Genomic DNA, 115,343 nt, shown 5'->3' on the forward strand with positions numbered 1-115,343 from the left:
TGACCAGCACGATCGTGCCCTTCGGCACGACTTCCGTCAGGAGCTGGAGCTCGCCCTCGCACAGGGCCGGGATCAGCGCCTCCATGCCCTCCACGGCGATGCCGTTGGACAGCTTGTCCAGCATCTCCGCCAGCTGCGCGTCCGCCTGGTGGTCAGCGGCCAGCGCCGCCGCCTTCGCCTTGACGTCCTCGGTCAGCAGCAGCTCCCGGCACGGCGGCGCCGTGAAGCCCTGGATCTCCCCCGGCAGGGAGCGCTGGTCCGCCACCGAGAAGGCGCGGATCTCGCTCACCTCGTCGCCCCAGAACTCCACCCGGACCGGGTGTTCCGAGGTCGGCGGGAAGACGTCCAGGATGCCGCCGCGGACCGCGAACTCGCCGCGCTTCTCCACCATGTCCACGCGGACGTAGGCCAGTTCCGCCAGGCGTTCGACGAGTTGGTTGAAGTCGTGCTCCGTGCCCACTTCCAGGTGCACCGGCGCCAGTTCGCCCAGGCTCGGGGCCATCGGCTGGATCAGGCTTCGGACCGTGGCCACCACGACCTTCAGCTGGCCCGCCGGGTGCTCCTCCGGGTGCGCCAGCCTCCGCAGCACCTCCAGCCGTCGGCCGACCGTGTCCGCCCGGGGCGACAGGCGCTCGTGCGGCAGCGTCTCCCAGGACGGGAACAGCTCCACCGCGTCGTTGCCGAGCAGGTCGGCGGCGATCGCCCCCAGCTCGTCCGCCTCTCGACCCGTCGCCGTGATCGCCAGCACCGGCCGCTCAGTGGCCAGCGCCGACACCAGCAGCGGCCTACCGGCCGGCGGTCCCTCCAGCTCAAGTCGGGGCGTGTCCACCGCCGCCAGCGCCTCACGCAGCGACTTGTCCGCGAGCACGGCGGTCAGCAGACCGGACAGTCGGCCGGGCTGGGTCACTTCGACAGTCCCCCTCGGGTGCACTTCGACACGCCGTCAAGCCTAGGCCGCCACCCCGACAAGAACCCGCCGTGGTTCGAAGTCCCTGGTCAGCCGCGTCCAGCCGTCACAGCGTGGTCCAGGCGGTGAGAACGCGAGGGCCGGCGGGTCGGGTCAGTTCGAGGCGGAACATGCCGGTGGGGCAGGGGCGGACGGTGAAGTAGCCGAGGGCGTCCACACGCACGGTCTGGACGTGGCCGTCGGCCTGGCGGACGAGGAGCTCGCCGGCGGCCGGTGGGGCGATCTGGCCGAGCAGGGCGTCGGCGGTGAGCTCGACCTCGATGGTGACGTGGCTGGACACGAAGGTCATCGCCCGCAGGGTGGCGGTCTCGGCCCGGGTGCCGGCGGGCTCGCCGGCGGAGTCGAACGCGAGGGCGGCGAGTTCGGCGTCGACGGTGTGCCAGGCGAAGGCGGCCTTGCCGGCGTCGAGCAGACGCTGGGGCACATTCCGTGCCGCCTGAACGGCCTCGGCGAGGTCGGCGAGCAGATGCTCGTCGCTGTCCCAGTAACTGGTCACGACGTCTCCTCGAAGGGGGCGAGCGCGGGGTTGCGGCGAAGCGCGTCGAGACAGCGCATCCGGCTGGGCCCGATGCTGCCGACGGGCAGGCCGACCTGGGCGGAGATGGTGGCGTAGCGCACGGTCTCCTCGGCGAACAGCAGGCCGAGCAGCCGCCGGCACCGCTCGGACAGCTCCCGGAACGCCACCCGAAGCGCGATGTGCCGTTCCTGGACGAGCAGCCAGGCATCCAGCTCGGGACGCTCGTCGGGCCCGTCGATGTCGTCCACGCTGACCTGTTTCTTCTTGTCACGCAACAGATGCAGGCACTCGTTGCGGGTGGTGGTGGCGATCCAGCCGGGCAGCGCGGCGGGCTCCCGCAGCGTGTTGAGCCGCTCGACGAGCCGCAGCCACACGGTGGCGTTGACGTCGTCGGTGTCGGCCGCGGACAGGTTGTGCCGGTTGCACACGGCCCACACGAGCGGCGCGAACCGCTCGACGATCTCGTCCCACGCGGCCTGCTCGCCGCGCCGGGCCCGCACCACCAAGTCGCCGACGTCAGACACCGGGTACCGCCACCATCGAGTCGGGATCGCGTAGCAACAGCTGATACGCCTCCGCCGCGGAAACGCCGGCAGTGGACATCCGGGCGGCGACGGCACCGCTGACGAAGGCGGCCGCGAACGAGGTGCCGCGCCAGGACGCGTAGCCGCCGAACGAGGTGCCGTCGATCGCGGCGTACAGGAAAGCGCTGCGGACATCGTCCCCGGGAGCGGCGGCGTTGATCCAGGCGAAGCTCGGGCCGCCGGTGGAGCCCACGTCGATCACGGAGCCGAAAGCGCCCGGCCAGACCCGGTCGGTGTGGTCGTTGCCGGCGGCCGCGACGACAAGCACCTCCGGCCGCAGCCGGGACAGCGCACGGGCGATCGACGGCGGCACGGCGTCGTCGGCCGTCTCGAAGCCGAGCGAGAGGTTGAGGACCTGGATGTCCTGGGCCGCGAACGCCCCGATGTCCTTGGCCAGCTGCCAGCGGCTGCACCGGCCCGTCTCCGACGCCAGTCCGGCCCGCATGTGGATGGTCGCGGCCGGGGCGTGCTGCCGGATGATCCCGGCGACGAACGTGCCGTGGCCGGCCCAGAGAGTCACGTGCTCGTCCGGTTCGTAGAAGGTGTCCGCCAGCACGTGCGTCGGCGGCAGGTCACGGTGGTGCGTCGGCGCCGTGTCGATCACGCCGATGTGCACGCCCTGCCCGTCGGTGGTGTCCGGGATCGGCACCGGATAGGCGGGATACGCCGGTCCGACCGACTTGTGCTGCGGATTGCCGCACACGTCGTCGGAGTTGCGGTCGAGCACCGGCACGAAGCCGTGCCGGTCGGCGAACCGCCGCCCCACGTCGTAGAAGAGCAGGTCGAGGCCGTCCAGGTCGGTCTCGTCGGAGTACTGCCGGCGGGCGGCCGGCGCGTAGTCGCCGAGTTCGAGTGGGCCGACGAGCGTGAGGCCCAGGGCCTCGTCGGCGTCGGTGTGGTGGTTGTCGGGAAGCACGTGCAGCCGGTCGGCCAGGAGTTCGACGACCTCGTCGCGGTGCCGGCTGTCGACGATCAGCTCATCCATGGGTGTCCCCTCGGTCATGCCCCACGGAGCCACCGGCGGCACCCGTGATACATCCCGGTTAATCGCATTCTCGCGACGGGTGTGACGGGTTCATCCTTTTTGCTGTGAACAGCGGTACCGCGCTCGCGGTGGCCGAGGAGGCGCTGCGGCTGGCCGACAAGGCCGCCGGCCGCGCCGGGCCGACCTGCGCGGCGGCGGTGCGGCGGGCCCGTCACGACGGTGACGCCGACGCGCTGTCGATCGCGGAACGGGCGTGGGGACGGTCCCTGTTGCAGTGCGGGGACGTGGCCGCCGCGGCAGTGCACCTGCGGCGGTCGATCGCCGCCGCCGAGCGACCTGAACTCGCTGGTGAGAGCCGGATTCCGCTGGCGGCCGCGTTGCTGCAGCAGGGCCGCCCGGGGCCGGCGCTGCGGGAGATCGACCTGGCCGTGCGCGATCTTGACGGCGCCGGCCGGGCTCGGGCCCGAGCGCAGCGGGCGGACATGCTGCACCAGCTCGGGCGGCTGTCCGAGGCACACGCGGAGTATCAGGCCGCGGTGCCCCTGCTGCGCCGAACGGGTGATCTGCTGAATCTGCAACGGACCCTGGTCAACCGGGGCATCCTGCACACCGAACGTCACTCGTTCGGCGCAGCCGAGGCGGACCTGACGGCGGCCGACCAGTTGGCCCACAAGCTGGGCCGGCAGCTGGCCGCCGGCATCATCGCGGAGAACCTGGGCTTCCTGGAGACACTGCGCGGCGACGTGCCGGCCGCGCTGGCGCACCTCGACCGCGCGGAGCAGGCGATCGGCGCGGAGGGCGGGCAGCTCGGGCCGGTGTTCATGGACCGGGGCGAACTGCTGCTGGCGGTCGGATCGGCGTCGGAGGCGCAGGAAGCGGCGGAACGGGCCGTGCACGCGTTCGAGCGCGAGCGGCGGGGCCTGTTGCTGCCGGGCGCACGGGTGCTGCTGGCGCAGGCGGCGCTGCTCGCCCGTGACTGGCCGACGGCGCTGACACAGGCGCAACGGGCCCGGCGGCAGTTCCTGCGGCAGCAACGCGGCGAGTGGGCGGAGTTGGCGCGGTTGATCGTCGTACGGTCGTCGATGGCGCTCGGCCGGCCGGTTTCGCGGCGCGGCCTGCGGGACATGGTGACGGCCCTGGTGCGTTCCGGCTGGCCGGCGGCCGCCCTGGAGGCCCGGCTGGCGGCGGCTTTGGTGTTGGGCGACGGGGAATTGCTCGGAGAAGCGGCTTCGGCGAGGCGGCGCGGTCCCGCCGGCCTGAGGGCCCGCGGCTGGTACGCGGAGGCGTTGCTGCGGGAGCGGGCCGGCGACGCACGCGGTTCGTCACGGGCGCTCCGGCGTGGGCTGCGGGTGTTGGACGAGCACAGCATGTCGTTGGGAGCGACGGATCTTCGCGCGTATTCGGCCGTGCACCGGGTGGAGTTGACCGAGCTCGGGTTGCGGACGGCGCTGCGGGACGGTCGCGTGCCGCAGGTTTTCGAGTGGGCGGAACGAAGCCGTCGCCTGCTGCACCAGCCCGTGCTACCGCCGGACGACCCCGTGCTCGCCGATCTGTTGGCACAGCTGCGAAGCGTCGTCCGCAACGCCCGGCACGCCCAGCGACAGGTCGGGTTGGAGCGTCGGATCCGGGATCATGTTCGCCTGCATCGCGGCGGCGATTTCCATGTCGTGGAGCCGATATCGCTGCGGGAGCTGGATCTCGGGGCCAGCGCGTTGATCGAATACGTTCAGCTCGACGGGCAGCTGCTCGGCATCGGCGTGGTCGACGGTGTCTCACGGCTGGTGCCGCTCGGGTCGGTCGCCGACGTCTTCGGGCTCGTCGAGCGACTACCGTTCGCCCTGCACCGCCTCGCCCGGCGCTCATCGTCGGGCGCGCAGTCTTTGCTGACGGATGCCGCCTCACGGCTGGACAAGCTGTTGCTCGAACCGTTCCATGTGGACGATCGTCCGCTCGTTGTCGTACCGACCGGGCCGCTGCACGACCTCCCGTGGTCGGTGCTGCCGGGCCGGGTCGGCCGCCCCGTGACCGTGTCGCCGTCGGCCACGCTGTGGCAGTCGACCCGCTTCGACAACCGCCCCGGCGTCGCCGTTGTCGCCGGCCCCGGCCTTTCCGGCGCACGCGACGAGGCCCTCGCCGTCGCCAAGCTGTACGGCGTCGACCCGTGGCTGGATTCTGCTGCCACCGTGGACCGGGTGCTCGGTCTGCTCCGCAGCTGCGGCGTCGCACACCTGGCCGCACACGGCCGGTTGGCCCTGGACAATCCTCTGTTCTCCAGCCTTCGGCTGCACGACGGTCCACTCGTCGTGCACGACCTCGAACGCACACGGCAGGTTCCACACACCGTTGTGCTCGCTTCGTGCGACATCGGGCGGTCCCTCGTCTGCACCGGCGACGAACTGTTGGGCCTGTCCGCCACCTTCTTGTCCCGCGGCACCGCCACGCTCATCGCCTCCGTGGTCCCGATTCCCGACCTCGAGACCGCGCCGCTGATGACCGCCTTCCACCGCGGACTACTCGCCGGCCTACCCGCACCCGCCGCACTCGCCGCCGCCCAGTCTTCGCTGGCCGGCGGCAGCCCGCGCGACCTCGCCGCCGCTGCTGGTTTCGTGTGCCTGGGCGGGAAATCCGTCTAGCGCAGCAACCGGGACAGGCCGTCGACGAAACCGTCGTCCACCGCCGCGAAGTACTCCGTGTCGGCCTGCTCCACGTCCCGCAACGCCGCCGCGAGCACCTCCCGTCCTTCCGGCGTGACGACGATTCGCAGCGCCCGCGCGTCATGGGGATCCGGCGAGCGGTTCACCAGCCCCCGGTCCGCCAGCTTGCGGACCACCTGGCTGGTCATCATCGTGTCGGCGCCGGCCTGCTCCGCCAGGCGCTGCTGCGTCGGCGGCTCCTCGTGGTCCCCGAGCCACCAGGCCGAGGCCAGCAGCACGAACTGCACGTGGGTGAGGTCGTGCGGGGCCAGTGCCGCCCGCATCGCCCGCTGCCAGGCCAGGGTGACCCGCCAGAGCAGGAATCCGGGGCTGCGCCCGGGGCCCGTCCAGCGGGACCGCGGCTCGTCGTTCATTCGCACATTCTCGCCAAGGCGCCGACCGCGTCGGGGAAGTCCTCCGTGATCATCGGGCCCATCGCCTTGAGTTCGTCGCTGCCGTCGATCTCCAGTCGGTGCGTGAGCAGCCACCGGCCGTCGCCGGCCGGCTCGATGCGGTGGCTGAACCGGAGGATGCCGCCCGGCATCTCCGTCTCGTCCGTGAATCCCTCGTTCGGTCTCACCTCCGTCAGCACGTACGGCAGGGGTGGCTGGCCGGTGACCGTCAGCTCTCCTCTTGCGCCGACCACGAATTCCCCGTCCAGCGTCACCTTCTCCAGGCCCTCGTCCCAGCTCGGCCAGTCCGCCGGGTCGCTCCACCGCGCCCAGACCGCCGCCGGGGTCGCCGTTGTCGTCACCGTGTGCTCGAACCCGTAAGTCGTCATGCGTGCATATTATATGCGCGATTACTACCTCGCTACCCTGGTTCCGTGACTGCTGCCGAGGCACGTGCGAGCTTCCGGTCCGGTCTGGTCACTCCGACCGCCGGCATGGCTCCCGGCCACACCCAGGCCAACCTCATCGCCGTGCCCGCCGACTGGGCGTACGACGTGCTGCTGTTCGCGCAGCGGAACCCCAAGCCCTGCCCCGTCCTCGACGTCACCGACGCCGGCGTTCCCCACACCGCGCTGGCCCCCGGCGCCGATCTCCGTACCGACCTGCCCGCCTACCGCGTGTGGGTTGACGGCTCTTTGACGGCGGAATGCCCCGATGCCAGCGAGTTCTGGCGTGACGACCTCGTCGCCGTGCTCATCGGCTGCAGCTTCACCTTCGAGTCCGCTCTGACGGCCGCCGGCATTCCCCTTCGGGGTTCCAACGTCCCCATGTACGTCACCAACCGGTCTTGCCGCCCCACTCCCCGCCTTCGCGGGCCGCTCGTCGTCTCCATGCGGCCCATCCCCGCGGAACTGGTCGCCAGGGCGGTCGAGGTGACTCGACTGATGCCCGCGGTACATGGGGCGCCGGTGCATGTCGGTGATCCGTCGGAGCTGGGCATCACCGACCTCTCCCGCCCGGATTTCGGTATCTCGGTTGAGATTCGGCCGGGTGAGGTCCCCGTGTTCTGGGCCTGCGGCGTCACCCCTCAGGCCGCCGTGATGGCATCCAAGCCGCCGTTCGCCATCACCCACGCACCCGGCCACATGTTCATCACCGACGCCCTCGACACCGACTACCGGATCTGAAGAAGGAGGCCCCGGAACTGAGTTCCGGAGGCGACTCACTCAAGTCACTCGATGACACGGTCAGCGAACTCGTGAGCCTTTCAGAGCATGGGGACTTCGAGGGCATCAGGGAAGTGGTCGAGGAGGTTCACGATGCCGTCCACACGATGCTTGCCTCGTACGAGATCATGATGCGTACACATGACCTGAAGCTTCCGTACACAACGGACGACTAGCGAACGCTGCCCGGTGGACAAGAGGACCGCAAGGCGAACGACGGCGGCCGTCTACCGAGTCCGCAGTCGGGGCTTGCCTTCCAGGTGGGACAGGCCGTTCCACGCCAGGTTGACCAGATGCGCGGCGACCTCGTCCTTCTTGGGCTTGCGAACCTCCAGCCACCATTGACCGGTCAGCGCGACCATCCCCACCAAAGCCTGGGCGTACAGGGCGGCGAGCTTGGGGTCGTAGCCACGGGCGTCGAAGTGCAGGCCGAGGATGTGCTCGACCTGGGAGGCGATGTCGTTCAACAAACTCGAGAAGGTGCCGGTGGCGCTGGCGACGGGGGAATCGCGGACCATGATGCGGAAGCCGTCGCTGGAGCCCTCGATGTAGTTGAGCAGGGCGCGGGCGGCCTTCTCGAGGAGCTCACGGGGATGCCCGCCGCCGACGCCCAACGCCGTCACCACGGAGTCGAGCAGGTACTGCATCTCCCGGTCGACGACGACGGCGTAGATGCCCTCCTTGCCGCCGAAGTGCTCGTACACGACGGGCTTGGAAACGCCGGCCCGGTGGGCGATCTCCTCGATGGAGGTGCCGTCGAAGCCCTTTTCGGCGAACAGCTCCCTGGCCACGTCGAGCAGCTGCTGCCGGCGCTCCTTGCCGGTCATCCGCACGCGCGTCACAGGGGCGACGCCGTCCGCGTCGCCCCTGCTGTCACGTGTCCTGCGCCGGGCGGCCATGGGCAGCCACGATATGTCACCTACTTGGCGACGCTGATCCTGGCCAGCCGCTGCGGGCTCGGCCAGCGCACGTTCCACGCCCAGCCGAGCTTCTCGAACAGCCAGATGGTCCGCGCCGAGATGTCGATCTGTCCCCGCTGCACGCCGTGCCGGGCGGAGGTGGGGTCGGCGTGGTGCAGGTTGTGCCACGACTCGCCGAACGACAGGATCGCCAGCGGCCAGAAGTTGGCGGACTTGTCCCGGGCGGCGAAGGGCCGCTCGCCGATCATGTGGCAGATGGAGTTCACCGACCACGTGACGTGGTGCAGCACGGCGACCCGGACGAGGCCGGCCCAGAAGAAGCCGGTCAGGACTCCCCACCAGGACCAGCTGATGAGGCCGCCGAGCGCGGCGGGCGCGAGCAGGCTGACGACGGTCCACACCGGGAACAACTTGTCCACTCGCTCCAGGTCCTGGTCGGCGACCAGGTCCGGCGCGAAACGGTCGCGGTTGGTCAGGTCACGCTCGTACAGCCAGCCCATGTGCGCGTGCCAGAAGCCCTTGGCGAGCGCGATCGGCCCGGTGCCGAACAGCCACGGCGAGTGCGGGTCGCCCTCACGGTCGGAGAAGGCGTGGTGCCGCCGGTGGTCGGCGACCCACTTGATCACAGAACCCTGCAGCGACATGCTGCCGGCGATGGCCAGCCCGACGCGCAGGCCGCGCTTGGCCTTGAAGGAGCCGTGCGTGAAGTAGCGGTGGTAACCCACCGTGACGCCCATGCCGCTGATGCAGAAGAACACCGCGCCGATCGCGATGTCCACCCAGCTCAGACCCCAGCCCCAGGCCAGCGGGACGGCGGCGACCAACGCGACGAATGGCACGATGGTGAAGATGTAGATGAGAGCCTGCTCGACGCGGCCGTGTTGGCCGTCCAGCATCGGCTTCGGCCCCCCGCCGGTTGCTTCCCTTGGCTTCTCCAGGGCTGTGGTCATACCGTGACTCCTCGCGGTCAGTTTAATTTGCTTGACTTAGGCGAACCTCGCCTACGGAACCGTAACTTACGCAAGCGTAGGTTGTACCGGCCGGGAATACCAGCCCCGAGCACGGACGTTCTATCCATCTTCACAGGATCGACAGGCGGTCAGCTCTCCGTGCCGACACAAGGTGTTCGCCGCTCCCGGGCCCTCCGGATCACCCTCGTCACGACGTCGATCGCGCTGGTCGTCGCCGTGCTCACGCTGCTCGGGATCGGCTGGTACTACAGCGGCCAGTTGCTCGATCCGACGCAGGCGCGACCCGGTTACCCGGACGTCTCACTGGGTCCAACGTCCGTGGGCGGTGTGAGTTCCGTCGCACTGCGAAAAGCGAGCGACACCACAGACGCCGGCACCTGGGCGCTGCTCTGGAACGGCGGCTACGCCCAGGTCGGCGAGGTCCTCACGGATCGTGACGGCCGGGTTGAGCGCCGGCTGCTCAAGGGCCAGGCGCCACCGGCCGGCACGCATGTCCGGTTCAGCCCGCAGATGTGGCCGGGTGACCCGAAATCCGCGCTGGGCCAGGATTTCCAGAACGTGGACGTGCCGACGGAGCTCGGGCCGGCGCCGGCCTGGCTCGTCCCCGGCGGCGACACCTGGGTGATCGCCATCCACGGCCGCGGCGGCACCCGGGAGGAGACGCTGCGAGCCATCCCACCTCTGCACCAGCTGGGCCTGTCGGTGCTGTCGATCACCTATCGCAACGACGCCGGCGCGCCCCGCTCCCCGGACGGCTTCTTCCACCTGGGCGACTCCGAGTGGCGGGACGTGGAGTCGGCCATGAAGTACGCGACGGGGCGCGGCGCCAGGCACTTCGTGCTCTACGGCTGGTCGATGGGCGGCGCGATCGCCGAACAGGTGCTGGTCCAGTCGCCGCTGGCCGACAAGGTCGACGCCGTCGTGCTGGACGCGCCGGCGGTCAGCTGGGGCAAGACGCTGGTGCTGCAGGCCGAGGACCGCGGCCTGCCGCTGACCGGCCTGCTGACCTGGGACGCGGAACTGGTGTCGGGCTGGCGCAGCGGCATCGACTTCGGCCGGATGGAGCTGGCCGACGCGCCGCCCGCGCACAAGCCGCCGACCCTGCTCTTCCACGGCTCGGTCGACACCACCGTTCCCGTGCAGGCCTCACGTGATCTCGCCGCCGCGGCGGGCCGGCTCGGCTGGCCGATCACCTACGTGGAGGTGCCCGGGGCGGAGCACACCGCCGCCTGGAACGTGGACCCGAGCGGCTACGAGCGTCATCTCAGGGACTTCTTGGGTGGTCGCCCTGACCTGACGAGGTGAGACGTGACAACATGGGGGCACACACAGTCCGCTGTGGTGTAACGGCAGCACCTTGGATTTTGGTTCCAATGGTTCAGGTTCGAATCCTGGCAGCGGAGCGATCGAGAAGGAGTCGAAGCTGCACGAGGACACGGTCGACCAGCACGAGGACGGCGCCCCGGCGCTGGCCGAGATGTCGGACGCTTGGCTGGTCGGGCGTGCCCGCGAGCTGGCGATGTCCTCGGGCGGCGACGTCGAGGGCCAGTCCGACGCCGTGGTCGCCGAGGCCGACCGCCTGCTGGCCGAGGCGCAACGTCGGGGCGAGCCTCGCATGGTCGCCCAGGTGCTGCGGACGAGCTGCCTGGTGCGGCTGTCCGGGGCGCACTCGCCGAACGAGACCGACCCGCTGCTCGACGAGATGATCGCGCACACCCGCCGGCACGGCCTGACCGTGATGGAGGCGGGCGCGCACGCGCTGCGCGGCCGCCGGTTCTTCCTCGGCGGTTACGAGGACGAGGCGCTCACCTCCGCGGCGCGGGCGCTGGCCATCCTCGACGAGGACCTCACCCCGGACACGCTGATCGGCGTCCGGTCGTGGACCCGGCTGCTGTCCGCGGTGCTGGTGGACATCGGCCAGCTGCTCAGCCAGCTCGGCGTGTACGAGATCGCGGCCGGCGTGTTCAACCGGGCCGGCGCGGCGATCCGCGGCGACGGCGGCCCGTACGAGATCGCCGAGCACATGATCAACCAGACCCGACTGCTGCTGGGTTGGGGCCTGCGGCTGGAGCGGGTCGGCCAGTACGACAAGGCGGCGGAGAAGTTCCTCACGGCCTCCGCCATCGCCGCCGCGGCCGAGATGCCGTGGCGCAACTCGCAGCCGACCCGGCTGTCCGAGGCCCCGGCCGCCGACCAGCTGCCGGTGGTGGGCGCCGCACACGCGCTGGCCCGGCCCGGCGCCGAGCACATCGACCGGCTGCGCTCGCTCGGCGACATCGCCGCCTCGCCCCGTGAACTGATCATGGTGTCCATCGCGCTGGCCCGCTGCCTGGAACGCGAGGACCGCTTCTCCGAGGCGATCCACGTGCTGGCCGGCGCGGCCGACCGGCTGCTCAACGACACCACCGAGAACACGCTCCGGCTGTGCCTGATGCGCGAGTTCGCCCGACTGTCCGGTTCGGAGCAGACCGAGGTCGGCGCGAACGCCCTCGAGCAGTACGCCACCGAGCTCGAGCACGAGATGTGGCAGATGGGCGAGTCCAAGGTGACGAGCCTGCAGACCCGCCGCGAGCACGAGCGGCTGTCCCGTGAGCACGGCGCGATCTCGCAGCAGGCGCTGCAGGACCCGCTGACCGGGCTGCCCAACCGCCGCGCCCTCGACGAGCGGCTGGAGGCCCTGGTCGCCGCGCCCGGCGAGCAGCCGCTGGCGGTCGCGCTCGTCGACCTGGACGGGTTCAAGGGCGTGAACGACCGCGCCTCGCACGCCGAGGGCGACGACGTGTTGCGGGTGATCGCCAGCACGCTGCGCAGTGCCGTCCGCGGCGACGACATGGTGGCCCGCTACGGCGGCGACGAGTTCGTCGTGCTGCTGCCCGGCGCCCCGCTGAGCGCGGCCGAGGCGGCGCTGGGCCGGGCCGTGGACGCCGTCGCCCGGCTGCCCATGGACCTGTCCCGCGGTGTGACGCTGTCGATCGGCGTCATCTCGCTGCGTCCACAGGAGAGCGCCGCCCAGGCCCTGGCCCGTGCGGACGCGGCCATGTATCTGGCCAAGCGTGGCGGCGGCAACGGCGTCGCGGCCGTGGCCGGGGACACTGTGAGTGAGCCCAACAGCCGGTCGGCCGTGGCGGTGGAGGGCGCACCGTAGGATCGTCGTCATCCAAGGCGTCGACTCCTAGGGAGCAGGTCCATGCCTCAGGGCGGACAGGTCAGCACCATCGTGCTCGCGGCGGGTGAGGGAACCCGGATGCGCTCGGCGACACCGAAGGTGCTGCACCGGATCGCCGGCCGAGCACTCGTCGAGCACGCGGTGCGGGCCGCCGTCGGCGTGGACCCCGACCACCTCGTCGTGGTCGTCGGGCACGGCCGGCAGGCCGTCGCCGAGTACCTGGACGGGCTCTCCGGCGACCTCGACCGCAAGATCACCGTTGCGGTGCAGGAGGAACAGCGCGGCACCGGGCACGCCGTCGGCTGCGCGCTGGCCGCGCTGCCCGAGGTGGAGACCGGCACCACCGTCGTCACCTACGGCGACGTGCCGCTGCTGGACGGCGAGACGCTCACCCAGCTGCTGGCCGAGCACCACTCGGCCGGCAACGCCGTGACGGTGCTCACCGCCGTGGTGCCCGAGCCGCACGGCTACGGCCGGATCGTGCGCGACAGCGACGGCAACGTGCTGGAGATCGTCGAGCAGAAGGACGCCACGCCGGAGCAGGCGGCCATCACCGAGATCAACTCGGGCATCTACGTCTTCGACACCGCCGTGCTGCGGGACGGGCTGTCCCGGCTGACCACCGACAACGCGCAGGGCGAGCTGTACCTGACCGACGTGCTGGCCATCGCCCGCCGCGACGGCCGCCCGGTCGGCGCCCTGATCTGCGCCGACGAGTGGCTGGTCGAGGGCGTCAACGACCGCGTGCAGCTGGCCCGGCTCGGCGCCGAGTTCAACCGGCGGCTGGTGGAGAGCTGGATGCGGGCCGGCGTCACCATGGTCGACCCGGCCACGGTCTGGCTGGACGCGGACGTCGCGCTGGCCCGGGACGTGCTCATCGAGCCGAACGTGCAGCTGCGCGCCGGCACCGCGGTGTACGAGGGCGCGGTCGTCGGCCCGGACACCACGCTGAGCAACTGCGTGGTCGGGGCGGGCGCGAAGGTCGTGCGCACGCACGGCTCGGACTCCGAGATCGGCGAGCGGGCCAGCGTCGGCCCCTTCGCGTACCTGCGGCCGGGCGCGAAGCTGGGCACCGCCGGCAAGATCGGCACCTTCGTCGAGGTGAAGAACTCCGAGATCGGCGACGGCAGCAAGGTGCCGCACCTGACCTACGTGGGCGACGCCACCATCGGCGAGCAGAGCAACATCGGCGCCGCGTCGGTGTTCGTCAACTACGACGGCGTGCGCAAGCACCGGACCGTGATCGGTTCGCATGCGCGCACCGGATCGGACACCATGTTCATCGCCCCCGTGACCGTCGGGGACGGCGCATACACCGCGGCCGGCTCGGTGATCACCCGCGACGTGCCGCCCGGCGCGCTCGCGGTGGCACGGGCGCCGCAGCGCAACGTCGAGGGCTGGGTCACCCGACGTCGCGAAGGCACCCCGGCGGCCGAGGCCGCCCACAAGGCACTCGCCGCCCAGCAGGACGGTGAGACAGGCACACCTGACCCGAAGGAGCAGTGACCGTGGCCTCCATCTCCGGAACTCCGAAGAAGAGCCTGATGCTCTTCAGCGGCCGCGCCTACCCGGAGCTCGCCGAGGAGGTCGCGAAGTACCTCGACGTCTCGGTGGTTCCGCAGGCCGCGTACGAGTTCGCGAACGGCGAGATCTTCGTGCGGTTCGAGGAGTCGGTCCGCGGCTGCGACGCCTTCGTCGTGCAGTGCCACAGCGCGCCCATCAACCAGTGGGTGATGGAGCAGCTGATCATGGTGGACGCCCTCAAGCGGGCCAGCGCCAAGCGCATCACCGTGATCATGCCGTTCTACCCGTACGCGCGGCAGGACAAGAAGCACCGCGGCCGCGAGCCGATCTCGGCCCGCCTGATCGCGGACCTGTTCAAGACCGCGGGCGCCGACCGGATCATGACCGTCGACCTGCACACCGCGCAGATCCAGGGCTTCTTCGACGGACCGGTCGACCACCTGTGGGCGATGGCGCTGCTGGCCGAGCACGTGCGGACCAAGTACGGCACCGAGCCGCTGACCGTCGTCTCGCCGGACTCCGGGCGCACCAAGCTGGCCGAGAAGTGGGCCGACATGCTGGACGGCTGCCCGATCGCGTTCATCCACAAGACCCGTGACCCGCTCAAGCCCAACGAGGTCGTCGCCAACCGGGTCGTCGGCGAGGTGCGCGACCGGATGTGCGTGGTCATCGACGACATGGTGGACACCGGCGGCACCATCGTGAAGGCCGTCGAACAGCTGGTCGAGGCCGGCGCCAAGGGCGTCATCGTGGCCGCGACGCACGGCGTGCTGTCCGGCCCGGCGGTGGAGCGCCTGCAGAACAGCAGCGCCCGCGAGGTCGTGCTCACCAACACGCTGCCGATCCCGCCGGAGAAGCAGTTCGACAAGCTGACCGTGCTGTCCATCGCCCCCCTGCTGGCCCAGGCGATCCAGCAGGTCTTCGAGGACGGCTCCGTCACCAGCCTCTTCGACGGAAACGCGTAAGCACCTGTAAGGTAGGGGGCCGATTCGTCATCTGCGAATCGGCCCCCTACACTGTCTTGGTTGCCTCGGCGAGGGTCGTCCTCGTGGCTCCGTGATCGACGCGGCGGCGTGGTTGCCGCGCGCTGTTCATGGGTCCGCGCGCCCCCGTCGCCGCAGGCCGCTTCCCCACCCCGAACCTGAGAGCTACAAGGAGTACCCCACCGTGTCCGAGGTACGTCTCGCCGCCGAGTCGCGCACCGAGTTCGGCAAGGGCGCGGCCCGCCGCACCCGTCGTTCCGGCAAGATCCCCGCGGTGCTGTACGGCCACGGTTCCGACCCGAAGCACCTGGCCCTGCCGGCGCTGGAGTTCGCCCGTGTGGTCCGTGAGCACGGCACCAACGCCGTCCTGTCGCTGGAGCTGAACGGCGGCAGCGAGCTGGCGCTGACCAAGACCGTCACCACGCACCCGATCAAGAACTACATCGAGCACGTCGACCTGCTGCTGGTGCAGCGGGGCGAGAAGGTCACCATCGACGTGCCGGTGACGCTGGTCGGCGACGCCGCCCCGGCCACCCTGGTCACCCAGGAGCTGTCCACCATCCAGGTCGAGGCCGACGCCCTCAACCTGCCCGAGCACGTCGAGGTCTCGGTGGAGGGCAAGGAGGCCGGCATCCAGATCCACGCCGCCGACATCGAGCTGCCCGCCGGCACCACGCTGGTCACCGACGGCGAGGCGCTGGTCGCCGCCATCAACGCCGCGCCGACCGCCGCGCAGCTGGACGGCGGCGAGGCCGGCGAGGCCGAGTCGGCCGACGACGAGAGCTGAGCCATCACGGCAGAGCACCGCGACGGCGCCCAGCCCCCTAACCACGGGGGCCGGGCGCCGTTCCCGCGTTCGGAGCCGATGCCACCGCCCACCCTCACGCCCGCCGACGTGCGGACCGTGCGGTTCGAGCGGGGGCCCGGCTACGACGTCGACGAGGTGGACGCGTTCCTCGCCCAGGTCGCGCAGGCGCTGACCGGGCGGGGCTCGCTCACCGCCGAGCAGGTCCGTGACGTGGTGTTCGCCTCACGCAAGCACGGTTACCGGCCTCGGGACGTGGACGCCTTCCTGGAGCGGGTGGAGCGGCAGTTGAGCACCGGCCGGGTCGCGTCGACGCGGCTGCGGACCGGGGCCGACCTGTTGGCCGTGCGGCTGCCGAAGGCCTCGCACGGCTATGATCCCGGCGAGGTGGAGGCGTTCCTCGCCCGGGCCGCCGCCACATTGGACGGCCGGGCCGCGATGACCGCGTCCGAGGTCTTCCACACCAGGTTCACCGGCACCACCGGGCTGCGCCGCGGGTACCGGGTGGCCGCCGTTGACGCCCTGTTGGACGAGTTGGAGCAGGAGTTGCGCTCGCGTGGACGGTAGCGACGTCGTTCTTGTCGTCGGGCTGGGCAATCCCGGCCCGCAGTATGCCGGCAACCGGCACAACATCGGCTTCCTCGTCGCCGACGAGCTCGCCGCCCGCGTCGGCGGCAAGTTCAAGGGACACCGCAGTGGCGCCGAGGTCGTCGAGGGGCGCCTGTCCGGCCGCCGGGTCGTCCTCGCCAAGCCCCGCTCGTTCATGAACCTCTCCGGCGGCCCCACCGTCGCCGCCGCCCGCTTCTACAAGGTCGCCCCGGCCGACGTCATCGTCGTGCACGACGAGCTCGACCTGCCCTTCGCCACCATCCGGCTCAAGCTCGGCGGCGGCGAGAACGGCCACAACGGTCTCCGCTCCATCTCCAAGTCCCTCGGCACCAAGGACTACCTCCGCGTCCGCTTCGGCATCGACCGGCCCTCCGGCCGCCAGGATCCCGCCGACTACGTCCTCAAGGACTTCTCCACGGTCGAGCGCAAGGAACTCCCCTTCGCCATCGACCGCTGCGCCGACGCCGTCGAGGCCCTCATCGGCAAGGGCCTGGAAGCCGCCCAGAACGCCTTCCACTGATCAACGGGCGGATCCCCGGGGCCGTGGGTAGCGTCGGCTGCCATGAGCCCCGAGGACGTCCGCGACATCACGTTCAGCCTGGCTTTGATGAGCAAGAACGCCTACGACGAGGCCGAGGTCGACGCCTTCCTCGACCGCATCGAGGCCACCCTCCGCGGCGAGGACTCCCTCACCGCGCGCGACCTGCGCGAGGTCGCCTTCACCCACCCCGGCCTCGGTCGCCGCGGGTACACAAAGGACGAAGTGGACAAGTTCCTCGACCAGGCCGCCGCCGCCCTGGAAGCCCGGTAGCGGCGCGGCGGGTCGCCGACGAAGCCGGGTGCGGGGTTTCCTTGCCCCGCACCCGGTTCCGCTCAGTCCTTGGCCAGCATCCTGGCGACCTGCTCGCCGGCGGCGGCGCGGCGGAGCTTGCCGGAGGGGGTCTTGGGCAGGTTGCCGGGCGGCAGCACGATCACGGCGTAGGGGCGGACGCCGGCGGCGTCCACGACCTTGGCGGCGACCTCGTCCTTGATCACCTTGACGGCCTCGGGATCGTTGGCACGGTTGGACTCCAGGGCGACGGCGAAGCGTTCGCGGCGGGTGCCGGCGTCGAGGCGGACGGCGACGGCGTTGCCGGCGCGGACGCCGTCGACGGAGGTGGCGGCGCGCTCGATGTCGGTGGGGTAGATGTTGCGCCCACCCATGATGATGACGTCCTTGCGCCGGCCGCAGACGACGACCTGACCGTCGATGAGGTAGCCCTCGTCGCCGGTGTCGAGCCAGCCGTGTTCGTCCTGTGTGGACACCGGGCCGTTGACGGTGAGATAGCCCGGAGTCACGGACTCGCCGCGCAGCATGATCAGGCCGACCTCACGGTCGCCACGGACGTCGCCGTTCTCGTCGACAATCTTGATTTCCAGGCCGGGCAAGGGATATCCGAGCAGCGGGAAGGAGCGGGTCCTGCCATCGGTCGCGGGCACGGCCCGCTTGCCGGCCTCCAACTCGTCGGCGTCGATGACGTCGACGGCAAGCCCGTCGCCGGGGGCGGCGAAGGAGACGCCGAGCGTGGTCTCGGCCATTCCGTAGGCGCAGAGCACACACCCGGGGTTCATGCCGAAGCGCGCGCCGGCGTCGGTGAACGACTTCACCGCGGCGGAGTCGATGGGTTCCGCGCCGTTCAAGGCGATCCGCAGCCGCGACAGGTCGTACTTGCCGTCATCCTCCACAGAGGACAGTCGCCGGCCGGCGATGGCGTACGCGAAGTTCGGCGCGGCGGTGACGGTCCCGTGGTAGCGGCTGATCAGGTCGAACCAGAGCAGCGGGCCGCCGAGGAACTCGACCGGGCTGACCTTCACCAGCTCGATGCCGAAGGTCATCGGCAGCGTCAGGAATCCGACCATGCCCATGTCGTGGAACAGCGGCAGCCACGACACCATGGTGTCGGCCTCGAAGTCGAACTTGGACGCCGTGATCATCGCCGTCATGTTCGCCATCAGGTTGCGGTGCGTGATCCGCACCGCCTTCGGGTCCGCTGTGGAGCCGCTGGTCAGCTGCAGCAGCGCGGTGGCGTCCTCGTCGACGTGGACCGGCTCGGACAGGGGCTCGCCGGCCAGGTCGGTCAGCTTCCGGTACGTGATGCCGTGCTCGTCGAGCACCCCGGACAGCGCGTCGAAGGGGCTGCCGAGCAGCACCAGGCCGGCCTCGATCATGCCGAGCACCTTCAGCGTGTCCTGGGCCCATTCGCCGAGGTCGGTGCGCGGGGTCGGCTGGTGCAGCATCGTGACGCTGCCCCCGGCCAGCCAGACGGCCTGCACGGCCGGCGCGATCACTGCCGGGTCGGCCGCCAGCACGGCGACCGCGGTGCCCGGGCGCAGGCCGCCCGCCACCAGCCCGCCGGCCAGCTCGGTCGCGGTCACGTGCACCTCGGCCCACGTCCGGCGCAGCGGCGCGTGCGGCTCGCCGGTGATGAACCCCTTGTCGCGGCCACCGGTCCCGGTGGCCCGCAACGTGTCGACGAACTTGCTCATGCCACGGAGCCTAGGCTGTACTTTCGCCGCGCGTGCCGCGCGGGGCGAGGCCGCTCGTGACCGGCGCCTTCCCTGGCCGGATTTCGCCCGCCGCATCAGCCACGTGGTGGGGCACGTCGAGTGGCGGCGACCGAAATCCGGCGACGGTCCAGGCACCGGCGCGGCCTCGCGGACTCCACAGCTCATTCGGCGGCGTCGGCGGCGAGCATCCACTGCTCCTCGATCTCGTCCTTCTCGGCGAGGACGGTGCGCAGCTCGGCGTCGAGGGCCAGCAGCCTGTCCGGATCGGTCGCCGCCTCGGCCAGCTTGGCGTGCAGCTCCCCCTCCTTCTTGGTCAGCACGTCCAGCCGCCGCTCCAGCCGGGCCAGCTCCTTGCGGGCGGCCCGCTGCTCGGCGGCGTCGCTGACCTTGGGCGCCGCGGGAGCGGCCGTCACCGCGGCAGCGGCCGCCAGCTGCTGGTCGCGGCGGCGCAGGTAGTCCTCGATGCCGCCGGTCAGGTCGGTGATGCCGCCCTCGCCGAACAGCGCCACCACCTGGTCGCAGACGCGTTCGATCAGGTACCGGTCGTGCGAGACGACGACCATGGTGCCCGGCCACGAGTCGAGCAGGTCCTCCAGCTGCTGCAGCGTGTCGATGTCCAGGTCGTTGGTGGGCTCGTCGAGCAGCAGCACGTTCGGCTCGGCCATCAGCAGCCGGGCCAGCTGCAGCCGCCGCCGCTCGCCGCCGGACAGGTCGGCCACCGGCGTCCACTGCTTGGCCTTGGTGAAGCCGAACTTCTCCGCCAGCTGCGACGCCGACAGCTCCACCTTGCCCAGCACCACCCGGCGGGCGACCTCCTCGACCGCCTCCAGCACCCTGAGCTCGCCCGGCAGGTCGTGCAGCTCCTGGGTGAGGTGCGCCAGCCGGACCGTCTGCCCCTGCACCCGCTTGCCGCTGTCCGGCTCGCGGTCGCCGGCCAGCAGCCGCAGCAGCGACGTCTTGCCCGAGCCGTTCACGCCGACCAGGCCGATCCGGTCGCCCGGCCCGATCCGCCACGTCACGTGGTCGAGCAGGGTGCGGTCGCCGAGCGTGAACGACACGTCCTCCAGCTCGATCACCGTGCGGCCGAGCCGGCGCTTCGCGAACGCCATCAGCTCGACCTTGTCCCGCGGCGGCGGCACGTCCGAGATGATCGCCTCGGCGTTCTCGATCCGGTACCGGGGCTTGGATGTTCGGGCCGGCGCGCCGCGGCGCAGCCAGGCCAGCTCCTTGCGGGCCAGGTTGCGGCGCTTCTCCTCCGCCGTGTCGGCCAGCCGCGCGCGCTCCGCCCGGGCGTACACCCAGTCCGCGTAGCCGCCCTCGTACTGCTCGACGTTCCCGCCCACGACTTCCCAGGTCCGGGTGCACACCGTGTCCAGGAACCACCGGTCGTGGGTCACGACCACGAGGGCGCTGCGCCGGGCCAGCAGGTGCTCGGCCAGCCATCGCACACCCTCGACGTCCAGGTGGTTCGTCGGCTCGTCCAACACCAGCAGGTCCAGCTCGCGGATCAACGCCGCCGCCAGCGCCACTCGGCGCCGCTCGCCACCCGACATCGTCGCCACCGGCGAGTCCAGGCCCAGCGCGGTGATCCCCAGGCCGTCGAGAATCGACCGGACCCGGGCGTCCGACGCCCACTCGTGCTCCGAGGCGTACCCGTGCGGATCCAGCACCGCCGCGCGCACCGTGTCCCCGATCAGTTCGGTGCGCTGCGTGACGACCGCCATCCGCAGGTCCCTCGTCTGGCTGACCCGTCCCTCGTCCGGCGGCTCCAGCCCGGTCAGCACCTCCAGAAGGGTGGTCTTCCCGCCGCCGTTCAGACCAACGACGCCGATGCGATCACCCTCGTTCACGCCCAGGGAAACGGCGTCGAGCAGCGCCTTCACGCCATAGGACTTGCTCACGGACTCGAGGTTGACCAGGTTCGCCACGCGAAAAGGGTACGTAACGGCGAAGTGGCCGCCGGTGATGCGTCTGGCACCAGCGCGAGATGACCGAAAGTGAGCACCATGTCCGCCCCGTACTTCCCGCCACCGGCCACCGACGTCCAGCCGCAGGGGCAGCCGCCCCGCAACGGTCTCGGCACCGCCGGCTTCGTTCTCGGGCTCGTCGGCCTCCTGCTCAGCTTCATCCCGTTCATCGGCGTCGTGGCCTGGCCGCTGGTGATCGTCGGCCTGGTGCTGTCGATCATCGGCATCGCCCGGGCCAGCAGCGGCAAGGCCACCAATCGCGGCCTGGCCATCACCGGCGCCGTGCTGTCGGTCATCGGCCTGGTGATCTGCATCCTGTACGTCGCCGTGTTCACCAAGGCCGTCAACGACGTGAACCAGCAGCAGAACGCCGTCTCCACGATCACCTACGAGGTGACGGGAGACGCCAAGGGCGCGACGGTCACCTACAGCTCGTTCGACGGCAACGGCAGCTCCATGAACCAGGAGACCGCCAGCCAGCTGCCGTGGCACAAGGACCTTCAGGCCAAGGGCCTGTTCAGCGGCGGCTCGCTCACCGTCAGCGCCGGCGCCGACGGCGGCTCCGTCACGTGCAAGGTCACCGTGAACGGCAAGGAAGCCAAGACGGCGACGGCCAGCGGGCCGTTCGCGACCGCCAGCTGCGGCGGCTTCTAGGCGTGCACCTCGGGCGGGGTGGGGCGGGCCGCGTCGTCGCCGGTGATCACACGGGCGCCGGCGACCGGGCCCTGCGCCACCCGCACGGTCCGGCACACGCCGGCGCCGGACAGCTCCGCGGCGACCCGGACGGCGGCGTCGCCGTCGGAGCAGAGGAAGGCGCAGGTGGGCCCGGAGCCGGAGACGATGCCGGCCAGCGCCCCGGCGTTGACGCCGGCACGGAGCGTGCGGCGCAGGCCGGGGCGCAGCGAGACGGCGGCGGCCTGGAGGTCGTTGCCGAGCAGCAGCGCCAGCTGGTTGGGGTCGCCGGAGGCCAGGGCCTCCAGCACGGGCTCGACGGCGCCGACCCGAGGCGGGTTGCCGTCGGCGCGCAGCCGGTCCAGCTCGCGGTACACCTCGGGGGTGGACAGGCCGCCGCTGTCCAGGGCGATCACCCAGTGATAGGTGTGCCGGGACAGCACGGGGACAAGCTGCTCGCCGCGCCCGGTCCCCAGCGCCAAACCGCCCTGCAGCACGAACGGCACGTCGCTGCCGAGTTCGGCGGCGACAGTCGCCAGCTCGTCGCGGCCCATCTCCAGCCGCCACAGGTGCGCCAGCGCGACGAGCGTGGCGGCGGCGTCCGCGCTGCCGCCGGCCATGCCGCCGGCCACCGGGATGCCCTTGTTGATGGTGATCCGCAGCTTGGGCTCATCCGGATCGCGGCCGACGTGCGCGGCGAGCGCTCGCACGGCCTTCCAGACCAGGTTGGACGAATCGGTGGGCACCGACTCGGCGCCCTCGCCCCGCACGTCGAGGCCGGCCTCGTCGGCGACGGCGACGGTCACCTCGTCGGTCAGCGACAACGACTGGAACAGCGTCGTCAGGTCGTGATAGCCGTCTGCGCGCAGGTCACCCACCGCGAGATGCAGGTTGACCTTCGCTGGGGCCCGGACGGTCACTGGTGTCGGTACGACGGCTAGCACCCGTCCAGCCTACGGGCTGTTGCTGTGCTGGCTAGAACGCCGGCAGGACCGAACCGTGGAACGTCTGCTCGATGTAGTCCTTGACCTGCGGGGAGTTGAGCAGCTCGGCCAGTTCCCTGATGCGCTTGTCACCCGCCAGCTCCGGCCGCGTGACCAGGCCGTTGGCGTTCGGGTTGCCCTGGGCCTTTTCGACGAGCACCGCGTCGCGGACGTCAAGACCGGCCGACAGCGCGTAGTTGCCGTTCACGATCGAGGCGTCGGTGTCCTCCAGGCTGCGCGGCAGCTGCGCCGCCTCCAGCTCGACGAACTGAAGGTGCTTCGGGTTGCCGGCGACGTCGCGCGGGGTCGCGGTGGTCTCCGTGCCGGGCTTGAGCTTGAGCAGGCCGTTGTCGGCGAGCAGCTTGAGCGCCCGGGCCTCGTTGCTGGTGTCGTTGGGCAGGCCGATCTTGGCGCCGTCCGGCAGGTCGGCGGCCTTGTGCGCCTTCTTCGAGTACAGCCCGAGCGGCTCCAGGTGCACGGCGGTCACCCAGGACAGCTGCGCGCCGTGGCTCTGCTCGAAGTCGGCGAGGTAGGGCTGGTGCTGGAAGTAGTTGGCGTCCAGCGACTTGTCCACCAGCGACGTGTTCGGCGTGACGTAGTCGGTGAACTCCTTGACCTGGATCTTCAGGCCCTTGGCCGGCGCCAGCTTGTCGGCGACGTAGGACAGGATCTGGCCGTGCGGGGTGGGGCTGACGCCGACGACGAGCGGGGCGTTCGGGTCTGCGGCCGCGCCGCCGCCCGTCCCGCAGGCGGCCGCGGTGGCCGTCACGAGGGCAGCAAGGAGCGCAACACGGAGCTTCATGGGACTGTGGTTCCTCGAGTTTCAGGCGGTGACGCGGCGACGGCGGTCGATGAGCCGTGACGTCACGTCGAACAGCAGTTGGATGAGCATGGCGATGGCGCCGAGCACGAGCACCGTCGTCCAGAGCACGCGGTCGTCGTAGCGCTGGTATCCGTAGCGAATGGCGAGATCGCCCAGGCCCTCGCCGCCGACGACCCCGGCCATGGCGGAGAAGCCGACGAGGGTGACGGCGGTGACGCCGACCGCGGACACCAGCGCGGGGGCGGATTCGCCCAGCAGCACGGACCGCACGATGCGGGTCCGGCTGGCGCCGGTGGTGACGGCCGCTTCGACGACCGTCGCGTCCACCTCACGCAGCGCGGACTGGACGAGCCGGCCGAGGAAGGGCACCGCCCCGATGGCCAGCGGCACGATCGCCGCGGTCGGGCCGATCGAGGTGCCGATCAGCGGGCGGGTGACAACCTGTTGCAGCAGCACGATGAGCACGATGAACGGCAGCGATCGGCCGAAGTCCACCACGGTGCCCAGGATCCGGTGCAGCACCGGGACGGGCCGCAGCCCGCCCGGCGCCGTCACGTGCAGCAGCACGCCCAGCGGGATCCCGAACACCGTGGCGAACAACGTCGCCACGCCGACCATGTACAGCGTCTGGCCGAGCGCGGGGTGGAGCAGGTCGAACACATCGGACCACGGAGTGGTCTGTCTCACGCAGCGACTCCCTGCGGACCCTTCGGGGTCCGTCGAACGAGGGCGCCGGCCTCGGAGATCCACTCCAGCGCGGAGTCGGCCCGCTCGCCGGTCAGGCCCAGTCGGAACCGGGCGACCGGGGTCTCGCCGAGGCGGGTCAGTCCGCCGCCGAGCACGGCGAGGTCGACGCCGAACCGGTTGGACGCCTCCGGCAGCAGCGCGCCCACCGCGGCGAAGCCGACCAGCACCACGTCCGCGACGCGGTCGTGGTCGCCGGCGATGCCGTCGGTCTGGTCGAGCGCGGGCAGCAGCGCGTTGGCGGTGCGACTGTCCACATCGGACACGAGGTCGAGCAGCCTGCCGTTCTCCACGATCCGGCCGCCGTCGAGCACGGCGACGTCGTCGCAGATCCGGCGGACGACCGCCATGTCGTGTGTGACAACAACAACCGTGACTCCGAGCTCCGCTCGGGCCCGGTCGAGAACGGTGAGCACGGAGCCGGTGGTCTCCGGGTCCAGCGCCGAGGTGGGCTCGTCCGCGAGCAGCACGGACGGGTTCGCGGCCAGCGCGCGGGCGACCGCGATGCGCTGCCGCTGCCCGCCGGAGAGCTGGTCGGGGTAGGAGGCGGCCTTGTCGGTCAGGCCGACCAGGTCGAGCAGTTCGCCGACGCGGCGGCGGCGGGTCGGGCCGTCGACGCCCGCGGTTTCCAGCGGCAGCGCCACATTGCCGGCCGCCGTGCGCTGACGCAGCAGCGAATCCCCTTGCGGCACAACGCCGATCTGCCGGCGGGCCGCGCGCAGCCGGTTGCCGTCGAGCGTGACGAGGTCGGTGCCGTCGACGCGGATGGCGCCGCTGTCCGGGCGCTCGAGCAGAGCGATGCAGCGGGCCAGGGTCGACTTGCCGGAGCCGCTCGGGCCGACGACGCCGCAGACGGCGCCGGCCTGGACCTCGAGGGTGACGCCGTCGAGGGCGCGCACGGCGCCGCCCCGGGCGGGGAATGACTTGACCAGATTGTCGACAGTGATCACTGTTTGCTCCACGGCACGCGCGGCCACGCGCGCTGATGGCGCGCGAGGGCCGTCCTTTTTGGACCGTCCTATCGGGACGAGACGAATGAGGGTGAACCGACAGCAGGCGGCGGTAGGGGTGTTACCGGCCGGCCCGACAGCCCGTCGCGGTGCGGCGGCACTGATCGACAACTCGACGGCGAGTGAGCAGCCGCGCTGCGCACACTCGGGCGAGGTCCATGACGTCCTCCATCGGTCCTGGCTGTAGCACCTGCCCGGGGTCGGGTGGTTGCTGCGGCTTCGTCGATCCAGGTCTCTCGGCCGCTCGGGATGGATGCAAGTAGCAGTACACCTGACCGGTATGTGGAAAATCAAGCCGTGCCCGGAAAGAACCACGGATCGTTCGGTATGTCACACAGATGCCCGACGATTGCTCGGTCCACGACGTATCGCACGGTAGGTTCCCCGGCACCCTCGGTCATCCGGAGGGGTCCGGGTTGTCCACGGGCTGGACGTCCGGGAAGAAGCACGACCGGCGGGGCGTTGGCCCGGACATGGGGGTACTACGCGGCGGCTACCTCGGCGATGCGGGCGAACTCGGCGATGCCGAGCTGCTCACCACGGAGCGACGGGTCGACACCGGCGGCGGTGAGCAGCTGACCGGCCCGGTCAGCCGAGCCGGCCCAGCCGGCCAAGGCAGCCCGGAGGGTCTTGCGCCGCTGGGCGAAGGCGGCGTCCACCAGGGAGAACAGCGCTTCCCGTGACACCGAGGACGGGGGCTCGCGGCGGGTGAAGGCGACCAGGGCGGAGTCGACGTTGGGCACGGGCCAGAACACCGATCGAGGCACGGGACCGGCACGGCGGGCGTCGGCGTACCAGGCGAGCTTGACGCTGGGCACGCCGTAGACCCGGCTGCCGGGCCCGGCGGCCATGCGGTCGGCGACCTCGGACTGCACCATGACGAGCCCGGTCCGCAGCGAAGGCAGCTCGGCCAGCAGGTGCAGCACGATCGGCACGGACACGTTGTACGGGAGGTTGGCGACCAGAGCGGTCGGCGCGACCCCGATCTCGTCGGCGGTGACGCGCATGGCGTCGGCGCCGACGACGGTGAGCCGGGAGGCGACGTCGGGCGCGAACTCGGCGGCGGTGACGGGCAGCCGAGCGGCCAGCACGGGATCGATCTCCACGGCAACGACGGCCTTGCACGCCGGCAGCAGCGCCAAGGTCAGCGAACCGAGCCCGGGGCCGACCTCAAGCACGACGTCGTCGGCCGTGACACCGGAGGCGGTGACGATGCGCCGCACGGTGTTGGTGTCGTGCACGAAGTTCTGGCCCAGCTTCTTGGTCGGACGGACGTCCAACTCCTTGGCGAGGGCACGGACCTCGACGGGTCCCAGCAGTTCGGGCACGAACGGGGATTCTAGGCTCAGGTCAGACCGAGGATCTGGGCGCACTGCCACGGCTGCAGGCCGCGAGCGGCGCGCACCCGGTTGGCGATGGCGATCTGCTGCTCACGGGTGGCCAGGTCGGCCCGCGGGGCGTACTGCCCGCCGCCGTTGGAGGTCCACGTCGGGATGTCGAACTGCAGGCCGCCGTAGTAGCCGTTGCCGGTGTTGGCGTGCCAGTTGTTGCTGGACTCGCACTTGGCGATGCGGTCCCAGATCTCGTCGCCCGGCAGCGGCTTGGTGCCGTTCTTGACGATCTTCGGCTTCATCGGCGTGATGACCTGCACGCCGATCTGCTGCTTGTCGGCCTGCTTGCCGTTGTGCATGGTGACCCGGTAGGTCACGGTCTGCTTGCCGACCACGCCCGGGTCCATGACCTGGGTGACGCCCTCGTCCAGGGTCGGGTCGTTGACGATCTGCGTCGTCGGCTGGATGTCCTGGTTCTCCTGGACGACCGTGACGCCGTTGCGGCTGACGGTGATCTGCGCGCCGCTGGCCAGCTTGGTGTCCGCGGCGGGCGCGACGTTGTCGTCGGCGCCGAGGGTGATGTTCAGGGACTTCAGCAGCTCCTGGATGGTCACCGCGTAGGTGGTGAGCTGCTTGGGGGCGTTGCCGCCGTCGCTGATCGTGACGGTCTTGGCCGTCCTGACGTCCATCGACATGCCGGACAGCGGGATCTGCTTGGACGGGTCGACCGAGAGCTTGGCGTTGTCGGTCTTGACGCCCATCTCGCGCAGCGCGTCGGCGACGGTGAGGGACTTGACCCACTGGGTCTTCGCGACGCCGTCCACGGACACGGTCATCGTGCGGCCGCGCTGCAGGACGATCTTGCCGCCGTCGGCGATGGACGAGCTGGCCGAGGGCATCAGCGAGTCGTGGGCGCCGGCCGACAGGCCCTGCTTGGCCAGCACGTCGCCGACGGTGCCGGAGTAGGTGTGCACGGTCATCTCGTGACCGTCGACGTCGACGGTGACGGCCTTGTCCATGGCCAGCGCGGTGGCGCCGCCACCGGCGAGGCTGACCAGGGTGGCCATCACGGCGGCCTTGATGAACCGGCGCTTCCACGGCGACCGGGTGTCCTGCTCGGTCTTGACGACCGCCTTGCGCTGGGGCTCCGGGACGAGGTTGGCGTCCTCGAGTCCCTCCTCCAGCTCCTCCCAGCACTGCGCCAGGCCCTCGGTGAGCGGGCCGGCGTCGTCGCGGATGATCGGCAAGACCGTGGTCTTGGCGTTCATCAGCTCGAGGAGCTGGTCGAGCTCCATGTTGACGGAGTTGAGGATGTCCTGGGCGTCGGGGCCGAGGACGTCCATCACGTCCTGGGTGGAGACGTACGCCCCGCCGGGCACGAACTGGCGGGTGGCCTCGAGCTCGGCCTCCCAGTCCCAGTCCCAGTCGAGGTCCGGCCGCACTGCGGTCCAGGCCGAGGTCTGGCGCTCGGCGACGGCGACCCCGGTGTGGGGTGCCCAGAAGCTCTGAGCGCTCTGCGCCTGGGTGGGCGCTTCCTCGGACACGCGCGGTCTACGGTGCCTACCGGTCCCAGTCACGGGGTCGTTACCTCCGAAAAGCCGATGGTCCGCGAAGAGTTCCGCGGCTGTTTTCGCCACTAGCCGACGTCAGCCGCTGGTACTTCTCCTCGCTTCGCTCGGGTCTCGTGCTCCGACTGCCTTGCTTGGTCCCGTAGCCAACGCCGTCCGGCTGGCCTCCCTTGCGGAAGCCGGCCGTCCCCGACGAACGCCGACCTGACTGCGGGCCGGTGGTGGACCACTGAGTCCGACGCACCGATCACGGGACCGTAACGGAGGTCGGGCGTGTGAGCAAACATTCCCGGGGTTGTTGTGTCTCCAGTCACACCACGGGGTGATTTCTTTGCGGCACGGAGGGTCATACGCCCAGGCCGAAGACTCGGTTCACCGTTGCGGTGACAATTGTTGCCAGCTCACCGACGTGCACTCCGCGTAGATCAGCGAGTTCACGGAGCGTGTACGCGGCGCAGTACGGCTCGTTGGGACGGCCGCGGAACGGGTGCGGCGTCAGGAAAGGCGCGTCGGTCTCCACAAGCAACTGTTGCAGCGGCACAACCATTGCCGCCTCCCGCAACGCGCCTGCGTTGCGAAACGTGACCGTGCCCGAGAACGACAGCACGTAACCGGCGTCCACGCAGCGTCGCGCCATGTCCACGTCGCCGGAGAAACTGTGGAACACCACGGTGTCCGGGGCGCCCTCTTCGTCCAGGATGCGCAGCACGTCCTCGTGCGCGTCCCGGTCGTGGATCATCAGCGGCTTGCCGAGCCGCTTGGAAAGCCCGATGTGCCAACGGAAAGCGTCCTGCTGGGCGTCGTGCGGGGCGTAGTCCCAGTAGTAGTCCAGACCGGTCTCGCCGACCGCGACCACCCGCGGGTGCGCGGCCAACTCGGCCAGCTCCTCCCGCTCGGCGTCGCCGAAGTCCTTGGTACGCGTGGGATGCAGCGCGACGGCGGCGAACACGCGATCATCCCAGGTGGACGCTTCCACGGCCCAGCGCGCGGCCGCCATGTCGTCCGCGACGGTGATCGCGTGCCCGATGCCGGCCGACTCGGCGCGGTCCATCATGGACCGGACATCGGCGGAATCCTTGGCGCCACAGGCTTCCAGATGCGTGTGGGCGTCGACCGCCGACACCGGAAGACGCTCCGGTATCGGCGGCCGCGCACCCTTGCGTGGAGTCACTTCTCGATCGGAGCCCACTCCGGACCGGTCTCCGCCAGCTCCGGGTCGAGCTTGGCGAACAGCGGCGTCGGCTTGCTCAGCGGCACGCCGACCTCGATCGGCGTGGACTCCCACTTGGCCTGCTCGGCCTTGTAGTCACCGGTCAGCACCGGGTACTCGCGCGACGGGTCGTCCAGGTCCGTGACCTCACGCATCTCCGGCTGCGACGCCCACAGGCCGGTGCCGCCGAGCAGCTCGTGGATCTTCTGGGCGGAGTGCGGCAGGAACGGCGTGAGCAGCGTGTTGGCGTCCTTGACCACCTGCAACGCGGTGTGCAGCACCGTGTCGCGGCGGGCCGGGTCGTCCTTGAGCTTCCACGGCTCCTGGTCGGACAGGTACTTGTTGGCCGCCGACACCACCCGCATCGCCTCGCCGATGCCGGCGCGGAAGCGGGAGTGGCGCAGGTGCGTGCCCACGGTGTCGAACGCGGCCCTGGACAGCGCCTTCAGGTCCTCGTCGGCCTGGGTGGGCGCGGTCGGCGCCGGCACCGCGCCGACGTTCTTGTGCGCCATCGAGACCGACCGGTTGACCAGGTTGCCCCACTCGTTGGCCAGCTCGAAGTTGATCCGCCGGACGAACTCCTCCCAGGTGAAGTCCACGTCCTGGGTCTCGGGGCCGGCCGCCGAGATGAAGTAGCGCAGCGCGTCCGGGCCGAACTCGGCCAGGAAGTCCCGCACGTAGATGACGCGGCCCCGGGAGGTGGAGAACTTGGAGCCGCTCATGGTGAGGAACTCGCTGGAGGCGATCTCCGTCGGCAGGTTGAGCGTGCCGTAGCGGCCGGGCTTGCCGCCCTTGTCGCCGGCCCCGTTGTGGCCGAGCAGCAGCGCGGGCCAGATCTGGGCGTGGAAGGTGATGTTGTCCTTGCCCATGAAGTGCACGATCGGCGTCTCGGGGTCGGTCCAGAAGCGCTTCCACGCGTCCGGGTCGCCGCTGCGCCTGGCCCACTCCACGCTGGCCGAGAAGTAGCCGATCACCGCGTCGAACCACACGTAGAACCGCTTGAGGCCCTGGTCGCGCCAGCCGTCCAGCGGGATCGGCACGCCCCAGTCCAGGTCGCGGGTGATCGCCCGCGGCCGCATGTCGTCGACCAGGTTCTTGGTGAAGTTGACGACGTTGGGCCGCCAGTCGGTCTTGGACGCCAGCCACTCGCCCAGCGTCCGGGTGAACGCGGGCAGGTCCAGGAACAGGTGCTCGGTCTCGACGAACTTCGGCGTCTCGCCGTTGATCCGCGACTTGGGATTGATCAGGTCGGCGGCGTCGAGCTGGTTGCCGCAGTTGTCGCACTGGTCGCCGCGCGCCCCGTCGTAGCCGCAGATCGGGCAGGTGCCCTCGATGTAGCGGTCGGGCAGGGTGCGGCCGGTGGACGGGCTGACCGCGCCGGTCGTGGTCTTCGGGACGATGTAGCCGTTGTCGTTGAGCGCCAGGAAGATCTGCTGCACGACCTCGTAGTGGTTGCGCGTGGTGGTGCGCGTGTAGAGGTCGTACGTGACGCCGAGGGCGCGCATGTCCTCCGCGACGACGCGGTGGTACTTGTCCGCGGTCTGCTGCGGTGTCAGGCCCTCCTTGTCGGCCTGCACCAGGATCGGCGTGCCGTGCTCGTCGCTGCCGGAGACCATGAGCACGTCGTGACCCGACATTCGCATGTAGCGGGCGAACAGGTCGGAGGGGACACCGATACCGGAGACATGGCCGATGTGACGGGGGCCGTTGGCGTAGGGCCAGGCCACCGCCGTCAGCACGGAGGCACTCATGGGCGTAAGGGTACGGGGGCGCACCCATCGCTTACTTCTTGGCCGCTACCACACTGTCGTACAGCGCCTTCTTGCTGACGCCTGCGGCCGCCGCGACCTCGGCAACCACGTCCTTGAGCCGTTGTCCAGCGGCCACCCGCTGCTGCACCGCCGGCACCAGGTCGGCCACATCCGTGACGTCGACGGCGACCGGGTCGGCGCCGGCGAACACCACGGTGACCTCGCCGCCGACGCCGCCGGCCGCCCACTCGGCCAGCTCCGCGAGGGTGCCGCGCTCGACCTGCTCGTCGGACTTCGTCAACTGGCGGCAGACCGCGCCGCGGCGGTCGGCCCCCAGCACCTCGACGGCGTCGGCCAGCGTCGCCGCCACCCGATGCGGTGATTCGAAGAAGACGCAGGCCCGGGTCTCGGACGCCAGCGTGGACAGCCACTTGCGGCGCTCCCCCGGCTTGCGCGGCGGAAAGCCGTCGAAGCAGAACCGGTCGACCGGCACCCCGGACAGCGCCAGCGCCGTGACCACCGCCGACGGGCCGGGCAGGCACGTGATCGGCAGGTCCTCGGCGACGCAGGCGGCGACCAGCCGGTAGCCCGGGTCGGACACGCTCGGCATGCCGGCGTCGGTCACCAGCAGCACCGTTTGTCCGGAAGCGACCGCCTTGACCAGTCCGGGCAGCCGGGCCGCCTCGACCGCGTCGTAGAAGCTGACGACCTTGCCGGCGGGCGTGACCCCGAGCCCGGAGGCGAGCGAGCGCAGCTTGCGCGTGTCCTCCGCGGCCACCAGATCGGCCGTGGCCAGGGCATCCACCAGACGCCGGGTCGCGTCGCCGAGGTTGCCCAGGGGCGTCGCCGCCAGCAGCAGGCGGCCGGTGCCCGATACGGTATTCACGCCACTCACCCTACGATCGACCCCCGTGACGACGATCGTGGAGCGGACCGAGCCCGAGCCCGACGGCGTGGTGGATGTCGGCGAACTGCCGCCGGCGACGCAGCCGTCCACCGCCGGGCCGCTGGACCGGCTGGCCGTCTGGCGACCCACGGACACCGTCCGCGGGTGGCTCGTCACGCTCAGCGTCACGCTGCTCGGCGGCCTGGTCCGGTTCTGGGACCTGGGCTGGCCCACCGACCGCGGCACGCCCGTGTTCGACGAGAAGCACTACGTGCCGCAGGCCTGGCAGATGCTGCGCAACGGCGGCTACGAGGACAACCCCGGCTACGAGCTGGTGGTGCACCCGCCCGTCGGCAAGTACCTGATCGCCGTCGGCGAGTGGCTGTTCGGCTACGACGGCTGGGGCTGGCGGTTCTCCTCGGCCATCGCCGGCACGCTGTGCATCTTCCTGATCGTCCGGATCGGACGCCGCCTGACCCGCTCGACGATGCTGGGCGCGCTGGCCGGTGTGCTGCTGATCTGCGACGGCGTCAGCCACGTCCAGTCGCGGCTGGGCATGCTCGACATCTTCGGCGCGCTGTTCGTCGTGATCGCCTTCGGCTGCCTGCTGGTGGACCGGGATGTCGTGCGCAACCGTCTGGCGGTCGCGGTCACCGAGGGCTGGGTCGGCGAGTCCGAGTTCGGGCCGCGGCTCGGGTTCCGATGGTGGCGCTTCGCGTGCGGCCTCTCGCTGGGATTGGCGTGCGGGGTCAAGTGGAACGGCATCTACTACATCGTCGCCTTCGGCCTGCTGTCGGTGATCTGGGACGCGACCGCGCGGCGGGCCGCCGGTGTGGAGCGGCCGTGGGCCGGCGCGATCGTCCGGGACGTGCTGCCGGCGCTGTGGGCGATCGTCGTGATCTCGGTGGCGGTGTACTTCGCCTCGTGGTGGGCGTGGTTCGGCAGTGAGACCGGTGTCGACCGGCACGCCGCCGGCAACCAGGTGGCCGTGTCGAGCTGGCTGCCCGACGCCTTCCAGTCGTTCTTCTACTACGAGGGGAACGTGCTGCACTTCCACGAGAACCTGATCACCGGGGCGCCGGGGGTCGGCACCCATCCGTGGGAGTCGAAGCCGTGGACGTGGCCGATGGGGCTGCGGCCGATGCTGTACTACATCGAGCAGAGCCCCAGCCCGCTCGCCGCCGGCTGCGGCGCGTCGGAATGCGTCAGCGCCCAGATGCTCGTCGGCACCCCGGCCATGTGGTGGCTGGCGTTCCCGATGATCGGCTGGTCGCTGTGGCGGGCCCTGGTCAAGTTCGACTGGCGCCACGCCGCCGTCATGGTCGGCTACATGGCCGGCCTGCTGCCCTGGTTCGTCAACATCGACCGGCAGATGTTCTTCTTCTACGTCACCCCGATGGCGCCGTTCCTGGTGCTGGGCCTGGTGTTGGCCTGCGGCGACATCCTCGGCCGGGCGAAGGCCGGCTCGGAGCGCCGCGGCACCGGTCTCCTGGTCGTGGCGATCTACACGGGCCTGGTGGTGGCCAACTTCGTCTGGCTGTGGCCGATCCTGAACGGCGACCCCATCAGCGCCGCCCAGTGGCAGGCCGAGCTCTGGCTCCCCAGCTGGCGCTGACCGGACTTGTCAACCCCCTCATGTTCGGAAAGGACCATTCCTCTCATCCAACGTTAGGAATGGTCCTTTCACAGAGGTCAGGTCAGTTGGCGAGGGCGGTCGTGAGGGTGGACTTCCAGGGGTTGTCGCAGCAGGGGCGGTCGATCCGGTCCCCGGCCTCCAGGTCGGCGACGACCTTGCGGATCCGGGCGGCCGTGTCCGCATCGGCTTTGCCCACGACGGCGGCGATGGCGTCCAGCACGAGCGCGGCCTCACGCAGCGCGGGCGCCGGCACGACGCGAGCGTCCTGAAGGGACGGAAGCGGGGCGGTGACGGGTTCGGTGGCAGCAGTCGACACGCGCCGAGGTTAAGGGCATCCACGCACCGTCACAGCGGAGATCACCCGATCGAGTCGGCGACCGGCTGGCTAGGTTGAGGCCCATGACGGCGACTGCGCGGTTCCTTGCGGTGGCGGGGATTCTGACCCTGCTGGCGACGACGCCCCCGGCACAGGCGGCGGCCCCGATGCTGCTGCCGGACCTGCGCCAGGCGCCGGTCGGCTGCGCCGGCGGCCACCGCGGCAGCCCGATGGACTGCAAGGACTGGGACGTCTGCATGGTCACGGACGCCAACGTCCCCAACGCGCCGTGCGTGACGTCCGGTGACATCAAGGCGGTCCGGCTGCGGTTCACCTCGTCGGAGGAGAACATCGGCGACGGCCCGCTGCTGTTCTACGCCCACCGCGACAGCACGCTGTTCCCGACGATGTCGGTGCGGCAGGCGTTCCAGAACGGCGAGCACGGCCCGATCCCCGACACGTACCGGACGGCCCAGAAGCCGTCGGGCACCAGCGCCTACTACGAGCCGGCGCCGGCGCACGTGCACTGGCACCTGCTGAACTTCGAGCGTTTCCAGCTCCGGACGTTGAAGGGCAGCGCCGTGGTGTCCGACCGCAAGAACGGCTTCTGCCTCGGCGACCGCTACGACGTGCCGGACAAGGCGTCGCTGCAGCACCGCGTGCACGATGACGACCAGCCCGAGGCGAAGCTGCACCAGTTCCTCATCTACAACATGTGCGGGCACCAGCAGCCCCAGGCCACCGACGTCACCGAGGGCATCTCCGTGGGCAGCGGCGACGACTACCGGTTCGACGTTGACTTCCAGTGGCTGGACATCACCTCGGTGCCCTCCGGCGTGTACGACGTGGTCAACACGGTGAACCCGGACCGGACGCTGACCGAGAAGAACTACGACAACAACTCGTCGTCGATCGCGGTGTCCATCCAGTGGCCGGGGTCGGGGGCGCCGTCACGGATCACGGCGCCCCCGGTGGTGCGACTGCTGCGCAGCTGCCCCGGCAGCGACACCTGTTCGGCCTGACGGTGGTTCGCGCGCTCCCCTCTGGCGCGCGAACCACCGGTCAGACGCGAGCGGAGTCCCGCCGGTAGCGGAGCGCGACGAGCGCGCCCGCCACCACGATCCAGACCGCCATGGTGATCACGCCCTGGACGCTCACAGCGTTGCCTGCCAACGCGTCATGTCCGAATTCCGCCAGCCAGTAGCTCGGCAGGGCCTTCGCGACGATGGTCATCACCGCCGGCAGGTTGCTCAGCGGCAGCCACAGGCCGCCGAGCATGCTCAGCGCGAGCATCAGCACCGTGCTCATCGCCTGGGCCGAGTCGCCGGTGGCGAGCAGGCCGATCAGGAGGCCGAGCACCGCCGTCGGCAGCACGCCCAGCCAGCAGAGGACGATGAGCTGCGCCCACGTACCGGCGCCGAGGTTCACGTGCTCGACCAGCACGCCGGCGGCGTACACGAGCAGCATGCTCGGCAGCGCGACCAGCATCGCCGCGGCGACCTTCGAGGCCAGGTAGTTCACGCCGGTCAGCGGCGTCAACCGAAGCTGGCGGTTCCAGCCGACCTGCCGTTCGATCGCCGTGCGGGAGCCGGTGCTGACCGACGCGGCCACCGCGCCGAAGGCCGCCATGCTCACCATCAGGAAGGTGACGGCGTCCGGGTCGTTGCGGCCGTACGCGGAGCTGAACGCCAGGAACATCGCCAGCGGAAACGCGACGGTGAAGATGAAGAACCGGGGTGAGCGGACCAGCCGGCGCACCTCGAACGTCAACAGCGCGCCCATCAGGCGGCCTCCTGCCTGGTCAGCGTGACGAATGCGGCTTCGAGGCCGGCGCCGCGAACCTCGATGTCGTGGGCCTGGGGATGGTTCGCGAGCAGTTCACGCAGGGCCACGTCGGAGTCCGCGCAGGCCAACTCGGTGGACTCGCCGCGAACCAGCACGGAGGTGACGCCCGGCAGCATGGCCAGCACGCCTTCGTCGGCCTGCGGAATCCTGGCCGTGATCACCCGGCCGGCGGCGAGGGAGCGGACCTGGCTCACCGAGCCGTCCGCGACGACCCGGCCGGATCGCAGCAGCACCACCCGGTCCGCGTAGTCCTCGGCCTCGGCGAGGTAGTGGGTCGCGAACACCACCGTGCGGCCGGTGTCCGTGTAGGAGCGCATCGCCGTCCAGAACTCGCGGCGGGCCTCCACGTCCATGGCCACCGTCGGCTCGTCGAGGACCAGCAGGTCCGGATCGCTGACCAGCGCCACCGCGAACCGGACCCGCTGCTTCTCCCCGCCGGACAGCGCGCCGACCTTGCGTCCGGCCAGCTCCGCCAGCCCGGCCCTGGTCAGGGTTTCCTTGAGCGGCAACGGCTTCGGATACATCGCACGGAACAGCGACACCGTCTCCGCCACCGTCGCGTCGTCGAGCAGGCCGCCCGACTGCAGCATCGCGCCGACCAGCCCCGACGCGACGGCCTCCCGCGGCCCCCGCCCGAACACCGACACCGTGCCCCCGGTCGGCTCGGCCAGGCCCAGCAGCATGTCGATGGTCGTCGACTTGCCGGCCCCGTTCGGGCCCAGCAGCGCCACCACCTCGCCCGGTGCGATCGTCACGTCGACCCCGTCGACCGCGTGCACGCCGTCGAAGTGCTTGACCAGTCCACGAAGGCTCACCGCGGCACCCCGGGTGACGGTGTCTGTGCTGTCCATGCCCACAGCCTGTCGTCACCCGGGGTCCGGGCCCCGGCACACCTGTCAGGACCCCGACATGACAACTGTCACGGGCTAGCCGGCCGCCAGGAGGAGGCGGGCTCGGGTGACGGCCGTGGCCGCCGCGCCGTACAAGGCACCGGCGTCGATGCCTGGCGGCGGTTCGATGCTCAGGAGGCGGAGCTCCTCGGTGGCGGGCGGCGGCGGTTCTGGCAGCGGCGGCACGGGCCGAGCAAAGGCCTCAGCGGCGAGGGTGGTTGGCGTCGGGTCGTCGGGATCAGTCAGGCAGACGGGCGGGTTCGCGCGGTGCTCGGCGATGGCCGCGGTGAGCTCCTCCATCGACCGGCCGCGCAGCAGGAGTAGCAGCGACGGATCGCCGTCGAGCAGCCAGGCCGTCTGGTAGCAGAGGGCCGCGGCGTGCTGGCACGGATTGCCCCAGTCGTCGCAGCTGCACTGGGCGTCGAGGTCGCCGATGCCGGGCACCAGGCCGCTGAGGGCGTGCGGCAGGTAGCCGTCGAGCAGGGCGGCGAGGTGTCCCGACTGGACGGACGCCTCGGCGACCAGCGCCGCCCATGCGTTGCCGGACAAGGCTTCGACGGTGACGGCCGTCTGACAGGCCCCGTCCAGCACCGCCGCGACCCGGCCCGGGCTCACGGTGATCGGCCCGATCCGTCCGTCGGCGGCAATGCGCCGTCCGCGCTTGGTCAGTCCGGAGTCGACGGCCGTGTCCTCCATGGCCTGGATCCACTCGGTGCCCCACCAGGTGTGGTGGCGCCGTCGACTGCGGACGGGAAAGGCGCGAAACCCGCGGGCCTCGGTCATCGCAGCTCCACCAGGTCGGCCAGCTCGGCGTCGGTCAGCTCGGTGAGCGCGGCCTCGCCGCCGGTGAGCACGGCGTCGGCGAGGGCCCGCTTGCCGGCGAGCATGGCGGCGATGCGGTCCTCGATGGTGCCCTCGGTCATCAGGCGGTGCACCTGCACGGGCCGGGTCTGCCCGATCCGGTAGGCACGGTCGGTGGCCTGGTCCTCGACGGCGGGGTTCCACCAGCGGTCGTAGTGCACGACGTGGTCGGCCCGGGTGAGGTTGAGGCCGGTGCCGCCGGCCTTGAGCGAGATGAGGAAGATCGGCACCTCGCCGTCCTGGAACCGGGCGACCATGGCCTCGCGCCGGGCGACGGGGGTGCCGCCGTGCAGGAACTGGCTGGGCAGGCCGCGCTCGGCCAGGTGCCGGGAGAGCAGCTCGGCCATGGCCACGTACTGGGTGAACACGAGCACGGCATGGTCCTCGGCGACGATGGTGCCCACGAGCTCGTCGAACAGGGCGAGCTTGCCGGAGCGGCCGGTGAGCCGGGCGTCGGTCTGCTTCAGGTACTGGGCGGGGTGGTTGCAGATCTGCTTGAGCGAGGTGAGCAGCTTGATGATCAGGCCGCGGCGGGCCATGCCGTCGGTCTCGGCGATCTCGGTCAGGGTCTCCCGGACGACGGCCTCGTAGAGGCCGGCCTGTTCCCGGGTGAGCGGCACGAGCTGGTCGGTCTCGGTCTTGGCCGGCAGCTCGGGCGCGATGCCGGGGTCGGACTTGCCGCGCCGCAACAGGAACGGCCGCAGCAGCCGGGCCAGCCGCCGCGCGGTCTCCTCGTCCTTGTCGGCCTCGATGGGCTTGGCCCACCGCCGCCGGAACGCGGCCTGCGAGCCGAGCAGGCCGGGCGTGGCCCAGTCCAGGATCGCCCACAGCTCAAACAGGGTGTTCTCGACGGGCGTGCCGGTGAGCGCGACCCGCACGCCGGACTTGATGGTGCGCAAGGCTTTCGCCGTTGCCGAGCGCGCGTTCTTCACGTGCTGGGCCTCGTCGGCGACGACCAGATCCCACGGCACGGCACCGAGTTCCTCGGCGTCCAGACGCATGGTGCCGTACGTGGTGAGGACGAAGCCGTCGACATCGGCGAGGTCGCGGGCCGAGCCGTGGAACCGGCGGACGGGGACGCCGGGCGCGAAGCGGCGGATCTCCCGCTCCCAGTTGCCGAGCAGCGAGGCCGGGCACACCACGAGCGTGGGACCGGCGGCGCGGTGCAGGTGCAGGGCGATCACGGTGATCGTCTTGCCGAGGCCCATGTCGTCGGCGAGGCAGCAGCCGAGGCCGAGCGAGGTCATCCGGGCCAGCCAGCGCAGGCCGCGCAGCTGGTAGTCGCGCAGCAAGCCGGCCAGCGCGGGCGGCTGCGCCAGCAGTTCGGCGCCGCCCTCGGCGTCGGCGATCCGGTCCCGCAGGGCAGCCAGCCAGCCGTCGGCGACGACCTCGATCTGCTCGCCGTCGATCTCGGCGGTGCCGGTGAGCGCGAGCCCGAGCGCCGCCAACGGGTTCAGCGGCGTCAGTTCCCGCTGCTGGACGCGCCGTGCCAGGTCGGCGTCGACGAGCTGCCACTGCTCGCGTAGCCGCACGATCGGCCGGTGGGCCTGCGCCAGCTGCTCCAGTTCGTCCTTGGTCAGCGGGTCGTCGCCCAGGGCGACCTGCCAGTCGAAGCGCAGGGCCTCGTTGCCGCCGAGGAAGCCGGGCATGTCCCGGGGCGCCGAGCCGCCGCCGATGGCGACGCGGGCGACCAGCTGCCGGGCGAGTTCCTTGGGCCAGTGCACGGGCACGCCCTTGGCCGCCAGCCGGTCGGCCGCGCCGGCCAGGAGCTGCCGCACCTCGTCGTCGAGCAGGATGATCTCGTCCGGGATCTCCTTGTGCAGCAGGGAGTTCAGCGCCGGCCACACCCGGGCCGCCCGGCGCAGCGCGACCAGCGCCTGCGACTGGGCCCGGGCCCGGCCGGCGCCGGCCCACACCTCGGCGGCGTCACTGACCACGCCGGGGTCGGACACGCTGTGCAGCTGAACGATGGCCCGGAACCGGCCGTCGAACTCGATGCGCAGCGACACGCTGACGCCGTCGGCCCAGGCCCGCAGCTGCGGCACCCGCTGCGGCGCGGCGGCCAGGAACGCGGCCTCGCTGCCGCCGCGGGGCATGCCGTCGGCAACCGCGTCCAGGAAGCCCTCGACCAGCTGGTGGGCGTCCGGCAGCTCCAGCGGCAGCCGGTCGGGCACCGGCACGGCACGGGCCTCGGCCGGCATCGCGGCCACCAGCTCGGCGATCCGGTCCTGGTCGGCTGGGTCGAGCGGGCCGACGCGCCACGCGTCGTAGTCGCCGGGCGAGACCGTGGGCTTGAGCCGGCCGCGGGCGACCAGTTGCAGCGCGACCACGGTGGCCGCACCCCAGAACGCGGTGGCCGGGTGGGCCCGGCGGTCACGGCGGGCCCGGCTGAGCAGCGGCACCGCGTCCGCGACCGGCAGCCGCAGCGCCGGCACGGTGCGGACCCGGACCTCCTGGTCCTGGGCCTCGACGATGTCCAGAGCGCCGAGCTCCCCCATCCCCGTGGGGAGCTCGGCACCCCAGAAGGCCATTCTGCCCAATCGCGGCGGATCCGCGGGCTCGAACACGACGGGACAGCGCGTCAGTTCGTCCACTATCGGCTCAACCTCCGAAACGTTCGTACCGACAGTGGGAAGAACACCGCCACCAGGAGCAGCGGCCACGCCACCGCGACGCCGACCCACCCGCCGGCCAGGCCGGGGTTGCCGAACAGGTCGCGGGTGGCGGCCGCCGTCGCGGACAGGGGGTTCCAGGTGGCGATCGCGCCCAGCCAGCCGGGCATGGTGTCCGGCGCGACGAAGATGTTGGACAGGAAGCTGACCGGCCACACCACGACCTGCACCAGCGTCACCGCGCTTGGGTTGGCGATGACCAGGCCCAGGTAGATGCCCACCCAGAGGAAGGCGAACCGGAGCAGGAGTAACAGGCCGAACGCCGCGAGGGTGGCGCCGGGACCGCCGTGCGGCCGCCAGCCGACGGCCAGCCCACAGGCCGCCATCACGACCAGCACGAGCGCCGAGTTCAGCATGTCCGCGCCGCACCGGCCGACCACCACCGCCGACGGCGCCATCGGGATCGACCGGAACCGGTCGGTGACGCCGCGCGAGGCGTCGGTGGTGACCGCGAGCAGCGTGCTCTCCACGCCGAAGCCCATAGTCATCACGAACATGCCCGGCAGCAGGAACTCCCGGTAGTCCCCGCCGCCCGGGACGGCGATGGCCCCGCCCAGCAAGTAGCCGAACATCAGCACGAGCAGGATGGGGAACAGCAGGCTCACCACGACCGGCGCCGGCTGGCGGACCCAGTGCGCGAGGTCGCGCCGGGTCATCGTCCAACCGTCGGCGACGGCCCACCGGATGCTGCTCACGCGGACACCTTTCCATCGGTCAGGGTCAGGAACACCTCGTCGAGGGTGGGTCGGCGCAGGGCTATGTCCTCCACCGGCACGCCGGCGGCGTCCAGAGCGCGGACGGTCTCGGTCAGCGCCGCGACGCGGTCCCGCACCGGCGCACTGAGCCGGCGCAGGTCGACGTCCCGCTCGGGCTCGGCGTCGGCGACCTTGCGCAGCACCTCCGTGGCGGCGGGCAGGTCGGCGGCGTTGTGCACGACAAACTCGACGCGGTCGCCGCCGATCAGGGACTTGAGCTCGGTGGGGCTGCCGCCGGCGATCACCCGCCCGGCGTCGATGACGGCGATCTGGTCCGCCAGCTGGTCGGCCTCGTCGAGGTACTGGGTGGTGAGCAGCACCGTTGTGCCGTCGGCGACCAGCGACCGCACGGCGTCCCAGACCTCGTTGCGGCCACGGGGATCCAGCCCGGTGGTGGGCTCGTCCAGGAACAGCACCTGCGGCGCGAGGATCATGCCGGCGGCCAGGTCGAGCCGCCGTCGCATGCCGCCGGAGTACTGCCGGACGGCCTTGTTCCCGGTGTCGGCCAACCCGAACCGGTCCAGCAGCTCCTCGGCCCGGGCCCGGGCCGAAGCGGCGCTGAGGTGGTAGAGCCGGCCGAACAGCTCCAGGTTCTGACGACCGCTCAGCACCTCGTCGACCGCGGCATGCTGGCCGACCAGTCCGATGCGTCGCCGCACCTCCATGGGTTGCGCGGCGACGTCGAAGCCGGCGACCTCGGCGCGGCCGCCGTCGGCGCGCAGCAGCGTGCTCAGGATGCGCACCGACGTGGTCTTGCCGGCGCCGTTCGGCCCGAGCAACCCGCACACCGTGCCGGGACGAACCAGCAGGTCGAAGCCGTCGAGCGCGGTCTTGCCACCGAACCGCTTGCGCAGCCCGTCAACGAGAACTGACATTCATTCCCCCTGGTCGAGTACTAAAACTTGAATACCCGCGGCTGCCAGTGTGCACCCTGGGGCGCCGGGTATGCAAACTTGAATACCGATCAGGCCGGATGCGGCCAGCTGCCGGCCTTGCCGACGCTGCCGGGGTCGTCTGCCATGGCGTACTCGCCGGCCCGCAACCGGTCGATCAGTTCCCTGGTCCAGGCCGCATCGCCGGCCGCGTTGGCCACCCGCAGCCGGTACAGCTCCCGCACGTGGGGCGGCTCCCGCCAGCCGGTCAACTGGTGGTCGGCCTCCTTGCGGATGGACTCCTGGACGGCCAGCCGCAGCTCCAGCAGCGACAGCGCCTGGTCGCGGGTGAGCGCCGGCAGCATGGCCACGCCCGCGGCCAGCATGTCCGGCCGCGGCTCCGGCTTGCGCAGGGCGTCCGCGAGCAGCCGCTGGAACTCGAACTCACCCTTCTCGGTGAGCTCGTAGTCGGTGCGGCCCGGCACCGTCCAGTCCTCGTTGAGGAAACCGGCCTTCACGCCCTGCTTCAACGCGTGGTAGATCGAGCCCCACTTGACGTTGGCCCACACGTCCGCGCCCCACGACATCAGGTCGTTGCCGATCAGGTAGCCGTGCGCGCGCCCGTAGCCCCGCACCACCCCCAGCACCAACAACCGCGTCGCCGACATGGGGTGCAGCCTAAGGCGGCCCGTAGATCACCACTGAGTGCCGGGTCCCCACGACCATCCGCCCGTCGGCCAGCGGTCACGCCCGTTGTTACAGGTCTTGCCGCCGTCGTGGACCAGCCGCAGCTCGCGCCGGAGTGGGCCCCACTTGCGTAGGCCCCTCAGTTCCTACCCCTCGACGACGCGTCAGGGATGACGTGACTGCCCGATGCCTGAGGGGTCGCCTCAGTCCGAACCTCATGGTGGCCGAAAGGGGAGGTTCGTCATGTGGCAGATCAACGACTCGCAGTACCAGTACGTGGTCGACCAGCAGAAGGCGCAGCGGCAGGCGGCGGAGCAGGCGCGGATGGCCCGGCGGGGGCAGCGTCGCCGCTGGTGGAAGCGGGCGAACCAGCCGCAGAGCCGGTGAGGGTGTGCAACCATGCGATGTGCCGCGCATCGGATCCGGGATTCCGCTGGTGGCTCGCCGGACCGAGCTGGCGGCGCTGGAGTCGGCGCTGGCCGCCGCGGCGGACGGGCGAGCCGGGGCGGTGCTGCTGGCCGGTGACGCCGGCGTCGGCAAGTCGCGGTTGCTCACGGAACTGACCTCGCGGGCCCGAGACGACGGGGTCAAGGTTCTGACCGGGCGGTGCCTGGACGTCGAACGCGCCGGCCTGCCGTATCTGCCGTTCGTGGAGGCGCTGGGCCGGTTGCCCGAGTCCGGCGCCTCCCGGCTGGACGACGCGATGGAGCAGCTGCGGCTGTTCGAGGCCGTGCACACCGAGTTGGCGGACCTGTCCGCCGACTCGTGTGTGCTGCTCGCGCTGGAGGACCTGCACTGGGCCGACGCGGCGACCCGGGACCTGTTGCTGTTCCTCGTTTCCCGGCTGAACAGGCAGCGGTTGCTCGTGGTCGCCACGTATCGGCTGGACGACCTGCACCGCCGGCATCCGCTGCGGCCGTTGCTGACCGAGCTGGCCCGGTTGTCCACTGTGGACCGTATCGAGCTGCGACCGTTCGACCGGGCCGATGCGATGGCGTTCGTGTCGGCCCTGTCGGACTCCGCACTGCCGGACGAGACGCTGCGGGGCATCGTCGACCGTTCGCAGGGCAACGCCTTCTTCTGCGAGGAGCTGATCGCCGCCTACGGCTCCAGCGTTCCCGCCGGGCTGTCGGACCTGCTGCTGGCCCGGGTGGAGCGGTTGGGGCGCAACGCCCAGCAGGTCGTCCGCGCCGCCTCCGGGGCTGGTGGCGAGGTCGAGCACTCGGCGCTGCAGGCCGTCACCCAACTCGACGATCTCGACGAGGCGCTCCGTGAGGCCGTGCAGCACAACGTGTTGGTCGCCGCCGACCACGGCTATGCGTTCCGGCACGCCTTGCTGCGCGAGGCCGTGTACGAGGATCTGCTCCCGGGAGAACGGGTTCGCCTGCACGCCCACTACGCACGGGTGGTCACCTCGCCGGCGTCACTGGCGTATCACGCGCTGCAGAGCCATGATCTGCCGACGGCGTTCAAGGCGTCGGTGCAGGCGGCCGAGGAAGCCGTGGAGCTACGCGCTCCGGCCGAGGCCCTGCACCACGTCGAGCAAGCGCTGCAGCTGTTCGGCGCGGTGCGGGATCCGGGCGTTACCGAGTATTCGTTGCAGCGCCTGGCTTCTCGAATGGCCTCGGCCGCCGGAGAAACCGAGCGGGCCATCGCCTACGCCCGGTCGTCGATCGCCCTGGCCGACGACCCCGAATCCGGGGCCGAGGCTCGGCATCAACTGGTGGTGACACTGATACCGTTGGAGACCGCGTCGGCGGAGATCGCCGCAGCGGTCAGCGAGGCCTGGGACCTGGTGAAGGACCGGCCGCCGAGTGTCACCCGGGCAAAGATCCTCGCGCTACGGGCCCGAGAGTGGGCGTGGTATGGCGGCGCAGTGCTCGACGTGGAGGGACTGGAGCGGCTGGCCCAGCAGGCCCGCGCGGCCGCCATCGAGGTCGGGGCCGAAGACGTCGCCATCGACGCGCTGGCCACGATGGCCATCTACGCGGAGTGGCGAGACCGCGTCGAGGAGGCCCATGAGCTGGGCCGCGCCGCGGCCGATCGGGCTGCCACGATCGGCGCGTACAACGTCGAGCTGCGCGCACTGAACAACCTGACGGTCAACCTGGCCCAGCGCGGGTTGTACCGGGAGGCGGTCGCGGTGGCCGACGAGATCGTCGAGCGTGCGGCCGAGGTCGGCCTGACCTGGTCGGAGCTCGCGGTGGAAGCCCGCGTCACTTCGAACGGGGTGCTGTTTTCCCTGGGCGCGCGGACCGCGGCTGACGCCATCACCGACCACTCCGCCGCGCCACATTGGGCCGCGCTGCGGATCGAGGCGGCCAACCTGTTCCCACTGGCCGCCGCCGGCCGGTTCGCCGAGGTCGACGAGGCTGCCGCACGGATCCTGGCCAACGCTCCCGACGCCCGGACCGTCGTACGCGTGCGGCTCGCGCTGGCCGAGGTGGCGCTGTGGCGGGGCAATCTGCGGCAGACCGCCGACGAGAGCATCCGAGTCATCGACTGGCTCACCGATCTCCCCCTGCCGTGGGTGGCGTTGGCGTGGCGGGTCGGCGCGACCGCCCTCTGCGCACTTGCCGACACCGCGGAGCATGCCTGGCGTCGACGGGACGAGAAGGCGGCTCGTGACGCTGTCACCGAGGGCGAGCGCCTGCATGATCGGGTGTTGTCGCACGGCCGGTATGCGCTGGAAGGACAGTGGCGGGAGGAGATGCGTAATCCGGAGACCATCTGCATGGAGGCCCGGATGTACGCGGAGCTGACCCGCCTGCACGGCGAGAACGACATCGAGATGTGGCGGACCGCGGTGGCCAAGTCCGCCGCGTTCAAGTACTGGCAGATCTCGGCGCGTTGGCGGCTGGCTGAGGCGCTGCACAACGACGGCCGACGCGATGAGGCCATTGCGGAGCTTCGGACCGCGCATGCCGATGCCGTCCACATGGGAGCACTGCCGCTGCGTGACGCCATCGAGGCGTGGGCGAAGCGGGCACGCATCGCCGTCGGCGACGTGGAACCGGACAGCGATGACCTGTTCACCCCGCGGGAGCGGGCCGTGCTGGAGCTGGTCGCCAGCGGACTGACCAACCGGCAGATCGGCGAGCGTCTCTACATCAGTGAGAAGACCGCCAGCGTGCACCTGTCGCGGGTGATGGCCAAGCTGGGGGCCGGCAGCCGCACCGAGGCCGTCTCCCTGGCCTACGACCGGGGGCTGCTGGCATAAATCCCCCATCGAGGTGGTTGAAGGCTCACATACACCCGATGAGGAGGCACTGCCATGCCCAAGGCGGTCAGGTACAACCAGTTCGGCGGCATCGACGTGCTGGAAGTGGTCGAGGTGGACCGGCCGGTTCCCGGCCCCGGCGAGGTCCTCGTGCAGGTCAAGGCGGCCGGCATCAACCCCGGCGAGGCGGCCATCCGCACCGGCGCGTTCCACGAGGTATGGCCGTCGACGTTCCCGTCCGGCCAGGGCAGCGACCTTGCCGGCGTCGTCGCCGAGCTGGGTGACGGCGTGTCCGATGTGTCGGTCGGCGACGAGGTCATCGGGTGGACGGACAACCGCGCCAGCCAGGCCGAGTACGTCGTGGTACCGGTGACGCAGCTCACGCCGAAGCCGGCCGGGGTGACGTGGGAGCAGGCGGGCTCGCTGTTCGTCGCCGGAACCACCGCCTATGCGGCGGTTCGCGCGGTCGCATTGTCCAAGGGGGACACCGTGGTGGTGTCCGGCGCGGCCGGCGGCGTCGGATCCCTGGTCGTGCAGCTCGCCGTCGCCGCGGGCGCGAAGGTCATCGGCATCGCCGGACCGTCCAATGGCGACTGGTTGACGGCACACGGCGTGACGCCGGTCGAATACGGCGATGGCCTGGCCGACCGCGTGCGCGAAGCCGCCGGTGGGACCGTGGACGCCTTCATCGACACCTTCGGCGCCGACTACGTGGAACTGGCGCTGGAACTGGGCGTCGACAAGGAACGGATCAACACGATCATCAACTTCGCCGCCGTCGAGAAGTACGGCGTCAAGGCCGAGGGCAACGCCCAGGCCGCGAGCGCCGACGTGCTGGCCGAGCTCGCCTCGCGGATCGCCGCGGGCGAACTGGAACTCGTCGTTGCCCGAAAGTACCCACTGGCTCAGGTTCGCGACGCCTACCGGGACCTCGAGCACCGGCACACCCGGGGCAAGATCGTGTTGATTCCCTAGTGCTGACCAGCGGCGAACGGTTCTGTCGAAAATTCTTTGAACCGTTCGCCGCGGGCTCCCGTGTAGATCGCGAACGGCTTCCGGACGACCCGGAACCCTGTCGCCACACACTGGAGAATCCCATGTCTCGCAAGCATGTTGTGTCCTTTGCCGCCCTCGTTGCTGGCGCCGCCGCGATGCTGGCCGCCTGCGGGACCCCGGAAGCGCCGCAGGCGTCGCCGGCCACCAGCAACGTCGCCGACGCCACGCCGCTGAACCTGTTGCAGGGCACCGCGAAGTCCAACAACGCCACGCCCGGCACCGGCGACTGGGCACCGCAGGGCGCGCCCGCCTCCGTTGTGCAGTCGTGGGTGCAGCTGCGGGCCGGCAAGGCCGGCAACCTCGACCCCGTCGTTCTGAACGCCGCCAACAAGGTGCTGTACGTCTTCGACAAGGACGAGAAGAACAAGTCCAACTGCACGGACCAGTGCAAGGTCACCTGGCCGCCGGTGGAGATCGCGAACAAGAGCAAGGTGTTCATCGCCGGCATCAATCCGAAGGACCTCGGCACCATCCGGCGGCCCGACGACGGCAACCTGCAGCTGACGCTGAAGGGCAAGCCGGTCTACACGTTCAGCAAGGACGTGAAGCCGTTCGACACCAACGGTGAGGCCGTGGGCAACACCTGGTGGGCTGTCGAGCCCGACGGTTCGCGCAACTTCGGTGGCCACACCCCGCCCGGATCCACCCCGCCCGCGACCAGCACCCCCGCGCCCACCGGCAACCCGAACGCCGCGCTGACCGGCAAGAGCGCGATCCTGTTCGATGACGCCAACTTCTCCGACAACGGCGCCTCCCAGGGCCTGGCCGGCCCCGGCTGCCAGCCCGTGTTCCGCCCGAACGTGACGTCCTCCATCACCACCGACGGCGCCATCAAACTGTGGACCGGCCCCAACTGCACCGGCAAGTCCGTCGTCATCAACGGTGACGTGAAGGACCTCGCCTCCCTCGGCTTCGACAACGCCATCCGGTCCGTGCGCTTCGCCGACGGCGGTGGCAACGGTGGTGGCACCACTGCGCCGACCACCACCACGCCCGACAACAGCAACCTGACCGCTACCAGCGCCATCCTCGACTCCGGCAAGAACCTCTCGGAGCCCAACGGCTCGCAGGCCATCTCCGGTCACAAGTGCCAGAACGTCGGCGACCCGACCAACGTCTCCTCCATCCAGGCCGACGGCGTCTACAAGCTGTGGACCGGCAAGGACTGCACCGGCAAGTCGATGGTCGTCACCGGTAACCAGAACGACCTCAGCGCGATCGGCTTCGACAAGATGGTCGCCTCGATCCGCTTCGCGGACTGAACCCGCCAACTCCCGAAGGGGACCGGCTTCGGCCGGTCCCCTTTTTTGTCATATGGACAGCGCCCACCACACACGACTTGCCGCTCGTCATCGTCCACGCACCAACAACAAACGGGGCCGCCACCCGGCTGGGTGGCGGCCCCGAAAACTGCCGGAACTACAGCTTCACCGACACGAACTGCTTCCCGGCGGTGCTCTCCAACCGCACGCTGGCGATGTCGGCGGGATCCATCAACGCGCTGGCGTCGATGGTGGACTGCGCGGCGGTCACCTTCCAACCGGCGGCGACGGTCCGACGTCCGTCCTTGCCGACGAGCACGAGTTCGCACCGCTCTCCCACCGGAACCCCGCTCACGGCGGCGGAAATGTGCGACCATCCGGAGGTCTCGGCGAACGAGACCGAAAGCCCCGCGCCGGTGCCGGTGTCGGTGGCGCTGGCGCGAACGGGGCCGACGGAATCACCGGATCGTCCTACGGCCACGCCGCCGGTCAACGCGACGCCGACGACAACAGCGGCGGCGGAAGCCAGGAAGGCGCCGCGACGCCGGCGTTTGGCGGCGGACTCGGCGCGGATCTGTCGAAGGGCCCGTTGCAGCACAAGGTCGCCGTCGGGCGGGGGACCGTTCAGAACGGTGTCGACGATGCGCTGGAATTCGTGGAACTCGGCGACGTCGTCACTGCACTGCACGCATGTCCGGAGGTGCCGCTCCAACAGCCGCGACCGTTCCTCGTCCAGCGTGCCGGCGAGGTAGCGCTCCACATCAGGGTTTTTCATGACACCGACCGTTCCAATCCCGCTTCGACCCCAGGGAGTGATCCGCGCAGCGCGCGAAGTGCGTGGTAGCACCGGGACTTCACGGTCCCGAGCGGAATGCCCAGCGCCTGCGCGGCCTCGGAGGCGGTGCCGCCGAGCAGGTAGATCTGCTCCAGCACGTCACGGTGCTCGGCGGAAAGCCGGCGCAGCGCGGCCCCGACGACCATCGAGTTGACGATCCCCTCGGCGTGGTCGTGGGCAACGGCGACATCGACGGGCGGCTCGGCGACTTCCCGCGGCCGCGAGGCGCGGGCGCGAGCCTTGTCCGTCACGAGATTGCGCACCACCGTCAACAGCCAGCCACGGACCGATCCCCTGCCGTTGACCAGGCTGTCCGGGTGCTGCCAGGCCCGCACCAGCGTCTCCTGCACGACGTCCTCCGCCGCGGCGCGGTCCCCGGTCAGCCGATACGCGTACGCCAACATGGCGCTGCCGTGCTCGCGGTACAGCGAGCGCAGCAGCGCCTCGTCGGCGACGTCCTGGCGGGCGCGCCTGCTCAGCCCTGCCATCAGCACCACCTTCCGTGTCACCCCCGTGCACCGACCGGAAAACCCGATCGGACTCATCGAGGAACACGGCCACGCCGCGCGGTCGGCCGACCGTGGGGCGGCTCCAGCCGCCGACCCTTGCCCGTTCGGTCACACGTCCACAGTGGAGGGCGGCCGGGTCCGTGCGACGCCCTGCAACACCGCACGGGCCCGGCCTAGGTGACACACGAGCGGATCGGCACCCCGGTTCAAAACAATTTCGCACTGAACCGTCGCACCGGCCGGACCGTGTTTGCGGCAACCCGACAAGACGACTCACGGAGTTGAGTGCCATGCGGCTGCCCAAGCTGATCCTTTCCGCGTCCCTCCTGGTCACGGCCATGATCACGATGACGGCCTGCGGCGTACCGGGCACGCCGCAGGCGGCCGACGTCAAGCCGGCGGAGAAGGTGGTGACGCTGCCGAGCCCGGCCGCGGTCCCACCACCGACCGTGGCCAAGACGCAGAAGCTCGTCCAGATCTACAGCGGCCCCTCGGACCAGCCGGTGGCGCAGACGGCCAACACCGCGCCCGGCAGCCACGACGTCGAGTTGCGCGCGACGACGTCCGAGCAGATCGGCACGTTCCTCACCGACGGCAACGGCATGACGCTGTACATGTTCACCAACGACAGCAACAACCCACCGAAGTCGACGTGTAACGGCGACTGCGCGAAGACCTGGCCGGCGCTGCGCATCGCCTCCCCGGGCAAGATCTTCCCGACCGGCGTCGACCCGCAGCTCATCGGCTACGTGGAGCGCGCCGACGGCACCTGCCAGGTGACGGTGAACGGCCAGCCCGTGTACTACTTCTCCGGCGACAAGGCGCCGGGTGAGATCAACGGCCAGGGCGTGAAGGGCACCTGGTTCGCGGTCAGCCCGACGGGCGGCAAGACCCCGCCGCTGCCGGGCAAGTGATCAGCAGTGCCGTCCGGAGTTGACGCAGTCGACGACGGTCTGCATCAGCGAGTCGGGCATCACGTCGACGTACATCGCGTGATCGGTGATGGAGCTGTAGTGCTCCTCCGGGAAGGCGTCGATCGCGTAGTGGGTGCCGGGCGGCAGCGTGTACGACACCTCGATGTGCAGTTCCGGCACCGGGAAGGTGCCGATCCGGCAGCCGCCGCCTGCTTCCGGGAACACGAGGTGGCTGCGGTGGTCAGGGCTGTCGGTGGTGGTGCCGTTCCAGCAGCTGGGGAAGTCGAACACGCGAATGGTCTGCTGCCCGGCCCCGCACTCCGGGTAGTCCTTGGTGACCTTGTCCCGGGCCCCGGAACACGTCCACTGCACGTGCTCGGTGTTGACGCCGCCCTCGCTGGCGCCGTGCGGATTGCCGGTGGTGGCGCGCAGGAATCGCGGCATCGCGATGACACTGCTGACGGCACTGCCGCGGTATTCGATACGCACGGAGGACGGCACAACGATGGTGCTGTGGTTCATGGACATCCCGTCCATGCCGTCCATCTGCGTCTTCGCCGACGGCAACAGCGCCACGGGCCAGTAGTACGTGGACTTGTCGCCGAACTGGCACGTGGTCTCGGCGGCGGCCAGGCTCTCCTCGGTGGACAGCGCGTTGGTCGATTTGTTGCCGACGTAGTCGTGCACGTGATGCGCGCCGCCGACGACGCCGGGCTGCGCGACCAGGTTGTCGGAGTTGTACATCCGCCCCTGGTTGCGCCCGCAGTCGACGTGCCAGCTGCCGCGGGAACCGGTCGAGGTGAACGCGGCCGGCGTCGGCGCCGGGTTCGCGTCGGCGATGTCGATGTAGGTCGCACCGGCCGGCGTGCTGAGCCAGCGGTAGGCCACGACACCACCGGCGACCAGCGCCAGGCACAGCACAGGCAGCGCCACCTGCCAGAGCCGCTTGCGCGCTCGTATCACCGTCGCAGCATCACAAACGGTCACGCCGGCGGACAAATCAGGTCCATGAACGGGCAGACGTACAGGTCCGTTCGGCCGAATCAGGCGTAGGCCGTCAGAAACTCGCGTAGGGACGGGTTGACCGCGTCGGCGTCGGTGAGGCTGAGGAAGTGCGCGCCGCCCTCGACCAGCACGAGCGGCTCGGCCTTGGGCACAGCCGCAACGATCTCCTCGGCCCGCTCGACGGGATAGGCGGCGTCCGCGGTGCCGTGCAGCACCAGCGTCGGGCAGGAGATCTCACCCAACCGGTCGACCACACCATCCCGGCTGACCAGCGCTTCCAACAACAGGGTCACGAGGTCGTACGGCAACGCGCGCAGCTTGACCCGCCACGCGGAGGCATCCATCGTGCCGACGCAGATGGTGGCAACCATGTCCAGCAGCTGATCGGTCGGCCCCTGCGTGGTCCACAGCGCGCCGAGCCCGCGGTACGCCTCGGCGACCTGTGGATCCTCGGGCGCCGCGGAGCTGCCCAGCACGGCGAGCGCGGTCACCCGCTCGGGGGCGAGTAGCGCGAGCCGCAGGCCGACGAAGCCGCCCTGGCTGGTGCCGACCACCGCGAACCGGTCGATGCCCAGCTCGTCGAGCACGTCCACCACGTCATGCGCCACGTCCCAGTAGGTGAAGGGGCCGTCCACCGGCGTCTTGCCGTGACCGCGTTCGTCGATCGCGATCAGTCGGAATTCGTCGCCGAACGCGGCGACCTGCGGCGCGAACATACCGCCGTCCATCAGGAAGCTGTGCAGCAGGACGACCACCGGTCCGGTGCCGCCGTGGTCCACGTAGTGCGTCACGCCGAGCCTCCCCTGTGAGACAATCACCGTATTTGTCTCACAGGGGAGGCCCGGTTGACAAGGAACAGCGCCGAGGACGTGGTGCGGGCGGCGACCGCCGCCTACCTGGCCGGCCGGCCCCTGGACATGTCCGCGCTCGCCGCCGACCTCGGTCTCAGCCGCGCCACGCTGTACCGGCGCATCGGCAACCACGACGCACTGGTCGGCATGGTGCTCGCCGAGCAGACCGAACGGACCTTCCGGGCCTGCGCGGACAGCGTCTCCGCCGAGGGGCTGGACCGCGTGCGAGCCGTGTTCGAGCGCTTCATGTACGCCGTGATCGGCGCCGAGCCGTTGCGAGCGTTCATCGCCCGCGACCCGCTGCTGTTCATCCGGATCGTGCTCGCCCCGGGCCACGTCGAGCAGCGGGCGACCGCGCTGTTCGCCAAGCTGCTCGCGGAGTCCGGTGTGGACTTCGCCCTTCCGCCGGCCGCGCTGGCGCAGGCCATCGTCCGCATCGGCGACTCGTTCATGTACACCCATCTGCTCGGCGGGCACGAGCCGGAGACCGACAACGTGATCACGCTGGTCAACCTCCTGCTGGACTCGGCCCGGGCTGGGTCTGGACGGCGGTGAGGGCCTCCAGCGCGCTGGCCTGCGTACGCCAGTCGACGGCGTTCGGCGTGCCGCCGGCCCAGCGCAGGCCGAGGTGGTTCAGCGAGTCGCGATCGTTGGCCCACAACGAGTCCGCCTGTGTCCGCAGGTACGGCTGGTAGCCCGGCTCGGACAGGTAGCGGACGAGAATCCCCTTGAACTGCTTCTGGTTGTCGTCGCAGTTCGGCTCGCACGACTCGGCGAGAACGCCTTGGCCGACAGCGTTGCCCAGGCGAGTCGCAGCGTCCAGCCAACGCCGGTCGCCGGTCGCACGGTAGAGCTCGTCGAAGCCACCGATCGCCAGACCCTGGTTGTACGTCCAGACGGTCTGGCCGTTGTTGCGGCAGTCGGCGGTGAGACCGTCGTTGACCTGGTTCGACGCGTTGATCAGCCCGCTGTTCAGGTACCAGTTGCCCGCGATCAGAGCGCGTTGTCCCCACACGGTGTCGCCGGGAGTGTCGACGTGCAGCGCGGCCGTCAACCGCAGGTAAAGACCGCTCGTCACGGCGTTCTTGTACGTCCGCTCGCGGTTCCACCACACCCCGCCGCCACACGTGCTCGGGTCCCAGAACCCGTTGACGTAGTTGGCAATCGTGGTCGCCTCGGTCAGGTAGCGGGAGTCGCGCGTGTACTCGTAGGCGGCGATCCACGCCAGGCCCCACCACGCCGAGTCGTCGATCGCACGGCTGATGAAGTCGCCCTCGATCGGGTCGCTCGACTTGGTTCCGGCCGGGAACGACCCCCTGTTCACGTCGAACGTGCGTCCGACAACCCAGTCGTAGTCATGGGTTCCGGTGCGTTGGGCATAGTTGATCAACGCCGTCAGCGTGGCCGCCGAGTTCCACCAGCTGCTCGGCCACCACGCCTGGTACGTGTCGTAGGAGTACATCAACGCGTCGGCCGCGGCCCCGGCCCTGGTCGGCGCCGGCCGCGCCCAGGCTGTGCAACTTCCGTTGGCATGGCTGGCTTCTCGTCCACATGCCCGTACCGCACCGCCGTACAGCTTGGCTCTCGGGTCCCGGGTCGCGAACATCGTTGTGCGGCCGCTGGTCGTGCGGCCGAGCGACGATCCGTCCGGCCAGCTCGCCCCCTCGTTCCAACTCCGGTCGAGCCAGACCTCGTCGCCGGGTCCGTTGTTCTCGATCGTCGCCCACGCCATGCCGTTCACGTCGGTGTGCAGCCGGATCGTGCGGCCATAGATCGTCGTGGGGGCGACAGGCTGCGTGTCGCCGTTCGGTGTGTTCGCGCCGTCGCACATCTTGTCGCAAACCTTGGGGTACAGCCAATCGGTGCACCCCACCGCGTTCGCGTCGCCACACGCCCGAATCACGCCCCGGCGATGCCCGACCGGGTCGTAGATGTTGTACATCAGCGTTCTCGTGCCGGTCCACGTGCCCGGGATGCCGGCCTTGCCCAGCAAGCCCTCCCAGGTCGCGCCGCCGTCCCAGGAGCGGTCCAGCCAGACGGAGTCGCCGGTCGTGCCCAGGTCGATGCTGGCCCAGGCCATGCCGTCCGGCACGGAGACGTGCAGCTGGATCTTGCGGCCGTTGATGTTCTTGTCCGGTAAGGGGAAAGTCTCCTGCTGTGCCCTCGACGGGTCGAGGGTGTCGCAGGACAGGGCGCAGACGGTCGTCGTGGCCGCCGCGGCAGGGGCGGGCGGCAGCGCCAGGACGATCAGGAGAAGCGGCAGGAGCCTGATCACCCTTCGCAGGATGACAGCGCTCTCACGGCTCGGACACCCCTCGGCCCCGATTCTGACCCGAACCGGACACCGCCCGACGCTCGGAACGGACCATTCCCAAACTCCGAGTTGAGGAATGGTCCGTTCCGAGCGGTAGGGGGTTGACTAGCGGCCGGGGAGGCGGTAGTTGGGGCCGAGTGCCGCGCCCCGATCCGGCTTGTACTGGTCGAAGCCGCGCGAGTCGCACTGCAGGCCGCCGTTGATGCAGTGCTTGACCAGGGCGGCCAGCGTCGGCGGGTCCCAGGCGTTGAAGAAGTCGTAGTGCCAGGAGTAGCCGCGGCCGCTGGCCAGGTGCACCTGCGACATGTCGCCGCTCACCGGGAACGCGATCTTGAACTCCAGCATGGGCACCGGCACCGGGTGGTCGGCCGGGCAGGTCAGCGTGGCCCGGTCCGGATACGCCATGTGGCTCTTGTGGTCCGCCGAGTCCAGGTGCACGCCGTCCCAGCAACTCGGGGCCTGGTAACGGATGTTGGCCTGGCTGCCCACGACGCAGTAGGACGGGAAGTCCCAGTTGTGGAAGCTGTCGCCGCACTCCCAGCCCTCGATCGCGCCGGGAGCGTGCTGGAACTCGTCCTGGGTGGCCATCATGTCGCCGGTGACGAACCTGAGCCCCTGCGGGAACGGCTGCACCTTGGTGTAGTCGAGAATCCCGGACTTGTAGTAGACGACCTGCGACCACGTGGACAGCACCGGCTGGTTTCCGTTGTACAGCGTGGGGAACCAGTACGCGGACAGGTCGTCCGGAGCGAGGCACGTGGTGGCGCCGGTGCCGGCGGCCAGCAGCGACTGCAGGGTTGTCGCCGCGTTCGTGGTGGTGTTGCCGAGGAAGGTGTGGTCGTGCGACGCCCCCGGCTGGTTCGGATAGACGATCGGGTCGTCCGGCTGGTGATGGGTGATCGTGCAGTCGGCCTGGAACTCGTGGTGGGTCACGGTGTCGTCGGCGCGGGCGGCCGGCGACAGCGCGAGCACCAGTGCCGCGGCGAGGAGCAGGGCCTTGCGGGACACGGGCTTCTCCCTACTGGTAGATGCCGAACTCGAACAGCGAATAGCCGTACGGGGTGCCGCGCTGGGTGCCGGTCAGCCGGACGAACCGGCCGGAACCGCTCACATCGAAGTCCTCGACGCCCCCAGCGCCCGCTGTCGTGCTGTGGATCGTGGTCCAGTTCGAGTTGCCGTCCGGCGACACCTGGATGGTGTATGCCTTGCCGTACGCGGACTCCCAGACCAGTTGGATGTGGTGGATGGCGGTGTTCTGCCCGAGATCGACCTGGATCCACTGTGGATCGCTCCAGTCGGTGGCCCACCGCGTGCCGATGTTGCCGTCGACGGCGTTGCCCGGCGGGAACGGAGCGCCGTTACCCGTTGACTGGTAACTGGACGCGGTGGTCGGCTTGCCCCGCGCCACGTTGGTCCCGTTGACCGGCGGCACCGTCACGTTGATCGACTTCGTCTCGACGGCGACGTTGCCGTGCCCGTCGTAGGCGTACACGTACACCTTCCAGACGCCGAGCTGGTTCGGCGCGGTGACGCTGAAGGAGTTCGCGCCGGTCTGGGTGAAGGCGGCGTACCGCAGGGTCGTGTTGTTGTCGACGTACTTGCTGGTGTACATCAGATTGTACCGCACGGACCCGGTCACGTTGACGCTGACATTGAACTGCTTGCCGGCGCTCACCGTCTGCGGCACGGACATGTCCGTGATCACCGGGCCGGCCGGGGTGGCCGGCGAGCCGCCGTACAGCTGCGCGACCTGGTAGTAGGTCGGGAACTTCCAGCCGCCCGGCTCAAGGTTGAACCAGATGCCGCCGAAGTCGTTCTCGTTGCCGTAGTTGAACAACGTGGCCCCGAGGGACACGCCGGTGTGGCCGTGGACGCAGTTCCATGCGGTCGCGTAGCCGGTCACCTTCTGCTGATCGGTCGGCTCGGTCGGCACACCGTTGGCGTCGTTGGGAACCTCCCACTCGCCCGCCTCGCCGGACTCGGTGACGATGTACGGCTTGGTGTAGCCACCGTTGATCCAGTCCTGCTTGACGTTGCAGACGGCGCCGTAGGAGTTGACCGCGTACAGGTCCAGCGACGGCGTGTTCGCCTTGTAGTACGGCCAGGCGCCGGTCCACGCGTCGGTCGAGGTCACCGGGTGGTTCGGGTCGGCGGCGTGAATGGCCTGGGCGACCCGCTCCACGTACCTCGCGTAGGCGTTGCGCTCCGCCTCCAGCTGCGCGCCGGAGTAGGTGTTCTGCAACGTCAGCAGGACCTCGTTGCCGACGTCCCACATCAGCACGCCCGGATGGTTCTTGTACGCGTTGACCTGCTGCACGATCGAGTTGAGCGTGCTGTCCTCGTACGCGGTGTCGTTGACGAAGTCGGTGCCCTGGTTGAGCCAGAACCCGTTGATCACCTTGATCCCGTTGGCGGCGGCGCGGTCCAGCAGCGGCTGACTCGAGGCATCGGTGCCCCAGGTCCGGACCGTGTTCACGCCGAGTTCCTTCAGGTCCTGCATGTGCGCGTCGGCGGTCGCGCTCTGCGGCCCGAACGTCACTCCCTTGATGTAGTACGGAGATCCGTTCACCGACAGCCCCCAGTTGCCCTGCCCACCGGTCACCTTCACCACGCTCCCGCCGGCCGGCACTGGCGGCGCCGTCAGGGTCGGCGGCACCGGTCCGGTGCTCTGGTAGACGCCGACGGAGCCGATGCTGAGCACGCCGCCGGACGACGTCTGCGGGCTCGGCGACGTGCAGCCGCAGACCGTGTTCGGGTAGCCGCCGCCGATCGCGAGGTCGAACACGAGGAAGAAGCCGTGGTCCACGGCGGCCTGCCAGGTGCTGATGCCGACCTGGCTTTCCCTTACCTGCCAGACCTGTTGGCCGTCGATGGTGAACCGGATCTGCTCGTCGCTCAGCGTCCGGTCGATCACCTCGGCGTACGTGTGGTAGGCGGTCTGGCAGTCGCCGCAGGTGCCAAGGCCACTGGTGACACCGTTGTACTCGTTGCAGTTTCCGCCCGGCACCGTGCCGCAGTGCAGGGTTTCCGACGACTGCGCGCGGCCGTTGACGCCCTCCATGATGTCGGTCTCGCCGACCGCCGGCCACGCCCCGGTGTTGCCGCGGTAGGCGGAGCCGTAGGTGCGGAAGGCCGGCCAGTAGCCGAGCGCGTTGGGCACGTTGGGCTGCTTGATGGAGGCCGTGATCATCAGCTGCCCGCCGGCCGGGGCGGCGAAGTCGGTGCGCTGCGACTCGATGCGACCGGACGTCCAGTTGCCGCCGGTGTTCAACGCTGTCAGGTTGACGTGCCCGTTGCCGTCGAGGGCGACGTTCGCGGCGGTGTTCGTCTCGACCTCGCCGCTGGACGGGTTCGGGCCGGTGTCGACGATCCAGTTCGCCGCGCTGGGCTGGCTGCCCGCGGCGCCGGGGAAGTTGTCGGTCCAGACCGGGGTCCAATCACCGCCGCCAGGCTGCGAGCCGCCGCCGTAGACCTGGAACTCCCACAGCGAGTAGCCGTAGCCGTTGGCGCGCTTGGTCCCGTACATGCGGACGTACCGGCCGGTGCCGGAGACGGAGAGCGTTTGCCGACCACCGGTGCCGGTCGTGGTCGAGTAGATCGGATGCCAGTTCGTGGTGCCGTCGTCGGACACCTGGATCTCGAAGCTGGTCGCGTACGCGGCCTCCCACTGCAGGACGACCTGGCTGATCGCCTGGGTCGAGCCGAGGTCGACGCGGAGCCACTGCGGGTCGCTCCACTCGCTCGACCAGCGGGTGTTCGGATCGCCGTCGACCGCAGCGGACGCCGGCGTCCCGCCGCCCTCGGAGGACGACGCGAGCGCCGGTTTCCCCTGGGAGAGCAGGGTTCCGGCGGCATGGGCGGGGGGCGGGTCGAGCACCGGTGCGCACAGGCCGAGCACGAGCAGCAGCGCACAGGAGAGAGCCTTCATCGGGTCTCCAGAGGGTACGTCGTGGCAGCGGACCGAGTAGCCCCTCTGGCGGGAGAGCGCTCTCCGTACTGACAGCCAGTTTTACCCCGCGTTCACACCCGGGTCAAGAGAGCGCTCTCCAAACTCAGGAGGAGCCGCGGACCACCAGCGCCGGTTCGAAGATCACAGACGTCACCCGCTGGCCCTCGCCGCTGATGCGGTCCACCACCAGCCGGGCCATCTCCGCGGCCATGTCCTCCACCGGCTGGCGGATCGTGGTCAGCTGCGGCCGGCAGCTCAACGCCGCGCCGCTGTCGTCGAACCCGACCACCGAGACGTCCTCGGGAACACGCTTCCCGTGCTTGCGCAGCACGTCGAGGGCACCCATCGCCATCAGGTCGTTGGCCACGAACAGGCCGTCGAACGGCTGGGTGAGCAGCAGCATCTCCGTGGCCCGCTCGCCGCCGGTCTGGGTGAAGTCGCCCTCCGCGCTGGGCACGTACGCCTGGCCGTGCCGGGCCATCGCCGACCGGAAGCCGGACAGCCGGTCCTGGCCCGCCGGCGTGTCCAGCGGGCCGCTGATCGTCGCCACCTGCTTGCAGCCCCGGGCCACCAGGTGGTCCGCCGCCAGCCGCGCGCCGTCCTCGTGCGCCACGTCCACGTAGCTGATCGGGGTCGACCGCGCCGGGCGGGCGAACATCACCGTGGGCACCCCGGCCTGCGTGAGCTGGGCCGGCAGCGGATCGCGGGGGTCGATGGAGATCAACAGCACGCCGTCGAACCGGTCCTGACGCAGCCGGTTGATCAGCTGCGCGCGGGCCTTCTCCGAGTCCACCAGCATCAGCACCGGGTTGACGTCCATCGGGCCCAGCACGCTCAGCACCCCGCTGACCACCCGCCCGAAGAACGGGTCCGCGAACACGCCGCCGGCGAAGGCGTCCGTGTGCTTGGTCGGCTCCGAGACCACCAGCGCCACCGCGCCCGTCCGGCGCGTGACCAGCGACCTCGCCGCCCGGTTCGGGACGTAGCCGGTCTGCTCGATCGCCCGCTCCACCGCCTCGCGCAGCTCCGGGTCCACGTTGCGGATGCCGTTGACCACTCGGGACACCGTCGCCCGGGAGACACCCGCCACCTTCGCCACGTGCTCCAGGGTCGGCGGCGCCTGATCGGTGCTCATGCAGCATTTGTAGCACGCCCAGAGAGCGCTCTCCCTGGACGCAACCCAGTCGCCCCCGCCGCCGTCTGTACCTGCGACCGGGGCGCGTGGCTCGACGGACGGAGGTTGCAGTTGATTCGTGCGGACCGCGAACTGCTCGCCGAACTCATGAGCGTCAACGACGCCGTGCCCGCGATAACCCTGGCCATGCTCGACGGCACCTTCAGCCGCCGGCAACATGCCGAGTTCGGCGCCCGACTGGTGGCGTTGGGCAATGCGCTCTGCGCCCGCGGCCGCCAGCAGCCCACCGTTGTCGTCGACGGCACCGTGGCCTGACCGCCGCGCGCGGCCCCCTGTGCCCGGATCCATCCGCCCAAGCGGCGGGTCTCGCCGCCACCACTCGCCGCCCGGCGGCGGCCAAGCACCGCCATGGTCGCCCCGGTCACTGCCCGCCCCGGTCACCGCCCGGCCCGACCGTGGCCAGGCCGTGGCTCGGCCCGGTCATGGCGGGGCCCGATCGTGGCCAGGTCGTGGCTCGGCCCGATCGCGGCTCGGCCCGGTCGCGTGCGGAGGTGCCCGGATCCGGGCCTGATCGTGCCGTCTTCCCTTGACCGGTCCGGAAGGCCGTCCATCGCGCCACTTCCCCGTGGGAGCATCGGTGAATGGGGAGCTTTCGGTCGCTCGACGGCCTGCGCCTGGCCGGAACCTTGACGTCACCACCGTCGGGCGAGCCGCATCGGGCGGTGGTGCTCGCCCACAGCGAGGGTCTGGACCGGGACGAGAACGGGTTGTTCCCGCTACTGGCCGACAAGCTGGCAGCCGAGGGAGTGGCGGCGCTGCGGTTCGACCACCGTGGGCACGGCGAGAGCGACGGGACCCAGGAGGAGCGGACCCTCACCGAGCACCTGAACGATCTTCGCGCCGCGGTCGAGCACGTCCGGGCCGAGACCGGGGCCAGGCGGGTGTCACTGCTCGGCACCCGGTTCAGCGGCGGGTTGGCCGCCTTCTACGCCGCGCGGCGTCCGACGGAGTTGGACCGCCTGGTGCTGCTCACTCCGCAGCTGAACTTCAAGGGCGACTACATCGACCAGAACCCGAACTGGGCCGGTGGGCGGCTGGCGTCGCCGCTGCTCGCCGAGGTCGGCTACCTGGAGCACGGTCCCGGGGTTCGGCACGGGCGGGCGTTCCTGAACGAGGCGTTCTGGGTGCGGCCCAGCTTCGTGTTCGGCGAGATCCTGCCGCCGACGCTGATCGTGCACGGGACCAAGGACGACCGGGTGCCCGTCGAGTCGTCGCGGGCCGCGGCCCGGCGACTGAAGGCGGACGACGTTCTCGTGGAGATCGACGGCGTCTGCGAGGAGAACGAGGACTTCGTGGCGGAGCGGGTCGTGGAGTGGATCACGTTCAGCGAGTGAACGGCACCAGCGACCGCGGCAGCAGCCGCGGCCGGGCGTGCCGGCCACGACGGGACTTGAGCGCCACCTTGTTGATCACCTGAACCGTCGCCCCCACCGTCTCCCGCCGGCTCAACCCTCCGGGCCTCGGTCTGACCAGCCCCCATAACGCCGCACCCCCCACCGCCAGCAGGTACGCCACCGCCGCCACGGTGATGAGCACCGCGATCGCCACCGCCGTCAGCAGGAAGAAGACGATCATGAATGGCAGCAGGATCGGGTTGAGCGAGCGGTCGCGGCGGTAGTGGACGGAGTCTGCGTGCTTGTCGGCACCCAGCTTCATGATTGCTCCCGGTGTGCGAATTCCATTCGGATCTTGCTGGAGCAAATTGCAACTAGTTTACCCGAAAACCATCCACATCTCATCCGATCTCGTTCCGTGTTCGGCCACACCACCACTATCGACCTAGGAACACCCCACGCAATGGCTCCCACCGACACCGCTCGCACCGTCCACACCAGACTGTTGATCATTCAACCGCCATCCCCCCAGCTCACACCCACGCACACCAGCGCAACCCCACCCCCGACATCACCCAGTTGGCCTAGTCAATATTGACGATGCCACCCCGAGTACCCCTGCCCCGTGATCCATTCCCCACCCCACCGAGCCCCCCGCGCCCCCACACCCCCAGAAGTCGATCAGAAAACCTTTTCTACCCACCGCCTCGAAGACGGCGACCACTTCACAAGATCACCGTCAAAACAAAGCACGGAATCAAAGGGACCCGCCCCACTGCCCCCGTTTTACGTGGCCTGACAATTCAGCCCCAAGCCCCCCATTCCCCCTAACTCAAATACCCCCACCCCCACACGCACAGTCCCCACCCCGAAAATAACGCAGACCACCCGACCCAACACCCGCATTGGGGGCGTGGGGGCGAAGCCCCCACCTCGGGGGTGTGGGGGTCGTCCCCCACAAACAAAGACGAGGGGCCCGCGTTCGCGCTTTTTGCGAACACAGGCCCCTCGGATCCCGAGTGGAGGTTAGGGGACCTTACTCGAACATAAAAGACCAGATCAGGGCCCTGGAAGAGCTTCGCGAGAAGCTTCCCAGTATCGATACGCCCGAGCCGACCTTGATCAAGCGCGACCGACCTCGCCGGGCCCGGCAACTCCGTGCCGATCAAGTCGAGCAGCTGATCACCGACTACCAGGCCGGCGCAACCGTGTACGAACTCAGTGACCGGTTCGGCATCGAACGGCGGACGGTCAGCACCATCCTCCACCGGCACGGCGTGCCAATGCGCCGCCGCGGCCTCACGCCCCAACAGGTCGACCACGCCATCCACCTCTACAACCTCGGCTGGTCCCTGGCCCGCGTCGGCGACCACCTCGGCGTCAACCACACCACCGTGCTGAACAAACTGCGCGAACGCGGCATCCCCACCCGAGACACCCACGGCCGCCCACGCATCGAAGCAGGTGGTGCCCGATGACTCGACCCGGAACTGCATTAGCTCGACCAGGTTCGGACGGAGCCGCCGTCGTTAAGGCCGTCACTGTCATCATGGGCAGCGTCGTCGGCCTCACCTTCATGTTCGGCTTCGGCAACATCCTCAATCTCGCACTCCGCCTCGGCGTGCCCATTTGGGTCGCTCCACTCGTCGCACCCGCTGTAGACCTCTCGATCCTCGGACTTCTGCTCGGCACCCGGCACCTCGCGCTCACTGGCGCCTCTGCCGAAGTACTGAGGCCGGCCCGCCGGCTGCTGATCTTCGCGAGCGTGGTCACGTTGGCATTGAACGTTGCGGACCCGCTCGTTGCCGGCGAGTACGGTAAGGCGGCGTTCGATGCCGTCGGGCCGCTGCTGCTGGTCGGGTGGGCGGAAGTCGGCCCGGACCTGCTCAGGGCGCTGGCTACCACACTTCAGCTGAGCGAAGCAACGCCCGACGGCGTGAAGCGGATGGATGCCTGGTTGGCTGACGAACCGACCGCTATCGGGCAGCCGGCGCCGGAGTCGCGCAGAGAAAACACGAAGCCACGTGGCGCTCAGGTCGATGGCCAGCGCAGCCTTGCCGCTTCCAGCATGGTTGACGACGACCTGCTTGAGCGGGCGAGGCAGGCGGACGCGCGTCATTGGGACGAGCATCGCCGACCGATCTCCGCAGACACACTTCGCAAGAAGTTGCGCATCGGTGCCGCCCGCGCCCGGCTCCTCGTCACGATCATCCGGGCCGACTCGCAACAACGATCAGCTCCAGACGAGATGGCAGCCCACCTTGAGGGGGTGAAGTCAGATGATCGACACGTCGATACCTGCGACACCATAAGGTGGCAGCTGGCGACTCACCAGTCCCCGGATGTCGGCGGGCCCATGCCAGAACCGCCAGGTTGGTAGCTGGTCCGGCGCGACCAGCAGTTCGGCGCCTCTGTTTAGAGTTGCGTCGATCGCCGAGGTCAAGGTACTCGTCTCTGCCGTTTGCTGCTCACCAGGCGTGACAGGCTAAGTGCAGGTGGTGTCCACTGCGAGCCATCGGCCCACAACCGTCCGGAACTGCGGCCGTCCGTCCTGGTCTACTACCCTCAAGTTCCGCCGCTGGTACTGGGAAGACCGGCGATCCACACTCTGGAGGTCGTAACGCAAGGGCCGAGCCTCTCGATCGAACGTAGGTGGGCTGTTGGCGAGGAGGGCAATAGGTGCGGCTTGAGGAGGTCAAGCCTGGGTTGCGGCTTGACGGGCTCATTCCAGCCGAGGTCATCACCGTCGTCGCGGCACAGTGGCATGGTCGCAACGCTCTGGAACTGACCTACAAGACCACCGCAGGCGGGCTCGCGCAACAGGTCGTGTTCCGGAAGGACGAGGACGCGCTTTCGATCGCTCAGGCCGGGAGCCGCGCCTTTGACGCTCCAGCCAGCGAGTTCAAGCTCGTCGCCGAAGCCCAGCGGATCACGCTCGCCGGCCTGTTCGACCCCATGCTCGCGGTAGCGACCAGCGACGTCCGACCGCTGCCGCACCAGATCCGCGCCGTCTACGGTGAACTACTCTCACGCACGCCACTGCGGTTCCTCCTGGCCGATGACCCCGGCGCCGGCAAGACGATCATGGCCGGGCTCTACATCAAGGAGCTGATCCTTCGCGATGACGTCCAGCGGTGCCTCATCGTCGCGCCGGGAGGCCTGGTGGAGCAGTGGCAGGACGAGTTGTTCTTCAAGTTCGGCCTGCGCTTCGATCTGCTGACCAACCAGCTCATCGACGCGAACGTCAACTTTAACGTCTTCGAGACCAACCCGCTGTTGATCGCCAGGATGGACCAACTCAGCCGCAATGAGGAGCTGCGAGCGCGGTTGAAGGAGACCGAGTGGGACCTGATCATTGTCGACGAAGCCCACCGGATGGGGGCGCATTACTTCGGCGGCAAGCTGGAGAAGACGAAACGGTTTCAGCTCGGCGAGCTCCTGGGTGACCTCACCCGCCATCTGCTGCTGATGACAGCTACCCCTCATTCGGGCAAAGAGGAAGATTTCCAGCTCTTCCTCACCCTGCTGGACCCGGACCGCTTCGAAGGCAAGCAGAAGATCAGCGCCGACACCAGCGGCATCATGCGCAGGATGGTCAAGGAAGACCTGCTCACCTTCGAGGGCAAGAAGCTGTTCCCCGAGCGGATCGCCGAGACCGTTCCCTACGAGCTCACCGCCAGCGAGTACCACCTCTATGAACAGGTCACCCAGTACGTCCGTACTGGGATGAACCGGGCAGACAAGCTCGACGGCAAGCGCCGAAACACTGTCGGCTTTGCCCTCACCGTGCTCCAGCGCCGTCTCGCTTCCAGCCCCGAGGCGATCTACCAGAGCCTGGTCCGCCGCTCCCGGCGGCTTGAGCGCAAGAAGCAGGAGATCCTCAACGGCACCTACCAGGAGTCAGAGCCCACGATCGACCTCGACGACCTCGACGCGGACGAATACAACGCCGAACAGGTCGAGGTGCTGGAGGAAGAACTCCTCGACGCGGCCACCACGGCACGCACCGTGAAAGAACTCGACGCGGAGCTGGTCGAGCTGACCGACCTGACTGCCCTCGCCAAGCAGGTCCGAGACGCGGGTACCGACCGCAAATGGACCGAGCTGTCGACGATCCTGCAGGACAACGCCCTGACTACCGACCACGACGGTTGGCCACGGAAGTTCATCATCTTCACCGAACATCGTGACACTCTCGAGTACCTCCGGGGCCGCATCAGCTCGCTGCTCGGCCGCCCGGATGCCGTCCGCACCATCCACGGTGGCGTGCGCCGCGGCGAGCGCCGGCAGATCACCGAGGAATTCACCAAGAGCCGCGACTGCCAGATCCTCATCGCCACCGACGCCGCAGGCGAGGGACTGAACCTTCAAGCCGCCCACCTTATGGTCAACTACGACCTGCCCTGGAATCCGAACCGGATTGAACAGCGCTTCGGCCGGATCCACCGCATCGGCCAGGAAGAGGTCTGCCGACTGTGGAACCTGGTCGCTTCCAACACGCGTGAGGGCGAGGTCTTCACCCGCCTGCTGGTGAAGCTTGAGGAGATGGGCAAGGCCTACGGCGGGAAGGTCTTCGACGTGCTCGGCGAAGCCTTCACCGAGACCCCGCTCCGGGACCTGCTGAAGGAGGCGATCCAGTACGGCGAGCGTCCCGATGTCCGTGCGAAGATGCACAAGATCATCGACGCCAGCGTCGGCGACGGCGTCAAGGAACTCCTGGAGGAACGGGCACTGGCCGCCGAACACCTCGCGGAGGCCGACCTCGCAGCACTGCGTGCCGCGATGGACGAGGCCCGCGCCCGTCGTCTGCAGCCGCACTACATCGAATTGGCCTTCAAAGCAGCGTTCACCCGGCTCGGTGGCCGGATCGCCCGGCGCGAACGCGGACGCTACGAGGTCGCCAACGTGCCAGCTCAGCTCCGGGCCAGCAAGTATGGGCCGATCGCGACCCGCTATGACCGCGTCACCTTCGACCTGGCCCGGGTCGCTCCGGAAGACGGCCTCGTCCGCGCTGATCTTCTCGCCCCCGGTCACCCGCTGCACGACACGGTCATGGACGAGGCCATCAAACAGTTCGGTGGGGTCCTCAACTCGGGCACCGTGCTGGTGTCCTCGACCCTCGAGGAGCCGCACGTGCTGGTGGGCGTCATCGAGGAGGTCACGGACGCGACCGGCGCCAGCGTAGCCCGTCGTTTCGGCTATGCGTTCGTCGACAGCCTCGGCACCGTGACCGCCGCCGGTCCCGCGCCCTACCTTGACTGTGTCGCCGCCCCCGAAACACCCGCCGTCGCGGTGGCTCGTACCCTGCCGTGGCTGGCGGAGGCGGAAGACAAGGCTACTAGCTGGATCATCGCCCACCAGTTGCCGGAGCATCTGTCCGAGGTTCAGCCCCGGCGCTTGGCCGAGTTGACCAGGACACGGACGTTGGTCACCAAGCGGCTCGGGTCCGAAAACGAACGCCTGCTCCTGGAGGCCGCGGTCGCCGCCGAGAAGGAGCAGAAAGGCGAGAAGCCCAGGGAATCCTCCGATAGTCTCAGCCGTAAGGCTGCCGACCTCGAGGTGCGGCTGCGTCGTCGACTCGCCCTGCTCGATCAGCAGAGCCTCATGTCGACGAAGCCGCCGCTGATCGTCACCGCAGCACTCGTCCTGCCGATCTGCCTACTTGAAGACGACCTCCCGGCTAACGCCCCCATCCACGCCAAGGAGACCAAGGAGGTCGAACGACGCGGCGTCGACCTCGTGCTGGCCCGTGAGCGGGAACTCGGTCGGCGACCGGTCGAGCAGCCGTTCAACAACAAAGGCTTCGATATCTTGTCCACGGCACCGAACGGTGACACCTACCGGATCGAGGTGAAAGCCCGGTTGGATGGGGCCACGGATTTCTTCGTTACCCACAACGAGGTGATGACCGGCAAGAACGCCGTGCCCCGGTACCGCTTGGCTCTGGTGCGAGTCGACCCGCGCGGGCCTCGGTACGACGAGGTCCGTTACCTCGACAACCCGTTCGCCGCTACCGACCTCGGCAATTTCGAGGCCACCGGAATTCGTGGCGACTGGGCCAAGATGTGGGCCAAGGGCACGGTGCCCTTCTGATGCCGACTGCTTCGAGCGGAACTCTGGTCGCGGTTCTGGCCAACCCGCCCCTGACCGATGGCAAGCGGACCCTGCGCCGGGTGACGCTTGCCGCCGAACTGCTCGGCTTCGACAACGTCGCGGTGGCGAACCTCTTCTCGGTGCCGTCACACCGGACCGGTGCCATCACTGAACTGGGGGCAGCCGAGGACGGATGGCTGGCGGCGAGAGGATCGCTGGAGACCTGCCTCGGGGCGGGGGACGGCGTCCTACTCGCGTATGGAGCCACCTCACCGTCCGGAGAGGCGCGAGTTCAGTTTCGTCAGCAGGTCGCGTGGCTTCACCACCGAATCGCCGCCGAAGATCTGCCGATCTGGCACGTCGGCGACGGGCCGAGGCATCCGTCGCGGTGGCAACGATGGACCTATCGCGCACACCCTGACGTTCCTTTCACAGAGGCTCTGCGCGACAGTCTTGTCCTGGTTCAGGTCGATCGCGTATGGCCGGCCACTAGGTTTGAACGAGCAAGTCGCGGTGGCGAGACGCCGCTTGGTCGAGCCAACTCCAAGGCTCAGAGGGTCGAGAAGGTAGATGTACAAGCGCAAGTTGATTGAGGTGGCCCTGCCGCTGGAGGCTATCAACCGGGAGTCGGCCCGCGAAAAGTCGATCCGGCATGGACACCCGTCGACCCTGCATCTGTGGTGGGCACGCCGCCCGCTCGCGGCGGCTCGGGCGGTGCTGTTCGCCCAACTTGTCGACGACCCGTCATCGCGGCCTGACGAGTTTCCGACCGAGGAACTGCAGCGCAAAGAGCGGGAGCGCCTGCACAACCTGATTGAGCGGCTCGTCGTATGGGAGAACATCCGCGACGAGAAGCTGCTGGCTGAGGCTCACGCGGAAATCCTGAAGTCCACCGACGGCAATCCTCCACCGATTCTCGACCCATTCGCCGGTGGCGGCACCATTCCCCTTGAAGCGCAACGGCTTGGACTGGAGGCACACGCCTCCGACCTCAACCCGGTCGCCGTCCTCATCAACAAGGCGCTCATCGAGATACCGCCAAAATTTCGTGACCAGTCGCCAGTCTTCCCCGGCCTGGCCGATTCCCAGATCCGGCAGTGGCATGGCGCCGAGGGCCTCGCGGCCGACGTCCGCGCCTACGGCGCGTGGATGCGCGACGAGGCCGAGAAGCGAATCGGCCACCTCTACCCCAAAGCCGCGCTACCCGACGGCACCCAGGCCCCTGTAATAGCCTGGATCTGGGCCCGCACCGTTACCTGCCCCAACCCCGCCTGTGGTATCGAGACGCCGCTAGTCCGGTCATGGTGGCTGGGCAAGAAAAAGGGCAAGGAGGCTTACATTGTCCCCTCCGTCGTCACCGACCCCAGCCTGCCTGCTGGACGGCGAGTGAAGTTCGAGATCGGCCACGATGTGGGACGCATCCCACAAAATGTCGATCAAGGAACCGTCGGACGGACCGGTGCCACGTGTATCTCAGTCTCGTGTGAAGCACCAATAAAGCTTTCCTACATTCGTGACGAGGGTCGAGCTAAACGGCTTCGAACCCAACTCATGGCCATCGTTGCTGAAGGAAATCGTCGGCGCAACTACGTTCCGCCAGATCAGCACCACATTGCCGCCGCCGCCGTCGCGCCCCCAGCTGACACCATTGTCGGTTCGCTTGGCTACTACCCGCGTGACCTGAAGGCACCGACCTACGGGCTCACAGAATTTACCGACCTTTTCACCAATCGCCAGCTTGTGGCGCTGACAACCTTCAGTGACCTGGTCTCCGAGGCTCGTGCCCGCGTCCTCGTCGACGGCAACTCCGCGACATACGCTGACGCTATCGCCACTTATCTCGGAATGGCGATCAGTCGAACCATTAACAAGTCGACCTCCATCTGCTCTTGGGACAGCAGTCCCAAGATGGAAGCAGTACGTGGGCTGTTCGCTCGCCAGGCGATTCCCATGTCATGGGACTTCGCCGAAGCGAACGTCCTCGGCTCATCGTCTGGCAACTTCGCTGAAGACGTAGAGTGGGTGGCGCGGTCACTAGAACGCCTGCCGATCAAAGGTACTTCCGGCGAGGTCAAGCAGGCCAATGCCGCTAATCGCGATTACTCGTCGCTACTCATCAACACAGACCCTCCGTATTACGACAATATCGGTTACTCGGATCTTTCCGACTTCTTCTACGTATGGCTGCGCCGTTCCCTGCGCTCGATCCATTCGGACTTGCTCGCCACGATGCTCGTGCCGAAGGCAGAGGAACTTGTTGCGAACCCCTATCGCCATGGCGGCAAGGACGGTGCGCGGGAATTCTTCGAGGGTGGCTTCCGTAGTGTATTCGCCCGCGCCAGGGAGACAGCTTTCGATGACTATCCAATCACGGTCTGGTATGCGTTCAAACAGAGCGAGGATGATGATTCCGGCGAGGCATCGACAGGTTGGGAGACGCTTCTCGAAGGGATGATCCGCTCGGGCTGGAGGATCACGGCCACATGGCCGAACCGCTCCGAGTTGGGCAACCGAATGATGGCCAAGGACATGAATGCGCTCGCCTCCTCGATCGTCCTATCGCTCCGGCCGCGACCGGAGGGGGCACCGATGGCTGACCGCCGTGGGTTTATCGCGGCGCTGGAGGCCGAACTCCCTGACGCGCTTCGCAAGCTTCAGCAGGGACAGATTGCGCCGGTTGACTTGCCACAGGCTGCGATCGGCCCCGGAATGGCTGTGTACAGTCGCTACAGCGGGGTGATCGAAAATGACGGGTCGAAGATGACCGTCCGGTCCGCGCTGGCGCGGATCAACGAAATCCTCGACCAAGTGCTGGCCGAGCAAGAAGGGGACTTCGACGCGACGACGCGGTTTGCGATCGCGTGGTACCGACAGCACGGTTACGGCATCGGAAAGTTCGGGGACGCCGATAGTCTCGCTCGGGCGCGGAACACCAGTGTGGTCGTGATGGACCGGGAAGCGATCTTGACTAGTCGGGCGGGCAACGTTCAGCTCCTCAAGCCGGCGGATCTGCCATCGGCGTACGACGTCCTCAAAGACAGCCACACCAGCAACTGGGAAGCACTGCACCACCTGATCAAGGTCGTGGAGCGCGATGGCATCGCTCACGCCGGTGGCTTCCTCCAGGCCGCGTTGAGCCGTCCCGACGGGGCCGTTGACGGTGATCTCGTCAAGGAACTCGCCCACTTGTTGTTCCGCATCGCCGAGGGAAATGGCTGGACCAAAGATGCGCTGAGCTTCAACAACCTCGTCACGAGCTGGCCCGAGATTTTCGAGGTAGCGCGGGCCGTGCAAAAGCCGGTCCAAGAGCAGGGCGCATTCGACTTTACTGAGGGGGACGATTGACATGGCAGTGAGCAACCGAGACCGCATCGGCCAGATGTTCGACTTGCTGGCCCCCAAGTTGGACGCCTTCCTGTCCCAGATCCTCGATCCACAGCTCGAGGCCGGTCGCACCTGGGTAGACATCATCACCGCGGTTGACAACAGCGACGGCAGGGAGGTCCACCGTGGTGATCCGTCGGTCCAGCTCAAGCTGATCACCCGGGACTATACTCACCGGTATCGGCGTAACTGGCGTCCGTTGAACTCCCACTTGAACCGCACGCATCTGGCTTACGCCGCGGAACTCCTACAGGTGCGGCACACGTGGGCGCACATGAGGTCGTTCACCGATGACGACGCGTACCGGGCTCTCGACACCGCTCAGCGTTTCGCGGTCGCGATCGGCGCCGTCGACACCGGCGAGGAGATCGCGCGGATTCGGCTCAACCTTCGTCGCGTTACCGCGGACAAGGACGACAAGAAGGTCCTGAAGTCCGCGGTCGACAACCCCGAGGCATCCGGGCTCAAGCCGTGGCGTGAGGTGCTGCCACCGCACGATGATGTCGCGACCGGCAACTTTCATGCCTCCGAGTTCGCCGCCGACCTGTACAAGGTCGCTACGGGCGGCGAGGCGGACTCGGACTACGCCGACCCCGTGGAGTTCTTCAAGCGCACCTACCTGACCGAGGGCCTACGTGACCTCATCGGCCGGGCGGTGCGCCGGCTGTCCGGTGACGACAACGCCTCGCCGGTGATCAATCTGCAGACCAACTTCGGTGGCGGCAAGACCCACTCGATGCTGTCCCTGTGGCACATCGCCGCCGGGCTCCCGGTGGGCGACTTCCCACAAGACACCCAGGAATTGCTGAGCGCCAGCGGCTATACCGGCGCAAAGGTCAACCGTGTCGCGATCGTCGGCAACCACCTCAGCCCGTCCGGCGCGACCAAGGACGACGGCACCCAGGTCAACACGATCTGGGGCGAACTCGCGTGGCAGCTCGGTGGCGCAGAGGGTTACGCGATCGTCGCCACCGCTGACACCAACCGGACACACCCCGGCAACGCTCTCCACGAGTTACTGGCGAAGTACGCCCCGGCAGTGATCCTGATCGACGAGTGGGTCGCTTACGCCCGCTCGCTCATTGACCGTGACGATCTCGCCGGCGGCACCTTCGATGACCAATTCACCTTCGCCCAGTCGCTCACCGAGACGGCCAAGGGCACCTCAGGCGTCCTGCTCGCGATCTCCATCCCCGCCTCCGAGAGCGGCGACGACTCCGAGATCGTCGCCGGTAACGCCGAGGAGGTCGGCGGCGCCAACGGTCTCGAGGCGCTCAAGCGACTACAGAACGTTGTGCGTCGGGTCGCCGACCAGTGGCGGCCGGCGTCCTCGGACGAGGCATACCACATCGTGAAACAACGGCTATTCAAACAACCTGACGCCGCAGCACTTGCCGCGATCGGCGCTACCGCGCGTGCCTATGTGGAGATGTACCGCAAGTACATCGACGATTTTCCACGGGAAGCTCGGGACTCGGCGTACGAGAACCGGATCAAGCGGACCTATCCGATCCATCCGGAGCTGTTCGACACCCTGTACGAGGAGTGGTCCTCGCTAGAGCGGTTCCAGCGCACCCGTGGCGTGCTGCGGTTGATGAGTACGGTCATTCATACCCTTTGGACAGGCGAGGACGCCGCGCCCTTGATCATGCCCTCGTCGATTCCACTCGCCACGGCGAACGTGAACGCCGAGCTGACGCAGTACCTCCAGGACTCCTGGAAAACGATCATTGACGCCGATGTGGATGGTCCCAACTCCGAACCTGCCCGCATCGACCGGGAGAAGCCTCTGTATGGCCAGCGAGCCCTGACCAAGCGCCTCGCCCGTGCGGTGTTCTTCGGTGCCGCGCCGACCATCGCCCCCGGCTCGGTCCACAAGGGGATCGGTACCCAGCGGGTCTTCCTTGGCACCGCTGTCCCCGGCGACGTGCCCGGCAACTTCCACTCCGCACTCACCCAACTTGGCGACCGGGCGACCTACTTCTACTCCGGCTCTGGCAAGTACTGGTACGACCTCCAGCCCAACATCACCCGCACCGCCAAAGATCAGGCCGAGCGCTTGCACAAGGAAGATGTCTGGGCAGAGATCAGGCGTCGGCTGCAGAGCCAGGCCCGCACTCCCGGCGACTTCGCGGGCGTACACGTGTGCCCAGAGACCAGTTCCGACATCCCCGACACAGACGAAGCCCGGCTAGTCATCCTCCACCCGAAGGTCGCCCACAAGCGCGGTACCGAGTCAGCGGCGAAGGAATTCACCCAAGAGGCGACCGAACGGCGCGGAAACGCCAACCGAACCCATCGCAACATGCTCGTCTACCTCGCGGCCGACGAGGCCCGGCTCGAAGAGCTCGACACGGCGACCCGTGACTACCTCGGCTGGCGCCATGTGCTTGACAACGAGGCAGACCTCGACCTGACCCAGAACCAGAAGAACCAAGCCGCACAGCGCCAGGCTCAGGCCGACCAGACGGTGACCGCGCGCCTGCTGCAAACCTTCACCTGGGCGCTCATCCCCGCCCAGCCCGACCCCGGAGCGCCCTTCTTCCTTCGGGAGACCAAAGTGGAAGGGCAGTCTGACGCATTGGCTGAGCGGGTCTCGCGACGCCTCGGCAACGACGGTGACCTGTCCACTCGACAAGCTGCCGCGACGATCCGTCTGGCCCTGGGCAAAGTTCCACAAATCTGGAAAGACGGCCACGTCGCTCTGGGCTCGCTCTGGGGACTTTACAGCCAGTACCCGTACCTGCCGCGTCTGCGTGATCGCCGTGTTCTCGACGAGGGCGTGGTCGATCTGCCGATGATCTGGCAGACCGATGCCTTTGCCCTGGCGACCGGCTACGACGAGGTCGCTAACCGGTACATCGACCTCTGGACACCGGACGATGAGCGGCCCGCTCCCCCCACCTCGGATTCGCTGCTGCTCGTCCGTCCTGACGTCGCCACCCAACAGCGCGAGGCCGAAGTCTCTGCGGCGCCGGGAATCTCCCCTGGGTCTACCGAGAGCAGTGCCGAGAAACACTTCGAGCCGGCCCCTGACTATCCCGGCGTCTACCGCCGGAAGTTCAAGACGCGATTCTACGGCGTCAAGACTCTAAACACCGAGAAAATCGCACTGGACTTCAAGAACATCGCCGAGGAAATCATCACACCCCTCCGAGCCGACGAGAGCACGAACCTGACTGTCCGCATCGAAATCGAAGCAACTGATACCTCCGGATTCGAGGAGGGCAAGGTGCGCACGGTCTCCGAGAACGCCCAAACCCTCAAGTTCGACCAGTCCGGTTTTGAGGAGAATTGAGAGTTAAGCGAGAAACGAAAAAAGACCTAGTGTCCCGTGATCCTGGTGTCTTTACTTGGCGCTGTTGTCGACCAGCTTCTTGACGTTGACCTGCACCAGCCTCACCTTGGCCAGGATCTCCTCGGCGGTCGCGGTCCAGACGAACGGCGTGGCGGTGGCGTTCCAGTGCGCGATGTACTCGCGGATCTGCGTGACCAGGACCTTCACCGAGCTGAACGTCCCAACCTTTGGGAGTGAAGTGAAACCGCACGTGCGGGTTGTCGGCCAGCCAGGCCATGACCTCCGGCGTGTGTGGGGCGACAGGTTGTCCAGCACCACATGCACGTCCTTGCCGGCGTGCGGCTTCACCGCCTTTTCAGGAACGCCAAGAAGTTCGCGCCGTCACGAGCCTGCGCGCACTCGCCCAACACCTGCCCGGTGCCCACGTTCAACGCGGCGAACAGGCTCTTGGTGCCATGCCGCACGTAGTCGTGAGTGCGCTTCTCGGTCGCGTCGAACGTGATCGGCAGCAGCGGCTGGGTCCGGTCCAACGCCTGAATCTGCGTCTTCTCGTCGATCGAGCACCACGGCGCCACCGGGCGGATCCAGGTACAACCCGACGATGTCGGCGACGTTCTCCGCGACCTCCGGGTCCTCGCTGATCTTGAACGTGCCCTGGCGATGCGACACCGACACCCCCTCTGTCCGGGTGATGAACCCCGCCATCTCCCGGCTCGATCAGCCAGACAGCCCAGTGCAGGCAGGCGGGCTTGTCCGGCTCAGCGCCAAGATCCGGGCCTGGACACGGGCGGTAACCTGCTCACGCCCGGCGCCGCGTGGCCGATCGAGCAGCCCGGCGAACCCGTTCGTGGCGTAGCGCGACAGCCACAGATCCACGGTCGGACGCGACACCCCAGCCAGCGCGGCGATGTCCTTCCTCTGCCGACCCTCGTTCTGCCACAACACAATCCGCGCCCGGGTCGAGACTGTCGCCGCAACGTCCGGGCTGTAGACCAGGGACTGCAACTCGGCTTCCCCCTGCGGCGTCAGCTCCACCCGGGCCGGTCAACACCATGACCATTCCACCCCGTGTAAACTAAACAGCTTCACGGGACACTAGCGACAGTTGCTGCAGATGCCATCCTGAAGATCATTCTTTGGAGATTGCGCGAAGCATTCTTTGCAGGTTCCGGTCAATGACTGTCGTCGCTGGCAGTCGCATCGCCCGCATCGTGGGCAGAACGGCTTCCCGCAGTCGGGGCAGGGAAACCCTGTTGTGGCGCCGGTGAAGCCGCATCGGCAGGTGAAGGTGGTCCTCGGGCGGTCGGTTCTCTGGTGTTCCGGGCCGGTTAGGTGGAGCTTGTCGACGTTCCAGAGATCTAGCTCGGCGAGAACAGCGTACGTGCGCTTCGGAGATGCTGCGGCATTCAAGTAGAAGGTGTTCCGAGTACCCCACGGAGTGGACCAGAATGACTTTCGGACCAGTTGCTGGCCGGGTTGCAGGCGGACCAAAGGGTGGTCGCTGGGGACGCCTTGCCCAGAACTGGGGTAGACCGCGGGGCGGTCGACCAACCGCGCGTGAACGACCTTTTGGGTGGCACGGTCCGTGATGACGACCGCGCCTGTGCAGGTGAGACGACGGGCCAGGGCGATGGCGCATACGATTTGACTGGCCTCGGTCGTCTTGAACAGCTCGAGCAGGTGCTGCCCGGTGATCGGCCCTTTGCCGACGATCGTGTTCAGGACTTCGTCTGGCACGAGGAGCATGGCGGCGATTTCGTCGCAGAGTTTCTCGAGTTCGATGGCCGGTTCGTCCTGGTCGGCGACCCAGTTCACGGCTTCCTCGTCCTGAAGCACCAGTATGTGCCCGTACTCGTGCAGGAGGGTGAAGTTCTCGCGGCGTGAGTCCGTGGGCGAGTACAGCACGGTGTTGTGCTCGCTGAACGACATTCCGTCGCACATCCCGTTCGCGCCACGGCGAGAAGTCAACTGCTCAACTGCGCGAACGGTGAGACCGGTCCCGGTCATCGCTTCGAAAGGTGCTCGGCGAAGTGCCTCTCGAAGCGGTGGAGGGAGTGCCCGCACCAGCCTGGTGGCCTGGCTTCTCCTTGTCATGATCTGTCCAAAAATCCGGGGATCGACCGAAACTGGCGGAGGACGCCGAGCAATGCCTCGACCGAGCCGCCGGTGCGGTTCCGATGGGCGGCGTCGGCCAATGTGGACGAAGCGCGCTGGCGGAGCACCGCGGGCTGAACGCCGGCCTCGGCTGCCCAGTCCGAGAGAAAAGCTTGGATCCTCTGGTCGTCGAAGAGGTCGTCCATGCCACCGGTCGGCTGCACCGCGGTGAGAAGCGCATCGTCTCCGACAGAGAGCTCTTCGGCGATCGCCGTGATGAGCGCGGGGGCCAGGGCAGGACGGCCGAGCTCCCACTTAAACGCTTCCTGCATGGTCACCTCCCACCCGCGAGCGTTGAGGCGGGTGACGAGCTGACGGAGGTCCAGCCGTGACCGTTTGCGCGCGGCCGCGAGTTTGCGGCCATCGACGAGTACCCCCGGATCGGGCACGAGGCCGAGCATCAGGGCGACGGGGTCGTCGTGCCTGACGGGTTCGCGAGTTGGAGGCCCGGATCGGTCCTGCTCTTCCGCGGCCAGTTCGGCGGCGACGTTCACGGCGTCGAGCCAGGGATCCATCGCGTCGTGCATGTCCGGAGCTTGGCCGTCGTCGGTGCGTTGCCTGGAACCGTCATCAGGGTTGCCGGTCACGCGGACGATTCACCTCCTCCTTGAGCCTCTTAAGTGCTTCCTTATGCAGCTGGCTTACTCGTTGGCCGGTCAGGTTCAGCTCTTCGCCGATTTCCTTATTGGTCCGGTGGTGGGCGTGCTTAGCGATGACGATCGCACGGGAGCGCTCGTCGAGTGCGTCCAGCGCAGTCTTGGCGCGGTCTGCGCGCTCTGCCTGTTCGAGGTACTCGTCTTGCTGGAGGACGGAGTCGCCGGTCGGATCGTGCGGTACGTCGCGGTGAATCCGCGGATCACCGTCGTCGACCTCCTCATGCTGCCGCGCCAGTGCCAGGGTCTTGCAGGCGTTGCCGACCGCAACGTGCAAGTAGGCCTCCCAGTTGGACGGCCGGGGCATCCGGCCCTCCTTGCGGTAGTTCACCAGCCGCTCGAAAACGATGCTGAGCGCCGTGCCGGCCTCGCTCCGCAACCTGAAGGGAAGCTTTCCCTCCGCGTAAGTTTTCAGGGTTCCGTGGTAGCGCGCGTAGAGCGCGCCGGGGTCGGCCACCGGGCCGTCGGTCGACCCCGGCGCCTCACCCGCTTCCTGACCAGCGCTCACAGCAGCAGTATGCGCCGAATGCCCGCGCGCCAGCTCATGACGCACCGTGCGCGACCTCGACCGGCACCGAGGCGTCGCCGTACAGCTGCTGGTACCACCAGAGCCGCGTCCCCGAGCGGCACAAGCACCGGCCCGTGCGGTCGGCCGGCACTCGGCGGACCAACCCGGGCGGCAGTCCACTGAGGTCGACATCCACCCGGCCGGTCAACACCGGTAGACCGTGAATCTGTTTCACAACTTCCGCCGCTGCCAGCACTCCGGCGAACCAGGACACCTGCGGCGCGGCCACGGCAACCACCTCCTCACCGCCGGCCGAGGAGCCCATACGGACCTCGGCTTCGGCGTACGCCTGACGGACCAGGTCGTTGATCGTCCGGCCGACGAGCGCGTCGCGCCGATGTGCGGGCAGTTTGCCCGCCGCGATGGCCTGGTCGACGTCCGCGGCGGTCAGCTGGGCTCCGTCCTGGAGCAGCGCGAGTACCCGCTGGACGGACAGACCGGTGGTCTCGGCGTAGACGCCCGCTTGGGTGGCCGGGGGCTGGGCGCTGACGAAGCCGCAGAACGGACACGCGAACCCGTCGCCGAACCCTTCCCGCTGGGCGTGCAGGGAGAGGCCGGACACGCCGAGGGACAACGTCGACCGGGCCAGCACGTCGGTTACCTCCAACCGGCCCGTAAGGGTGTCGACCGACGACAACACCAGCCCGTCGAAGCCCGGGTTTTCCCGGTTGACGACCCAGTCGGCGACGCTCTTGGCGACCGGACGTGCGCTCAACCCGAGCTCAGTGAGTTTGGAGGCCATGTAGTCCGCCTTCGGCCCCGTCTCGATCCCGAGGAGCGCCGGATAGCGAAAAGGGTTTCGCGTCCTGTCGAAGATGTCGGAGTCGATTACCGTGATCTCCTCGAGAGCGCCCGCGCTCGACGTCCCGGTGAGCTGTGGCGCGAACACCGTCGCGAGCAGGGCGAGGCTGCTCGTGCCCACCGAGCCGACTCCCGCGACGGCCAGCTCCAGGCGATCCCGGGTCGGTGGGAGCACAGGTATCTCCGACGCTGCGGTCAATTCGTAGTCGATCAAGTTGGTCACGTACGACGCGTCCACGGCAACGCCCGAGAACCCGAGGGGGCCGAGCACGCGGATTAGGAGCTGGCTCACCGCCAGGCACGCCGCCGCGTGCACGCCGAGCGCGTGGGTCGTTACGACGCCCCAGGGCTGCGGAATCCGGCCGAGACGGACGGTGTAGTCGTCGCCACCCACGCCGAGGTCGCCGGCCTCCACCTGGATCCCGAAGGTCACCACGAGGGTCCGCTGCGGTGCGCGCGCAGGATGAGGACGTACGTAGGCCAGCGCGGTCAGCAGGGCGGTGCTGTCGCTGGCGCCCCACCAGTTGGGTGCCAAGGCGACCGGATGCTCGAAGGCGACGTCACCGAACAGGCGTGCCGCCATGCCGGTGAACGCCGCCAGCGCGGTGGCGGCCCCGCCGGTCACGTTCGCCTCGGCGCGGATCACCACCCGCACGTCGTCCAGGGCGCGCAGGAGCTCGGCCGCGGCCGATTCGTCGGCGGTGCCGAGGAGCCTCAGGCGCGGATCAGTCATCGGGCTTCCGCCTCCGGGTCCACACGGAGGCGAAGATCCCGTTCGCTGCCCGGGGGCAGGGAACGCCACCGATCGCCTTCGCGGCGCAGAACCGCACACGTGTCGAGGCCGAGGCGCAACCCGAGCCCGAAGAACGGAACGACGATGGAAAGTGCGCCCTCGTGGGTCAAGACGGGGTTCGCGTCGTCGGCGGGTGAGTGGAATGCCTCTGCCGGGTGGGAGTGGATCCGGGCGACGTAGAGCTCTTCGGGTTCGAGGGCCAAGGCCAGTTCGATCTGCCCGGCCCGGGTGACCTCCACGGAGACGCCGCCGCCGGTGCCCCGCCACGGCCGCTGCTGCGGAACGACGAGCGCCGCGCCGTTCGGGCCGCTTTTGATCATGGCGGTGCCCTCGTGACCGCGGGCCCCGCGATCTTCGAAGAACATCCGCGCGTCGGCCAGCAGTTGCGTCGGCAGAACCAGGGGGCTCATAGCCCCACCTTGGTCAGGAGGCGGTCCAGGAGGCTGTCCGCCCGGAGTGCGTATCGCACCGCGTCCCACCTTTCTCCGTAGTGGCTCTCGTGGGCGTAGTAGGCCCGGGTGCCGCTGACGCAGACCCAGGGCACGCCGAGGCTGCTGTGGATGCCGTGGGCGAACCCAGGGATCCACTGGTCGAGCGGAAGCACGTCGCCCGCGTCGTCGACGAGGGCGACGTCGAACGGCTCCGCGTCATATTGAGAGCCGTCCAACCGCAACGTCCACATGCCGCCGACGGGCGGCCGCAGCGTCATCAACAAGCTGGAACCCTCACGGCGGAGGTCTCCTGCGCGAGGGCCCAGCCGTGCCCGCGCCTGCTCGACCTCGATGTCGAGCAGGTCGGCCAGCACCCGCGGGTGCAAGGCCATCAGCCGTCGACCTGCGGCTTGCGGTTGATCAGCACGAGCACGTCGTCCTCACGCACGCCCGCGTGCCGGAGGGTCGATGTGGGGTCGAGCTCGCCTTCGCCGCCGCGGGGCAGGGTCAGGGCATACTCGCCGTCGACGAGCTCGCCCTTGTTGATGAAGTACTTCACCGCCTTGCGGGTCAGATCCGCGACCTTGTCGTCCGGCTTGACCGTCTCCCGTACCTGGTGGCCCGCCAGCGTCCGGACGGTCACGTGAAACGGGTGGCCGCCGCCGTGGCCAGCCTGCTCGTCGTTCGGTCCCTGCGGGACATTGGTGGTCGGCATCGTTCTCCTCCTCGGTTTCGTTGCCGTGTACCGAGTAGACGATCGAGCTCACCAGAATGAAAATGTCCAGGTCAACGACGCTGTGCTGTCTAGGTTGGAGAGTGCTGAGTGAGCGATGGCCGCCGCAGGCAACTGCTCGACTCGTCCGGCTAGCGGACTGAGCCCGGCACAACTGCTGGCCCGCATGCACGAGCCGTGGGTAGTGTCACGCGCTGGAACGCCGCACGGGCGATGCCAGCCCGCCGACTGCGACGTCGGTGACCTGCCAGCGCTCGTGCCCGTTGATGGTGTTCGCTGCAAGGGCTGCCGTCGGCGTTCTCGGTGGGCTGGTCGGCTTCGCCGCGCACTCAACCTCAGCGTTGGGCAAGGCACCCTACAATATGACATTCCAACGGTATATAACGAAACCGACTCAATCCGGCATCGCATGTCCAAAATACGTCGGTGGAGGTTAGGGGACCTTACTCGAACATAAAAGACCAGGTCAGGGCCCTGGAAGAGCTACGCGAGAAGCTTCCCAGCCTCGATATCCCCGAGCCGACCTTGATCAAGCGCGACCGACCTCGCCGGGCCCGGCAACTCCGTGCCGATCAAGTCGAGCAGTTGATCGCTGACTACCGGTCCGGCGCGACGGTGTACGAACTCGGTGACCGGTTCGGCATCGAGCGGCGGACGGTCAGCAACATCCTCCACCGGCACGGCGTGCCGATGCGCCGCCGCGGCCTCTCCCCCGAGCAGGTCGACGACGCCATCCACCTCTACAACCTCGGCTGGTCACTGGCGCGAGTCGGCGACCACCTGGGCGTCAACCACACGACAGTGCTGAACAAGCTCCGTGAACGTGGCATCCCCACGCGAGACTCCCACGGGCGTCCGCGAGTCGAAGCCGGTGGTGCTCGATGACCAGGCGTTCAACTGTGTCGACGCGTTCAGGTTCGGACGGGGCTTCTGTGATTCAGGCTGTCACCGTGATCATGGGCGTCGTCGTTGGCCTCACTTTTCTGTTCGGCTTCGGCAACGTCCTCAATCTCGCGCTCCGGCTCGGCGTGCCCGCCTGGGTCGCGCCGCTGGTGGCTCCAGCGGTTGACCTTTCGATCCTCGGTCTTCTGCTCGGCACGCGGCACTTGGCTCTCACCGGTGCGTCCCCGGAGGTCCTACGGCCGGCTCGCCGGCTGCTGATCTTCGCAAGCGTGGTCACGCTCGCGCTGAACGTGGCGGAGCCTCTCGTTGCGGGCGAGTTCGGTAAGGCAGCGTTCGATGCGGTAGGGCCACTTCTTCTGATCGGATGGTCGGAAGTCGGCCCCGGCCTGTTGCAAGCGATCGGCGCCACGAGTCGTACACCGGTCGCACGCGACATCGAGCAGCCGGAGCCAACTGTCGATACGAACTCGGATGACGGTGTGCCGGAGGCTCAGGTCCAACTTGACGACGATGTCCCGCAACAAGGTGGCGAGCAGGCAGTCGTCAAGCGCACGCCGGAGGCACTTTTGGCTCAGGCGCGGCGAGAAGACGCGGCCCACCGTGCCACTCATCAGAAGCCGATCTCGGCGGACACCCTCCGTGTACGGCTCGGGATTGGCGCGACTCGGGCGCGACGGCTCGTCAAGGCCATCCGAGAGGAGTACCAGGTTCAACGCGATCAGATTGAAGTGGATGCAACGAGTGAGGAGCAGCGTGCCTCAGCGAGTCTGGCGGCGTGAGGAGGGCAGCGAGCGCGTCGGGTTGCCCGCCGCCCCGCCTCAGTCGCCTGGACAAACCATCGGCCGAGGCGACGAGGGCCAGGGGAAGGAGATGGTCATCGTCGCAGCGGAGGGCGGCGAGTAGGGCATCGGCATCTGAGGCCGCTGGGGAGCGAACGGCGGTGCACGGGCCTCCCGACGAACCGATCACGACATTTCGGACACAGCTGGGGCCAACCAGATCCAGCGCGGTACGCCCACGGTCGGCGGACGGTGTGGTGGGCACAACCAGGGACGGTAGCCACGAACGCCGTGACACGAACGGGCGATACCACCCGGAACAGTCAATTCGGACAGCGGCTAGTCCTGCTGGCCATGGTCACAAGAAGGGTGATCGACGAACACGCCGGCCCCGTGCGAGCAGGCGCATCTGGATCGCGGACGGGAGCTTGTCAGCCAGGGTGCCGGCCCATCGAGGCCACCGCCGTGCAGCGGCGTAGTCCTGCCAGCTCACGCGTATCGCGGCTCGGGCATGGTCGGCGGCAGGGACCGCGGCACTGTGGGTGGTGTCGGGTAGGTAGCGTCCCCTGACCGGGCAGTGCTGCACTTCGGCGGCGCGCAGGGCGCAGAGGCGGTGCTGGCCATTGGTCAGCATCTGGTCGCGGTCGTCCCATTCGATCGGATCGATCAGCAAGGTCTGCAGCCACTGCTTGTCTTCGGCCGAGAGCAGGACGTAGTCCGGGTGCCGCTGTGGCTGAGGGTCCTGCCCGTTGGCGGTGTCAAGGATTTCGGTAAGGATGCGGACCAAGCGCGGCCAATCGGGCTGATGGTACGAGCAGGAAGACATCGTCTCGCGGCCTTCCGCCGACAGGAAAGCTGCGGCGTGGGCGGTCTGCTCGTCGGCCACGACTGCCTTGTAGGTGTCGGCGATGCGGCCCATCCGGCAGTTGGACTGGCCATGTGGCCAGGGCAAAGCCGATAACGGCACGGTGCGCAGCCCGTACCGGGACTCCAGCGCCAGCCGGCGCTGAAAGGGGTCGCTGAACCGGCTCGGATACCAGCCGGCCTCGTCGGCCTGCGGTCGGCACGCCGCGTCGATCGCCTCGGCGGCCTGTCGCTCGGCGTCGGTGGGCGCGTGGCTGTCGATGAACACCATCGACGGCTGGCCCGACCACCGGTTGCGGGCCTCCCAGGCGGCTCGCTCCGGATTGGGCACTGCCTGGACCTCGACCGTGTCCTCGCCGCGCAGCATCAACACGCCGGGCAGCCCGTACACGCTGGCCACGACAACGGTGCCACCCCAGACCAAATCGACGAACAGCTGCTGCGTCAACTCGGGATTGAGTAAGCGCAGGTGCTCTACTCGGGCGAAGCCCTCGTCGACATCCTGGTCACACTCAGGCCAGCGATCGCGATGGATCCGCAGATAGTCCCCCACGAGCAAAGCCGCGGCGGACTTGGTGAACCCGGTCGCCCGATACGGCGCACGGGGCGGCCAGTCTGCGTCCGCCCAGGTGACCTGTCCGGTCCACGGTATGGGTTCACGGCGCCACCGGTAGGGCTCGTGGCCCGCGGCCACGGCGCCCCGCAGGAGGACCTTCCCGGCGGGCGGCCACCACGGGTGCGCTTCATCGTGGCGAACACGGCCGGGATTGGCGTGATCGAGAACGTGCACGTCACCACCGCGCAGCACCAGCGGACCAGGAGTGCCGTGACACCACACCACCGGCACCGGGCCAAAGTCGACGGACTCGCGCGTGAAGATCTCCCGCGCAAGGTCTTCGGCGAGATGCTCAATCCGTTCAATACGGGCGAAGCCCTCGTCCGCGCCCCGGCCCGACACCGCCGGACGATCAGTAGTGACACGAAGGTAGTCGCCGATCAGCAAGTTGAACGAGTTTTGCGGCCCCTTCGGCACCACTGCAGCCCTCTCCCTTCAGCCACCCACACTGGCCGACACAAGCCTCGTTCCGCCGAGTGAAGCGGCAGCCAGCTCTCACCTGTTTACCGTGGGACGGACGTTCGGGCTCGGTGCGACACGAGGCTGTGGAGCTGCAATGTCAGGCGGAGTAGCGCTCGGCTAGCCGGTCGAAGAACGCGGCAAGCCGCTTCTCCGTGGCCGGGCCCTCGGCGAGCTCGGCGCCGCCGAAGCGGTAGACCTCATAGCCGCGAAGCCGCAAGTCGCGGTCCTCGGTGACCATCTCGGCGTACCGCTGTGGGTCGGCGCGCCCGGACTCGTCGGCGTAGTGCTGCCGGCCGTCGCACTCGATCACGATGCGGATTCGCTGTGGCAGGAGCAGTAGGAAGTCCATGCGCTGGCGGGGCAAGGGCGCATCACCGAGAACGTGATGTGCTCGGGTGTACGGGTCGTAGTGGAGGTACACCTGCGGGAGCAGGGCCGGGATGTCATCGCCAAGCCGGACGTAGCGCTCAGCGTATGTGCGCAGGATCCGCCGTTCCGCGTCATTGCCTCCCAGTGAGCGGTCGAGCCGCCGGTACAAGCCACGCGAGACTTCGCGCGCAGGTGCCGCCGTCAGTCCTTCGCGCTCGGCCCACCAGCTGGTCAGGTCGGCCCAGGTGAGGCCGTGCGCCGCCAGCGGCCGGTCGTAGATGAGGCAGAACTGTTCGTTCTTGACCACCTGGACGTCGTTGTTGAGTGCATCGGTGAACACGATCTCCGGTTTGGGGCCGTCCGCGGCGAAGATCAGGTTCTTCATGGAGCCGGGCACACCGGTGCCGATCCTGCGGCCGGCGAAGACGGGCGCACCGCTGATGGCGTCGACCTGGACGATCTCGTAGCCGTCGTGAACCAGTGTCTGGTTGAGGAAGTTGTGCAGCTGCTCGACTTCGGTGAGGTTCGTCCGGACCGTTGGGTGGAGCATCTCCGCCAGGAAGCGCAGGAGCGCGTCATCGTTGTCGGCCAAGCCGAACCGCTCGTCGTTGAAGATCCAGTCGTCGGGCCAGTCCAGGTTGGCCATGCAGTGCTGGATGATGTCCTCGCGCGCTGTGGGGAACTGCGTGGACCTGGAATCTGTGGTGGGCAGCGTGTCGAGGTCGTAGAGGCGCACGAGGAACTCGACTTCGTTGAGCACGCCGAACCAGGCCGTGGTGGCGAGACCCTCGATGAGGCGCCGCCGGGTGACATCGGTGATGCGGCTCGCCGGTGCGATGGGTGCCTCCTGGGAGTCGGCTGCAGGCGGTGAAGAGGTCGTCAATCAGGCTGGCGGCGGCTCACCGGCGGTGCAGCGAAGTCGCTGTTCGTTCTGGGCAATCGCCTTTCTCGCTTCATCGGTCGACATACCCCAGAGCCGTGCCAGGTGATCAAGTGTTCCGAGGACATCGGAAGGAACGGCTGGGCGACTCCCGGAGCGGGCAAAGGGGCCATCGGTTTCTAGTAGTACCCGTTGCGGCGGAAGCCGTTGGAGCAGCGGAACAGCTTTCTTCGACCGGATCATGGCCGGGTTGATCGAGAACCAGAGTCCTGCGGCAAGTGCGTCGTCTACGGCCGACAGCGGCCCGGTGTACCAGTGCAGGATTGCCGGCACGTGCGCTTGCGCAAGTCGGGTGATGGTCTCCGGCTCGGCGCCCCGGCTGTGGACGGTGACGGGGCGGGTTCGTAGCTGGGGGTCGGCCAGGATTGCCTCGAATACGCGGATTTGCTGCTTGCGCGTTGCCGCTCCGGTTCGAGAGAAGTCGAGCCCGATCTCGCCGATCCACTTCGCCTGTGGCAAGAGCCGGAGAAATCGAGCGAGATCGTTTGGGGATGCACCCCCTGCGCGAAGTGGGTGGAAGCCCAGCGCGACGTCGACACCATTGCGTCGGCCCAGGCGGGTACGCAGGAGGCGGTACTTGCCGGGGTCTTCGGTCACGGCGATCACGTGAACTCCGGCGGCGTGGGCGCTATCCAGGATCTCGATCGGGTTATCGTAGGCATCGATGTGACAGTGGGTGTCGGTTAGCGCTGGCGTAGTCACGATCGCGGTTCCATCAGTTCGGTCAAGGCCCCGCGGGCCCCGTTGGCAAGCCAGGTGCGAAGCTCGGCGAGTCCGCGTCGCCAGACTCCGGTGAACGCTGCGCGTTCGCCTTGTGGGAGCGGGCCGTTTCGTAGGACGTCGCGATCTGGTCGATCCGCAAACGCACCGGCTATCACGGCCCGCAGGTCTGCTCCGCGGCGGCTGCGGCGGTTGAGGAGGATCGTGATGTCGTGCTCGTCGAACACGTCGTAGGCGTACTCGTCATGGTCCCATCCGACGTGTGCCAGGGAGGCGCGGCGGATCAGACAGGGAAAGCAGTATCCACAGTTGCCTTGCTTGCGGCCGACATACCGCGCAGTTTCGGGGTGCGAGCAGGAGACGCTGAGCGGCGCCAGCCGGCGCAGCAGTTCGGTGTTCCGGGATTCGGCGAGGATCTCGCCCTTGGTGCGCAGCCGGTACGGGTTGAGTATCGGGTTCGGCACGCCGATCGCGGTGGCGGCGGCGCCGAGCTCATTCATGAAGTGTGGGTGGGTGGTGCGGGTGCTCGCACTGCCGACGCGGGATCGGGTGAGGGGCACGTTGATGCCGATGAAGCCGTTCTCCGGCACGTACACCGGCGTCTCGGTTCCTTCGGCCGCGGCGATGGCCAGAGCGGCGGTCAGGAAGAGGAGTGACCGAGATCGAGTGGTGTTCTCGCGTGGCTTGGGCAGCGCGCGTGCCTGATGGCTATTCGCGGGAGCAGGGCGCAGGTAGAGACGCCGGGAAATGATGCGCTCGGCGCCGTACTGCTCGTTGAGTTCGTCGAGGAGGAGTTGTTGTGCGGTGGATGCCTGTCCGCCTTCATGGTGGGACAGCAGGCACAGCCGCCGATGGGGATCTTCTTCGAGAAGATCGATGACGCCGCACAGCGAGTCGAGGCCGCCGGAGAACAGGCACACCCCGTCCACGTCGAGCCCGATCGACCGGTCAGCAGTGGGAACGCCGGCCACATGAGCGAGCGGGTGGCGATCGAACTTGTAGGGGCTGATCTGCCAGTGGTCGCCGGTCAGGAACCGCAGGGCCGCGTCAAAGCCGGCACTTTGCCAGGCGGCATCGTCTTCGACGGGAAGCCGGAGGTTGAGCTCCCTCGTCCAGGAGTCCAGTGTGGCGCGTCGCCGGGTGGTCTTGTCGGCGCAGTACACGGCTGCTCCGAGCAAGAGCAGGTCGGCAGCTGGGCGGGGCGGTCGCCAGCCGGCGAAGAACTCGGGGCCGGTGTCGCCGGTTTGGATGGTGGCCGCGGTCCGCGCTGGGGCCCAGTCGAGGAGGCGGACGTCGTCGGGTTCGGTCACCGAGGTGGTGAGATCGGTGCGCACCAGGTAGGTGGTCACTGTGCGTCTCCGTCCAGTCCTTGCAAAGCTTCGTACGTTATGCGGACGGTGTCCTCGGCGATCTGGCGTCCCTCGGGGCCGGCCCAGTCGACCGTGTAGGGGTCGTCGGGGATGCGGAGCGAGACGAGGACCTGGATGATCTGGCGCATTTCCTCGTCGGCTTGGCGCACCGCGTGCGGGTCGGTGATGCGGCTGAGGCGTTCCGCGATGACCGGAACCCGGTTGTAGACGTACTGGGCGAGGAATGTTTCGAGCAGGGTGGGCAGGTTCTCCCGCGAGACGGCCGTCTCGGCGGTGTCGGTCAACTCGGTCCAGGTATCGGCGTCGCCGAAGACCTCGTCCAGCACGTCGCACGCGGCGTCACGGGCGGCTTGGGAGTCCAGGTCATCGCCGTCTCCCGCGATGAAGGTGATCAGTTCATCCAGGACGTCGAACCTGGTCCGGCCAACGAGAGTAGCCAGTCCCAGCGAGGTCAGCGTGTTTTCAAGCCCGGTTCCGCCGACTCCAGCGAGCAAGGCGCCGAGACGTTGGACGCCGCTGCGTCCGGCACGGGCGCCGGCTGCGGCACCGCCGGCTCCACCCAGCACAGGGACGTGACGAGCGAGCACTCTCTGGGCGTATGTGCGGGTGCTCGGCGATCCGGAGGTCAGCCCGCGCACGTAGGACGCGGTCGCGTGTTTGAGCGGAGTCCACGCTCCGCCGCTACCTGCGGTGCGATCGGCCGAGGTCCCCATCAGCGTCGGCCGCTGAGTCGTTGTGCTTCGCGGGCGGTGCTGATCATGGTTTTCAGACCGGGGGCGTCGCTGTTTTCCCACTGGTCTAGCAGCGCGGACACCGTGGGGTTGTTGGCAGGGAGGCGACGGACGGCGTTCACGGCCTGTGCGCGTGGGACGGCCGCGGGTGGGATCCGCATCAGGGCGTCGCAAATGGCCGACAGCGTGTCGGGCGCCCGCTCAGCGAGTTCGAGCGCGGCGACGAAGGCCGGCCCGCCTGGTCGGCGCGTCAGCACCTCCACCAACGCCTCCACCAACTGGACACGCTCGTCGTCAGGCAGCTTTGCGATCTCGTCACACGCCAGCCGCCGCACACCGGCGACCTCGGCCTGCACCCTGGTGAGCAGCTCCTGCAGGTGGGGAAGCAGCCGGGTGACGGCGACGCCGAAGGCGAGCTTGTCCCGGGAGTAGGTGAAGTATGGCCCCAGGTCCAACTCACCGAGCGGAGGCTCCAACCCCAGCCACGCACGCACGTGCGATTTTTCCGCCCATGCCCGCACCTCTTCGGCGATCGGCGGCTGTTGGGCCGCCCGCCGCCCCCGCTTGGCAGCGGGTGATCGGCGGGCGCCCGAAGACCTGTCGGCGGTCTCGCCCTCGTCAGGCTGGGGCGTGTCCCCTTCGTCGTCCGGCTCAGAGGTGGCTGATCCGGCCCGCGCGAGGGACTCTGCAGCCGAGAGCTCCGGGATCGGGCCGGGCGAGGTGAGTTGCCAGTCGAATAGCCGCTGGAAGTCGCTGAAGTGTTGTTCCTCCAGGACCATGAGCTTGGCTAGCACCGGCAAGTCGAGGGAGATCTTCCGGCGCTGGGCGCTGCGGTGCTTGAGCATCAGGTTGTTGAGGAACCGCTTGAGTTGCCTCGGATTCCCGCGCAGTCCGCCCCCGAGCACTTCTGCGATACTCGCCGCCCAGTTCAGGTCGCGCACCAGGTCGGCCGGCACGTCGCCGAGGATCTCCCCGGCCACGCCGACATTGAACGCTACCTGCAGGTTGCCGGCTTCGCGGCGGTGCCGAGTCTCGCCCAGGACCTTGGCGAACTGTTCGTTGTCGAGGCGCAGCTCCGCCAGCAGCAAGTTGACGTACGTGTCGGCCTCCGGAGCGGACAGCGGCGGGATGGCCACCTTGAGCTGCAGCATCTTCTCCAGATAATCGGCACCGATCCCAGCGCCGTCGGGTCGCCGCAACTGCGGGTACCGCGAATCGATCGCGGACTCAACAACCGCCTGGTTGGCCGCCAGGACGTAGGCCGTCTTGGGCGTGTTGAGGAACAACCGAATCGCCTCGAAAGTGTCCACCACGGTCTCGGGCAAGCACCGGTCAAGGTCGTCGATAAACACCACGACGGCATCCACGTCGTCCAACGTCTTGACGACTTTCGCGAACTCCGCCCGGAACCGCCCCGCGTCCGCGATCGCCTCGGCCGTGTCGTTACCCGACGCGACCTGCTTGGTCTTGGGATCCTCCAGCAGCTTGTTGGCCTCGCTCGCGGCGGCGTTCACCGCGGCCTTCGTCACGTCCAGAACCTGCGGATCAATGCTCGGATCCATCGCTTGGATCACGAAGGGAGCCGCGGTCTGGGCGCCGGCTACCGCGACCCGTCCGCCCCTGCGTCCCCACCGGCCGAGGCTCTGGGCGAACCGGCGGAGCCTGGACACCTGTTCCTGCTCGTCGGGGGCGACTCGCTGGCCGACCGCGTCGAGCACGGTCGTCATCAGCGCAACCTTGACGTCGTCGTAGTCCTCGTACTGCCATGGGCTGAACTCGACGCACACGTAGCGTGACAGCGACTCCTCGCCGTCACGGATCTTCAGGAGCTCCTGCCGGGTGATCCGCATCAGGCTGCTCTTCCCAGAGCCCCAGTCCCCCAGGAGGCCCACCGTCAGCGGGAGCAGCCGCGGCTCGGTGAGCGCCACGAACAGGGTGTCCACCAGGAAGTCGAAGCCGAGAAGGTCGACCTCGGTTTCGTTGTCCGCCCACATCGCCCCGCTCCGTTCGACGCGGCATGGTGACTGTCCGCTCCTCGGTGGCCGCCGGCCGAAGGCGAACATCGAGGATAGGATCGGTGATCAGCGTCGATGGTCATTTGACGGACGTGTCGCCGACGACCACGTACTGTTACTGACAGTTACCAAAGCGTGATAGGCGCGTTACGATCACGATGCGGCGGCCGGTGCGCCATGGATGTGGTCGCCTGCTCGCGTCGTTGCAGGACTCTGGCCGGAGCCAGCTGGTCAACGAGGTACAGCCCTGCGCCGAACCGGTGCTGCGATCCCGGCTCGGATGGCGGACAGACTTCCTGGACTTCGCAGGCGAACGCCGGACGGAAAGGTCCTGCTCGCCCCGAGCACCGAGGCCGCGGTGCTCGACAATGTCCGGTCATGTGAACTCCACGCTGGCGGCGTGATCATGAGGGGGCCATGAGGGCCGATGCGGCCTTACTGATGCGATCGGCGAGGATGAACAGGTGGTAGACGACCTAAGCGGGCTTGGTCCGCAGGGCTTCGAGCGCCTGAGTCAGGCTCTGGCCGTGCGTGTCCTGGGGCCGGGCGTTGAGGTGTTCGGCGAGGGACCGGACGGAGGGCGCGAAGCGACCTTTCGCGGTCGGCTGCCGTATCCAAACCCCATCGAGCCCTGGGACGGCTACGGCGTGCTGCAAGCCAAGTACAAGGCGAAGATCATGGGGACCGGATCGGATGCGGCCTGGTTGCGACAGCAGGTCTCCGCTGAGTTGAAGGCGTGGTCCGACCCCAGCAAGAAGCGTGTACTCGACGGGCGAGTGCCCGAGTATCTGATCTTTGTGACCAACGTGTCACTCTCTGCTGTACCCGGCAAGGGCGGCAAGGACCAAATCGATGCCTTGATCGGAAGCTACGCGACAGCGCTGGGTCTGAAGGGCTGGGCAGTCTGGGACGGGACCACCGTCTGCACCTTGCTCGACAGCTACCCCGATGTCCGGCGGGCGTTCAGGGCCTTGATTACGCCGAAAGAGGTGCTCGCGGCGATGCATGATCGTCTCACGGCGCCCCCCGTTCCCTCGCGAGTCGATGTCGTTCTTACTGGCCCGCAGTATCGCCCTGGTCAGCCCGGACACGAAGCGACCTTCCAAACCGCCTACGACGTGGCCGGAGGCCCCGGACGGTTCGGTGAGGCGATGGGCGAAGTGCAGGAAGCCGGGCCTGGCTGGGTTCAGCACTTCGCTGGCGGACCCTATGGCGAGCCCGCGGTCCTGGTCGAATTGCCCGGAAAACCTGCTTCAGTCCTCGCTCGCACCGTGTGGAACGACCTGCAGGCGATTGGTGGCGGGCTGCCGAATTCCGGAGTAATCGGGATCGGTTTTCCTGCTGCTAATCGCGCCGACCCGGATCCATTCATCGACTCGGACCGCCAGGAGGTCGAACTGGAGGGCGGGCAGTGGGGCCGTAGAGGTCGTGGTCGCCTGATTCGCCGGCCCGGCAAGACCCCGGTGTGGCAGCCGGAGATCGTCTTGGACAGCGAAGCCAGCCGGGACAAGGACTCCTGGACGAACTTGTCGGACAAGCGTGACCTTCGGCTACGGGTTGCCGGAAGAATTCCGCTGGCAGTGGAGGACTGGGAAATCACCGACCGCGGTCGGGCGAAGATGCTGACCGCCCTCCAGGAGGCCGGACTGGGTGAGGTCTGCCGTCACCTTGCAGATCGATACGGACTCGACGCTGCCGGGATGGAATGGCAAGAGATCGACGAACCTGACGGTCACAACAACAGCCGGTTCGGCGCGTATCACCTCACGGCGACCGGTGCCGACGGCCGCCCGGCGGTGTCGATCTGCTTGTACATGGTGCTGCCTGACGGTTACACCACGGATTTACGGACCGTCGTCGACTTGCGCGTCGACTTCTCGGCGCTTGCCCCTCATGCGGAATCGACAGCTCCCTCGCTGATTCCCGCCGCTCTTCGTGTTTCGATGACCGAGTTGATCGAGTTCTTCACGCAAGCGTGGCATGTCGCCACGATGGTGGTGCCGCTGGCGGCCTTGGACGACCCGATCCGCACGCAGCCTGCAGGGGCACCGAGGCTGGAGCTTTACATCCAGAGTGAACGTCCGGAATACGGTGGAACAGATTGGACTGTCAGGCCCTTGGACATGGTCGATCTGTCTTGTTTTGGCGCTCCACGCAGTGGCCAGCCACGAGATCTCTCCGTGGCTGTGACTACTCCCTTGGGGCTAACGGGCCAGGACATCGACAGGTGGATCCACCAGGCGCTGGACAAGATGGCCGCCGACTTCGGGTTGGTCGTCCGCCCTCCGAGTGCGAAGTAGTCGAGCGCTCCTTGGCCGGCTGCCGTGCGACAGCCCTTTTCGGTGATCGAGCTGACACGCTCCGTCGGTGAACAACCAGAGGGACCTGCGAGGCAGTCCAGTACCTGTGCGGGACCTCTGGGACGATTTGCGTCATGACGGCAAGGGAGCGCGGGCGTCACCGACGGCGCACTGGACTGCTTGCCTTGCTGACCGGGTTGAGCGCCCTGCTCGTAGCTCTGCTAGCTGTATGAGGCCATGACGTTGGTGACGCGAGTGCGGAGCCGGGAGGCTGGTGGCTGATCTCCGGCGGCGGTGTGTGGTCGATGGTAGTTGTAGTGGATGTTCCAGACGGTCAGGGCTGCTGACCGCTGGTGTTCGCTGGTCCATTCCCGGGCGTAGAGGAACTCCTCGGCCAGGATCCGGTTGTAGCGCTCGACTTTGCCGTTGTGGCGTGGGGTGTAGGGGGTGATGCGCTGGTGTCGGGCTCCGCGCAGCACGGTGGCGAAGTCGCGGGCGCGGTAGCAGGCGCCGTTGTCGGTGACGATGCGGTGGATGTGGGTGATGCCGTGTGCGGCGAAGAACGCCCGCGCCCGGTGGGTGAACGCGATCGCGGTGGCGGCCTTCTCGTCGGGTAGGGCCTCGGTGTAGGCCAGCCGGGAGAACCCGTCGATGGCGGAGTGCAGGTAGGTGTAGCGGGGACGTTGGCCTGGCTTCTTGCTGCGGGCGACGCGTTTGTCCTGCTCGCTGCCCTTGCCGTGGATCCGCCAGCCGCCGCCCTCGGGGATCTGGCCGGTCTTCTTCACATCGAGGTGGACCATGTGGCCGGGCCAGCGGGCGATGATCGGCCTGGGTTGCCGGTTGTTCTGGCCGGTGGGGTCGAGGAACCGGCGCCGGTTCAGACCCAGGTGGGCCAGGTGCCGGCCCACGGTCCGTGTCGAGATGGTGATGTCCTGGGCGGCCAGCTCGGTGGCGATCCGGCGTGCGGAGTACTTGCGGGTCCGGCGCAGCTGCTCGATCCGGGCCACCACCTGGGCGGGGGTGGCCGTGGGCTGGCGGTGCGGGACGCTGGGGCGATCGGCCAGGCCGGTCTCGCCGAAGCGCCGGTAGCGGTTGACCCACTTGCTGGCGCACTGGCGGGAGATGCCCATCTCGGCGGCGACATGGGCGATCGGACGGGTCCGGCAGCGCTGCACGAGACGGCGACGGCCTTCGACAGACAGCGGGGCGTTACGGTGGAGCACGGACGGGTCTTTCTGCTCGGCGGACGAGTGGGTGGTACTTCTCATCCTGCCGCTGAAAGACCCGTCCCCTTCACCAGGCCCTCTGCCGCGTCAACAACCTCATGACCCGCAACAGCTAGCTGTGGCCACCAATCTGGCCACCAACGCAGTTCCACAGCGGTTCGCACGCTGGACCCAGGATCCCTGGTGGACCTGGGGTGCAACCACGGTTCTCGCTATGTTGGTCATCCTCGTTGGTGTTGCTCTCCAGCGGCTGTCCTCCGACGAACCTGGCCAGCCTGCTGCCTCCCGCACCGTTGAGCTCGCCACCGCCAAGCCCGTCCATAACCTGCCGCCGCGCAATCCGGCCTTCATCGGCCGCGACGCCGTGTTCGAACGCATCGAGGCCGAGCTCGCGGGCGGCCCCGTCGCGGTGGTGGCGATGCACGGACTGGGCGGCATGGGCAAGTCGGCCATCGCCCTCGAACTCGCCCACCGGGGACACGAGTCCGGGAGGTACTCCATCGCCTGGTGGATACGGGCGGAGACGGAATCGACGCTCGTCGAAGACATCGCAGACCTGGCCCCCACCCTGGGCCTGAGCGTGTCGGACGACCAAGACCAAACCGTGAAGGACGTGCGCGCGGCACTTCAGGAACGAAGCGGCTGGCTGATCGTGTTCGACAACGTTGCTGGTCCTGACGCTGTCCGCCCCTGGATCCCAGTCGGCTCAGGAGCCACCTTGATCACCAGCCGGTTCCGCGGCTGGGGCAAGCTGGCAGCGCAAGTCGACCTCGATCGGTTCACACGCGAGGAGTCCCTGGCCTATCTGGCCCGCACTGTTGTGCGCTACAACCCGGTCGCCGCCGATGACTTAGCCCAAGCGCTGGGCGACCTGCCGCTGGCGCTAGTTCAGGCCGCTGGCTACCTCGACCTGCGGGATCTGCCGATCGAGAGGTACCTGGAGTTGTATCGGGATCGCGACGCGGCCGGCCGTCTACTTGCCGAGGCAATCGACGGATATCCGGCCAGCGTCGCCACGACCTGGCTGCTGCACTACGACCAGCTCGCCGAGGACGAACCCGCGGCCCTGCAACTGCTGCGACTGTGTGCCTTCCTCGACCCCGAGGACATCGACCTACACCTGCTGCTGTCCCTACCCAAGCTCCTTCCGCCCGAATTAGCGGCCACCGTTGCCCAGCCGATCGACCACGAGCGTGCGGTAGGCGCCTTGGTCCGTACTAACCTCTTTACCAGGATCGACACCGATCGAATCAGGTTGCACCGGTTGGTGTCGCAGGTGACGCGGTTGCACCTGGGCGCCAGTGCCGGAACGTGGGCGACGCGCGCTGCCACGTTGGTGAACCAACTGTTCCCTATCCGCCCAGACGACCCGGCCCAATGGCCGCGCTGCGCGATGCTCGCAGCACACGCCAGCATGGTGATCGAGCACACCGAGAGCCTGGCGGTGTCCGACGCACAGGCGAACGCGTTGTACGACCGACTCGCGGTATACCTACAAAGCCAGGTCCAGGGCGACGTGGAGATCTACTCGCTCGACGCCCCAGACGCTGCAGTGGACTGGCGCACCTCGCCGGTCCGCTCCCGCTACTCATCCCAGATCCAGCGCATCGCACCTCAGATGCTCGCTGACCGCGACCGCGAACTCGCGGAACTGGCTGCCTTCGCCACAGACGACAACGAACCTGGCTACCTGTGGCTGCGAGCCGGAGCCTGGTCAGGCAAGACCGCACTGTTGTCCTGGTTCGCACTGCACCCACCAGCCGGCGTGCAGGTAGTGTCGTTCTTCGTCACGGGACGCCTGGCTGGGCAGTCCGACCGGTCGGCGTTCGTCGACAACGTCATGGAGCAGCTACTGGCGGTGTTAGGCCAGCAAATTCCACCGCTCTTGACCGAGGTGACTCGCGAGGCCCACTTGCTTGCCCTCCTGGAGGAAGCGGCGCAAGCCTGCAGCAGCCGCGGTGAGCATTTGGTCCTGCTCGTCGACGGCCTGGACGAGGACCGAGGAGTGCACGCGGGACCTGACGCCCACAGCATCGCCGCGCTACTGCCAACTCACCCACCGCGAGGATTGCGGATCATCGTCGCGGACCGATCGAACGCGGCACTCCCTACCGACGTACCGGCCCACCATTCCCTACGCCACCCAGGCATCGTCCGCCCGCTGAACCCGAGTACCCACGCCAGAGTCTTGCAAGCCGAAATGCTCCGGGATCTGCAGAGGCTGCTGGGCGAGGGTAGCAACCGTGACCTGCTTGGTCTGATTGCCGCCGCATGCGGCGGCCTGACGGTGCATGACCTCGCCGAACTCACCGACACACCCGTGTGGGCTGTCGAAGACCTCATGGACGAATGCAGCTTCACCAAGCGCAAGGGAAACGGCGCACCCGTCTACTTTTTGGCCCACGAGGAGCTGACCGTAACTGCAGTGCAGATGCTTGGACCGAGGCGCCTTTCGGAGTACCGCGATACCCTGCACAGTTGGGCGGATCGGTACCGAGCACGGAAATGGCCCGAAGACACGCCTGACTACTTGTTGTCTTCATACCCACGAATGCTCCTGCAGTCTGCGGATGCCGCGCGCTTGGTTGACTGCGTCACCGACGTGGACCGCCACGATCGAATGCGCCAGCGATTCGGGGACGACGCGGCGGCCATCAAAGAGGTGGATACGGTGATGGGTGCCATTGTCGCGTCAGATAACGGCGACCTGGTCAAGCGACTCGCCGTTCATCGGGCGGCCTTGCAGCGGCGGACGTTCCTGCAAAGGTGGCGTTCCGTGCTCCGTCGCGTACGGTGGCGTTGAACATCGCAAGGTCTGGCAAACTCATTGAGTGATCAAGCACTTCACATCGAGCGTGTTCGTCTTCGGGCTGGTCGGTGAAGTATGGAAGCTGGGGCTGATCAAGCATCCTCGGCTGCGGCGCTGGATGATCGCCGGTGGCCATGTCGAATCGGGTGAGTCGCCGGTTGATGCCGCACTTCGCGAGGTCGAAGAGGAAACGGGCCGACGGGTTCGGTTGGTGCGGCCTCCTGGTCCAGCGGTCCCACCCGCGTTTCCGCGCACGGTGCTGACGATGCCGTGGTGGATTACCGAGCAGCCGGTGCCGCCGGATGGGCACTGCGGGGATCGTCACGTGCATATCGATCACCAGTACGTCGCCTTCGTCACCGATCCGGACGAGGTGACCCGGAAGCCGGAGCACCCGTTCCGCTGGGCTGGGCAGGATGAACTCGACGACCTGGCGATGTTCGCCGACACGCGGCTGCTCGCGGCCGGCTTGTTCGCGGTCGTGCCGATGCTCGGAGTTGGCGCCTTCGACGCGATGTTCATTCTGACGTCGCTGGCGGGCGATGGGCAGTCGTGATTCAGCCTTGGAGAGAGCGGACTCGCTCGTGCAAAGCAGCGAACTCCTCGACCCGCTTGGTGCGCTGCTTCCACAGCACAGCGAGCCAGCGCAGCGCGATGGTGCGCCGCGCGGCCTCGAACCGAGCCCGGTTGTCCGGTGTGACGCCGAGGTCGGCTTCGGCGCTGGCCCAGACGTCGTCGGGAATGACGCGGGCGCTGATGTGCTCGATGTGGTCGGCGGCGTCGACGGCGATGTCGGAGTAGCCGCTGAACTCGAAGTCCGCGACGTAGGTGGACTCGCCGTCGTGGAGCCAGTTGAGCAGGTTCGCGTCGCCGCGGGAGTAGACGCGGGTGGCGGGCTGCCCGAGCAGTTCGGCGTCGCCGCTGTTCTCCCAGCGGTGCAGGAGAGCGAGCATGTCCGGGGTCTGGGGATCGTCGGCGGCGTCGGCGAGCTGGCCGGGCCAGACATCGGTGAGCCGGGCGATGTAGTGGCCGATGGAGTCGACGCGCTCCAGGCTGGCCAGCGGCTCTTTCAGCGGAACGCTCTGTAGAGCGCGGGTGGTGGTGGCCAGCGACTTGATGGCTGTCACCGGGTCGAGAACGTCAAGGATCGGTGCGCCGGGCAGCAGCGTCATGCCGAGGGCTGGCTGTTCGGGGTCCTCGTCGAGCCACAGCGGTTCCGGTGCGCTGCCCAGGCCGGCGACATGGGTGAGGCCGTGCCACTCGCGCTCGACGCGCTGCCGGTCGGTCTTCTTGTAGAGCTTGATGCAGATCGGCGTGGGGGCCGCGGTCCAGGCGAAGACGTCGTTGTTTCGGCCACCGTCGAGTGGGTGCAACCCGTGTTCTTCGAGCGTGGCGGCCAGTGCGTCGGCTCCGGCCGCACGCGCGGCGCGCAGGGCGCTGAGCAGGTCGGTGGGAGCGGAGTTCTCGCGGTTGCAGGCCAACGTGGTCATCGTTTCGGGCTCTCGGTTTCGGCTCGGCACGGATGGGCGGGTTTCAGCGTAGGAGACAGGCCCGGCGGACTCGTGGTGCCCCGCACATGGGCCTAGGTCGATGTCGCCCGTCTGGCTGATCTGACGCAGGGTGGCGTGAATAGCGAGGTGGGTGTCGAGCAGGTCGAGTTCGTTGACATCAAGGACGGTGAGCTGTGGGTCTCGTTCGGCGAGCAGTGCGTAGGCGTGGTCAACCCAGACGAGGTGAGCGCGTTGTTCGCCGGTGAATGCGGGGCGGCGGTCTCCACTGCGTTGGTCGGCGCGATGGGCGGCGACCTCTGGGGGTACTCGCAGCCATAGCGCTCGGGTGGGGCGTGGCCCGGCCAGAGCTGTGAGGGCGTCCAGCCAGTCGAGCGCGACGTCGGCGGGTGCGCGGTGCTGGCGGAGTAAGGCGGCGATCGCGTAGGAAGCCATCGTGTGGATGCCGCGGTCTTCGATCACGACGCCGGCAGGGTTCGCGGCCAGCGCCGGATCGAGGACGGTGGCGACGAGGTCAGCCCGGATCGCGGCGGTATTCATGGTGTCGGTGATGGCGTCGCCGGTGCGCAGGAACGGATCGTCGCCGGTGCGCAGCAGGTCGACGAGGGCAGCCGAGATGGGCTCGGTGTCCAGGGTGGCCAGGTCGGGGAGGACGGTGACGTGGTGGCCGTTGGCTTCCAGGCACCTCGCGAGCATCCGGCTCTGTGTGCTCTTGCCGGCTCCGGGCAGCCCTTCGAACGTGATCAGCACGCCATGACCTCCTTGCCGGTGAAGCCGTTGATCGCGCTCGCACGCTGGACGATGTCGAGGATGTCCTCAATCAGGGCGGGTGCGGCGGCGATGGTGCAGCGTGAGGCGGTGGTGTGGTCGGTGCCGTCCAGATCGGTCACGTGGGCGCCGGCTTCGCGGGCGATGACCGCCCCGGCGGCCATGTCCCAGGTGCGGTTGCCGAGGGTGATCGACGCACCGAGGGCAGAATCGGCCAGCAACGCGAGGTCGGCCGCGGCGGTTCCGAGCATGCGGATGCGTTGCGCTCGGGGCGCGAGGGCGGCGTGGATCGCCAGCATCGCCGCATTTCGAGCGGCGGCGCCGGGTCCGGTGCCGTAGTCGCCGATCGCGATGATCGCCTCATCCAGCCGCTCCGGACCGGCGATGCGGATCGGGTTGCCGTCCCGGCAGGCGCCGAGGCCGTCCGCCGCCCAGTACGTGCGGTCGAGCTGGGGTAGGGCGATGACTCCGAGCAGAGGATCCTCGTCAACGACCAGGGCAAGGGAGATGCCGATCAGCGGGATGTCGTGGGTGAGGTTGGCAGTGCCGTCGACCGGGTCGATGACCCAGCGGGTGCCGCTGGTGGGGCCGCCTTCTTCTTCCCCTTGGACGCCGATACCGGGAGTGGCGCGGCTCAGCTCGTCGCGCAGGATCCGTTCGATGGCGAGGTCGACGTCGGTGGCCATGTCCCGGTCGCCCTTGCCAGTGCAGGTACGAGGGCGGTGGGTGCGCAAGAACTCCGCGCCGTGCGCGACGGTCGCCTGGGCGAACAGCAGCAGTCCTGGCAGTTCGGTGGTCACGAGGTCTCCACGGTGGTCGGGGCCAGCGGATGAATCACGGCGTCGGAGGGCGCGAGGGTGTCCAGGTGCCGAAGGACGATGTCGACGTTGGTCACGACAGGCTTTCCGGTGTCCAGCAGCAGTTTCGGGCCGGTAATCGGCACGGCGGTGGCAGCGAGTTCCTGGTGTAGCTGCGGGGTGCGGTTGGCCGCTGGGTGCCGGCCGTGCTGGTGATCGACGGTCAGCCGGGCGTGCGTGACCTCGACCGGGCAGACGCATTCGAGCAGCAGCAGGGGTTGGTGGTGCGTCGCGGCGAAGGCGCGCAGGTCTTCGATCTGGCCGGGGGCCAGCCAGGTTCGCCCGTCGAGCACGACGGTCGTGGCGGGAGCACGCATCCACTGCCAGACCGCGGTGGCGAACAGGACCTGGACGCAGTGGTCGTCCTGGTCGCGGGTGTAGGTGGTGTGCTCGGTGCCGAACAGCGCGTGTCGGACGGTGTCTTTGCGCAGCAACAGCGCACCGGTGATGTGGCTGGTGAGCTGCTCGGCCAGTGTGGTCTTGCCGACGCCGGGTAGTCCGGCCAAGGCGATGATCATCGGTGCGGCTCCTCGTCGATGGCGCAGCGGGCCGGGTGGGCGGGCAGCAATGGCCAATGCGAGCGCAGCACCGACCAGCCGGCGAGGACGTCGGCGTGGTGCGGGGCGGGCGGCGACGTCGTACGTACCTGGCGGATCGCGTCGGCGGCGAGTGCCCAGCCCGGCTGGGTCGCGAGCCGGGCCAGTGTGTGGTTGACCGCGTCGGACGGGGCGAGGACGGGGAGCGGATGGTCGTGCGGGGGAACCTTGACGCTGGTGCGGCGAGCCAGCAGATCGGGGACGTCGTCTTCGGTGCCGCGGCGAGGCAGGGTCGTGGCCAAGTCGACGACGATGAGCGGGACGATCGGGTCGCCGGTCGGCCGCGTCCAGGTCCCGCTGTCCCGGCTGGGCTGGTAACCCTGGGAGCGGAGGACGGCGTAAGTGCGTTCGGCGTCGCCAGGCGCGGTAAGCAGGTCGATGTCGCTGAACTGCCGGGCACCGGTGCTGGCGTAAAGGGAATGTTCCACGCTGAGTCCCCCGAGCACGACGGCGGCTACGCCAGCGGTGCGCAACTTCGCGGTGTCGGCGAGCGCGGCCACGCGGCAGGTATAGGTCTTGTACCGGTTGGTTCGCAGCGTGCTGTCGAGGAATCGCGTCACCGTGCGATCCAGCTCGGCGACGGGGTGGTCGTGCAGGTACGCGGCCAGTAGGCAGAGGGTCTTCGACCGCACCGACTGCCCAAGTACCGCGCCCAGTTCGGCCACCACGGCACGGGCGATCGTCTCGTGGTTGTCGGCGCCGGTGCCCCAGCACAAAGCCCGGACGGCGTCCTCGGCGAAGCGGCATGCCCGTCGGTCGGTCATCCCCAACCACCCGGCCTGGCCGCTTGGGTCGCTGCGTGGTCGAGGAGGGCAACTACACGGGCTGCCAGCGCCGCGGGCGAATCGGTAACCGGGATCCGAACACACGGCACGGTTCGAGCGAGCTGGTCTGCGACGGCGGTGAGCGAGAGCGCGGTCCGATCTTGGTCGGGCGGCAGCAGCCAGTGGTTGCGGTGCGAGGTGGTGCTGGTGACCGGTTCGTGCATGAAGAACTGGGTGCGTACCAGGACGTCGCGGACCTCGGCCGCAGGTACCGGCTCGGGCGGGAGGTCGCTGGCACTGCGGTAGGGCCAGAGCATCAGCGTGGGCCGGACCTCGCCAACGATCCGCATGTCGGGCAGCGTGGCCCGTAGCTCGTCTGGCTCGATCGCGATCTTGCCGCTGAGCGCGGCCTGGCCGGCCAGGCCGTTCTGCTGCTGTTCTGCGGACAGGAACCTGCTCATCCCCGGAACGGCGTGCAGCGTGCTGGCGGTGGCGCGCAGGTGCATCGGCCAGGCGTGGCCGACCGTGCCGCCGTCGGGGTCGCAGTGGAGCAGAAGCCGGTCGTTGGTGACGAAGTCCCCGCCCACCAGCCGCAGCGCGCTCAGCAGGGTGGTGGTCTTGCCCGCGCCCTTCGGCCCGGCGATCAGCAGGCCGTGCCCGGCGTGCACGAGCGCGGCGGCGTGCGCGTAGACCGCGTCGTGCTCCAGAAGCTGGGCGGTCATCGCCTGTCGCACGAGTCGGGCGGCGAAGAACCGCGCGGCGTCCAGGTCGCTGGCGTGCACGGTGATCGTGCCGAGCAGGTGGTCGAGGTGCACGAGGGTGGCGTGTTCGCGGATCCAGAACGCTCTCCCGCCGGGCATGCCGATCGACTGCGCCTGCAAGTTCGGGCCGATGTCATGGTCGTCCGTGTCGGCGAACAGGGCGGTCGCGCCGGCCTGGTCGACGGGAACGCCCGTGTGCAGGGTGATGGTCCACCGGCTGGCCGCGGTCCTGGTGCGCGCGTAGGAGTAGAGCGTGGTCTCTGCGTCCCTGATCAGCTCGCCGCGGTCTGCGCGCAGGGTGACGCTGGCCGCTCCCTGGGTGAAGCGGCGCGTCGCGCGAGCGGGTGCGGCGTAGCCGATCAGCGGCCGGATCGGACAGGAGGCATCGGTGGGCGCGGGTTGATGCTTGCGCGAGCTCGTCATGGCGCCGTGGCGAGGACTGGGCGGTGGCCGAAATGCGCGGCGTGCTCCTGCAGCCGAGCCAGTTCGGCGGCCGGAGCATGGCGGTAGAGCGCGGCCAGTCCAGAGGGCATCAGCAGGGCCTCGGCCCAGCTCGGGAATTCACCGCGCCGCAGAGGTCGCTCGGTGAGCTCGCGGCTGGAGCCGACAACGGCGATCTCCGAGGCCGTGCGCGCGATGGTCAACTCGGGAGCGGGCGCCGCCCGGTACTTCAGGTCACTGTCGACCGCCTCCCGGCTGGTGTGTCCGGTCCGCAGGTCAGCGACATCGGTGTAGATGTTGAACACCACCGCCGGGGCGTCGAGCACGGCGGTCAGGTGCCAGGCACCGAAAGGGATGACGACGTGATCACCGGCCTGACATACGTGATAGTCCATTGTGGAGTTACCGTCGTCGTCGATGTTGGTGTGCAACACGAGAACCCGGCCGGACAAGCACTGGAAGATTTCGACCTGAGCCGCGGTGTTCCAGTGGCCGAGCGACCGGCCGAGTTCCGGGCTGTGGCCGAGGTTCGCCGCGGTGTAGACGACGAGGTCGGCGAACCAGGCGTGCGTGCCGTCCGCGTCCGCGTCCGTCTGGTCGGTCTTGGGTCGGGGCGCGGCGATGTCGCGATAGGCGAGGTAGAGCTGCGGGTCGGTGCCGTGAAGAAGCATCGCGCGCACCTCGTCGGGGTTGGCCAGGTAGACCGACCCGTCGGCGTCAGCGCCCGCCAGCAGGTCGCGGAGGTGGCGGGCCCGGCCTTCGCAGGTTGATGCCGCGACGAGCAGGTCCAGGCCGCTCGGCGGCAGCAGGCGGGGAGCGACACGGGCCGTGGGGATGTCCAGCGGCGTGATCATCAAACGGGTTCCTCGGTTGGGTGATGGGCTCAGGAGCAAGTGGCCAGGACGGCGATCGGCATCTGGTCGAGGCTGGTGATGGCCCGCACGCCGGCAGGACAGGGCTTGCCAGCCGGGTTGAACAGCACCGCGCGGCATCCGGCGTTCAGCGCGCCGTGGATGTCGGTGGTCACGCTGTTGCCGACGTGCACCACCCGGCTCAGATCCGTACCTGCGGCGGTGGCGACCGCGGCGAACATCTCCCAGCGTGGTTTGGCCAGCCCGACGTCAGAGGAAAAGACGGTCTCGTCGAACACGGTGGTCAGGTCGTGGTCGTCGAGGATGAGCCGGGATACCGACGCCGGAGTGGCCAGGGTGTTGGAGGTCAACACGAGCCGAGCTCCGGCCTGCCTCAGTGCCCAGAGCGCGCTGTGCGCGCCGGGGATGATGTCGGGGCAGGCTCGCAAGACCGCATGAGTGTGCGGGACGAGCAGGGTGTCGATCAGCCGCGTGTCGAGGGGCAGGCCCATGACGGTGAGCATCTGCTCGACTTGGCCACGCACCGGAGGTTGTTCGCCAGTTGTACGTTGACGTCGTTGGGTGTCCGCGCGCACGGCGAGGATCGCTTCACGGACCTTGCCGTCGGGAAGGTCGTGACCGAACTCGGTGAGCACGGTCTCGAACTCGCGAATCCGCCAGGCGGCTTCGGCCTCGCGATCGCCGTATGTGATCAGCGTCGCCCACAGATCGACGCTGACCACCCAGCCCTCCAACGGATCTGCCGCGACCGGTGTCACGTCCGCTCCTCGACGCGCTCTCCGTCGAACGCCACGTCGCTCCGTTGGCGGTGAAGCCAGGTGGTGGTGGCGGCGAGGTCGTCGCTGCCCAGCAACAACGATCCGGCGACCACAGCGTCGGCACCCGCGTCGGCGAGCTCGGGAACGGTGTTCTCGCGGATGCCGCCGTCGGCAATGACCGGAAGCTGGTCTTGGCCGGTGCGGGCGGCCAACGCCCGCAGCTGCCGCACACGATCCGGCGCGGCCGGATCCATCGTGGTGCCCTTGGTGCCCAGCGGTGTGCCGATGAGAACCACGAAGTCGATGTCGTCGAGGTGCGCTTCCACGGTGTCGACGGGCGTGTCCAGGCGCAGCGCGAGGCCGGCGGCACCGCCCCGCGTCCGGATCGCTTGCAGGGCGTCGGCGACGTCGTCGGCTTCCGCGTGGACGGACAGCAGGTCTACCCCGGCGCGGGCGAAGTCCTCGACCAAGGGCAGGGCGTGCTCGGCCATGACGTGGACGTGGAAAGGCACCTGCGTGTGCGAACGCAGCGCCGCGACGAGGTCGGGGAAGAACAGCGGGCTGGGCACGAACCGGGTGTCGGAGGCGTCGATGTGGAAGACGTCTGCGTAGGGGGTCAGCCGGGCGACCTCCGCGCCGAGGTCGGCCAAGTCAGCCGACCACAGCGACACCTCGACCGCGAGCCGGTCGCGCGGGTACAGGTCAGCCAGCGGCAGCATTGCTGACCACCTGGGTGGAAACGGGGAAGTGGGCGCGGCAGTGCTCGACGGAGCTGGCGATCAGCTTCAGCACCTCGGTGGAGTCGTCCTCGAACCGCGGGTACACCTCCAGAATTACCGAGATGTCGGCCAGGTTGTTGTCGACCAGGCAGGTCGCGAGCGCGCCGACGTCGAAGGTGCCCTGCGGGTGCGGCCAGCCCCAGTGCGGGTCGCCGTGGCCGTCGGTGTTGTCCAGGTGGATCTGCCGGATGCGCGAGCCGAGGTTGTGGATCCAGCTCTCGATCCCAGCGTCGGCGCCGTGGAGCCGCTGGAACAGTGCGTGTCCGGTGTCCAGTGTGAGTCCCACGTTGTTGACGCCGCGCCCGCGCAATGTGTTCAGCAGGGTCTGGCAGTGGTCGATGTAGGCCGGGTACTCCCGCAGGATCGGGGTCGGCTCGACCAGCAGCTCGCGGACTCCGACATCGGTGGCGCGGCGGGCGAGTCGTTCGAGGTGGTCGACGAGTTCGTCCTGGCGGTCGGCTCGGCGGGCGGGATCGGCTGCGTCGGTCTCGCTGATCGTGCCCATCGGGCCGCCGACGGCCGGAGCGCCGAGTTCGGCGGTGAGGTCGATGGCGCGTTGCCACCAGGTGAGGGCGGCGGCACGGGCGTCGGCGTCCGGGTCGAGCAGGCCGCTGGGTACGTAGTGCGCGAGCCCGACGAAGCACGAGTCGATGATCAGGTCGTGGGCTGCGGCGGCGTCGCGCACCCGGCGGGCCAGCCGGGCGCGCTGCTCGTCGGGCCACCAGGGGTCGAGCAGGTCGAAGGTGAACTGCACCCGGTCGAGGCCGAGGTCTTCGCGGACGAACGCGGCCCAGCGTTCCGGTTCTGGCATCCGCTTGACGGCGAAGCAGAGGTTGACGCCCAGGGGCATGACGGCTCCTTGTCGGATCGGTGGTGGAGTGGAGGGCTTGGTCAGGAGACGGGCGTGAGCGCGTCGAGGTGGGCGCGTAGGAGCGCGCTCAGCTCGTCGATCGAGTGGGCGATACCGCCGTTGAGCGAGTAGTCGATCATCAGGTTGTTGGAGTCGGTGCCGCCGAAGCGGCGCGAGTCGGTCTGCACGCCGAAGCAGTCGGCGCCGCGGGCGCGGGCCATGCCAAGTTCCACGCAGCCGCCTTCGTCGGGGACGCGGCCGTCGAGGATGAACACGAAGATCGGGCACTCCGCGATCGCGGCGCAGTCCAGCTCGTAGAGCCGGCGCCGGACGGTGTCTTCATCCAGACCCTGGCGGACCAGCGGGGCGGCTTCGCCGCCGTCGCGCTGGGGAAGAAAGGTGGCGAGGCCCAGGGCGCGGACCGCGGTGTCGACCTGAAGGTTGAACGCTTTCTCCGCGTCGCAGAACAGTGGTGCGGCGATGTATGCCTTCATAGGGATGCTCCTCATTCGAGGGTCGGCGGGGTTGGGTCAGCTCGCCACGGCCGCACCGACGGTGGCCAGTGCTGCGAAGAACTCATGAGCCCGGTGGTCGGGGTATCGGCCACCGCGCATGGCCGGGATGTAGAACTCGCGGACCCGATCCCAGGTCCAGGGCTGGTGCTCGAACTCGGCTTCGACGCCGTTGTTGACCAGGGACGTCCAGCGGCGCAAGCAACTGGAGCAGCGGCCACAGTGGACGGTGCTGCCGTCGGTGCGACTGCAGGAGAACGTCAGCAGCAGGTGCTCGACCGGCAGGCCCTGCGCCAAATACCAGGCGATGATGTCGGTCTTGGTCATGTCCCAGAAGGGGCTGTCGACTCGGGTCGGTTTCTCCGAGAAGCGGGCGATGAACCGGCCCATGTCGGCGAACGCGTCGCGGCTCTTGTCGAGGGTGTGGTCGCCCTTGACGCCGATGCACCACACCATTTCCGCGCGGTTGGAGGCGTGCATCGCCAGGTGCACGTTGCGCAGCGGGATGATCGCGTCCTCGGCTTCCCACGCTCCCAGCCGGAGCTCGTCGCTGATCTCGATCTCGATACCGGCGGCGTCGGACAGCGCGGCGACGGCGGCGCGTTCCTGGCTGGCGTAGCGGTGACCGAGGTCGAAGTACAGGCCCGGTGGGCGGCCGAGATAGTGCCAGGCGGGGTAGGAGTCCAACCCGGCGGAGAACAGCAGGACCTCGGGGATCCGGGGCTCGGTCATCGCAAAGCTCCTGTCTGGATGTGCAACACGGGCGCGAGCAGTTCGTCGATCTCGGCCAGCACGCTCGGCGTGGTCCGGGTGCCGACCCGGATCCGCCGAACGCGGTCGGGGAGGGCGTCGGCGAGCAGGCGGTAGGCGTGGCTGTAGCGAGGCAGGAACAACAGCCGTTCCACCGAGCCGGGATTGCCTCCGCCGCGACCTCGGGCGATGGCGCGTTCGCGGGCCAGCGGCCAGGGAGTGTCCAGCCACAGCGCGACGTCGGGGTGTAGAAACCACGGAGCGACTACCTCTCGAAGCTGGTCCAGCAGCAGCGTCGGGTCGACGTCCGGGTGTTGCTCAGACAACACCGCCAGGGCGTAGGCGAGCTTGGAGTACACGCCGTGGTCGATGACCACGACGTCATGCTCGGCCAGCGCCGGCCGGTAGAGGACGCGGTGGTTGTAGGACTCCCGACACAACCGCAGCAGGACATCAACTGTGGCGTGGTGCGCCGAGTCGTAGCCGCCAATACCGTCGCGGCGACGCAGCGGAGCTGTGTCGAGGATGTCCGAAAGGCGTTCGATGACGCCGTGGCGGGGGCCGTAGTGCAGCACGCGCGTGGAGAACCCCGCGGCGGTGAGCCGCGCGCTCAGCGCGGTGGCGGTCGTGGTCTTTCCGCCGCCCCAGATTCCTTCGACGGTGATCAGCACACCGCGGGCGGCCTCGTATGGCGGCACTTCGGCACGGCTGGCGGCGGGGTCAGCGGCCACGCTGGTCTCCCCACGTGAGCAGGTGCAACCGCGTGCTGAGGTGGAAGCCCCGCTCGATGGCCGGGTCGGCGATCTCGGCCAGGCGTCGGGTGACCTCTTCGGCGGTGCGGCCTTCGGGCATCACGTAGACCGGCGCCAAGTCGTGGCTGGAGACGAGCTCGGTGATCTCGTCGAGGTCGGCGATGCTGGAGACGACGAACTTGAACACCGCCCGGCCGCTGACCGCGAAGTGGCCAAGCACCCGTCGCTTAATCCGTTTGGAGGCCGGCATTCCGGCTCCGAACGTCGACAGCTTCGGCGACACGTTGAACTGGCTCACCCAGGCGAGCAGGTCAGGTGCGGGCGCGATCGTGCCGTTGGTCTCGATCTCCACCCGCAGCCCGGCGTCCACGAGTCCCTGAGCGAGGGCGATGAGGCGACGTTGCTGGATCAGGGGTTCGCCGCCCGTGATGACCACGAGGTCGACCGGCTGGGCCGTCGCCCAGGCCAGGAGATCGCTGACCGAGGTGACGGTGGCTTCGGCATCCAGGTCGAACCGGGAGTCGTCCCAGGTGTAGGGGGTGTCGCAGGTCTTGCAGGTCAAGTTGCAGTTCATCAGCCGGACGAACACGGCACGTCGTCCGGTCGACGGGCCTTCGCCTTGCACGGTCGGGCCGAACCTCTCCGCGACGAGCAGTTCGTCATCGGCCAGCGTGATCGTCACCGGCCGCTCCGCTCGTCCTGGGTGAACTCGGCCCATCGGCGCGGCGACTCCCAGACGCGAAGCGCCTGGACCGCGGCGGCCTCTTGTCCTTTGGCCTGGCTAAGGGTCCAGGCATACAGGTGCTCAGCAACCAGCTCCGACGTCGGCTGGAACTGGAGCACGGCGTTCAAGTCGCGGTGGTCCAGTTGACGGTCGAGATACTCGGCGAGCAGGGCGCGAATCCTGGCGCGACGGCGGGGGCTTGTCTGCTGGTCCAGCCGGAGGTCCACCCGATAGGAGTGACCGTGAGGCCGGCCGCACTTATGTCCGTCCGGCAACCCCTCCAGGTGGTGAGCCGCCTCGAACGCAAACGAGTCGACCGCGGTGTGCTGAGGCGACCTGGTAGTTGTGCCGATGTTGACGTGGATGGCGTGGAGCTGCTTCCCACGCTCGGACGGCATGTGGGCCAGGAACCACGCGGTGATGTGCTGTGCGAGCGCGTCGGTGGTGGTGTCGAAGGTGAATATGGCATTGAGGTCGCGATGATCCAGTTCGCGCTTGAGGTATTCGCCGAGCGTGGCGAGTTCGGCGTAGTCCGCCACGAAACCGGGTGCCCGCAGTTCGGTGTCTGTGAGCTCGACCTCGACAGTGAAGGTATGACCGTGGGACCGCCCGGCCTTGTTCTCGGCGTCAGGAAGATCGGTGAGGTGGTGCGCCGCGGCGAACGAGAAGGTGCCGTCGCCGATGCTGTAACGTCCCCGAGCCAGGTCGCTCACCGCGACTCGGGTTGAGCTCACTGGATGGGGTTTCACATTCCGTCCTCTCGTTGCGAACCGCTTAAGACCAGCTCTTATGGAATCGCGATGTGGATCGGGGCGGGAGGGCTCACGAGGGGGCTCACGAATCACCTGGCGGATGGCAGCGTGCGCTCCCAGCCGGCCTGACGGGCTACGAGGTGGATGGGCAGGCAGTGGGGCAGCCGTACGCGCAGTTCAGCGCCGACCCGCGTGCGGACCTGCGTGTTCGCTGGCGCAAGCCGCGCGTCGAGCGCCACATCGGCGGCAACACGTGCGATGAATTCCCAGGTTGGCCGTGTTTCGGCGAGAACGGCGGGGTGGCGCCGGAGTTCGTCGACAGGGTGGCGGAATACCCATTCGTGCGGGCGAAGTTGCTCGACCTCGAACCAACGATCCGGGTCAGAATCGTCAGGCAAGGCGTGCTCGAACCCGATTGACTCCGTTTGTTGACTGTCCAGGCGAAACACCCAGGAATAGCCTTCGTTGTCAATGTCGCGAAGCGTTTGTTTGAACAGTTCGACGTTCTGAGCAAGGACGTCATCGCGTATGATGCTAGCCCGACTATCAATGCGCGCTCGACACCACTCCGCGCTGGCGGTGAACACCAGGGCGACTGTAGGTATCTCGAATTCTGCTGCGATGTCGAGGAGTTCCGCGCGCCGATCCCCGCGGAGATTGGTGGAGTCGACTACGGTAGTGACCCTGTTCCGGAGACGCTGACGGAGCATGTCAAGCAGTTGCCTGCGCGCCGCGGAGCTGTTCGACTGACTGGCCGGGTCGTTGCACATTCGGGCACGAAACTCATCCATCGAGAGGATTTCAACAGGGGCGAAGTGCCGGTACGCCAGGGTGCTCTTACCGCTCCCTTGCAGGCCGACTAGAATTATCAGAGCGGGATTCGGGATGTTGATTTTAAAAGCGTCGAAGGTCTTCATGATCAGGTTCTTTCCGCTCTCAAGCCGTAGATATTTCGGTCTTTATCCGACGTGTCAGTTCGACAACGCCGGGTTCGGTGCGCCAGCGTGACATCCGGGAAATCAGAGCCTGGAGGTAGTCCACAGCGCGGGCCGAACTGACGATAGCGAGAGCGGAGACGGCGCGGTGGCCGTGGTCCAGTGCCTGTTCGAGGTCGGGCTGGTACCCCTGCAAGTAGGTGCTACCGAGGACGCTTTGGCGGATGGCGTACGCCCTGACGAAGGTGTCGATAGGCATGGCGGCGAACTCGTTCCACCGTTGCGCCTCGCGCGGCCGGCCCAGATCGCGGTGGATCTCGATTGCGTCCGAGGCGAGCCGGTGCTCGTCGAAGAAGTCGATCCAAGCGGGGTCGTCGCCGGTACAAGAGCGTGCGGCGTCGAGCAGGCGCTCGGCTGTGGTCAGGGCGCCGTCGGCCATGCGGGCGTTGCCGCTGCGTGCCCAAATGCGGGCCTCGATCAGCTTGAAGAAGCCCTTCACGCGCGGCGTGGCGTGCCCACCGACGCGGTGAAACGCGCTGTCGGCCATGTCGATCGCGTCGTCGTGGAAGCCGCCGAGGCTGCACTGTAGGGCGATGCAGGTCAGCACGTAGCCGCCGAGCTGGACATCCCCCGCAGCGCGAGCTTGACGTAGCGCCTGGATGTAGTGCCGTTGGGCGTTGGCGTGGTCGCCGTTGTCGAACGCGGTCCATCCGGCGAGCCGGGCGAGTTGCGCCGTGGCGGTGAACAGCCGGCGCCCGACGGTGTCGCTGTAGGAGCCGTGCAACAGCGGAGCCGCCCGCTCCTTCAGACAAACAGTGAGCTGCGAGGTTCGCCAGTTCCCGCCCCCGTACCGGGAATCCCACTGCCGGGCCTGCTCGGCTGTTTCGAGCAGCTCGACGACATCCGCCTTTCCAACGCGCCGGAAGGCCGCCGGTGACTGCGAGGCTGCGCTGGCGTCAGCGGGGAGCGCCAGCCAGCGACGAACCGGGGTGTTGTAGTTGACCACTGCGACGCCGGGGCCGCGGACGTCGCGGCTGTCCACCTGGCTCCAAAACCTGGTCGCGACTTGCACGGCGGTGCCGAGCTCGCGTGGGAACTCCAAGCCGCTGCCTGAGTCCACGCCAGGGTCGTGATCAAGGTCGATCTCTGCCAGGCTGACCGGCCGCCCGAGTCGTTCTTCCAAGACCTGGGCGATGAGCGGGCGTACCGCCTGTGCCGGGCGCGTTCCCCTCTTCATCCAGTTCGTCCAACTGGTGTGGGTGTAGTGCGTCTCCAGGCCGGCGGTCTCTGCAAGCTGGTTGAGCCGGAAGGCCAACGACTTCTTCGCCGCACCAGACGCCTCCACCAGGCGGGTCAAGGCGATGTTGGGCCGGGCCGTGGCGCTCATCGACCGTGGTGAGCCGAGCGCTCCCGCCAGCTCGCCCGCGAGCGGAATCTCATCGAAGTGGAGGTCGATCTCACCACCACTCTCCCCTCAGCGGCGTGTTTCCGTGAACGGTTCCGGAGACCTGGGCTGCGTCGAGCGGATCTCCGTTGGGGCGCCGCATGCGCACCACTGCGCGGCGACTCGTCGTTGTCATCGCTCCTGTTCCTCCCGGCCGAACCAGTCGCCAGGGTTCTGGGTAGAGGATGGTGGCGTTCGCGCCCTCTTTAGCGGCCATAGGCGTTCGTGCAAGTCGAGAGGAACCAGATCGCCGAGCCGCAAGCCGGCTGCCAGCACTCGGTGTGCGGCATCATCGAAGAGGTCGCAGGGCCAGGATCGATCCGAGCACAACGGGCACGCCCGCGGCTCATCCGGTGCCGGCAGATGCGCCGCCAGGTCGTCGACCGCTTGACTCACTCGACCAAGTGGGCTGTCTGCCGCAACGATCACGGCGCGAACCTCGCGGACCTCCACCTGTCACCTCGCCGCGCCTTGAGCATCGCGCCATCGCACCTGCCCTTCGACCAGGTACGCCTCTACGTCATCCACCGAGCCTTCGTCTGCCTGCCATGCGATGCAGCCCTTAGCTTCCATCGCATAACGCCCACGCTGGACCGCGCCGAACAGGAAAGCCCCCGCTGCACCACGCGGGCGTTGCACGACCCAGGCGGGAAACTCAGCCAGGGGTAGTTCTCGCTCGATCCAAGTCTGCGCATCGCGCGACGAGGAGAACTCCCTCTCGGCAAGCGTGTCCGCGGTGTCGTCGTCGCCGATACCCACCCCGATCGTCGCCAAGAAGGCCGTTGCTCCGACAACGCGTTTTCTTGCAGGCCGCGCAGTCGAGGCTGTCTCGCCTTCGGTTGCTGAAATCGGCCAGTATCGAGTACCGCGAAGGATGCGCAGAAGCGGGAGCAGTGCGTCCCCCAAGCTCGGTGTCACCGCAACGGCACAACGCGAACTGGTGTTGTGCTGGCTACCGTCCGCGTCAACGACGAGTGCGCCGGCTTCGCGGGCGATGATCGCTCCAGCCGCCGTGTCCCAACTGCGGTTGCCAAGCGTGAGACTGGCATCGAGAGTGCCGTCAGCCACCCAGACCAACTCGACCGCCGACGACCCGATGCGCCGAACTCGTTGTGCGCGTTGAGAAAGCGCCTGATCGAGCCTGGCGGACGCCCCCGTTCGCGCTACACCTCCCTCTCCTGCTCCGTAGTCACTGAGCGAAATAAGTGATTCCTCAAGGGTTTTCGTGCGCGAGACAGCTATGGGGTCGCCGTCTCGGAATGCCCCGTGGCCTCTCGTTGCCCAGTACCGGTGGTGAAGGAAGGGCGTGTCAATGACGCCGAGAAGGGGTTGATCAACGTGGATGAGCCCGAGAGCCACCGCACACAACGGAACCCCGTGGACGAAGTTGACAGTCCCGTCAACAGGATCGAGGACCCAGTACACCTCCGGGTTGCCGGTCCCCCCGGTTTCCTCACCGACGAAGCCGACGTCCGGCGTCTGCTCCTGGAGGTGGTCTCGTACAAGTCGTTCGATGGCCAGCTCGACCTCGGTCACCAGATCGCGATCACCCTTGGCCTGAACTTCGCCGGCCCGGTTGCGCATCAGGAGGTCGATCGCTTTGTCCATAGCGCCATGCGCAACGTCAAGCAGGCGTGTTGTGTCGAACGTGCTCATCGAGATCGCGATTGCCCTTCTGAGGAGACGTGTACCCGGAACGAATGCAGGGCGTCCTGCGTCGTCGTTCCGATGGGCAACCGGCCGCGGCAAGGTCGGGGGGCGTCCCTCGCCGCAGCCGGTGCGTTCGTGAGAGCATGACCAGGCACGATGTGGTCCGATGACCTTCGACGACACTCGCAAAGGACCAGGCGAGCGTGGCGCGACACGTGACGATCACAGGTACCTGCTCGGTCCCAGCCGAGTTTGAGGCGCAGCTCGCTGCGTTGTTCGACGACTACGTCCGGCCGTTCGCCGGTCCGGACGCTCACTTCTACCTCGGAGGCGCCGGACAGTTGCGCGGGCGGCACGAGTACCGGGTGCTGACCAGCGACGGCGCGATCGGTGCGCACGATCGCGGGCCAGGACTGCCACCAAGGCCGGGGACTCTGCGTGTCCGACACGTCAGCACCTTCTATAACCATGCGTGCATGAACCGAGACGCATAGTCAACCCGCCAAGATCGTGACGAGGTACCGTCCACAACCCGTCCGCTGGACGTCCGCAGGACAGCCTGCTGAGCATCGCGGCATCCACGTCGGGCACCATGGCGGTGACCGTCATGCAGGACAGGGAGGGACCTTCACGTGGCAAGGATCGAAGCGGTCTTCTTCGACGTCGGTGAGATACTGGTCGACGAAACCCGCGAGTACGGGACCTGGGCCGACTGGCTCGGAGTTCCTCGCCACACGTTCTCAGCTGTTTTCGGCGCCGTGATCGCTCAGGGTAAGGACTACCGGGAGACTTTCCAGGTCTTCAAGCCTGGCTTCGACCTCGCGGTGGAACGCGAGCGACGGGCCGCTGCCGGCCAGCCGGAGACCTTCGCCGAGGAGAACCTGTACAGCGATGTGCGGCCGTGCCTGCGGGCACTCCAGAATTCCGGCCTTCGGGTCGGCCTAGCCGGCAACCAAACCGCGCGGGCGGAGGAGATCCTCAAAGCGCTAGAACTGCCGGTCGACGTGATCGGCACTTCCGACGGCTGGGGCGTCGAGAAGCCGTCGCCCGGATTCTTCGACCGGGTCATCGAGGAGGCCGGGGTCGCAGCGAGTTCGGTCCTCTACGTCGGCGATCGGTTGGACAACGACGTCCGGCCGGCCCAGGAGGCCGGCATCTCGACTGCGCTCGTCCGCCGCGGGCCGTGGGGACACATCCTTCACATGCCCGAGGTTGAAGAGCGCTGCCTGTTCCAGTTGACGAGCCTCGCCGAACTACCTGCGCGCGTTGCCGCCCACAACGCCGAGTTCAGCTGATCAAGCTTTAGCAGTCGGGCCGGCCAGCGCTCGGACTCGTTCGTCCAGCTCGCGGACGTAGGGAGTGGCGCTCAGAGCCGCACGAACTTCGGGCACGCGTTGGAGTGCGGTGCTGTAGGGAGCCCTACTGACCACGTCGCATGCTTGTCGGACGGTCGTGACGGCGCGTTCCGGATCAGTCGGTGCGTGCGCCGCGGCGAGGTCGAACAGCAGGACAGCCCGCTGTTTCGTGGCGTTCTCGGAGAGGTTGTCCAACGCGCGCTGGAGCCGGCCTGCTGCCTCGCGGGTTCGGCCCGCCAGCAGTAAGGCGTTGCCGGCAAAACCGTCGAGTCGGGAGGTGTCGAAGAAGTCGAGCCAGGCGGGGTCGGTTCCGGCGCTCGCCAGCGCATCCTCGGCCGAACGGACACGAGTAAGGCTCGTATCCGACTGCCCGACGCGAGCGGATACCTCGGCGTCGACGCAGTGCAGCCACGACCGCAACAGCGGGCCGGCCCCGTAGCGTCCGTGGGCATGCGCGGCCGTCAGGTATTCGCGGGCCGGTTGTTCCTGTCCGGCGAAGCCGGGAACGAACGCCCGGTGCGCCAGTACCGCAGCCGCCAATGGGTGATCTTGCGAGCTGGCTGACGCGTCCTCGGCGAGCTGGAAGAACGGTTCGGCCGCATCTACCTGGGCCAGGTCGAAAAACAGTAGTCGGGAAGCGAGGAGCGCCGACTCAGCGACGGCAGGCTTCGCACAGCACATCTCCGCAGCACAGCACTACGCGCGCTGCCTGACACCCTGCCCTGTTGAAGGAGGTGGCTCGTCGTGACAACGTCGACCACTCGCGTTACAGCTACAGCCTCGGGCTCGACTCCCGAAGACCGCTGCGACTTCTACCGCAGCGAATACGGACTACCAGCTGCTCTCGATCGCGCGACGGAACGCATCCTCATGCCCGTCGGCGGTCTCGTCGGCGCCGTCACGATGCCTGTCGAACTCGGTCGCCGCGTCCAAGCGCGGTCCACACTGGTCCGCGGAACTGCTGCGCCCCGATGTGGTGCACTTGCAGGAAACCGAAGATGGGCAGCCAAGGCGAGTCGCCATCGACAACCAGATCGCTCGGACTGCGCCGGCACCTTGCCGCGCCTTGCTGACGGATCATGAGCTCACATCACCTTTCGGTGTCGGAATCGACGTCTGCCCGGAGTGCAGGTCGATCGCCGAGCTCATGCACGGGCAAGCCTGGGCAGGATTCCAATGACAGCAACGTCTTCCGGCAGGCGCCGCTATCACTGTCCAATCAGGTCTTCTCGGTGAGCCATGCCCGAACCGTCGAACCCGCCTCAGCCGCTGCTGTACTGGGGCACGAACCAACCGGGCGGCACAGCGGATCGCTATGCCGGACGTGTTCACGTGGTCTGGCCATCCAACGAGTGCGTGGGCCTATGCGGACTACCAATCGAGGAGATCTGGGAGCAGCGGCCTCCGGTGCCAGACAACTTGTGCACGTTGTGCTGCGTCCGCGCGATGGCTGCCCTGTTTCCAGCGTTCTCGGAGTCCCTGCTGGTCCTGCAGCCAGCGCCCGGCAAACACGAACTGCTCGCTCAGGAGCACCGCGCTCCGCCAGAGCACTCCACGGAGCGAACCATGTTGATCCCGGCCGTCAGACCCGAGGATCCGCTTGTCTGAAAGGAATCTGACTGAAACCGCGGGTAAGCCCCGCGCTCTATGGGCGTAGAAAAGACTTGGAGTGGGTTATGACCATCAGTCTC

106 protein-coding genes, 1 tRNA gene and 1 riboswitch (2 of these 108 running past the window's edge) are annotated in these 115,343 nt (G+C 68.5%); of the genes, 36 read left to right on the plus strand and 71 right to left on the minus strand.

The window, feature by feature from the left end; all coding sequences use genetic code 11:
- From mfd to BJ998_RS14840, 4 genes are all read right to left on the minus strand, one after another.
- Positions 1-907 carry the 5' portion of a transcription-repair coupling factor gene (gene mfd, locus BJ998_RS14825; RefSeq protein WP_184862153.1) on the minus strand. 2,669 nt of this gene lie to the left of the window's left edge, so only the first 907 of its 3,576 coding nucleotides appear in the window; it begins with the start codon at positions 905-907; the stop codon falls past the left edge of the window.
- Between the two features lie 106 nt (positions 908-1,013).
- On the minus strand, positions 1,014-1,463 hold the full coding sequence (locus tag BJ998_RS14830; RefSeq protein WP_184862155.1) for a hypothetical protein: 450 nt from the start codon (positions 1,461-1,463) through the stop codon (positions 1,014-1,016).
- Positions 1,460-2,008 carry an RNA polymerase sigma factor gene (locus BJ998_RS14835; protein WP_221338015.1) on the minus strand — a complete coding sequence of 183 codons (549 nt, stop codon included), beginning with the start codon at positions 2,006-2,008 and terminating at the stop codon, positions 1,460-1,462. Before BJ998_RS14835 ends, BJ998_RS14830 begins: the two co-directional genes overlap by 4 nt.
- Positions 2,001-3,053, minus strand: a complete 1,053-nt coding sequence (locus BJ998_RS14840; protein WP_184862157.1) for a S8 family peptidase — start codon at positions 3,051-3,053, stop codon at positions 2,001-2,003. The genes BJ998_RS14835 and BJ998_RS14840 overlap by 8 nt, the downstream gene beginning before the upstream one ends.
- Before the next feature lie 104 nt (positions 3,054-3,157).
- Between BJ998_RS14840 and BJ998_RS49170 the strand changes: the two genes are divergently transcribed.
- The gene (locus tag BJ998_RS49170) at positions 3,158-5,686 is read left to right on the plus strand and encodes a CHAT domain-containing tetratricopeptide repeat protein (RefSeq protein ID WP_184862159.1); all 2,529 of its coding nucleotides are present in this window, start codon (positions 3,158-3,160) and stop codon (positions 5,684-5,686) included.
- Here BJ998_RS49170 and BJ998_RS14850 read toward each other — a convergent pair.
- Positions 5,683-6,120: a MarR family winged helix-turn-helix transcriptional regulator gene (locus BJ998_RS14850; RefSeq protein ID WP_184862161.1), complete on the minus strand. Its 438-nt coding sequence runs from the start codon at positions 6,118-6,120 to the stop codon at positions 5,683-5,685. The genes BJ998_RS49170 and BJ998_RS14850 overlap by 4 nt on opposite strands.
- Entirely contained in the window at positions 6,117-6,527 is a 411-nt protein-coding gene (locus tag BJ998_RS14855; protein ID WP_184862163.1) for an SRPBCC family protein, read from the minus strand. Before BJ998_RS14855 ends, BJ998_RS14850 begins: the two co-directional genes overlap by 4 nt.
- A 45-nt stretch (positions 6,528-6,572) precedes the next feature.
- Between BJ998_RS14855 and BJ998_RS14860 the strand changes: the two genes are divergently transcribed.
- Positions 6,573-7,325, plus strand: coding sequence for a putative hydro-lyase (locus BJ998_RS14860; protein WP_312890122.1), 753 nt, complete (start codon positions 6,573-6,575; stop codon positions 7,323-7,325).
- A gap of 17 nt (positions 7,326-7,342) precedes the next feature.
- The gene (locus BJ998_RS49555; RefSeq protein WP_376775999.1) at positions 7,343-7,540 is read left to right on the plus strand and encodes a DUF6959 family protein; all 198 of its coding nucleotides are present in this window, start codon (positions 7,343-7,345) and stop codon (positions 7,538-7,540) included.
- Positions 7,541-7,591: 51 nt separating this feature from the next.
- On the opposite strand, the gene BJ998_RS14865 is transcribed toward BJ998_RS49555, so the two are convergent.
- Complete coding sequence (locus BJ998_RS14865; RefSeq protein WP_184868668.1) at positions 7,592-8,191, minus strand: TetR/AcrR family transcriptional regulator; 600 nt, start codon at positions 8,189-8,191, stop codon at positions 7,592-7,594.
- A 92-nt stretch (positions 8,192-8,283) separates the two neighbouring features.
- Entirely contained in the window at positions 8,284-9,234 is a 951-nt protein-coding gene (locus BJ998_RS14870) for an acyl-CoA desaturase (protein WP_184862165.1), read from the minus strand.
- 159 nt (positions 9,235-9,393) lie between these two features.
- Between BJ998_RS14870 and BJ998_RS48620 the strand changes: the two genes are divergently transcribed.
- The 9 genes from BJ998_RS48620 to BJ998_RS14915 all read left to right on the plus strand — a co-directional run bounded on the left by BJ998_RS48620 (position 9,394) and on the right by BJ998_RS14915 (position 17,153).
- Positions 9,394-10,560 (plus strand): alpha/beta hydrolase family protein, encoded by a 1,167-nt coding sequence (locus tag BJ998_RS48620; protein WP_184862167.1) that lies wholly within the window; start codon positions 9,394-9,396, stop codon positions 10,558-10,560.
- Positions 10,561-10,587: 27 nt separating this feature from the next.
- Positions 10,588-10,658: transfer RNA gene (locus BJ998_RS14880), tRNA-Gln, on the plus strand.
- Between the two features lie 74 nt (positions 10,659-10,732).
- Complete coding sequence (locus tag BJ998_RS14885) at positions 10,733-12,400, plus strand: GGDEF domain-containing protein (RefSeq protein WP_184862169.1); 1,668 nt, start codon at positions 10,733-10,735, stop codon at positions 12,398-12,400.
- A 42-nt stretch (positions 12,401-12,442) separates the two neighbouring features.
- Positions 12,443-13,927 carry a bifunctional UDP-N-acetylglucosamine diphosphorylase/glucosamine-1-phosphate N-acetyltransferase GlmU gene (glmU, locus tag BJ998_RS14890; protein WP_184862171.1) on the plus strand — a complete coding sequence of 495 codons (1,485 nt, stop codon included), beginning with the start codon at positions 12,443-12,445 and terminating at the stop codon, positions 13,925-13,927.
- A gap of 2 nt (positions 13,928-13,929) precedes the next feature.
- On the plus strand, positions 13,930-14,910 hold the full coding sequence (locus BJ998_RS14895) for a ribose-phosphate diphosphokinase (protein WP_184868669.1): 981 nt from the start codon (positions 13,930-13,932) through the stop codon (positions 14,908-14,910).
- Between the two features lie 202 nt (positions 14,911-15,112).
- Positions 15,113-15,715 (plus strand): 50S ribosomal protein L25/general stress protein Ctc, encoded by a 603-nt coding sequence (locus BJ998_RS14900; RefSeq protein ID WP_184862173.1) that lies wholly within the window; start codon positions 15,113-15,115, stop codon positions 15,713-15,715.
- A gap of 78 nt (positions 15,716-15,793) precedes the next feature.
- Complete coding sequence (locus tag BJ998_RS14905) at positions 15,794-16,300, plus strand: DivIVA domain-containing protein (RefSeq protein ID WP_184862175.1); 507 nt, start codon at positions 15,794-15,796, stop codon at positions 16,298-16,300.
- Positions 16,290-16,862 carry an aminoacyl-tRNA hydrolase gene (gene pth / locus BJ998_RS14910; RefSeq protein ID WP_184862177.1) on the plus strand — a complete coding sequence of 191 codons (573 nt, stop codon included), beginning with the start codon at positions 16,290-16,292 and terminating at the stop codon, positions 16,860-16,862. The genes BJ998_RS14905 and pth overlap by 11 nt, the downstream gene beginning before the upstream one ends.
- Before the next feature lie 42 nt (positions 16,863-16,904).
- Positions 16,905-17,153 carry a DivIVA domain-containing protein gene (locus tag BJ998_RS14915; protein ID WP_184862179.1) on the plus strand — a complete coding sequence of 83 codons (249 nt, stop codon included), beginning with the start codon at positions 16,905-16,907 and terminating at the stop codon, positions 17,151-17,153.
- 62 nt (positions 17,154-17,215) lie between these two features.
- Here BJ998_RS14915 and BJ998_RS14920 read toward each other — a convergent pair whose 3' ends face one another.
- Positions 17,216-18,868 carry a fatty acyl-AMP ligase gene (locus tag BJ998_RS14920; RefSeq protein WP_184862181.1) on the minus strand — a complete coding sequence of 551 codons (1,653 nt, stop codon included), beginning with the start codon at positions 18,866-18,868 and terminating at the stop codon, positions 17,216-17,218.
- 182 nt (positions 18,869-19,050) lie between these two features.
- Complete coding sequence (locus BJ998_RS14925) at positions 19,051-20,817, minus strand: ABC-F family ATP-binding cassette domain-containing protein (RefSeq protein WP_184862183.1); 1,767 nt, start codon at positions 20,815-20,817, stop codon at positions 19,051-19,053.
- Positions 20,818-20,895: 78 nt separating this feature from the next.
- Between BJ998_RS14925 and BJ998_RS14930 the strand changes: the two genes are divergently transcribed.
- Positions 20,896-21,510, plus strand: a complete 615-nt coding sequence (locus BJ998_RS14930) for an MmpS family transport accessory protein (RefSeq protein WP_184868670.1) — start codon at positions 20,896-20,898, stop codon at positions 21,508-21,510.
- On the opposite strand, the gene BJ998_RS14935 is transcribed toward BJ998_RS14930, so the two are convergent.
- The 9 genes from BJ998_RS14935 to rsmI all read right to left on the minus strand — a co-directional run bounded on the left by BJ998_RS14935 (position 21,507) and on the right by rsmI (position 31,834).
- Positions 21,507-22,472 carry a 4-(cytidine 5'-diphospho)-2-C-methyl-D-erythritol kinase gene (locus BJ998_RS14935; protein WP_184862185.1) on the minus strand — a complete coding sequence of 322 codons (966 nt, stop codon included), beginning with the start codon at positions 22,470-22,472 and terminating at the stop codon, positions 21,507-21,509. The genes BJ998_RS14930 and BJ998_RS14935 overlap by 4 nt on opposite strands.
- A 31-nt stretch (positions 22,473-22,503) precedes the next feature.
- Complete coding sequence (locus tag BJ998_RS14940) at positions 22,504-23,313, minus strand: MetQ/NlpA family ABC transporter substrate-binding protein (protein ID WP_184862187.1); 810 nt, start codon at positions 23,311-23,313, stop codon at positions 22,504-22,506.
- A gap of 21 nt (positions 23,314-23,334) precedes the next feature.
- Positions 23,335-24,021 (minus strand): methionine ABC transporter permease, encoded by a 687-nt coding sequence (locus BJ998_RS14945; RefSeq protein ID WP_184862189.1) that lies wholly within the window; start codon positions 24,019-24,021, stop codon positions 23,335-23,337.
- Positions 24,018-25,028: a methionine ABC transporter ATP-binding protein gene (locus tag BJ998_RS14950; protein ID WP_184862191.1), complete on the minus strand. Its 1,011-nt coding sequence runs from the start codon at positions 25,026-25,028 to the stop codon at positions 24,018-24,020. The genes BJ998_RS14945 and BJ998_RS14950 overlap by 4 nt, the downstream gene beginning before the upstream one ends.
- A 225-nt stretch (positions 25,029-25,253) precedes the next feature.
- Positions 25,254-25,344: riboswitch (SAM riboswitch) on the minus strand.
- A gap of 226 nt (positions 25,345-25,570) precedes the next feature.
- Complete coding sequence (rsmA, locus tag BJ998_RS14955; RefSeq protein ID WP_184862193.1) at positions 25,571-26,416, minus strand: 16S rRNA (adenine(1518)-N(6)/adenine(1519)-N(6))-dimethyltransferase RsmA; 846 nt, start codon at positions 26,414-26,416, stop codon at positions 25,571-25,573.
- A 17-nt stretch (positions 26,417-26,433) separates the two neighbouring features.
- Positions 26,434-27,963: a resuscitation-promoting factor gene (locus BJ998_RS48625; protein ID WP_184862195.1), complete on the minus strand. Its 1,530-nt coding sequence runs from the start codon at positions 27,961-27,963 to the stop codon at positions 26,434-26,436.
- A 370-nt stretch (positions 27,964-28,333) separates the two neighbouring features.
- The gene (locus BJ998_RS14965) at positions 28,334-29,158 is read right to left on the minus strand and encodes a TatD family hydrolase (RefSeq protein WP_184862197.1); all 825 of its coding nucleotides are present in this window, start codon (positions 29,156-29,158) and stop codon (positions 28,334-28,336) included.
- Positions 29,155-30,948: a methionine--tRNA ligase gene (metG, locus tag BJ998_RS14970; protein WP_184862200.1), complete on the minus strand. Its 1,794-nt coding sequence runs from the start codon at positions 30,946-30,948 to the stop codon at positions 29,155-29,157. Before metG ends, BJ998_RS14965 begins: the two co-directional genes overlap by 4 nt.
- Before the next feature lie 31 nt (positions 30,949-30,979).
- The gene (gene rsmI, locus BJ998_RS14975; RefSeq protein WP_312890123.1) at positions 30,980-31,834 is read right to left on the minus strand and encodes a 16S rRNA (cytidine(1402)-2'-O)-methyltransferase; all 855 of its coding nucleotides are present in this window, start codon (positions 31,832-31,834) and stop codon (positions 30,980-30,982) included.
- A gap of 25 nt (positions 31,835-31,859) precedes the next feature.
- Between rsmI and BJ998_RS14980 the strand changes: the two genes are divergently transcribed.
- Entirely contained in the window at positions 31,860-33,449 is a 1,590-nt protein-coding gene (locus tag BJ998_RS14980; protein ID WP_312890124.1) for a dolichyl-phosphate-mannose--protein mannosyltransferase, read from the plus strand.
- Positions 33,450-33,531: 82 nt separating this feature from the next.
- Here the strand turns inward: BJ998_RS14980 and BJ998_RS14985 are convergent, their stop codons facing one another.
- Entirely contained in the window at positions 33,532-33,786 is a 255-nt protein-coding gene (locus tag BJ998_RS14985) for a hypothetical protein (RefSeq protein WP_184862204.1), read from the minus strand.
- Between the two features lie 83 nt (positions 33,787-33,869).
- Between BJ998_RS14985 and BJ998_RS14990 the strand changes: the two genes are divergently transcribed.
- Entirely contained in the window at positions 33,870-34,808 is a 939-nt protein-coding gene (locus BJ998_RS14990) for a lysyl oxidase family protein (RefSeq protein ID WP_184862206.1), read from the plus strand.
- A gap of 40 nt (positions 34,809-34,848) precedes the next feature.
- Here BJ998_RS14990 and BJ998_RS14995 read toward each other — a convergent pair whose 3' ends face one another.
- The 7 genes from BJ998_RS14995 to BJ998_RS15025 form a co-directional block, all read right to left on the minus strand.
- Positions 34,849-35,568 carry an ABC transporter permease gene (locus BJ998_RS14995; protein WP_184862208.1) on the minus strand — a complete coding sequence of 240 codons (720 nt, stop codon included), beginning with the start codon at positions 35,566-35,568 and terminating at the stop codon, positions 34,849-34,851.
- Entirely contained in the window at positions 35,568-36,482 is a 915-nt protein-coding gene (locus tag BJ998_RS15000) for an ABC transporter ATP-binding protein (protein ID WP_184862210.1), read from the minus strand. Before BJ998_RS15000 ends, BJ998_RS14995 begins: the two co-directional genes overlap by 1 nt.
- A gap of 75 nt (positions 36,483-36,557) precedes the next feature.
- Entirely contained in the window at positions 36,558-37,304 is a 747-nt protein-coding gene (locus tag BJ998_RS15005) for an SWIM zinc finger family protein (RefSeq protein WP_184862212.1), read from the minus strand.
- On the minus strand, positions 37,301-39,913 hold the full coding sequence (locus BJ998_RS15010) for an SCO1167/SCO6262 family helicase (RefSeq protein WP_184862214.1): 2,613 nt from the start codon (positions 39,911-39,913) through the stop codon (positions 37,301-37,303). Before BJ998_RS15010 ends, BJ998_RS15005 begins: the two co-directional genes overlap by 4 nt.
- A gap of 62 nt (positions 39,914-39,975) precedes the next feature.
- The gene (locus BJ998_RS15015) at positions 39,976-40,740 is read right to left on the minus strand and encodes an ABC transporter permease (protein WP_376776000.1); all 765 of its coding nucleotides are present in this window, start codon (positions 40,738-40,740) and stop codon (positions 39,976-39,978) included.
- A gap of 5 nt (positions 40,741-40,745) precedes the next feature.
- Positions 40,746-41,684: an ATP-binding cassette domain-containing protein gene (locus BJ998_RS15020; protein WP_184862216.1), complete on the minus strand. Its 939-nt coding sequence runs from the start codon at positions 41,682-41,684 to the stop codon at positions 40,746-40,748.
- A gap of 89 nt (positions 41,685-41,773) precedes the next feature.
- Positions 41,774-42,349, minus strand: a complete 576-nt coding sequence (locus BJ998_RS15025) for a PadR family transcriptional regulator (protein ID WP_184862218.1) — start codon at positions 42,347-42,349, stop codon at positions 41,774-41,776.
- A gap of 262 nt (positions 42,350-42,611) precedes the next feature.
- Here BJ998_RS15025 and BJ998_RS47495 point away from each other — a divergent pair, with 262 nt between their 5' ends.
- The 4 genes from BJ998_RS47495 (at position 42,612) to BJ998_RS48630 (ending at position 47,906) form a co-directional block, all read left to right on the plus strand.
- Positions 42,612-42,755, plus strand: coding sequence for a hypothetical protein (locus BJ998_RS47495; protein WP_184862220.1), 144 nt, complete (start codon positions 42,612-42,614; stop codon positions 42,753-42,755).
- Between the two features lie 49 nt (positions 42,756-42,804).
- Positions 42,805-45,588: a helix-turn-helix transcriptional regulator gene (locus tag BJ998_RS15035; RefSeq protein WP_312890127.1), complete on the plus strand. Its 2,784-nt coding sequence runs from the start codon at positions 42,805-42,807 to the stop codon at positions 45,586-45,588.
- A gap of 54 nt (positions 45,589-45,642) precedes the next feature.
- Complete coding sequence (locus BJ998_RS15040) at positions 45,643-46,563, plus strand: NADP-dependent oxidoreductase (RefSeq protein ID WP_184862224.1); 921 nt, start codon at positions 45,643-45,645, stop codon at positions 46,561-46,563.
- A 122-nt stretch (positions 46,564-46,685) separates the two neighbouring features.
- The gene (locus BJ998_RS48630) at positions 46,686-47,906 is read left to right on the plus strand and encodes a COG4315 family predicted lipoprotein (protein ID WP_184862226.1); all 1,221 of its coding nucleotides are present in this window, start codon (positions 46,686-46,688) and stop codon (positions 47,904-47,906) included.
- 157 nt (positions 47,907-48,063) lie between these two features.
- On the opposite strand, the gene BJ998_RS15050 is transcribed toward BJ998_RS48630, so the two are convergent.
- Positions 48,064-48,681: a zf-HC2 domain-containing protein gene (locus BJ998_RS15050; protein WP_184862228.1), complete on the minus strand. Its 618-nt coding sequence runs from the start codon at positions 48,679-48,681 to the stop codon at positions 48,064-48,066.
- Positions 48,678-49,229, minus strand: a complete 552-nt coding sequence (locus BJ998_RS15055; protein ID WP_184862230.1) for a sigma-70 family RNA polymerase sigma factor — start codon at positions 49,227-49,229, stop codon at positions 48,678-48,680. Before BJ998_RS15055 ends, BJ998_RS15050 begins: the two co-directional genes overlap by 4 nt.
- Before the next feature lie 311 nt (positions 49,230-49,540).
- Between BJ998_RS15055 and BJ998_RS15060 the strand changes: the two genes are divergently transcribed.
- The gene (locus tag BJ998_RS15060) at positions 49,541-50,164 is read left to right on the plus strand and encodes a COG4315 family predicted lipoprotein (protein ID WP_184862232.1); all 624 of its coding nucleotides are present in this window, start codon (positions 49,541-49,543) and stop codon (positions 50,162-50,164) included.
- Here BJ998_RS15060 and BJ998_RS15065 read toward each other — a convergent pair whose 3' ends face one another.
- Together BJ998_RS15065 and BJ998_RS15070 are read right to left on the minus strand one after the other, a co-directional pair.
- Positions 50,165-51,127, minus strand: coding sequence for a DUF1996 domain-containing protein (locus tag BJ998_RS15065; RefSeq protein ID WP_221338019.1), 963 nt, complete (start codon positions 51,125-51,127; stop codon positions 50,165-50,167).
- An 80-nt stretch (positions 51,128-51,207) separates the two neighbouring features.
- Positions 51,208-51,960, minus strand: coding sequence for an alpha/beta fold hydrolase (locus tag BJ998_RS15070; RefSeq protein WP_184862234.1), 753 nt, complete (start codon positions 51,958-51,960; stop codon positions 51,208-51,210).
- Positions 51,961-52,014: 54 nt separating this feature from the next.
- On the opposite strand from BJ998_RS15070, the gene BJ998_RS15075 reads away from it, so the two are divergent.
- On the plus strand, positions 52,015-52,575 hold the full coding sequence (locus BJ998_RS15075; RefSeq protein WP_184862236.1) for a QsdR family transcriptional regulator: 561 nt from the start codon (positions 52,015-52,017) through the stop codon (positions 52,573-52,575).
- On the opposite strand, the gene BJ998_RS15080 is transcribed toward BJ998_RS15075, so the two are convergent.
- From BJ998_RS15080 to BJ998_RS15095, 4 genes are all read right to left on the minus strand, one after another.
- Positions 52,529-54,295 (minus strand): glycoside hydrolase family 76 protein, encoded by a 1,767-nt coding sequence (locus BJ998_RS15080; RefSeq protein WP_312890128.1) that lies wholly within the window; start codon positions 54,293-54,295, stop codon positions 52,529-52,531. The genes BJ998_RS15075 and BJ998_RS15080 overlap by 47 nt on opposite strands.
- Positions 54,296-54,439: 144 nt before the next feature.
- Complete coding sequence (locus tag BJ998_RS15085; RefSeq protein WP_184862238.1) at positions 54,440-55,342, minus strand: DUF1996 domain-containing protein; 903 nt, start codon at positions 55,340-55,342, stop codon at positions 54,440-54,442.
- 10 nt (positions 55,343-55,352) lie between these two features.
- Positions 55,353-58,262, minus strand: coding sequence for a discoidin domain-containing protein (locus tag BJ998_RS15090; protein WP_184862240.1), 2,910 nt, complete (start codon positions 58,260-58,262; stop codon positions 55,353-55,355).
- Positions 58,263-58,386: 124 nt separating this feature from the next.
- Positions 58,387-59,418, minus strand: coding sequence for a LacI family DNA-binding transcriptional regulator (locus BJ998_RS15095; protein ID WP_184862242.1), 1,032 nt, complete (start codon positions 59,416-59,418; stop codon positions 58,387-58,389).
- Between the two features lie 105 nt (positions 59,419-59,523).
- Here BJ998_RS15095 and BJ998_RS15100 point away from each other — a divergent pair, with 105 nt between their 5' ends.
- The gene (locus BJ998_RS15100) at positions 59,524-59,733 is read left to right on the plus strand and encodes a hypothetical protein (RefSeq protein WP_184862244.1); all 210 of its coding nucleotides are present in this window, start codon (positions 59,524-59,526) and stop codon (positions 59,731-59,733) included.
- A gap of 326 nt (positions 59,734-60,059) precedes the next feature.
- Positions 60,060-60,812 carry an alpha/beta hydrolase gene (locus BJ998_RS15105; RefSeq protein ID WP_184862246.1) on the plus strand — a complete coding sequence of 251 codons (753 nt, stop codon included), beginning with the start codon at positions 60,060-60,062 and terminating at the stop codon, positions 60,810-60,812.
- Here the strand turns inward: BJ998_RS15105 and BJ998_RS15110 are convergent.
- Positions 60,802-61,134: a hypothetical protein gene (locus BJ998_RS15110; RefSeq protein ID WP_184862248.1), complete on the minus strand. Its 333-nt coding sequence runs from the start codon at positions 61,132-61,134 to the stop codon at positions 60,802-60,804. The genes BJ998_RS15105 and BJ998_RS15110 overlap by 11 nt on opposite strands.
- Before the next feature lie 697 nt (positions 61,135-61,831).
- Here BJ998_RS15110 and BJ998_RS15115 point away from each other — a divergent pair.
- The 6 genes from BJ998_RS15115 (at position 61,832) to BJ998_RS15140 (ending at position 73,587) form a co-directional block, all read left to right on the plus strand.
- The gene (locus BJ998_RS15115; protein ID WP_184862250.1) at positions 61,832-62,290 is read left to right on the plus strand and encodes a hypothetical protein; all 459 of its coding nucleotides are present in this window, start codon (positions 61,832-61,834) and stop codon (positions 62,288-62,290) included.
- 71 nt (positions 62,291-62,361) lie between these two features.
- Complete coding sequence (locus BJ998_RS15120) at positions 62,362-63,192, plus strand: MATE family efflux transporter (protein ID WP_246488591.1); 831 nt, start codon at positions 62,362-62,364, stop codon at positions 63,190-63,192.
- Positions 63,193-63,491: 299 nt separating this feature from the next.
- Entirely contained in the window at positions 63,492-66,905 is a 3,414-nt protein-coding gene (locus tag BJ998_RS15125) for a helicase-related protein (protein ID WP_184862252.1), read from the plus strand.
- Positions 66,905-67,498 carry a DUF1643 domain-containing protein gene (locus BJ998_RS15130; RefSeq protein WP_184862254.1) on the plus strand — a complete coding sequence of 198 codons (594 nt, stop codon included), beginning with the start codon at positions 66,905-66,907 and terminating at the stop codon, positions 67,496-67,498. Before BJ998_RS15125 ends, BJ998_RS15130 begins: the two co-directional genes overlap by 1 nt.
- The gene (locus BJ998_RS15135; RefSeq protein WP_184862256.1) at positions 67,476-70,250 is read left to right on the plus strand and encodes a DUF1156 domain-containing protein; all 2,775 of its coding nucleotides are present in this window, start codon (positions 67,476-67,478) and stop codon (positions 70,248-70,250) included. Before BJ998_RS15130 ends, BJ998_RS15135 begins: the two co-directional genes overlap by 23 nt.
- 1 nt (position 70,251) lies before the next feature.
- Positions 70,252-73,587: a DUF499 family protein gene (locus tag BJ998_RS15140; RefSeq protein WP_184862258.1), complete on the plus strand. Its 3,336-nt coding sequence runs from the start codon at positions 70,252-70,254 to the stop codon at positions 73,585-73,587.
- A gap of 51 nt (positions 73,588-73,638) precedes the next feature.
- Here BJ998_RS15140 and BJ998_RS46575 read toward each other — a convergent pair whose 3' ends face one another.
- From BJ998_RS46575 to BJ998_RS15180, 10 genes are all read right to left on the minus strand, one after another.
- Positions 73,639-73,794 (minus strand): hypothetical protein, encoded by a 156-nt coding sequence (locus tag BJ998_RS46575; RefSeq protein ID WP_221338020.1) that lies wholly within the window; start codon positions 73,792-73,794, stop codon positions 73,639-73,641.
- 137 nt (positions 73,795-73,931) lie between these two features.
- Positions 73,932-74,162: a hypothetical protein gene (locus BJ998_RS46580; protein WP_221338021.1), complete on the minus strand. Its 231-nt coding sequence runs from the start codon at positions 74,160-74,162 to the stop codon at positions 73,932-73,934.
- A gap of 142 nt (positions 74,163-74,304) precedes the next feature.
- Entirely contained in the window at positions 74,305-74,622 is a 318-nt protein-coding gene (locus BJ998_RS46585) for a helix-turn-helix domain-containing protein (protein ID WP_221338022.1), read from the minus strand.
- Positions 74,623-74,682: 60 nt separating this feature from the next.
- Complete coding sequence (locus tag BJ998_RS15150; RefSeq protein ID WP_184862260.1) at positions 74,683-75,594, minus strand: ImmA/IrrE family metallo-endopeptidase; 912 nt, start codon at positions 75,592-75,594, stop codon at positions 74,683-74,685.
- 83 nt (positions 75,595-75,677) lie between these two features.
- Positions 75,678-76,328, minus strand: a complete 651-nt coding sequence (locus tag BJ998_RS15155) for a hypothetical protein (RefSeq protein WP_184862263.1) — start codon at positions 76,326-76,328, stop codon at positions 75,678-75,680.
- Entirely contained in the window at positions 76,312-76,902 is a 591-nt protein-coding gene (locus BJ998_RS15160; protein WP_184862265.1) for a sigma-70 family RNA polymerase sigma factor, read from the minus strand. Before BJ998_RS15160 ends, BJ998_RS15155 begins: the two co-directional genes overlap by 17 nt.
- A gap of 34 nt (positions 76,903-76,936) precedes the next feature.
- Positions 76,937-78,418, minus strand: a complete 1,482-nt coding sequence (locus tag BJ998_RS49175) for a hypothetical protein (protein ID WP_184862267.1) — start codon at positions 78,416-78,418, stop codon at positions 76,937-76,939.
- 74 nt (positions 78,419-78,492) lie between these two features.
- The gene (locus BJ998_RS15170; RefSeq protein WP_184862269.1) at positions 78,493-78,966 is read right to left on the minus strand and encodes a hypothetical protein; all 474 of its coding nucleotides are present in this window, start codon (positions 78,964-78,966) and stop codon (positions 78,493-78,495) included.
- Positions 78,963-79,379 (minus strand): hypothetical protein, encoded by a 417-nt coding sequence (locus BJ998_RS15175; protein ID WP_184862270.1) that lies wholly within the window; start codon positions 79,377-79,379, stop codon positions 78,963-78,965. Before BJ998_RS15175 ends, BJ998_RS15170 begins: the two co-directional genes overlap by 4 nt.
- On the minus strand, positions 79,379-79,702 hold the full coding sequence (locus BJ998_RS15180; protein WP_184862271.1) for a hypothetical protein: 324 nt from the start codon (positions 79,700-79,702) through the stop codon (positions 79,379-79,381). Before BJ998_RS15180 ends, BJ998_RS15175 begins: the two co-directional genes overlap by 1 nt.
- Positions 79,703-80,305: 603 nt before the next feature.
- Here BJ998_RS15180 and BJ998_RS15185 point away from each other — a divergent pair.
- Together BJ998_RS15185 and BJ998_RS15190 are read left to right on the plus strand one after the other, a co-directional pair.
- The gene (locus BJ998_RS15185) at positions 80,306-80,605 is read left to right on the plus strand and encodes a hypothetical protein (protein WP_246488593.1); all 300 of its coding nucleotides are present in this window, start codon (positions 80,306-80,308) and stop codon (positions 80,603-80,605) included.
- Positions 80,602-81,402, plus strand: a complete 801-nt coding sequence (locus BJ998_RS15190) for an MATE family efflux transporter (protein WP_184862273.1) — start codon at positions 80,602-80,604, stop codon at positions 81,400-81,402. Before BJ998_RS15185 ends, BJ998_RS15190 begins: the two co-directional genes overlap by 4 nt.
- 358 nt (positions 81,403-81,760) lie before the next feature.
- Here the strand turns inward: BJ998_RS15190 and BJ998_RS15195 are convergent, their stop codons facing one another.
- The 6 genes from BJ998_RS15195 to BJ998_RS15220 all read right to left on the minus strand — a co-directional run bounded on the left by BJ998_RS15195 (position 81,761) and on the right by BJ998_RS15220 (position 89,468).
- A complete protein-coding gene (locus tag BJ998_RS15195; protein WP_184862274.1) occupies positions 81,761-83,302 on the minus strand; it encodes a hypothetical protein in 1,542 nt (513 codons plus the stop codon).
- A 139-nt stretch (positions 83,303-83,441) separates the two neighbouring features.
- Entirely contained in the window at positions 83,442-84,596 is a 1,155-nt protein-coding gene (locus tag BJ998_RS15200; protein WP_184862275.1) for an AbiJ-related protein, read from the minus strand.
- Positions 84,597-85,355, minus strand: coding sequence for a TatD family hydrolase (locus BJ998_RS15205; protein WP_184862276.1), 759 nt, complete (start codon positions 85,353-85,355; stop codon positions 84,597-84,599). It abuts the gene before it with no gap.
- The gene (gene qatC, locus BJ998_RS15210; protein ID WP_184862278.1) at positions 85,352-86,722 is read right to left on the minus strand and encodes a Qat anti-phage system QueC-like protein QatC; all 1,371 of its coding nucleotides are present in this window, start codon (positions 86,720-86,722) and stop codon (positions 85,352-85,354) included. Before qatC ends, BJ998_RS15205 begins: the two co-directional genes overlap by 4 nt.
- Positions 86,719-87,330 (minus strand): Qat anti-phage system associated protein QatB, encoded by a 612-nt coding sequence (locus tag BJ998_RS15215; RefSeq protein WP_221338024.1) that lies wholly within the window; start codon positions 87,328-87,330, stop codon positions 86,719-86,721. The genes qatC and BJ998_RS15215 overlap by 4 nt, the downstream gene beginning before the upstream one ends.
- A 125-nt stretch (positions 87,331-87,455) precedes the next feature.
- On the minus strand, positions 87,456-89,468 hold the full coding sequence (locus BJ998_RS15220) for a KAP family P-loop NTPase fold protein (protein ID WP_184862281.1): 2,013 nt from the start codon (positions 89,466-89,468) through the stop codon (positions 87,456-87,458).
- A 485-nt stretch (positions 89,469-89,953) separates the two neighbouring features.
- On the opposite strand from BJ998_RS15220, the gene BJ998_RS15225 reads away from it, so the two are divergent.
- Positions 89,954-91,789 carry a hypothetical protein gene (locus BJ998_RS15225; protein WP_184862282.1) on the plus strand — a complete coding sequence of 612 codons (1,836 nt, stop codon included), beginning with the start codon at positions 89,954-89,956 and terminating at the stop codon, positions 91,787-91,789.
- Positions 91,790-92,010: 221 nt separating this feature from the next.
- On the opposite strand, the gene BJ998_RS15230 is transcribed toward BJ998_RS15225, so the two are convergent.
- Entirely contained in the window at positions 92,011-93,057 is a 1,047-nt protein-coding gene (locus tag BJ998_RS15230) for an IS481 family transposase (protein WP_221338025.1), read from the minus strand.
- Positions 93,058-93,229: 172 nt separating this feature from the next.
- Between BJ998_RS15230 and BJ998_RS15235 the strand changes: the two genes are divergently transcribed.
- Entirely contained in the window at positions 93,230-95,818 is a 2,589-nt protein-coding gene (locus tag BJ998_RS15235; protein ID WP_184862283.1) for a P-loop domain-containing protein, read from the plus strand.
- A 28-nt stretch (positions 95,819-95,846) separates the two neighbouring features.
- On the plus strand, positions 95,847-96,380 hold the full coding sequence (locus BJ998_RS15240; protein WP_184862284.1) for an NUDIX hydrolase: 534 nt from the start codon (positions 95,847-95,849) through the stop codon (positions 96,378-96,380).
- Between the two features lies 1 nt (position 96,381).
- Here the strand turns inward: BJ998_RS15240 and BJ998_RS15245 are convergent, their stop codons facing one another.
- From BJ998_RS15245 to BJ998_RS15325, 17 genes are all read right to left on the minus strand, one after another.
- Positions 96,382-98,082, minus strand: coding sequence for a phosphotransferase (locus BJ998_RS15245; protein ID WP_184862285.1), 1,701 nt, complete (start codon positions 98,080-98,082; stop codon positions 96,382-96,384).
- A complete protein-coding gene (locus BJ998_RS15250) occupies positions 98,076-98,900 on the minus strand; it encodes an inositol monophosphatase family protein (protein WP_184862286.1) in 825 nt (274 codons plus the stop codon). Before BJ998_RS15250 ends, BJ998_RS15245 begins: the two co-directional genes overlap by 7 nt.
- Positions 98,897-99,475, minus strand: coding sequence for a P-loop nucleotide/nucleoside kinase family protein (locus BJ998_RS15255; RefSeq protein WP_184862288.1), 579 nt, complete (start codon positions 99,473-99,475; stop codon positions 98,897-98,899). The genes BJ998_RS15250 and BJ998_RS15255 overlap by 4 nt, the downstream gene beginning before the upstream one ends.
- A complete protein-coding gene (locus BJ998_RS15260) occupies positions 99,472-100,317 on the minus strand; it encodes a nucleotidyltransferase family protein (RefSeq protein ID WP_184862290.1) in 846 nt (281 codons plus the stop codon). The genes BJ998_RS15255 and BJ998_RS15260 overlap by 4 nt, the downstream gene beginning before the upstream one ends.
- Positions 100,314-101,501, minus strand: a complete 1,188-nt coding sequence (locus BJ998_RS15265) for a hypothetical protein (RefSeq protein WP_013673431.1) — start codon at positions 101,499-101,501, stop codon at positions 100,314-100,316. The genes BJ998_RS15260 and BJ998_RS15265 overlap by 4 nt, the downstream gene beginning before the upstream one ends.
- Positions 101,498-102,373 (minus strand): cupin domain-containing protein, encoded by an 876-nt coding sequence (locus BJ998_RS15270; protein WP_184862292.1) that lies wholly within the window; start codon positions 102,371-102,373, stop codon positions 101,498-101,500. The genes BJ998_RS15265 and BJ998_RS15270 overlap by 4 nt, the downstream gene beginning before the upstream one ends.
- 29 nt (positions 102,374-102,402) lie before the next feature.
- Complete coding sequence (locus BJ998_RS15275) at positions 102,403-103,149, minus strand: HAD family hydrolase (protein ID WP_184862294.1); 747 nt, start codon at positions 103,147-103,149, stop codon at positions 102,403-102,405.
- The gene (locus BJ998_RS15280) at positions 103,146-103,868 is read right to left on the minus strand and encodes a ribulose-phosphate 3-epimerase (protein ID WP_013673428.1); all 723 of its coding nucleotides are present in this window, start codon (positions 103,866-103,868) and stop codon (positions 103,146-103,148) included. Before BJ998_RS15280 ends, BJ998_RS15275 begins: the two co-directional genes overlap by 4 nt.
- Positions 103,852-104,778 (minus strand): sugar phosphate isomerase/epimerase family protein, encoded by a 927-nt coding sequence (locus BJ998_RS15285; RefSeq protein ID WP_093575491.1) that lies wholly within the window; start codon positions 104,776-104,778, stop codon positions 103,852-103,854. Before BJ998_RS15285 ends, BJ998_RS15280 begins: the two co-directional genes overlap by 17 nt.
- 41 nt (positions 104,779-104,819) lie before the next feature.
- On the minus strand, positions 104,820-105,272 hold the full coding sequence (locus tag BJ998_RS15290; RefSeq protein WP_184862296.1) for a nucleoside 2-deoxyribosyltransferase: 453 nt from the start codon (positions 105,270-105,272) through the stop codon (positions 104,820-104,822).
- Positions 105,273-105,308: 36 nt separating this feature from the next.
- On the minus strand, positions 105,309-106,022 hold the full coding sequence (locus tag BJ998_RS15295; RefSeq protein ID WP_184862298.1) for a 7-cyano-7-deazaguanine synthase: 714 nt from the start codon (positions 106,020-106,022) through the stop codon (positions 105,309-105,311).
- Positions 106,019-106,771 (minus strand): dTMP kinase, encoded by a 753-nt coding sequence (locus BJ998_RS15300; RefSeq protein WP_093575488.1) that lies wholly within the window; start codon positions 106,769-106,771, stop codon positions 106,019-106,021. Before BJ998_RS15300 ends, BJ998_RS15295 begins: the two co-directional genes overlap by 4 nt.
- Positions 106,761-107,474: a 7-carboxy-7-deazaguanine synthase QueE gene (locus tag BJ998_RS15305; RefSeq protein ID WP_093575487.1), complete on the minus strand. Its 714-nt coding sequence runs from the start codon at positions 107,472-107,474 to the stop codon at positions 106,761-106,763. Before BJ998_RS15305 ends, BJ998_RS15300 begins: the two co-directional genes overlap by 11 nt.
- Positions 107,471-108,229: a 6-carboxytetrahydropterin synthase gene (locus BJ998_RS46590; RefSeq protein WP_143132519.1), complete on the minus strand. Its 759-nt coding sequence runs from the start codon at positions 108,227-108,229 to the stop codon at positions 107,471-107,473. Before BJ998_RS46590 ends, BJ998_RS15305 begins: the two co-directional genes overlap by 4 nt.
- Positions 108,230-108,357: 128 nt before the next feature.
- Positions 108,358-109,185 (minus strand): ATP-binding protein, encoded by an 828-nt coding sequence (locus BJ998_RS15315; RefSeq protein ID WP_184862300.1) that lies wholly within the window; start codon positions 109,183-109,185, stop codon positions 108,358-108,360.
- Between the two features lie 19 nt (positions 109,186-109,204).
- The gene (locus BJ998_RS15320) at positions 109,205-110,590 is read right to left on the minus strand and encodes an NsdA family TPR-like regulatory protein (protein ID WP_184862302.1); all 1,386 of its coding nucleotides are present in this window, start codon (positions 110,588-110,590) and stop codon (positions 109,205-109,207) included.
- A gap of 513 nt (positions 110,591-111,103) precedes the next feature.
- Complete coding sequence (locus BJ998_RS15325) at positions 111,104-112,303, minus strand: inositol monophosphatase family protein (RefSeq protein WP_093575483.1); 1,200 nt, start codon at positions 112,301-112,303, stop codon at positions 111,104-111,106.
- 626 nt (positions 112,304-112,929) lie between these two features.
- Here BJ998_RS15325 and BJ998_RS15330 point away from each other — a divergent pair.
- Positions 112,930-113,592, plus strand: a complete 663-nt coding sequence (locus BJ998_RS15330) for an HAD family hydrolase (RefSeq protein WP_184862304.1) — start codon at positions 112,930-112,932, stop codon at positions 113,590-113,592.
- Here BJ998_RS15330 and BJ998_RS15335 read toward each other — a convergent pair whose 3' ends face one another.
- A complete protein-coding gene (locus BJ998_RS15335; protein ID WP_184862306.1) occupies positions 113,593-114,333 on the minus strand; it encodes an NsdA family TPR-like regulatory protein in 741 nt (246 codons plus the stop codon).
- Between the two features lie 995 nt (positions 114,334-115,328).
- On the opposite strand from BJ998_RS15335, the gene BJ998_RS15340 reads away from it, so the two are divergent.
- On the plus strand, positions 115,329-115,343 hold the 5' end (the start) of the coding sequence (locus BJ998_RS15340) for a sigma-70 family RNA polymerase sigma factor (protein WP_093575477.1). 1,035 nt of this gene lie beyond the right edge of the window; 15 of the gene's 1,050 nt are visible here — the first part of the coding sequence; the start codon lies at positions 115,329-115,331; its stop codon lies off the right edge, out of view.

The sequence above is a fragment of the Kutzneria kofuensis genome, from assembly GCF_014203355.1.
In the GTDB taxonomy this organism is placed as follows: Bacteria; Actinomycetota; Actinomycetes; order Mycobacteriales; family Pseudonocardiaceae; genus Kutzneria; species Kutzneria kofuensis.

What these genes read in the sequence shown, in the direction of transcription:
- BJ998_RS14840 (WP_184862157.1), bottom strand. Translation starts at nt 3,053, where the DNA reads ATGGATGAGCTGATCGTCGACAGCCGGCACCGCGACGAGGTCGTCGAA.
- BJ998_RS14850 (WP_184862161.1), bottom strand. Translation starts at nt 6,120, where the DNA reads ATGAACGACGAGCCGCGGTCCCGCTGGACGGGCCCCGGGCGCAGCCCC.
- BJ998_RS14855 (WP_184862163.1), bottom strand. Translation starts at nt 6,527, where the DNA reads ATGACGACTTACGGGTTCGAGCACACGGTGACGACAACGGCGACCCCG.
- BJ998_RS14865 (WP_184868668.1), bottom strand. Translation starts at nt 8,191, where the DNA reads ATGACCGGCAAGGAGCGCCGGCAGCAGCTGCTCGACGTGGCCAGGGAG.
- BJ998_RS14870 (WP_184862165.1), bottom strand. Translation starts at nt 9,234, where the DNA reads ATGACCACAGCCCTGGAGAAGCCAAGGGAAGCAACCGGCGGGGGGCCG.
- BJ998_RS14885 (WP_184862169.1), top strand. Translation starts at nt 10,733, where the DNA reads ATGTCGGACGCTTGGCTGGTCGGGCGTGCCCGCGAGCTGGCGATGTCC.
- glmU (WP_184862171.1), top strand. Translation starts at nt 12,443, where the DNA reads ATGCCTCAGGGCGGACAGGTCAGCACCATCGTGCTCGCGGCGGGTGAG.
- BJ998_RS14905 (WP_184862175.1), top strand. Translation starts at nt 15,794, where the DNA reads ATGCCACCGCCCACCCTCACGCCCGCCGACGTGCGGACCGTGCGGTTC.
- BJ998_RS14915 (WP_184862179.1), top strand. Translation starts at nt 16,905, where the DNA reads ATGAGCCCCGAGGACGTCCGCGACATCACGTTCAGCCTGGCTTTGATG.
- BJ998_RS14920 (WP_184862181.1), bottom strand. Translation starts at nt 18,868, where the DNA reads ATGAGCAAGTTCGTCGACACGTTGCGGGCCACCGGGACCGGTGGCCGC.
- BJ998_RS14930 (WP_184868670.1), top strand. Translation starts at nt 20,896, where the DNA reads ATGTCCGCCCCGTACTTCCCGCCACCGGCCACCGACGTCCAGCCGCAG.
- BJ998_RS14940 (WP_184862187.1), bottom strand. Translation starts at nt 23,313, where the DNA reads ATGAAGCTCCGTGTTGCGCTCCTTGCTGCCCTCGTGACGGCCACCGCG.
- metG (WP_184862200.1), bottom strand. Translation starts at nt 30,948, where the DNA reads ATGAGTGCCTCCGTGCTGACGGCGGTGGCCTGGCCCTACGCCAACGGC.
- BJ998_RS14990 (WP_184862206.1), top strand. Translation starts at nt 33,870, where the DNA reads ATGACGGCGACTGCGCGGTTCCTTGCGGTGGCGGGGATTCTGACCCTG.
- BJ998_RS14995 (WP_184862208.1), bottom strand. Translation starts at nt 35,568, where the DNA reads ATGGGCGCGCTGTTGACGTTCGAGGTGCGCCGGCTGGTCCGCTCACCC.
- BJ998_RS15000 (WP_184862210.1), bottom strand. Translation starts at nt 36,482, where the DNA reads ATGGACAGCACAGACACCGTCACCCGGGGTGCCGCGGTGAGCCTTCGT.
- BJ998_RS15005 (WP_184862212.1), bottom strand. Translation starts at nt 37,304, where the DNA reads ATGACCGAGGCCCGCGGGTTTCGCGCCTTTCCCGTCCGCAGTCGACGG.
- BJ998_RS15010 (WP_184862214.1), bottom strand. Translation starts at nt 39,913, where the DNA reads ATGGCCTTCTGGGGTGCCGAGCTCCCCACGGGGATGGGGGAGCTCGGC.
- BJ998_RS15020 (WP_184862216.1), bottom strand. Translation starts at nt 41,684, where the DNA reads ATGTCAGTTCTCGTTGACGGGCTGCGCAAGCGGTTCGGTGGCAAGACC.
- BJ998_RS15025 (WP_184862218.1), bottom strand. Translation starts at nt 42,349, where the DNA reads ATGTCGGCGACGCGGTTGTTGGTGCTGGGGGTGGTGCGGGGCTACGGG.
- BJ998_RS47495 (WP_184862220.1), top strand. Translation starts at nt 42,612, where the DNA reads ATGTGGCAGATCAACGACTCGCAGTACCAGTACGTGGTCGACCAGCAG.
- BJ998_RS15040 (WP_184862224.1), top strand. Translation starts at nt 45,643, where the DNA reads ATGCCCAAGGCGGTCAGGTACAACCAGTTCGGCGGCATCGACGTGCTG.
- BJ998_RS48630 (WP_184862226.1), top strand. Translation starts at nt 46,686, where the DNA reads ATGTCTCGCAAGCATGTTGTGTCCTTTGCCGCCCTCGTTGCTGGCGCC.
- BJ998_RS15050 (WP_184862228.1), bottom strand. Translation starts at nt 48,681, where the DNA reads ATGAAAAACCCTGATGTGGAGCGCTACCTCGCCGGCACGCTGGACGAG.
- BJ998_RS15055 (WP_184862230.1), bottom strand. Translation starts at nt 49,229, where the DNA reads ATGGCAGGGCTGAGCAGGCGCGCCCGCCAGGACGTCGCCGACGAGGCG.
- BJ998_RS15060 (WP_184862232.1), top strand. Translation starts at nt 49,541, where the DNA reads ATGCGGCTGCCCAAGCTGATCCTTTCCGCGTCCCTCCTGGTCACGGCC.
- BJ998_RS15090 (WP_184862240.1), bottom strand. Translation starts at nt 58,262, where the DNA reads ATGAAGGCTCTCTCCTGTGCGCTGCTGCTCGTGCTCGGCCTGTGCGCA.
- BJ998_RS15095 (WP_184862242.1), bottom strand. Translation starts at nt 59,418, where the DNA reads ATGAGCACCGATCAGGCGCCGCCGACCCTGGAGCACGTGGCGAAGGTG.
- BJ998_RS15105 (WP_184862246.1), top strand. Translation starts at nt 60,060, where the DNA reads ATGGGGAGCTTTCGGTCGCTCGACGGCCTGCGCCTGGCCGGAACCTTG.
- BJ998_RS15110 (WP_184862248.1), bottom strand. Translation starts at nt 61,134, where the DNA reads ATGAAGCTGGGTGCCGACAAGCACGCAGACTCCGTCCACTACCGCCGC.
- BJ998_RS15120 (WP_246488591.1), top strand. Translation starts at nt 62,362, where the DNA reads ATGGGCAGCGTCGTCGGCCTCACCTTCATGTTCGGCTTCGGCAACATC.
- BJ998_RS15130 (WP_184862254.1), top strand. Translation starts at nt 66,905, where the DNA reads ATGCCGACTGCTTCGAGCGGAACTCTGGTCGCGGTTCTGGCCAACCCG.
- BJ998_RS15135 (WP_184862256.1), top strand. Translation starts at nt 67,476, where the DNA reads ATGTACAAGCGCAAGTTGATTGAGGTGGCCCTGCCGCTGGAGGCTATC.
- BJ998_RS15140 (WP_184862258.1), top strand. Translation starts at nt 70,252, where the DNA reads ATGGCAGTGAGCAACCGAGACCGCATCGGCCAGATGTTCGACTTGCTG.
- BJ998_RS15150 (WP_184862260.1), bottom strand. Translation starts at nt 75,594, where the DNA reads ATGACCGGGACCGGTCTCACCGTTCGCGCAGTTGAGCAGTTGACTTCT.
- BJ998_RS15170 (WP_184862269.1), bottom strand. Translation starts at nt 78,966, where the DNA reads ATGAGCCCCCTGGTTCTGCCGACGCAACTGCTGGCCGACGCGCGGATG.
- BJ998_RS15175 (WP_184862270.1), bottom strand. Translation starts at nt 79,379, where the DNA reads ATGGCCTTGCACCCGCGGGTGCTGGCCGACCTGCTCGACATCGAGGTC.
- BJ998_RS15180 (WP_184862271.1), bottom strand. Translation starts at nt 79,702, where the DNA reads ATGCCGACCACCAATGTCCCGCAGGGACCGAACGACGAGCAGGCTGGC.
- BJ998_RS15190 (WP_184862273.1), top strand. Translation starts at nt 80,602, where the DNA reads ATGACCAGGCGTTCAACTGTGTCGACGCGTTCAGGTTCGGACGGGGCT.
- BJ998_RS15220 (WP_184862281.1), bottom strand. Translation starts at nt 89,468, where the DNA reads ATGTGGGCGGACAACGAAACCGAGGTCGACCTTCTCGGCTTCGACTTC.
- BJ998_RS15230 (WP_221338025.1), bottom strand. Translation starts at nt 93,057, where the DNA reads ATGAGAAGTACCACCCACTCGTCCGCCGAGCAGAAAGACCCGTCCGTG.
- BJ998_RS15235 (WP_184862283.1), top strand. Translation starts at nt 93,230, where the DNA reads ATGTTGGTCATCCTCGTTGGTGTTGCTCTCCAGCGGCTGTCCTCCGAC.
- BJ998_RS15255 (WP_184862288.1), bottom strand. Translation starts at nt 99,475, where the DNA reads ATGATCATCGCCTTGGCCGGACTACCCGGCGTCGGCAAGACCACACTG.
- BJ998_RS15260 (WP_184862290.1), bottom strand. Translation starts at nt 100,317, where the DNA reads ATGACCGACCGACGGGCATGCCGCTTCGCCGAGGACGCCGTCCGGGCT.
- BJ998_RS15265 (WP_013673431.1), bottom strand. Translation starts at nt 101,501, where the DNA reads ATGACGAGCTCGCGCAAGCATCAACCCGCGCCCACCGATGCCTCCTGT.
- BJ998_RS15270 (WP_184862292.1), bottom strand. Translation starts at nt 102,373, where the DNA reads ATGATCACGCCGCTGGACATCCCCACGGCCCGTGTCGCTCCCCGCCTG.
- BJ998_RS15280 (WP_013673428.1), bottom strand. Translation starts at nt 103,868, where the DNA reads ATGCTGCCGCTGGCTGACCTGTACCCGCGCGACCGGCTCGCGGTCGAG.
- BJ998_RS15285 (WP_093575491.1), bottom strand. Translation starts at nt 104,778, where the DNA reads ATGCCCCTGGGCGTCAACCTCTGCTTCGCCGTCAAGCGGATGCCAGAA.
- BJ998_RS15290 (WP_184862296.1), bottom strand. Translation starts at nt 105,272, where the DNA reads ATGAAGGCATACATCGCCGCACCACTGTTCTGCGACGCGGAGAAAGCG.
- BJ998_RS15295 (WP_184862298.1), bottom strand. Translation starts at nt 106,022, where the DNA reads ATGACCGAGCCCCGGATCCCCGAGGTCCTGCTGTTCTCCGCCGGGTTG.
- BJ998_RS15315 (WP_184862300.1), bottom strand. Translation starts at nt 109,185, where the DNA reads ATGAAGACCTTCGACGCTTTTAAAATCAACATCCCGAATCCCGCTCTG.
- BJ998_RS15320 (WP_184862302.1), bottom strand. Translation starts at nt 110,590, where the DNA reads ATGAGCGCCACGGCCCGGCCCAACATCGCCTTGACCCGCCTGGTGGAG.
- BJ998_RS15325 (WP_093575483.1), bottom strand. Translation starts at nt 112,303, where the DNA reads ATGAGCACGTTCGACACAACACGCCTGCTTGACGTTGCGCATGGCGCT.
- BJ998_RS15335 (WP_184862306.1), bottom strand. Translation starts at nt 114,333, where the DNA reads ATGTGCTGTGCGAAGCCTGCCGTCGCTGAGTCGGCGCTCCTCGCTTCC.